Here is a 112,364-nt window from a genome sequence, read left to right as displayed (position 1 = left end):
CCTGTTCCTCTCCCCCGGGCAGCTCGCGAAAGACCGTGTCGTGGAACAGCTGCGGGAGCTGGGCCCCTCGCTGTGCGCGAGGCCCACGTCGTGACCGACCCGGTCCGACCGGCCCACCATCCATCTGGCGGTACGCACTTTCACCGACGACCCCGCCAAACGCGAGGCCGTCTCACGCTGGACGGGCTGCTGCATACCAAGGGGCGCTTGTCGCACGCGTGTCGCTGTCACAGGCCTGCGCAGGTCAGGATCCGGTCCATGTGCTCGGTCGGCAGGCCGGGGTGAGCGGCGGCGGCCGCGGCGACCTGTTCCGACGGATCGGTCAGCAGCCGCACCAACTCGCTGACCGGAAGCCGGGGATGGGCCACGATCGCGTGGCGCACAGTGGGGTCGGAATCGGCGGCCAGGCTGCGGACGAGTTCCACCGGCAGGGCGGGGTCGCGCGGGGCCAACTGCCGCATCCTGGGGTCGGGATCAGTGGCCAGGCGCCGAAGGACGTCCGCCGGGAGGGGGAAATCGTCGGCCGGACGCCACCGGGTCTTCTTCTCCGGCCGGTAGGTGCGGTCGATACGTTCGGCGGTGGCCGGATCAATGCGGTCCCGGGCGTGCAGCGCCATCGTCGTGCGGACGCCGCTGTCCTCGTCGTCGAGCAGCCGGGCCACGACCGGCGCGGGAAGCCGGTCCGACCCGGCGGCCGAGGCGCGGAAGCAGGCGTAGGGCGAGTCCACGTGCGGCAGCGGGTCGGCCGTCACCCACGGCAGACGCAGTGTCCGAAGCTGCATCCGCGCCATCTCGCTCATCAGCTGTTGTTCGAGTGCGTCGTCGTCCAGGTCGGTGGGAGCGGTGAGCCAGTCCCGTGGCGGCACCTCCGACAGGAGCCGGGCGTGGATCGCGGCCCGGGCGGGCTCCGGGGTGTCCCGGCGGGCGAAGACACGGAGGCGGACCTGCGGGCTGGGGTCCTCGGCCAGGACGTCGCGCAGCGGGGGTGGGAGGCCGGGGTGGCCTGCCACCTCTTCCCGCACGTGCTGGTCCGGGTCCTCGGCCAGCCGGCGGGCCGTGCCGGCGTCGAGGGTGCAGTGGCGCACGGCCCCGGCCCGCGTGACCGGGTCGGCCAGCAGCGCCGTGAGCAGGTCGGCGGGTGGCACGGGGTGAGGAAGGTGCCGGTAGTAGGTGGCGCAGGCTGCCGCACGCACCGTGTCCTCGGGGTCAGTCAGCAGCAGGCGGCGTACCGTTTCGGGGGCCTGCGTCCACGACTGGGCGAGCGTGGCCCGGACCCCGGGCTCCGGATCGGCCGCGAGCCGGGCACGCAGATCCTCCGGTACGCGATCGTTTCCCGTCAGGTGCTCGCGCACCTGCGGGTCGGGGTCGCCGAGCAGCCGCTCGAACAGCTCACGGCGCGCGCCGCCGTCCGCACCGACCACCAGGGCCGCCCGGATCCCCGGATCCGGATGCCCGGCGAGCGTCATCCGGAAAGCATGCGGCAGGCGGCGGTTGAGCGCGAGCGAGTGCGTGAACCAGTGCTCGTCCATGGCGATGATCTCCGCGATCATGCCGTCGCTCAGATCCGGGCGTCCGGCGAGACTGCCATGGCCCTTACGGTGAGCCAGGAGACGACGGACGAAGTCCGGCGGCAGCATCGGGTTCGTTGCCAGGCCCTCCAGCACCCTGATGAGGTGAACCGGCGGCAATGCGCCATCCGACACAGCGAGCAACTCCCTCCGGCTCAGCCACCTGGCCGCCGAGTCTCCCACGAACAGCCGCCCACGTCTGCCCACGGGAAGTGGCCTGCCTGCGGCACGGGCGAACTGCTTCCTCTACGGCGTGGGGGCGAGTGCCGCCCGGGCCGCCTGCAGAAAACGCGAGTGCGCCGCGGCCTGTTGGTCTCCGGCAGCGGTGTCGCCCAGCGCCTGCTCGAGACCTTCCGCAGCGGCGGCGACAGAGTCGGGGCCCTCCAGGCGGACGACGTTCAGTGCCTCATCGACGCCCCGCAGCGCCGCCCGGTAGGCATCGCGCCGGGTCGTCGCATCCGCGGAACCCAGGGCGTTCTGCCATTCCTGCCATCTGTGGCGGGCCAGGTCGGTTCTGGCGAGGAAGGACACGTAGGCGGCACGGCGCACCTGGTGCTGGGCGGCCATCGTCTGGGCCGTGAGGGTCTGGTGGGCCACGCTGAGCTGGGCGTCGGCCTGCAGACGGCCGGCTTCCCAGGCTGCCTCGGCCTGGCGGCGGCCCGCTTCCCAGGCGGCGTCGGCCTGACGCCGGCCGGCTGCCCAGGCGGCGTCGGCCTGGCGCACGGCGGCTTCGACGGCTCCCTGGGCCTGTCTGCGTGCGGAGGCCAAGGTGAACCATCCGGTCAGCGTGCCGCCGGCGACCGCGCCGGCGACCGCGGCACCGGCCGCGATCCAGGCCGTCACAAGCTCCTGTGCCACCAGAACTCCCCTCCACCTAGCCTCCGTTGGACTGCAGTGTCTCAAAGCGGGAACCCGGGCACAGCTGGTGCCGGCTGCGGCCGGCCGCATGCGGGGCACTGCCGGACGGCTTGCCTTTCCCTGCCGGAACAACCCTTGGTGACGATGGCCGGGGCATGATGGGCTCATGGCGAACGGGGGTGGAGGGGCGAGGTCGTCCCGTGTGCTGCGCGCGCCTCAAGTGGGCCCGGGTCCGGTGCGTGAGTTCAAGACCGCGCTGTTCGAGGCCTACCGGGCGGCCGGGAGCCCGGCCCTGGAAGAACTGGCCGCCGACGTCGCACGCGACGGCGAACTGGAGGGCGCCCCCACTCCAGAGGCCATCCGGCAGTGCCTGGACGGCTCTCAGGTCCCGGCGCAGCAGTCCGACGCCGCTGCTGTGGCTGTCGTCCTGGCCCGGCGTGCCGCCTGGGATGCGGACGACTTCGTGTTACTGATCAGCAGCTTGTGGATCAAGGCACGCCTGGCGGCACCTCTGGGGCAGCCGCTGAAGTCGTTCACCGACCCGTTCGTCCTGGAAGTGCACCGCGCCATCGACAGCAGCACAGGGGGCTTCCCTGAGTGTCTGCCGCCGCTGCCGGCGTATGTCGAGCGAGCCCACGACGAGGAACTGCGACAGAAGGTGGCCCAGGCAGCACGAGGGGCCAGCTGCATGACCGTTCTCATCGGGGACTCCTCCACCGGCAAGACCCGCGCCTGCTGGGAGGCGGTCCAGGAACTGCCCGAGAACTGGAGGCTGTGGCATCCCATCGTTCCGGGACGCCCCGAAGCCGCTCTCACCGGGCTCAGCGGCATCGGACCGCGGACCGTGGTGTGGCTGAACGACACGCACCACTACCTCAACACGCCCGGAACCGTTCTGGGCGAACGGGTGGCGGCGGCGCTGCGGGCCCTGCTGCGTGAACCGTCCTGTGCCCCCGTGCTGGTCCTGGGCACCATCTGGCCCGAGCACTGGGTCGAGTTGACGCAGGAACCCGACCTCCGGCGCGGCCCCGAGGATGTGCACGCGCAAGCCCGCTACCTTCTCGCCGGAACCGGAATCACCGTACCCAGCGCCTTCACCGGCGAGGACTACAAGCGCCTGCGCGACCGGGCCCCAAGGGATCCACGCCTGCGCCACGCCGTCCAGCACGCCCAGGACGGGCGCATCACCCAGTACCTGGCCGGCGCCCCCGCTCTGCTGGAGCGCTACCGCACGGCCCCGGCGAACGCCCGCGCCGTGATCGAAGCCGCCATGGACGCCAGGGCCGCGGGACACAACATCGCCCTGCCTCACGCACTGCTGGAAGCCGCCGCCGAAAGCTACCTCACCGACACCGAATGGGACGGCCTGCGCGAGGACTGGTTCGAACAGGCCCTCGCCTACTGCGCCGCCCCCCTGCGCGGCACACGCGGCCCGCTCACCCGCATGCGCCCCCGGCGAGGAGCACCCAAGCACACTCAACCCCACTACCGCCTGGCCGACTTCCTCGAGGAGCACGGTCGCAGTACCCGCCGACTCTCCACGGCCCCGACAGGCTTCTGGGAGGCCCTGGTCGACCACGCTCACCGCAGCGACCTGACCGACCTCGCCCAATCCGCCGGTGAACGCGGACTCATCTCCCCCGCCCTGCACCTGTTCACCGCCGCGTTCGACGCCGGCCAGCACAACGGGCTGCGGGCAGCCGGAACCATCCTGCACAGCGCCGGTCGCGTCGAGGAAGCCATCTCCTGGTACCAGCGCGCCAACGAAACCGGAGACACCGGCTCCCTCGGACTGGCCGTCACGCTCCTGTACGACTCCGGACACACCGACCGAGCGCTCACCTGGCTGCGTCAACGCGCCGACGCCGGCGACCCGGCCGCACCCGGCTGGCTCGACCAACTCCTCCGCGCCACCGAAGGCACCGGCGACGTACTCACCTGATGGCTGCGGACCTCGAGACGCAGAACCCCGCCCGCTCGCTACGGGCACAGTTCCAGGGTGATGTGCGGGGACAGTGCGCGGAGGAAGCCGGGGGCGTCGAAGACCTCGCCCGCGGAGGCGACTCCGGTCGTCCGGGTCCGTCCCGTGAGGATGCGGTCGACCGCTTCCACCGCGAGCGGCGCGGTGACGGCGTAGATGTCCCGGCCCCTGGCCACGGCACGCCGTTCACTGGTGCCGGAACGCACGACGGCATCGACGAGGAAGGTCTGCCCGGACCGTCCGGACTCGTCGGCCGCAGCCGGTGCCGGCGTGTCCGGGGCCGCGATGTCCTGGGCCGCCTCGACCGCCATGTAGGTGCGCACGTCGGGGATGGACAGGTGACTGGGAACGGTCACGACGTCAGCCATCGAGAACTCCCCGATGACGGCCCGGGGGCCCATCGGGGCGGGGAAGGGCCACTCCAGCGTGGGCAGGTCCTCCCCGTGGTACTCCAGCCGTCCGTTCCGGTAGCGGACGCTCCGGCCGTTCCGCCGCTCCCGCGAGACCGCGCCGGCGGCACGCGTACCGGCGGTGGGATGCCAACCGCTCAGCCCGTAGGCGATGTGCGCCTCGTCGGCAGCCGTCCAGTCGCCCATGGCGGTGGTGATCAACAGGTCGCCGAGACCCCCGTAGAAGGCCATCGCGGGAACGATCAGCGCCGCCCCGGCGTCTCGTGGCCGGTCGGGGACGTACGCGAGGGTATCGGCGACAGCCTCGATCTCGGCCGCCACGTCCACATACGGGATCCCGGCCCGCTGGGCCGCCTCGATCACCGGGACGGCCGTCGTGGCGAAGGGCCCGGCGCAGTTGATCACGGCCGCCGCGCCGGCCAGCGCCCGGTCGAGCGAGGGCGGGTCGTCGACCGACGCGGGGTGGGCGTCCAGCCCGGTTCCGTACGACAGCGCCTTCAGCTTGCCGGCGTCGCGGCCGGAGAGCACCGGAGTGAACCCGCGCTCCTGCAGCTCCGTCACCACGAACCGTCCGGTGTGTCCGTACGCGCCGTACACAGCGACCCTGGGTGCCGTCGTCATGGGTGCTTCCTTCGTTCGAATGATCCGTTCAGCTCCGTCGCGACCATCCTGGCGGGCGCGGAAGGCTCGCACGAGTGTCCGGAACGACATGCCCCGTACACTTCCGGACGTGGACACGGTTGCGCTGGCCGTCACCGACGGGATGCTTCACTTCGAACTGGCTCTGGCCCAGGAGGTCTTCGGCTCCGCCCCGGACGGCGTGGCGGGTCCGTGGTACCGCCTCGTCGTCTGCGGGCCCGGCCCGGTGCGGGCCGGCCGGTTCCTGCTCGAGCCCGACCACGGACTCGACCGGCTCCCCCAGGCCGACACCGTGATCGTCCCGGGCTGGGCCGACATCGACGAGGCCCCGCCCGCCGACCTGGTCGACGCGGTGCGCGCCGCCCACGAGGCGGGTGCACGCGTGGTCTCCCTGTGCACGGGCGCCTTCGTACTGGCCTCCGCTGGCCTGCTCGACGGACTGCGCGCGACGACGCACTGGGCACACACCCGAGCGCTGGCCGACCGCCATCCGGAGGTGCAGGTGGACCCGGACGTCCTCTACGTGGACAACGGCAGCGTGCTGACCTCCGCAGGCAAGGCCGCCGCCATGGACCTGTGCCTGCACCTCATCCGACTCGACCGGGGCTCGGCGACCGCCAACAAGGTCGCCCGCCGCCTGGTCGTGCCACCGCACCGGGACGGCGGCCAGGCCCAGTTCATCCCGGCCCCGGTGCCCGCCCCCGGCCATCACCCCCTCGCCGAACTGCTCCCCTGGGTGCTCGAACGGCTCGACCAGCCGCTGACGGTGGAAGACCTGGCCCGCCGGGCGCGGATGAGCTCCCGCCACCTGGGCCGCCACTTCAGGACCACGACCGGTACCACCCCGCTGCAGTGGCTGCTCACCCAACGCATCCGGCGCGCCCAGGAGTTGCTGGAGACCACCGACGACAGCGTCGACGCCGTCGCGGCGGCCACGGGCATGGGCACCGCCACCACGCTGCGCCGGCACTTCAACCGCGTGGTCGGACTGCCCCCGCACACCTACCGCCGCACCTTCCGTACGCGGAACCAGCTCGACAACCTCCCCTGAACCGGCTTGAGAGGGCAGGCGGCCATGACGGCGTCGTAGGTGTGGTCGCGCGTGAGGAGCCCGACCCGCCTGCCCACGGACCGGGGTGCGGCCGGGCTAGCCTGGCCCGCATGGAGGCGTTCAACGGGGTGGAAGTCGTCGCGTTCCCGGACGCGGCGGCCTTCGAGGACTGGCTGGCCGGGTATCACACCCGTCGCGAGGGCGTGTGGGTCAAGGTTGCGAAGAAGGCGTCGGGGATCGCATCGGTCACGGACGACGAACTGGTCGACGTGGGACTGTGCTGGGGCTGGATCTCCGGGCAGCGCCGGGGCCTGGACGACCGGTATTACCTGCAGAAGTACGGGCCGCGGCGCCCCAGGAGCCTGTGGTCACGGGTGAATGTCGAGAAGGTCGCGGCGTTGGCAGCGGCGGGCCGGATGCGAGAGCCCGGCCTCGCCGAGGTCCGACGGGCCCAGGAGGACGGCCGTTGGGACCGCGCGTACGCGTCGCAGGCGACAGCTGTTGTCCCGGACGACCTTGCTGCGGCGCTGGCCGCGGATCCGGCGGCACGTGCGGCGTTCGACGCGCTCGACCGGACCGCCCGCTACCTCGTGATGCTCCCGCTGCTCCAGGCCGCTACGCCGGAGACTCGGCGGACGCGGCTGGAGCGGGCGGTACGGGACCTGGCGGAGGGGCGGCGGGCGGCCGACGGGTGATCGTCACAGAGGCACTGCCGAGACGGTCCTGGCCTGTCGGCTCCGCCTGAGAGGATGCCGCCCATGCTGCAAGCCTGTCTGAACGGTGCCAGAGGCCGTGCCGAATGCGCTCATCTCCCCGTGACACCGGAGGAGTTGGCAACGGCAGCCCGCGAGGCCGTCGCCGCCGGCGCCCAGGACATCCACCTTCACCCCAAGAACGGCGAGGGCGAGGACACCCTGGACCCCGCCGCCGTCGCCGCGGCCCTCACCGCGGTGCGGGCCGCCGTCCCGGGCATCCCTGTCGGTGTGACCACCGGCGCCTGGGCCACACCGGATCCCGAAACGCGCGCCGCCCAGGTCCGGTCTTGGACTGTGCTGCCGGATCACGCGTCCGTGAACTGGCACGAGGACGGCGCGGCCGAAGTCGCCACCGCCCTGCTGGAGCGGCGTATCGGCATCGAAGCAGGCATCTACTCCGGGACTCCCGCAGCACGGCGTTTCCTCAACTGGCCGGAGTCCCACCGCGTCCTGCGGATCCTGGCCGAGATCACCGACACCGATCCGCGGACCGCGGTGCCATCCGCGGCCGGTCTGCTGGACGGGCTCCGTCCGGCCACGACCTCGCCCGTCCTTCTGCACGGCGAAGACGAAGCCGCCTGGCCCGTCCTTCGCCTGGCCGCCGCCCGTCGGCTGGACGCACGGATCGGCCTGGAAGACGTGCTCCGGCTGCCCGACGGTACGCCGGCCGAGAGGAACGCCGACCTCATCCTCGCGGCGCGAGAGATCATTCAACAAGCCGGACAGCGTGGCGGCCCGGGCGTGATGACGACCTTCGACCGATAGGGGGCCACTCGCTTCGCGCAGCGGCCGGCCAGGACGCGGAACCGTGCGGGCAACCCGCCGACGAGGCGCTTCGGCCGGGACCTGGCGCCTGACGGAAACGGACGGCCGATCGATGAGTTCCGGGTCGCGCGGAAGTCACCTCATGCAGGACCGCCGGCCGACTGACGCGCTCGTACCCTAAGGAGACGCATGTCAAAGCTCATCTACTCGATGATCACCTCGCTCGACGGCTACGCCGAGGCGGCGGAGGGCGACCTGGGCACCGGGGCCCAGGACCAGGAGGTGCATACCTTCATCAACGACCTCTTCCGCCCAGTCGGCACGTACCTCTACGGCCGACGGATGTACGAGACGATGGTCTACTGGGAGACCGCGCACAGCGAGCCCGACCAGCCGCCGCACATTCTCCAGTTCGCCCGCGACTGGCAGGCCGCGGAGAAGATCGTGTACTCCACGACGCTCGAGTCGGTGTCCAGCGCCAGGACCAGGATCGAGCGGACCTTCGACCCGGACGCGGTGCGCAAGCTCAAGGCCGAGACCGACCACGACCTCACCGTCGACGGCCCGAACCTGGCGGCCCAGGCCGTCGCGGCGGGCCTGGTGGACGAGTACCACCTGTTCATCACCACGAGCGTGGTCGGCGGCGGCAAGCGGTTCTTCCCCGACGGCGTGCGCCTCGATCTCGAGCTGGTCGAGGAACGTGCCTTCGACAGTGGACTGATCTACGCGCGCTACCGCACGCGCTGAGCCGCCCCGGTGCTCTCATCTCACGAGCAGACCCACCGCGACGCACAGCATGGGCCAATACACCTTACGGCCCCACCGGTTGCCCGGCCGGGTCCACGGTGGCGGAACTCGGGAATCAGAACGGTGCGGCACGTGCGCCTCCCTGCCTCTGCGGAGTGACCCGGACCCCGCTGGAGACGGCTGTTCAGCCGCCACAGCAGCTGAGGACGTGCCAGGGCGTGGGCCCGGCGGGGGCGGCTCTTCCGGCGGGAGCATGCCGACCGCCGGAGGAGCCTCGGGGACCGGGCGTCGGACGGACTCAGCAGCCGCCGCAGTTGTAGTACAGGACGTCCCAGTGGTTGCCCTCGTCGGCGTAGATGTTGCCGGAGCCGGAGCGCCACTGCGGGGCACCGTCGCCGCGCACGCCGATGTAGGTGAAGTTGTTCTTGATGTAGTTACCGACGCAGGTGTACTTGCTGAAGTCGAGCTTGTAGCCGTTCCAGTGCGAGTACGTGCCGGAGGCGTGTCCGGTCTCGGTACCGCCGGTGATGTTCAGGGCGCAGCCGCTGGCCCGCTTGAGGGTCTGGGCGCCCTGGGCGGTGGCCAGGTTGAGCTGCTCGAAGGACGTACAGGTGGAGTTGTTGCGGTTGGAGCAGTTGCCGGACGACGACCAGGTGATGCCGACGTCGCGGAACATCGAGGTCGCGGTGGCGTGACTGATCTTGGTGACGGCGGCGGCCTCGCCGGCGGTGCCGATGACGGCGACGCCGGGGGCGATGACGAGGGCCAGAGCGGTCAGGACCGAACGGAGCTTCGGGACCTTGATGACCTTCATGTGGGGACCTTCCTGCGGTGGGCCAGGCTTCTCGGGGGGGGACGGCTGTGCAGGCGGTGCAGACAGATGATGCCCGTGGTCTACGCGCGTCCGCCAGAGGACAAAAGGGAATGTCGCCGTCGCCTGCGCCTGAGTTGCCGACCGAGCACGGAAGGCGGTCCCCGAAGACCGGGCACAGGGATCAGCGTCACGCGAGGAACTCGTCCGGCCGGCGGACGCCGTGACGGCGGGGCGGGACATCTCGCCTCGACAGTGCCCGCGGGCCGCATGCCGCTCGGGTGACCGCCCCGCGGGGCCCGCAGCCTCGAAGGGCCGCGGGCCCCGCGACAGGCCCATCCGACGGGGCGTCAGCCCGCCCAGACCTCGGCCTCGTCGGCCGGAACGGTGGTGGCCAGCCCCAGTTCCTTCCGGGCGGCGACCGACTTGTTCGGGTCGATGTCGGTGAACGCCGGCTCGTAGGCGAGGTAGAACGCGTCGGCGTCGGCGGCGTTCGCGGCCTTCTCCCAGTTCCCGGCCGCCTTCGTCAGCGTCGCGCGGAGCTTGCCGACCTCGGCGCCCTCGATGCCGTCCAGACCCTCGACATGGGTGCCGAGGGCGGCAGCGACGGCCTTGGCCTGCGCCTTGTAGCCCGGCAGGTCGGCCTCGACGGTGTCCTTCTCGGGCTGGTTCTCCCACAGGGCCGCGTAGACCGCGTTCGACCCCTTGAGGTACGTGGTCTGCTCGGGCTTGAGGGATTTCACCGTGTCCAGCGAGCCGCTGAGCGTGCCCTTCTCCGCGGTGTAGGTGCAGCTCACCGCGCGGTCACCCGTCGCCCAGCTCTCCTTGGTCGGGGTGTAGTAGAAGAGGGCGGCACCCTTGGGGAGCGCCCAGGTGTCCGGGGCGTACTTCTGCGCCTCGACCGGGCAGCGCTTGTCCGCGATCGTCGAGACCCCGTCGTCACCGGGGTACTCCTTGCCCTCGTCGATGGCGAACTCGCCCACGACCTGGCCTTCGTGAGCCTCGTCGCAGGGCACGATCTCGACGAGGTAGGCCGTTCCCTCGGCCTTGCCGTTCGGGTTGTAGCAGTCGCCGACGTCGAGGGAGAACACCGAGCGCTGGCGGGCCGCCTTCTTCGCGCCGTCCTTGGCGCTGTCGACGGCGTCGGTGACGTCCGAGCAGCCCACCGCGCCGATCGCGATCAGGGCGGCTACCGCAGATATGCCGCGAAGAGAACGATAGGGGGCGCGGTGTGCCATGACGCGGACATCCTTTTATGTGATCTTTACGAGGGTCGCGCGCATCGTATGCCATCCCCGCGGACCGGTTGCGCGGAGGCCCCCATCCTCGTCGCAGCCTCTCTGACTCGCGGCGGGCCGCGAGGGTTGTATCCGGGCCGCTCACGGATGAGAGTCCGGAGGACCGCGAGGGCGGCCGCTGCGAGCAGGACCTTGGCGGCGCGGGTCAAGACCGTAAAAGCACGATGCCTCGACGGGCATCGGTCGGGTACCGTGCGGGCCATGTCGAGTCCTGAGTCGGACACGGTGGGGGCTTTCGGTCACGCCGTCAGCCCCTGAACCACTGAGTTCGTAGCCCTGTCGTCGCGCCGCGTTCTGCGGCCGGGCGCGTGTGCCCTCGGGGCTGGCCGCGGTGACGAGATGACCTTCTCGCGCTTCTCCTCACCTCGGAGCCACTCGATGCCTCTCTCGCTGTATCTGCTTGCCATGGCGGTCTTCGCCATGGGTACCTCGGAGTTCATGCTCGCCGGCCTTCTGCCGGACCTGGCCGCGGATCTCGACGTCGCGGTCGGGACAGCAGGCACCCTCACCTCGGCCTTCGCGGTGGGCATGGTCGTGGGCGCTCCCCTCGTGGCCGCGCTCGCCCGCAACTGGCCCAGGCGGTCCAGCCTTGCCGGGTTCATCCTCGCTTTCGCGGCAGCTCACGGCGTGGGTGCCGTCACCAGCAGCTTCCCGGTCCTGTTCGCCACCCGGGTCGTCGCCGCGCTCGCGTACGCAGGATTCCTCGCCGTCGCTCTCACCGCCGCCGCCACGTTGGTCCCAGCCAGCAGAAAGGGACGTGCGCTGGCCGTACTGCTGTCGGGCACGACAGTGGCCACGATCGCCGGTGTCCCTGGCGGGTCGGCACTCGGCGCGGTGCTCGGCTGGCGGGCCGCCTTCTGGGCCGTCGCCGCTCTCTGCCTGCCTGCGGCTCTCTGCGTTGTGAAGGCAGTCCCGGCGGGACGGGCGATGGAGGAGGCGCCTGGCGGGCCCGGCTTGCGGGCGGAGCTCGCCCAACTCGCCAGGCGGCCCCTGCTTCTGGTGATGCTGCTCGGCGCGCTGGTGAACGCTGCCACGTTCGGCAGCTTCACCTTCCTCGCTCCCGTCGTGACCGACACCGCCGGGCTGGGCGAGTTGTGGATCTCTGTCGCTCTGGTGCTCTTCGGGGCCGGCTCCCTCGTCGGGATCACCGTCGCCGGCCGTCTGTCCGACCGGCGTCCCGGCCTGATCGTCGCAGTCGGCGGTCCGCTGCTGCTCATCGGCTGGCCGGCCCTGGCCGTGCTGGTTCACGAGCCGGTGATCTTGTTCGCCCTCGTGTTCATGCAGGGCGCCCTGTCGTTCGCACTGGGCAGCACCCTGATCACACGAGTCCTCTACGAGGCCGCGGAAGCCCCCACCATGGCCGGGGCGTACGCGACCGCGGCACTCAACGTCGGCGCCGCCGTCGGCCCTCTCATCGCCGCCACCGCCCTCAGCACCCCGGCCGGGAACCTCGGGCCGCTGTGGGCGAGCGGCCTCATGGTCGCGATCGCACTCCTCATCGTGTTGCCCTTCCGCGCTGTGGTCACGGCGGGCCGGAGCGCCGAGGCGCTCCGGTGAGTCTGCGCCAACTTGGCGTCGCGGGCGGAATTGGCCGTTCTCGACAAGCCGGACGAGAGCGATGCCGAGGGCCGAGAGCGCCGTTTCCCTCCGAGGTCCGCCAATCAGAGCTGGTGCTGAGAATCCGCCTGTCGCACCGGCTCGAGGCGGCGCCAGGGCTCCGTCCGAGCGGTCGGTGGTGAAGCGCTCGCGGTCCGGCGGCCGGAGACGTACGCGTGATCGCCCGGGCGGTCCTTCAGGCTTCAGCGAGGAGAGGGTCGTAGGGCGTGCTGGTGCGGCGGGCGGACATGAAGGAGAGGAAGTCGCTCACGAAGGCGCTCCGGCCGTAGGTTCCGTCAGTGGTGGTGAGGTCGCGGTGGAAGGCGGTGCGGAAGAGCGCCTGGTGCTCCTCCGCGTCGATGGTTCCGCTGCCGTCCTTGTCGGTGACGTCGAAGAGCACGTCGGCGACACGGATGAGCGCCGGCCCGGCGAGGGAGGGGGCAGCGGCGGCGTACTCGTCGGCGCTGACGCGGCCGTCGCCGTCGGTGTCGAGGGCGGTTTGGAGTTCACGCCACCATGCGGCGAAGGCGTCGTAGAGCCGGGTCTCCTCGGGTTCGTCGAGGTCGAGGCGGGTCGAGAGCTCGCGGGCCATGGCGGCGAGGTCGGGCCAGTCGAGGTGGCCGTCGCCGGTCTGGTCCAGCACCTGGTGGAAGAACTCCCCCGCTGAGCGCCGTCCCTCTCCCGGGTCTGCCGCGGAGGCCGGGGCCGGATGGGGAACGCCGCCCAGCGGGCCGATGAGGCGGAGCAGGGCCGATGCCCGCTTCATGCGGCCGCGCAGGGCGGCCACGGTCCGGGAGCGGGGATCGTCGCTCGCGGGTGAGAGCGAGAGGACTTCGATGACGCTTTCGGCGTTGAGCCAGCCCTCGGGCAGGAAGCGGGCCAGTCCGGCGGCGAGGTAGGCGCCCCGCATGAGGGTCTGGGCGCCGGGCATCTCCGGCAGGCCCGCCCGGCGCCGGTACGGCTCGGGGAGCGACGCCACGGTGATCGCGCCGAGGACCGGTCCCGCGACCGCCCGGCCCGCCGCCCACAGCGTCGGCGCGCCGTCGAACAACGCAGGAGCGGGCAGGTGGTCGAAAAGCCGGTAGAGGATGACGCGGGCGGCCTCGGTGTTCTCCAACTCGTGTTCGACGACCCGGTCGAAGTACGGCCAGAAGTCGTGCAGGGTGGCGGGGAGTTCTTCGGCGTCACCGTCGAGGGCGGCCAGGAACGCGAGGTACTCGGCGTAGATCCGCTCCATCGTGTCCTGGTCGAGCGGCTGGCCGCTCAGCCGGCACATGGTGACGGCGCTCTCGAAGAGGGTGGCGACCACCCAGGCGCGAGTCGCGCGGTCCATCGCGTCGTAGGCCCGGCCCCGGGAGTCCGAGCCGCTCATGCGGGCGTGCAGCCGGTTGAGCCGGGCGGCTTCCCGCTCGCGTACCGCGGGGTCGGCGCCGAACATGCGCCGCATGCTGAGGAAGGTGTTGCGCAGGCGCCGCCAGGGGTGGGCGACGAAGGTGGAGTTGTCGATGAGGGCGGCGCCGATCTGCGGATGGGCAGCCTCCAGCACGGTCGCGCGGATCACGGCAAGCGCCCAGCGCGGGTCGTCGAAGAACGCGTGGAACTGCGAATCCGGCCCGAACACCGGCGTTCCGTCGGCCGGTCGCGTGGTGTCCCTGGGGTTCGCGCCGGTCGTTCCTGTCCTCATCGTGCGTCTCCGTTCGTCTGGTGCGGCAGGCCGCCGAAGCGGCGGTCGCGGTCCCGGTAGGTGTGCAGGCAGGCGAGGAAGTCGGGGGCCCGGAAGTCCGGCCAGAGCAGTTCGGGGAAGACCCACTCGGCGTAGGCGACCTTCCAGAGCATGAAGTTGGAGATGCGCTGCTCGCCGGAGGTCCGGATGACGAGGTCCACGTCCGGGGTGTCGGGCCACGGCAGGTGCTCGGCGAAGAGGCGCTCGGTCACCTCGTCCGCGGGCGTCCCGCTGCGGATCAGCGACCGGGCGGCCTCGACGATGTCCCGGCGCCCGCCGTGGTCGAACGCCACGGTCAGTGTCATGCCCCGGTTGTCGCCGGTCAGTGTCGTCAGGTCCTCGAAGTCCCGCGCCAGGTCCCGGGGAATGCGCGGATCCGCGACCCCGAGGAAGCGGCAGCGGATGCCGCGGGCGAGCAGCAGTGGCGCGTGCTTCCGCACCACCCGGCGGACCAGCCGCATCAGGTGGTCGACCTCGGCACCCGGCCTGTTCCAGTTCTCGGTGGAGAAGGCGTACAGGCTGAGCCACCCGACGCCGGCGGACCGAGCGGCCTCGATGATGTCGATGACCGTGGCCTCCGCGGCGTTGTGGCCCGCCGTCCGCGGCAGCGAACGCCGCTCCGCCCACCGCCCGTTGCCGTCCATCACACACGCCACGTGACGGGGCACCGCACGCGCCGCCCCGTCACCCGGCCGCTGTCCGCCCGGCCCGTCGCTCCGCCGTTCCCGGCCGGGCCGGTCCGCGGTCACCGCGCGTCCGTCCCGGACGCCGTGGTCCGTCATGCCCGGCCCCGCCCCTCCCGGAACGGCACGGCCGGTCGTGCCACGATCGGTCACGCCCACCCCGCCTCACCCGCGCCCCCACCGGCGCACTCGCCTGTCCGGATCCTCCCAGCGCGGAGTGGCTCCGACGGGCCGATCCGGGGCAACCTCACCCTTGGCGCATACGTCCGAGCCCTCCCTCTGCGGCCGTGACGCGGGTCACACCCGGCTTCTGTCAGCAATCGGGGCGCCATCTCGTTCAAGGCGCACGCGAACGAGACAGGAGCAACGTCATGAAGCACCGCATCGTCGTACTCGGCGCCGGATACGCCGGGGCCTTCGCCGCCGGAAATCTGGCCCGACGGCTCTCCCCCGCCGACACCGAGATCACCGTCGTCAACGCCGTGCCCGACTTCGTCGAGCGCATGCGGCTCCACCAGCTCGCGGCCGGTCAGGACCTCACGTTCCGCAAGCTCGCCGACGTCTTCGCGGGCACCGGGGTACGGCTGCGTCTGGCGCGCGTGACCGGAGTCGACCCCCGACGCAGGACCGTCGCCGTGACCGGTGAGGCGGGCGACGGCGAGCTGGCGTACGACACCCTTCTCTACGCGCTCGGCAGCTCCGTAGCCGACCACGGCGTCCCCGGCGTGGCCGAGTACGCCTACGACGTGACCGGCTGGTCCTCGGCGCTGCGTCTGCGTGAGCGCCTGTCGGATCTGGCCGGGGGTGGCACCGTGCTGGTCGTCGGGGAGGGGCTGACCGGCATCGAGACCGCCACCGAGTTCGCAGAGTCCCGGCCCGACCTCTCGGTCGTGCTCGCGGCCCGCGACGAACCGGGGTCCTGGCTCTCCCCGAAGGCCCGGCACCACCTGCGCCGGGCCTTCGACCGGCTCGGCATCACCGTCCACGAGCACAGCGGCGTCGAAGCCGTCGAGCCGACGCGGGCGATCGCCGCCGACGGCAGGTCACTCCCGGCCGACGTGACCGTGTGGACGGCCGGGTTCGCCGTGCATCCCCTCGCGGCCGTCAGCGGACTGGAAGTCGTCGGGACCGGCCAGATCGTCGTCGACCGCACCATGCGCTCCGTCTCGCACCCGGACGTGTACGCCGCCGGTGACTGCGCCTACGCGATCGGCGACAACGGCCGTCCGCTGCCGATGTCCTGCGCCTCGGCCGGCTACACCAACATGCAGGCGACCGCGGCGATCATCGCGCGCCTGACGGGAGGCGAGGTGCCGACCACCGGGCTGAAGTACCACGGCAACCACATCAGCCTCGGGCGGCGGGACGCGATCTTCCAGATGGTGGACGGGGACGCGCGGTCGACGTCCTGGTACCTGGGCGGGCGGACCGCCGCGCGGCTCAAGTCGGGCGTGCTCACCGGGGCCGGGTGGGGCATCGCCCATCCGACCTTCGGCATGCCCAGGCGCAGGCGCCGTCTGGCGGACGCGCCGGGCCGGGCCGGTGTGGGAGTGGCCGCCTAGGCTGTTTCGCGTGGACAGCGCAGCCATCGATCGGTTCGAGGCCAGCCGGGGCCGGCTGGCCTCGCTGGCGTACCGTCTGCTCGGCTCGGCCGCCGACGCCGAGGACGCGGTTCAGGACGCGTTTCTGCGCTGGCAGGCTGCGGACCGTGAACGGGTCGAGGTGCCGGAGGCGTGGCTGACCAAGGTCGTCACCCATCTCTGCCTCGACCGGCTCCGCTCGGCGCAGGTGCGCCACGAGCGGGCGAGCGGTGCGTGGCTGCCCGAGCCGCTTCTCCAGGGCGACCCGATGCTGGGCCCTGCCGACACCTTCGAGCAGCGCGAATCGGTGTCCCTGGCCGTACTGATCCTCCTGGAACGCCTGTCGCCGGTCGAGCGGGCCGTCTACGTCCTGCGTGAGGCCTTCTCGTACAGCCATGCCGAGATCGCCTCCATCCTCGACGTCACCGAGTCCGCGAGCCAGCAGCACCTCCACCGGGCGCGGGCCCGGGTCACCGCCGAGCGCCGCCGCGGCGGCGAGGCAGACGCCGCGTCCGCGCGCCGGGTCGTCGAGGAGTTCCTCGCCGCGGCCGCGTCGGGGCACACCGAACGGCTGGTGGCGCTGCTCACCGAGGACGTGACGGCGGTCTCGGACGGTGCCGGGCTGGGCAGGCGGCTGTTGCGGTACCGGACGCGCGAACGGGTCGCGACCTACGTACGGGCCGGCTTCAAGCCCACGCCGGCGAAGCGACGGCTGGCCGGGGGCTCGCCCGTGTTCCACATCGCGCCGGTCAACGGCCTCCCGACGGTCCTCGCCGTGATCGACGACCGGGTCGTGGGCGCCGTGGCGTTCGAGGTCAGCGACGGCAAGGTCGCGTCCCTGTGCGGCATCGCCGCCGCGGACCGGCTCACGCGGCTGAACCGGGCCTGGCGGCACCACGATCTCGACGCGCCGGTCATCGGCACCTGGTGACCGGCACCACCGGAGCTCGGTGACCTGACTCGGACCGAGGACGGCACCCCTCGGGGTTTCCCTGACCGCCTCCGGCCGCACCCGGCATCGGGGCCACACGCTCGAGCCTGGTCCAGGCCGCCCGGCCGCGCTCCCTGAGCAGCTCGATCGTTCGCCGGACGGGCGGCACTGCGTCGAACGGCGATCACGGCCGGGCAGGCCGCGCACCCGGCCCGACCGCGTGCGGGCCGACACGGCGCACGCCTTCCGGAAATCAACGAGTGGTGACGACCGACCACGTCACGACGGCGCCGCGTAACAGCGGACGGTCACCGTCTGGTGCGGACTCCACCGCTGCTCGACCGTGGCCATCAGCTCCCAGCCCAGCCGCTCATACAGGGCTGCCGCCGCGGTGTCGGATGCGACGACGTCGAGCACCGGATGCAGGCCACGACGCCGCGCTTCCTCCACCGCTTGGCCGATCAGCAGCGCACCGATCCGACGGCCCCTCGCCTGTGGGGCAACGAACAGCCTGCTGACCACGGCGGTCATACCCCGCGTCGCCGCGTTCCGCCCGCTCCACAACTTCGGGGCCAGATCGCCTTCGCCGGCTTGCGACAAGCTGACATGCCCAACGAGGCCGCCATCGAGTTCGGCGACCCAGGAGCCCAGCAGAGGACCGCGTGACAGCCACTCGCCGGGCTGATCCGGCCAGTTCACCGGATAGCCGTCGCGCGCATGGACCTCCGCGAGGACCCGCACGCACACCTCGACATCGCCATCAGCCCTCTGCCTGACCCAGCGGCTCGGCCTCTCCTCCGGCACCCCGGAGCTCTCGATGTTCACCCGGACACAGAAACACAGGCCACAGAGTCACAACCAGCCACTTTCGTCCCACATGATTGAGCTACGACGCCGGCCGGCGGGCCACGCGGTAGCGCATGTGGACGACTCCCGAGTCGAACGTGCGGCTCTCGACGAGTTCGAGATCCACCCGGCGTTCGTGCCGGGGGAAGTACGGAATGCCACCGCCCACCAGGACCGGGTACACCATGATCCGGTACTCGTCGATCAGGTCCGATGCGGCCGCCTCGGCGGCGAGGGTCGCGCCGCCGATCGCGATATCGCCCTCGCCGGGCTCGGCCTTCAGCCGCTCGATCTCCTCCGCCAGGTCACCGGAGGCCAGGCGGGCCTTGCCCCGCACCTCCGACAGCGTGGTGGAGAAGACGACTTTCGGGAGCGGCTTCCAGAGCGCGGTCCACTCGCGTTCCGCGTCGCCGAGCGAGGGGTCCTCGTCCGCGGTCTCCCAGTACAGCATCGTCTCGTACAGCCGTCGTCCCAGCAGGTGGACGCCGACCTCCCGGATGTCGTCGATCCAGAAGCGGAAGACGTCCGCGTCCGGCGCCGTCCAGTTGAAGCCACCGTCCGGCCCGACGATGTAGCCGTCGAGTGAGACGCCCATCGAATAGGTCACGCTGCGCATCAGAAGCCCTCCTCGGCAACAGGTTCGCCAGTATGACCGCCGGACGTCGCAGGACTCATCGCGGCTCGCTGGGCCTCCTGGTCGAGGGAGCGCCTTCGGCCCCGGCACGGCGCGGCGTATCCTGCCCCCGTGGGACTGCTGTTCGAGACGCGCCGGTCCGACTCGCCATGGGTCGACACCGTGTGGACATGCACAAGCGAGCAGGTCACGGCGATGACGTCCGTCGCGGGGGTACGCCTGGGTCTGGTGTTCTGGGAGCAGGACGGCCGGGCACACGCGGGCGTCACCGGCCCCGAGACCCGGACCGTCACCGCCCCGGTTCCGCAGGGCGCGACGTTCACCGGCATCGAGTTCGCCGTGGGCACCTCGTTGCGGGCCGTGCCCACGCCGGAGCTGGTCGACGGCGGCATCGGACTCCCCGGCACCACGCGCCGGACGTTCCGGCTGGACGGCACGCGCTGGCGGACGCCCGGCCCCGACGACGCCGAGGCTCTCGTCGGTCGTCTCGTCCGGGCCGGGATCGTGGTCCGTGACCCGCTCGTCACCGACGTCCTGCGGGGGCACCGCCCGGCCGTCTCGGAGCGCACGATCGAGCGCCGGTTCCGCGCCGCGACCGGGCTGACGCGGGGCGCCGTGCGGCAGATCGAGCGGGCCCGCACGGCGGCGGAACTGCTGGCGGCCGGCGTCCCGGCCGCCGATGTCGTGGCCAAGCTCGACTACTTCGACGAACCGCACCTGGCCAGGGCACTGCGCTGCTACGTCGGACGCACCGCCGGGCAGCTGCGCGAGGGCGCCGGCGGTGCGATCGCCCTCGATGTGGATCAGCGCCTGACGTCGTAGACCAGCTTGAGGATCCCGTTCGAGTAGCTCTCGGACTCGCGCAGCGTCAGCATGTGCTTGTCCCGGTCGGCCCGGCCGAACAGGCTCTTCCCGGCTCCGAGCAGCACGGGGAAGACGAGCAGGTTGTACTGGTCGATCAGGCCCTCGTCGGACAGCCTGCGGGCCAGCTCCGCGCTCCCGTGGATGAAGATCGCGCCGCCTTCGCCCTCCTTGAGTGCGGCGACGTCCCCGGTCGAACGCAGGAGCGTCGTCGGCCCCCACCCGTCGACGAGGGCGTCGTCGGTCAGCGTGGACGACACCACGTACTTGGGCAGGTCCTTGTAGGCGGCGTGGTCCTCCGAGCCGGGCCAGACGGGCGCGAACGCCTCGTAACTGCGGCGGCCGAACATCAGCGCGGTCGTGTCGGCGAGCTCCTCGCCCTTCAGCGACCAGGCTTCTTCGACGAACTCGAGGTCCTTGAACACCCAGCCTCCGCTGCGGTGCTCCTCCCCCGGCCCGCCGCCGGGCGAGTCCACGACGCCGTCGAGCGACATGAAGCCGGTGTAGACCAGGTCACGCATGGTGCTGTCTCCTCTTACTCGGGTACGGGGTGCACGCTAGACCGGGACCGCGGCGGCCGTCTTGGACGGAAACGACATCGGGTCCGGGACGCGGGCGGAGCGCGCTGCCGGGCGGCGTCCCTGCGGTCCGGATTCTCCGCAGAGCTCCCGGGTAGGCGGACCCCGACAGCAATCGTGAGCCGGATCAAGGAGCAGAGTTGAGCGAGTCGGCGTCCATCGAGCTGCAGCAGGAGATCGCCCGGGAACTGGGTGTCACCGAGACCTTCGAGGCCACGCGGGAGACCGAGCGCCGGGTGGCCTTCCTCACCGAGCGGCTGACGTCGACCGGTCTGCGCTCCCTCGTGCTCGGCATCAGTGGTGGCGTCGACTCCACCGTCGCGGGCCGGTTGTGCCAGCTCGCCGTGGAGCGCGCGCGGACCGCCGGGCACGAGGCACGGTTCTACGCCATGCGCCTGCCCTACGGGGTCCAGGCCGACGAGCACGACGCCCAGCGCGCGCTGTCCTTCATCCGGGCGGACCACGTGCTGACGGTGGACATCAAGCCCGCCGCCGACGCCGCGCTCGAGGGCACGATCGCCGCGGGGGTGACGTTCCTCGACGCCCGCCACCAGGACTTCGTGCACGGCAACATCAAGGCACGCCAGCGCATGATCGCCCAGTACACGGTGGCCGGCGCGCACGAGGGACTCGTCGTCGGCACCGACCAGGCCGCCGAGGCGGTCACCGGCTTCTTCACCAAGTTCGGTGACGGCGCCGCCGATCTGGTCCCGCTGGCCGGTCTGACCAAGCGCCGGGTGCGGGCCCTCGGGGACGCGCTGGGCGCACCCGCCGAGCTGGTGTGGAAGGTCCCCACCGCCGACCTGGAGAGCCTCGACGCGGGCAAGGCCGACGAGGACGCGCTCGGAGTCAGCTACGACGTCATCGACGACTTCCTCGAAGGCAAGCCGGTCGACAGGCGGGCCTTTGACACCATCCTCCGCCACTACCGCCGCACCGACCACAAGCGCCGGCTGCCCGCAGCCCCCTGAAACCGGCCCGCCGACCGGCCCGCCCGATGGCACCTCGGACGTCGGTCGGCGTGACGGCAGTTGCCGGGACGCCGTCAGGGCGCGGCCCGGTTCTCGGAGCGGGCAGTGAGGCCGGGCATCGGGCACCTCGGTTCGGGCAGGGTGCGGAACAGCAGCCAGCTGAGTACCGGCATCAGGACGAGAGGCGTCAGAGCGGTCTGCAGGGACGTGGCGTCGGCGAGTCCGCCGATGGCGGGAGTGGCCAGGCCGCCGATGCTGACGGTAAGACCGAGGGTGATCCCGCCGGCGGTACCCACCCGGGAGGGCAGGTAGTCCTGGCCGAGCGTGACCTGCAGGGAGAACGGCACGTACAGGCCGACCGAGGTCAGCGCCACGAACAGGTAAATCGCCGGGCCCGGCACCCACACCACCCCCGCGACGGACGCTGCCGTGAGCAGGTACGACCACCGGGAGACCGTCACCCGGTCCCAGCGGCCCGCCAGGAAGCCGCCCAGCAGCGAGCCGACCGCTCCGCCGAGGTACAGCACGGACAGGGCCGCGGTGCCGGCGGCCGTACTGCCGCCCAGGCGCTGCCGGGCGTACAGCGAGATGAAGGTGCTCAGACCGACCAGGGTGATCGACCGGAACGCCACGGCCAGTGACAGCTTCACGAAGGAGGCGGTGTCGTCACCGCCCTTCGCAGGCGTCGTACCGGGTCCGTCGGCCCGCTTCCGCTGCAGCGCTCGCACCACGGGCAGGCACATCGCGGCGCCCGCGAGGGCCGGCAGCGCCAGCAGCGGTGTCCGGCGCAGGCCTCCGGTGGCGACCACGGACGTGACCAGGAGCGGGGCCAGAGCGAAGCCGATGTTGCCCCCGGTGGCGAACCAGCCCATGCCCCGGTGGCTGCCCCGGGTGGCGATGCGGGCGACGCGGGCGGACTCCGGATGGTAGGCGGCGACGCCGATGCCTGATATCGCGACGAACACGAGGGTGAGCGCGTAGGAGCCGCTCAGCCCGCTGAGTGCGATGCCGACGCCGCCGAGCAGGGTGCTGACCGGCAGCAGCCAGGGCACGGCACGGCGGTCGGTGAGCGCGCCGAACACCGGCTGCGCCACCGAGGACAGCAGCGAGGCGGCCAGTACGACGCCCGAGGCGACCGCGTAGGTGTAGGCGCGTTCGGCGACGAAGAACGGCACGAGGGCCGCCACGGCGCCTTGGTACACGTCGACGCAGGCGTGGCCCACGGACAGCAGAACGATCGGTGTGTTTCTCCGCATCCCGTCATGATCCGAGCCCGGAACCGTGACGCGCTTCCGATAAACTGTCACTCAATGATGGAAGTCCGCCACGATCCGACGGCTCCGACCCGCACCCGGTGGCTGGCGCCCGGCGCTGCGATCGACGCCCACCGGCATGACGACCACCAGATCGTCTATGCCGGCCGCGGAGTGCTGGCCGTCACGACCAGCGAGGGATCCTGGGTCGCCCCGGGCACGCGCGCCATCTGGGTACCTGCCGGGACCGTGCACGCACACCGGGCCTACGGCGAACTCGACCTGCACCTGGTGGGACTGCCCGTCACCGACAACCCGCTCGGCCTCCGCTCACCGGCCGTGCTGGCCGTCGGCCCGCTCCTGCGCGAGCTGATCATCCACTACACCCGCACCGAGGACGACGGCAGCCCCGAACGGGCCCGTCTGCGCGCGGTACTGCTCGACCAGCTGCGCGCGTCGCACCGGCAGCCGCTGCATCTGCCCACTCCCACCGCGCCCGTGCTGCGCTCCCTGTGCGGCATCCTGCAGGCCGACCCGGGCGACAGCCGCACGCTCGCCGAACTCGGCCGCGAGGTCGGGGCGAGCGACCGCACCCTCTCCCGGCTGTTCCGCAGCGACCTCGGCATGACCTTCCCGCAGTGGCGCACCCAACTGCGCCTGCACCACGCCCTGGTCCTCCTGGCCGGGGGCACGCCGGTGACCTCGGTGGCCCACCGGTGCGGCTGGTCCTCCGCCAGCACCTTCATCGACGTCTTCCGCCGTGCCTTCGGCCACACCCCGGGCTCCCACCCGACGGACTGACAGCACGTACGAGCCCGTGGCCGACCGCCGGCGGCGTCAGTGCTCGGCCGGTCTGCGACGTCTGCCGTGCCAGTCCAGTATCAGGACCGTGGCGTCGTCCCTGAGGTTGCCGTGGCAGGCGTCGAGCACTGCGGCGGTCAGGCTCCGGACGGCTTCGCGTGGATGCAGCGCGCGGGTTTCGTGGGCGAGCGCCGCCAGGTCCACGGACGCGGCGCCGCGTTCCTGCATTCCGTCGGTCAGCAGGATCAGGCGGTCCCCGGGCCGCAGTTGCAGTTCCTGCAGACGATAGGGGGTCGGTGCCACCACACCGAACGGCAGGTTGACGGCGAGTTCGACCTCTTCGACGGTGCCGTCGCGCAGTCGCAGCGGCCGGGGATGACCTGCGTTGACCAGTTCGCAGAGGCCCGTTTCGAGGTCGACGCAGAGCAGCTGACCGGTGGCCAGGCCGCGGCTGTGGCTCAGCAGGGCCTGGTGCGCGTGGTTGGCCTGCAGGAGGGCGTCACAGCCGCTGCGGCGTGCCCGTCGCAGTGCGCCGACGAGCAACGTGGCCAGCAGGGCCGAGTTCGTGTCGTGGCCCATGGCGTCGGTGACGGACAGGTGCAGGGTGTCGCGGTCGAGGGTGTAGTCGTAGGTGTCGCCACCGATGTCGTCGGCGGGGACCAGCCCGGCGGCGAGGGTGAACTGGGCCGCCTCGCAGCACGAGGCGGAAGGAAGCAGCTGGTGCTGGATCTCCGCGGCCAGGCTGGTCTCGGTGGTGCGCCGGCCCAGGTGGTAGAGGTCGGTGAAGCGGCGGTCCGTGACGATGATGTAGGCCAGCGCGTGGGCCGCGTCGCGGACCTGCCGGAGTACGGTGTCGTCGGCGGACTGCAGGGTCACCTCCAGGAGGCCGATGCAGTCGCCCCGGTTGGTGACGGGCGTGATGACGCGCCGTCCGTCCTGACTGTCCGGTTCCACGTGCTGGCGCTGGCTCCGCAGTACGCGGTCGTAGACGCTGCCCTGCAGGTCGATCGGTTCGTCGGAGGCCGCGACGTCGGAGCCGGTCGCGGCGAGCCGTACCAGCCGCTGACCGACGAGGTCGGCGAACAGAAAGGACACCCGCTCCGCACCGAACCGCTTCTGCAGATCGTGTGCGACGACCTCAACGGACTCACCGGGCGGCGCCGCCTCCGCGGCGGACAGCAATGCGCCCAGTTCCACGTCTCCACCTCTCACGACAACCTCCCGTCGGCTGCCGCATCTTTTTCCCCGAGTTTCGTCGACCTCACCCAAAGTGCCCTTTTTACCTGGTCAGGACAGGAGGGCGCGGTCCGCGGGCGACGGCGAAGTGTGACATGGACAGTGCGATGGAGCTGCGGCGTCAGCGATCCGTCGGGCGCTCTCGGGGATGGGCCGTCCCGGCCGCAGGACGACGCTCAGGACCGAGCCTCCGTGCCGGCTCACTTCCACGTTCCGGAGGGCGCGCCGCACGCGTTCATGACGTTTCCCGACAGGCTCGTGCATCGTTGACTGGTCGGAACCTCCGCACTCCCCCGCCCTCGAGGAGCCCCCGTGGCCGGTTCGAGCCCGCCGTCCGTCGACGTGGTGCTGCGCGTCACGGCGGTCCGCAAGAGCTTCGGGTCCCGGGAGGTCCTGCGCGGGGTGAGCTTCGAGGCGCGTGCGGGGCAGTTGGTGGGCATCGTCGGAGAGAACGGCGCCGGCAAGACCACCCTGCTGCGCATCCTCAGCGGCGACCTGCGCCCCGACGACGGACGCGTGGACCTGCTGGGTACCCGGGGCTACTGCCCGCAGCACCCGGTCCTGGACGAGGAACTGACCATGCGCCAGCACCTGCGTCTCTTCCAGGTCGCCTACCGTCTCCCGAGTCCCGGCCGCGCGCTCCGGCTGATCGACGGCCTCTCGGCGGCCCGCTATCTGGACACTCCGGTGAAAGTCCTCAGCGGTGGCACCCTGCAGAAGCTGAACCTGGTGCTGGCCCTGATGCACGACCCGGACGTCGTGCTGCTCGACGAGCCGTACCAGGGGTTCGACTGGGAGACCTACCTGCGGTTCTGGGACCTGGCCCAGGAACTGCGAAGCCGCGGCCGCACCGTCGTCGTCATCTCCCACCTCGCCCACGACGCCGAACGGCTGGACGTCCTGCACCATCTGCACGACGGCGTCCTCGGTCCCTCACCCACGGCGGACACCGCATGAGCGCCTACCTGGTCGCCACCCGGTACGCCCTGCTGGCCATGGCGAAGAACCGGCTGGCCGCCGTGCTCCTGATCGCCTTCATCCCGCTGTGGATCACCGTGGCGAAGACCCTCACCACGCCGAAGACGTTTCCCTTCCGCCTGCGCGCCACCGGAACCTGGCTGCGCGCCGGCGGAGACGAGATCACGATGATCAGCGGCTCCCTGAACGCCGTGTCCCTCCTCGTGGGATTCCTGATGTTCAGCGCCGCACGCCGCACCAGGTCCTTCGACCGTCGCCTGACTGCCGCCGGCTATCCCCGTACCGCCCTGATGGGTGCCAAGCTCACCATGCTCCTGGTCGCATCAGTGCTGGTCAGTGCCTACGCCACCGCCTGGATGCTGCTGTTCTGGACTCCCCTCCAGCCTTTCCTGCTGGGCCTGGCGGTCCTGGCGGTCTGCCTGGTCTACGGGGCCATGGGCATGTGCCTGGCCCTCTTCCTGCGCGGTGAGGTCGAAGGGCTGGTCACGATCATCATGACCAGCATCATCGACCTCGCACCGCAGAATCCCGTCGCCAGTACCACCGCCGACAAACCCCTGGTCGAGCTGCTTCCGAGCTACGGCTCGCTCCAGACCAGCCTCGCCGCGGGCTTCACCAGGGACGCCACCCTGAGCCCTCTGCTCAACAGCACGGCCTGGCTGACCGCCATGACGGTCACGGCACTCGGCGCCTTCGTCCTCCGTACCCGCACCCACCAGCCGCCGCGGACGCACCACGCCGGCTCCTGACCGTCCCGTCCGTGGTGGTTTCCGTGGTCGGCACGGAGGCGGTCCGTGGCGCCGGCGGGAGAGCCTGTGAGCACAGCAGGCACCGGGGCCGGCCAGGCGTACGGGCCCGGTCGGGACACGCGGTCACGGGAGGAATCATGGGCAGCACCAGGAGCGGCGCGTACGAGGGGTTCACGGCCGAGGAGCGGGCCGCGATGAAGGAACACGCCCAGGAGCGGAAGGCCGCGGCGCGGTTCGGCCGCGGACAGGTCCGCGCAGGCGGAGCGGGACGTACTCGCGAAGATCGCCGAGATGGAGGGCGCGGACCGGGTCATGGCCGAGCGGGTGCACGCCGTCGTCAAGGCCGCCTCGCCCGCCCTCGCGGCGAGGCTCTGGTACGGCATGGCGCGATCGGGCAGCGGTGGGGTGAGCCGTCAGTCGCACATGAAAATCGTTGTCGTATGCTGTGGCCCCCACCCGGTGCGGTCCGACGGGCGAGTGCGCCCGCACGCCGCACGACCGTCTCGACTCCAAGGAGCACCCCATGGCCGTGCCCAAGCGCAAGATGTCCCGCAGCAACACCCGTCACCGCCGGGCCCAGTGGAAGGCGAGTGCGCCCAACCTGGTTCCGGTCACCGTGGACGGTGTGACCTACCGGGTTCCGCAGCACCTCGTACCCGCCTACCGGCGCGGCCTGCTGCGTCCGGAGGGCTGAGCATCCGTGCCGTCGGCGGCGCTCCGTGCGCGACCAGGCTCCCCGGTGAGCCGGGTCTCCAGGCGGTAGCCGACGGTGACGTCGTGGTAGTCCCGGCCGGGGACGACCTTCTCGGGGAGGTGGTCCCGGTCGCTGTGGCTGATCGACTCCCGCTCGCCGGTGCCGGGGAAGCGGACGGCGGTGCGGGGTTCCTCCGCGAAGCGGAGACGTTCGGAGCGGACCGTCGACCTGAACGAGATGTCCCACACCGGGCTGTGCGCTCCCCCGCCTCCCGGGCCCGGGCTCACCCCGGCAGGGGATCGGCCGACACCCTGCGGACCCGGCGCGTCAGCCTTTCAGGGCGGCTCCTCCTCTTCTTCGGCAGCGCGGCGGCGACGGGGCCTCGGTGCCGGCTTCCCGTCCTCGGCGCGCACCCGACGCTTGCGGGTGCCGCTCTGCCCCCGGACGGCAGGGTCCCGGTCCCCGGCTCCCGCCCTGCGTACCGCACTCCGTCCGACCGGTTCCGCCCGGCGTGCGGTGCCCTCGGACGTGCCGGCTGCGTCCGCCACGGCACGGTCGCCTTCCGCAAGCGTCTCCTCCGCCCCTTCGGTCACGTTCCGGGCCTGCCCGGCCGCGCTCCCGGCGACTCCGCCCACCACCTGGCCGGCCTCCCCCACCGCCTCAGGGACCACTTCACCACCGACCTCCTGAACCGCCCTCCCGGCCCCACCGCCCACGTCCTCGACGGCCCTCCCGGCCCCGCGGCCGACGTCCGCGGCCACCGAACCGACGCCACGGCCCACGTCCTCGACGGTTCTCCCGGCTCCGCGGCCGACGTCCTCAACGGCGCGGCCGGCACCGCGGCCGACGTCCTGAACCGCGGTCCTGGCGCCCTCGCCGACGTCCTGGACGGCCCGGCCGGCGCCCGTACCCAACTCGCCGACGGCCTGGCGGGCTCCGCCACCGACGTCCCGCACGGCGGATCCCACGCCCCGTGCCAGCTCGTGCAGGATCTCCGGGTTGCGATCGAGCGTGGTGAGCACCCGATCGATGATCATCGCGACGTTGTCGAGCCGCACCTCGAGCCGGGCCTGTGCCTCCACGCCCGTGATGCCCAGGTGGACTCGGCCGAGGGCGACGTCGGCACCCACGTTCAGCTTCAGCAGATCCAGCACTTCGGCCTGCAGCGAGACATGCGCCCGCAGGTTCTCGACGTCCAGGTCGATCTCGTCGACCTTCAGCACCGGAACGTCCAGATAGACGTCCGGATGCACACCGGCGGCAGCGGCAGCGGCCGCGTCGGCGGCGGTGGCCGTGTCCGCCGTGGCGTAGGGCTCCGGCTCCTCGTCGTGCGGCTCGGGCTCGGCGTACTCGTCGAGGTCCTCGGCGTCGGGCTCGTCGACGTACGGATCGTCCCGTGCCGGGGCGGCCTCGCCGTTCTCGGTGTCGTCGTGCATCACCGCACCTCCCCGGTTCACCGACACTCCCTGTCGTTCCATCTTGCTGCGTCATCAGGATCAGTGCGCGGTCGGAGCCGTCCGGGGCCTCCTGCGGCGCCTGCCGGATCCACTCGGACCGCCGGGGGGCGTCGGGCCGCCGCCCGTCCGTGCTTCGATGAGTTCCGGCCGGCCCGGCAGTCCCTTCTGGTGAGCACCGTAGGACGCGTACGACGCTGCAGGGCCTCCCGCAACGGGCCTGCCCAGCATGACGCCCGACGGAAGCGGCTGCGAGAGGACAAGCGCATGAGCAAGGTGATCTGCGACATCACGGTCTCGGTCGACGGGTACTCGGCCGGGCACGACCAGACGGAGGAACGCCCGTTCGGTGACGACGGCGGCGACGGCTCGGGCAACCGGCTGCACGCCTGGATGTTCGACACCCCCGACGAGAACCGGGCCGAAGTCGACCGGATGGCCGCCGCCAGGGCGTTCATCATGGGGCGCAACATGTTCGGTCCGGTACGTGGCGCGTGGGACCGGCCGTGGAACGGCTGGTGGGGTGACGATCCGCCCTTCCACGCGCCGGTGTTCGTGCTCACCCACCACGCGCGCGAGCCCCAGTCCATGGACGGTGGCACGACGTTCCACTTCGTCACCGACGGCATCACGTCCGCCCTGGCACAGGCACGCGCGGCGGCCGGCGGCGGTGATGTGGCGATCCAGGGGGGAGCGAACACCATCAACCAGTTCCTCGCCGCCGGCCTGGCCGACGAGCTGCGACTGCACGTCGTGCCGTTCACGCTCGGCGCAGGCACGCGCCTGTTCGAGGGCGTCCCGCCACTGGAGCTGGAGCAGGTGTCGTCGCGGTCGGCGAGCCTGGTCACGCACGTGACGTACCGCGTGCTGTCCTCGCGGTGACGGCCGGCATCCGCGGTCTGCCGAACCGGCCGCTACTTGATCAGAGCGTTGGCGGCGATGATCACCAGGCCGATGAGCATGTCGCCGGCCCCGGCACGGAGTGAGGCCGGCCATCCACGGCCCGCGCGACGTGCCGTCCACATCCCGGCCCCCGCCAGGATCAGGGTATTGACCAGCAGGGCGGTGTTCACCGCGTCGCCCTCCGTCCACCAGGAGGGCACCGCGGCCAGCAGGAGGACCACGGTCGGAACCGCCGCCGCGACGACCGGCCACTCGGCGAGCATGGCGCGAAGCCCGACCCCGGCACCACTGTGGTCCGCCGACATCCGGTGCGCGAGAACGTGGGCGTAGCCGTGGGCCGCCGCGGCCGCGACGGCGGTGAACAGGACCCACACCGCGTCGGATCCGGGGTCGGTCTGCTCGTCCGGGGAGTCGAGGGCGGCTGCCAGCGCACTGGCCAGGACCAGGCCGTAGACGCCGCTGATCAGCCGTGGTTCCGGCGGCCGCGAAACCGCCGCCCGAGGGGCGTTCGGCCGGGGGAAACGGTGGGCGCGGTGGTGCATCGCGACGGCCTTCGGTGAGAGGGGCGGAACAAGGGCCGCTCGGCGCCGCAGCGGAGGACCGGGGCCCGACCGCGTACGTGAGCCGTGCTCCCGGCTCAACTTCCGCGACGCGCAGAAGCAACGCCTGATCCGGAAGCCTGCTCCATTTGCCTGACCTGCGGGACGTCGGGCAGGTCTTCCGGCCCCGGACCAGCACGCTCGCGGGGCCGGTCGGCGCTTGACCTCGAGCGAACTTGAGCTTCTAGGTTCGTTCCTCAGCCGCAGGAACCGACCGGCGGTGCCTTTCGAGGAGGTTCGTCATGGCCGAGCGCGCAGCTCACGCCGAGATTCCCGACCGTTACCGCTACGCCGTGATCCCGCACATCATGGTCGACGACGCCCGCGCCGCGATGGCCTTCTACCAACGGGCGTTCGGTGCCCACGAGGACTTCCGGATCGACGCACCGGGCGGCGGGATCCTGCACGCCGAGATCACCGTCGGACGGTCGACGCTGATGCTGGGCGACGCGAGTACGGACGAGGCGGAGGCCGGGGCCTTCGCCGCGCCGGCCTCCCTCGGTGGGGGCACCTCCGTCACCCTGCACGTCTTCGTGCCGGACGTCGACGGCCTGGCGGAACGCGCGGAGGCCGCCGGCGCCGAGATCCTCCAGCCGCCGACGGACATGTTCCACGGTGACCGCACCGTCATCCTCAAGGACCCCTCGGGTCACATATGGGTCTTCCTGACCCACCTGGAGGACGTCTCGGAGGAGGAACTCCGGCGCCGTCTGGCCGCCACCGGCTGACCCCTCACGGCCGGCACATGGCGGAGCAGGCGCGGAGTGCGTGGATGCGCTGAACTCCGCCTTGCTGGGGAGGACTTGGCACATCAGGCGGGTGTCCTCGATACCCGTGGACGGCGGTGGCGCGCTGCCGGAATCCGTTGATTACTCGTCAGTTCCGTCCGAGCGCCCGCCCGGCTTCGCCATCGATTCCCGTTAGAAGTCGCAATCCGGGGATACACGGTTGTCGAAGCGACAGCTACAAGGAGAGTGTGAGATGGGCATCATCGCGTGGATAGTCATCGGTCTGCTCGCCGGGGCCATTGCCAAGGCGCTCATGCCGGGTAAGGACCCGGGCGGGATCATCATCACCATGCTCATCGGTATCGCGGGAGGGCTTCTGGGCGGCTTCCTCGGCAAGGTGATCTTCGGGGTCGACTCCATCGACGGCTTCTTCGACCTTTCCACGTGGATCGCGGCCATTATCGGCTCCGTCATTCTCCTGGCGCTGTACCGGGCGTTCACCGGCCGTGGGCATCGTCGCGGACACGCCCACGCATAACGGCGCCACGGTCGGCGAAAGCCGGCACGGGACATTCCGACGTGCCGCATTCGAGCGCCCCCGTCTTCGGACGGGGGCGCTCGCGTCTGCACGCACGTATTCGACCGGACCGTACGGCCCTCACAAAGTCAGGAGTACTCAATGCGGCTGGAGGGCATGCGGTAGGCGCAGAGTTTTTCCCAAGGAAAGGAGCACAGTCCCATGGCCGAGACTTCGGACGTCGTCGAACTCATCCTCCAGGACCACCGGCGTATGGAGGACCTCTTCCGTGAGATGCGAAGTGTCGAGGCCGACCGGGCCTCCGCGTTGCGCGAATTCGCGGACCTGCTGATCGCGCACGCATTGGCCGAGGAGGCCCAGGTGTACCCCGCCCTGAAGCGGTACAAGAACATCGACGACGAAGAAGTCGAGCACGGAGAGCACGAGCACGACGAGGGGAACAAGGCCCTGCTGGAACTGCTCGAAGTGCGGGAGATCGGCTCCGAGGAGTGGGACACGAAGCTGGAGGAACTCGTCGAGGCCGTGACCCATCACGCCGACGAGGAGGAACGCACCATTCTCAACCAGGCGCGGGAGAACGTGGCGATGGAGCGGCGTGAGGAACTCGGCGCGGCCTTCTGGGAGGAACGTGAGCGCCGGCTGAAGGCCGACTGCGGCTCCGTGGAGAACGTCCGCCGCATCGTCGAGGCCTGATCCTGCGGTCGACGTGGGGGTCGGGCTCCGCCCGTGACCACCGGACGGGCCCGGCCCCCACCCCGCTTCCCCTGCCGCCGCGGGCGCCGACTTCGGGCGCGTGTCCGGCCGGAATCGGGGCAAGCGGTCTCACACGGACCAACCGGTCCGGCGTCCGCACCACTGACTCTGGAGGCATCCACCATGGTCGTCGGCATCGTTGTCGTCTGCGTCGTCATCGCCGTCCTCGCTTTCCTCGTCCCACGCCTGTCGCGACACCCGCAGAACGGAACGCAACGCGTCCTCGGCGTCGGCTCCCGGGCCGGGTCCAAGGCTCCGGGGCCGCTCGGGCGCCTCTTCAGCAAGCCGTTCCGTTCCAGTTCCCGCGCGGTCGGCCGCAGCGGCTCCGCGGGTCGACGGGCGCGCGGACGGCTGCCGTTCTGACCTCCGGAGCACTCAAGCCTCTTGAGGCACACGCCGATTGACGCCGTAAGCCCCTGCCGCCGAACAGAGTTCGGCGGCAGGGGCTTACGGCGTCCGGCTCAGCGGCTGCCGCGGTACTCGTCAAGGCTGGTCGGCCTGTGCGTTCGCCGTTCCTCCCGCCCCGGCCGCGGGGACGCGCGTACCGGCTTCCCACAGGCACCAGGTCGACCACAGCAGCAGGACGAGGAAGACGGCGAGCAGCCCGAGCAGCACCACCGTCTGTCGTGCCGACCCCCCGCCCTGGACCGTGGTCAGCAGCAGACAGGAGGTCCAGGCGACGACACCTCCCGCGTACACGCTCCTGAGCTGTCGCAATTGACTCGTCCTGTCCAACGTCACCCTCCCGGCCGTGGCATCACGCATTGCCCTGCCGGTACCCCCGTCACGCTGCTTCACCGCACGCGATCGCGCCGAAACCGGGGACGCCCCGTCCAGTACGGTCGGACGTGTTCGTCACCCGGCCCCGGGGCGGGTACCGACCCGCAGTGCCAGGAGGGCGACGTCGTCGTCGTTGTCGGGCGGCCGCGTCCTGCTGAGCAGTTCGTCGGTGAAGGTCTCCACCGGCCGGTGGGCCAGGGCGGCGGCATGCCGGCGCAGGCGTTCCAGGCCCTCGTCGATGGGGTGGCTGGGTGATTCGACGAGTCCGTCCGTGTACAGCACGAGGGTGGAACCCAGCGGCAGCGTCTCGGAGGTGTCCGAGCGCGGCCGGTTCGTGCCGGTGCCCAGGAGCATGCCGCTGCCCTCGGCGAGGTAGCGGGCCACGCCCTCACGGGTGACCAGCAGCGGCGGCGGATGGCCCGCGTTGGTCCACTGCATCTCCCACTGCCCGTCCTCGCCCGGTACGAGGGTGGCGAACACGAGCGTGGCCATGGAGACGTCGGTGATGCTGAGCACCGCCCGGTCCACGCGTTCGACGATGCGGCTGGGTGGTTCCTTCTGGGCCCAGGCGTACGAGCGAAGGACGTTGCGCAGTTGGGACATGCCCGCCGCGGCGTCCAGGTCGTGGCCGGAGACGTCGCCGATCACGAGGGCGGTGGCGTCGTCCGCGAGGGCGAAGGCGTCGTACCAGTCACCGCCCACGTGGGAGGCGTCCGGCGCGGGCAGGTAGCGGGAGGTCATCTCCAGCCCCGGCACGCGCGGAAGCTGCGGCAGCAGGTACCGCTGCATGGTTTCGGCCACCTTGCGCTGCCGCTGGTAGAGGCGGGCGTTGTCCAGGGCCAGGCCGGCGCGCCGGGTGATGTCCTCCACCAGTGCGAGATCGGCGGGGGTGAACTTCTCCGGGCGTTCGGACCGGCCCAGGGTCAGGGCCCCGAGGACCTCCCGCAGGCCCCGGATCGGTGCGATGGCTGCCGAGTGCATGCCCGTGGCCTCGAAGAGACGGCGTTGCTCGACCGCGATGCCGGTGTCGGGGGACCGCTCGTACGTCCGCGGTTCGGCGATCGTCGAGGCCACGCCCCGAAGGGCCCGGGACAACGGCATGAGTGATTCGGAGGGCACCGGTGCCATCGGTCCCTCGAGGTCCCGGCGGGACACCGCGGTGCCGTTCTCCATATGCACCACCTTGCTGCGCCACACCTCGTCGCGTTCGCTGATCAGGTCGATCACCGCCCAGTCCGCCAGCCGGGGCAGGACGAGGGACACGAGACGCTGCAGCGCCTCGTCGACGGACAGGGTGGAAGTCAGCTGCGTGGTCATCTCCGCCAGCAGCGCCAGCCGTTCGAGCTCCTGCAGCAGTCCGTCACTCGCTTCGGGCCGTGCCGCGAGGTCGGCGGGCTCGTCCCGGGGCTGGAACAGGACGAGCATGGACGCGTCGTCGCCGCCGAGGTCGACGGGACTGAGCGTCCATGACACGGCCATCAGTGATCCGTCCCCACGTTCGAACCACTCCAGATCGGCCTGGGCCGGACGACCCGCCATGAAGGCCGGCCGCATACGGCACTGCGCCCTGGGAATCGACTCCCCGCGGGCGTTCCGGTGCAGCAGGTCGTGGGCGTCCCCTTTGAGGAGCTGCGCGGCGGGCCGGCCGAGCAGCCCCTCGGCGACGGCGTTGACGGCCACGATGCGGCCCTGCGCGTCCACGACGTAGGCACCCGTGCCGAGCACCGCGAGCATGTCACCGACCGTCTTGCCGGGGATCGCCCCGGCGTGCCCGCCGCCGGGGGCGCGCTCACCACGCGCAGCCGCCATGTCCCCTCCTCGCCTGCCGGTCGGTCAACGGATCGTCCACAGAATTCCACGGCTCCGGGCGCTCGGCTCGGCCATGGCCAGATACCGGAAGGTGGGATGTTCTCTTCAGATCATCACACGTTCAACACTGTGCGGGTGCCCGGGTCGCGCTCTGGACGCCCCCGGGAGGTGTTGCCTGGTCACCGTCAGGACGACTCCACCCTGTGAACCGTGGCCAGGTCGGCGAGGCCGGACACTTCGAGCACCGGTGTCAGGAGTGACGTGGCAATGAGCTGGATGCGATCGGTGTGGGAGAAGAGGACGCTCAGGCCGGCGCTGTCGAGGTACTGGACGGCGGTGAGGTCGATGACGAGAGGACCCTCAGTGGCCGCGATGGCGCTTGCCAGGGCGTCGGTATTGCTCATGTCGATCTCGCCGACGACCGTCAGCTGGGCCGTGCCGTCGGGCCGCCTACCGGGCGTGAGGGTGAGATGCGTGGTCATCAGGCAATCCTCGTGTGCATGTCGACAGTGGTGCCGGCCGCGCCGGAAGTGATGGTGACCTGCTGCATGAGCGCGCGCATGAGCGCCACGCCTCGTCCTCGGTGGGTGTTGATCTCGGGCTGGGGCGCCTTCCAGCGCCCGGAGTCCGTGATGGTCAGGCGCAGAGCGTCGGCCCGGGCTTCGGCACGGAGCCGGATGGCACCGCCGGGAAGGTCCCGGTGACCGTGCTCGATGGCGTTGGCGCAGGCTTCGCCCGACGCCACCAGGACGTTCTGCACCATGCGCGGCGGCAGACCGCACTGGACGAGCCAGCTGCGCAGGGCCTTGCGCACCGGCGCGAGCTGGGACGAATCGGCGGGGAAGGCCACGTCGAGCGGCCCGGGGTGCCGGTAGAGCAGGAGCGCGACGTCGTCGTCGTAGCCGCCGGCAGGCGCGAGCTGGGCCATGACCCGGGTGGCGAGGTCGCCGACAGCGGCGTCGCGGCCGGCCTGGACGGCTTCGCCCGCCTGATGGATGCCGACCGTCAGCGGACGGCGCCTGCGCTCGACCAGCCCGTCGGTGTACAGAAGGAGTGTGGCGCGGGGCGGCACCGTGCAGGTCCCTTCGGGACGGTCGCGGCCGGGCCGCACGGCCAGCGGTACGGACCGTCCTTCGTCGAGGAGACGGACGGCTCCGTCGGGGAGGGCGAGTATGCCCGGCGGGTGTCCCGCGCTGGCATAGGTGAGCCGGCCGGTGTCGGGACTGAGAACACCGCAGAAGACCGTCGTGCTCCTCGCGCCGGGCACGCCGGCGGCGAAGCGGTCCAGTGCCGTCAGGACCTGGCCGGGCGCGGCGTCCTGGAGCAGCAGGGCGCGGCAGGCGCTGCGCAACTGTCCCATCACGGTGGCGGCTTTCAGGCCGCGTCCGACACAGTCGCCGACGACGATCCCGATGCGGCTGTCCGGCAGGGGGACGACGTCGTACCAGTCGCCGCCGACCTCCAGGGGACGGCCGGCGGGTTCGTAGCGGACGGCGAAGCCTTCCGGGAGGTGCGCCGGACCCAGGATGGACCGCTGGAGGGCGAGCGCCGTCTCGCGCTGCTGGTCGATCTGGTGCGCCCTGGCGAGCCCCTGGGCGAGCTGGCCGGCCAGGAGGGACAGCAGCAGCTGGTCCTCACTGGTGAACGGGCGACGGTCCCCGAGGTCGACCCACAGCACCATCGCACCTTCGGGGTGGCTGACGGTGATACCGGCCCCGGTGGGGTCGTCCAGGGGCGTGAGGACGGACTGGCCGAACCACGCGGTGAGCGTGTCGCGCCGCTCGCCGGGCAGGTCCTCCCACCGCAGCCCGGCCCCGGTGGCCGTCACGGTCGGTTGCCGGTCGGGGGTCGAGACGACGGCGAGCACCCGGTCGGCGCGCCAGAGGCTCTTGAGTTCCGCCAGGGCCCCCTCCAGGGCCTCCGTCAGGCTGGTCGCCTGGGTCAGGCGCATGCCCAGGGCCGCCTGGGCGCTCTTGCGCTGGACGGCGTAGTGCTCGGCGGTCACGTCACGGAAGGTACCCACGGTCACCCGGCGCCCGGTGTCCGGGTCCTGCGCCTGGTTAAAGGTGGCCGTCACCCACAGCCGATGTCCGTCACGGTGGGTCACGGGAATCGTGTAGAAGCCCTTGGGGTTGTTCAGGAGCTGGGAGAACGCCTCTTCGACCTGGCGGTGCGCCTCCGCCTCGGTGACGGCGTCGGGCCACCACGGATGGACCGGCCGGTAGGGCAGGCCGTCCGGGGTGAAGCCGAGGATGTCGGTGAAGGCCGCGTTGATCTCGACGACCGCGCCGTCCTCGTCGCAGACGAAGAAGGCCTCCTGGAGGGAGTCGACCAGCGCCGTGCGCCAGCGCGCCTGGTGCGTGCGAAGACGTGACAGCTCGACGTTGGCCCGTACCCGGGCGAGCAGCTCGGCCGCGGCGAACGGCTTGACCAGGTAGTCGTCGGCACCGGCCTGCAGGCCCTCGATGGACGCCTCCTGCCCGGCCCGCGCGGACAGCAGTACCACCGGCACCGACGCGGTCCGCGGATCGGTCCGCAGTGCCGCCACGAGACCGCGGCCGTCGAGGCCGGGCATCATGACGTCGCTGATCACGAGGTCGGGCGCGTCGGCGCGGACCGCCTGCAGCGCCGCCAGGCCGTCCCTCACCGTGTCCACCTGGTACCCCGCGCCGTCCAGCAGGCGGGCGAGGTACTCGCGCATGTCGGCGTTGTCGTCGGCGACCAGCAGGCGCGCGGGGGCGGCACGGACGGAGGCGTCGGCGGCGTCGGCGACCGTCGTCACGGAGCGCGCCTCGGCGGCGGACCCGTCCGGCAGCCAGCGCAGCGCCTCCTGCACGTAGGAGGCGGCGGACGACACCGCACGGCTGTCTTCGGGGGACGCGAGGGCGTCCGGGGGGAGGTGGGCCGTGCCGAACGGCAGGCGGACGGTGAACGTTGTGCCCTCGCCCTCGGTACTGTCCGCGGTGATCGTGCCGCCGTGCAGGCCGATCAGTTCCTTGATCAGGGCGAGTCCGATGCCGCTGCCCTCGCTGGAACGGGAGCGGGCGTTCTCGATGCGGTGGAACCGTTCGAACAGGCGGGGCATCTCCTTCTGGGACACGCCGATGCCCGTGTCGGAGACGGTGACGAGGGCGTGCGTGTCCCGGGCGCGCACGACGACGTCGATCGAGCCCTCGAAGGTGAACTTCAGCGCGTTGCTCAGCAGGTTCAGGACGACCTTTTCCCACATCCCGCGGTCGATGTACACCGGGTCGGGGAGCGGGGGGCAGTCGACGCGGAAGTCCAGACCCGCCTTCTCGACGGCGGACCGGAACACACTGGCCAGGTCGGCGGTGGTCCGGGACAGGTCGACCGGTTCATAACGCGCCTGCATGCGACCGGCCTCGATGCGGGAGAAGTCCAGCAGCGAGTTGACCAGCTTGCCCAGTCGCAGCCCGTTGCGGTGAATGGCCTCCAGTTCCTCGCGCACGCGGGCGTCGGCCCCTGCCAGCTGGGTGCGCAGTTCCTGCACGGGCCCCGTGATCAGAGTGAGCGGGGTGCGCAGTTCGTGGCTGATGTTGGAGAAGAAGGTGGTCTTGGCCCGGTCCAGCTCGGCCAGCTCCTCGGCCCGGCGCTGCTGTTCCTCGTAGCTGCGGGCGCTGGCGATCCCCGCCGCGAGGTGGCTGGCGGTCAGTGCGATGAAGCCGCGGTGGGCGTCGTCCAGCACCCGGTACCGGTTCAGCCCGGCCACCAGGAACCCGTAGGGCGTGTCGCCCTGGCGCGGCAGAGGCAGCACCAGGGCGTGAGTGGGCGGCTCCGGCCAGTGTCCGGTCGGCAGGTCCGTGAACGGGGGCCCGTCGAGCGGCACGAGCACCGACTCGCTGTGCGTCCGTGCCGCCACCGGCCACACGCCGGAACCGTCGGCCGGCAAGGTGGCGGGGCCGGCCGGGTGTCCCGGGGACAGCCCGGTGGTACCGGCCAGACGCGCGGAGCCGTCGGGCCGGAACAGGTAGGTCAGAGTGAAGGGCAGGTCCTTCGTGTTGCGGCCCAGCTGCTGGTCGGCGAAGGACAGCACCTCCTGCTCGGTGCGGACCACGCTGGGGTCGGAGCCGAGGTCGCGCAGGGTCGCCATCCGGCGTTCACCGATGACACGCTTGGTCTCCTCGCTGACCACGCACAGCATGCCGACCACCGCTCCGGAGTCGTCGCGCAGCGGGCTGTAGCTGAAGGTGTGGTACGTCTCCTCCGTGTATCCGGACCGGTGCAGGAAGAGCAGCAGCCCCTCGTCCCAGGTCGCCTCCCCCGTGGTCATCACGGTGTCGATCCGCGGGCCGATGTCCTCCCAGATCTCCGCCCACACCTCACGCGCCGGCCGGCCCAGCGCCCACGGGTACTTGTCTCCGAGCGTGTCGCGCCGGTACGCGGCGTTGCAGAAGAACGTCAGCTCCGGGCCCCACGCCATCCACATGGAGAAGCGGGACGACAGCAGGATGCTGACCGCGGTCCGCAGACTCTGCGGCCACTGGTCCGGGGGGCCCAGCGAGGTCGCCGACCAGTCCACTCCGGCAAGAGCACGGCCGATCTCCTCGTCGACGGCGAGAACATCCGCACCGGGTGCTGCCGCCGGCCCGTGCCCGGCGCCTTCGGAGCGCTCCACTCGACACCCTTTCCTCACGCGCGCGGGGCCGCCGCGTCGATCACGTCCCGGCCCGGACGACTCCGCCTCAACCCCTGTCACGTGTTATCACCGACCACCAGCCGGTACCCGGAAAAGAACAAGAGTCACCATGTGTCACGATCTTCGTGACGTCCATGAGGTGCACGGTCGATCGCCATGAGTTCGTAGGATAAGTCAGTCGGTGGGGCAGGCTCGGACGGAGAGGCACCAGAATCTAGGATCGGGACCAGGATGACGGCAGGCGTCGCAGGGACGCACCGACGTGCTCACCGGGGGACGTACAGCCGGCGGCTCGGCACTCGGCGCGACCGGCCCCTCCCGCTCCACGGCCTCGCCCGGCCCGCACCCGCCCACCTCGAGAACCGCACCAAGGAGAACCCGTGACCGAATCGGACGAAATCTGCTCCGTCACGCCGCGCCGGATTCCGTCGGGCCCTTATGTCGTGGAGGTGGTGGGAGAGCTCGACCATCACACCGCCCACTTCCTGTCCGAGGCCGTCAACGACGCACCGTTCGGCGACGAAGGGGTGGTGCTCGACCTGTCCGGACTGACCTATTGCGACTCCACGGGCATCACGGCGCTCATCACCGCCTACCAGAGGGCGCAGGCCACCGGCTCACCCCTCGGCCTGGCAGGGGTCAACGCGGACCAGATGCGGGTCTTCCAGGTGGTCGGCCTGGACCAGGTGTTCACCTTCCACTCCACCACCGAGGCAGCCGTCACCGCCCTTCAGCGATGACGCCGGGGGCGGGTTTCCCGGTCTCCGGCACGCGAGGGCCGAACCCCGGATGATGAGCGAGGGTGGTGCCCGGTGGGCATCGGCGGTCCGACGCCCACCGGGCTACCCGCGTGTCAGGGCAGGGTCCATTTCTGGTTGGGTCCGGTGTGGCAGGTCCACAGGTGGACCGGCGTCCCGTCGTTCCACGTACCTCCCGAGGCGTCCAGGCACTTGCCCGACTGCGGATTGCGGACCGTACCGTCCGGCTGCGCCGCCCACTTCTGCGCACCCGTCCCGTTGCACGTCCACAACTGGACCCTCGTACCGTCCGCGCTCCCCCCGCCCGAGACGTCCAGACACTTCCCCAGCGCCCTCAGCGACCCGTCCTCCGCAACCGTCCAGCGCTGCGCCGCCGTCGCGTTGCACGTCCAGATCTGCACCTCCGTCCCGTCCGCCGTGCCCGCGTCGTCCACATCCAGGCACTTGCCGCCCACGCCCCTCACCTCACCCGCGCGGGGTTCGGACGGAGATCCGCTCTGCTTGATCCGGATGTTGCGGAAGGCGGCGTCGTCGCCGTCACCGTGGTTCTGGAGGCCGATGTGGCCCTGCTTGAGGCTGCGCGCCGGGTCGGTGTTGGTGAAGTCGTTGATCTTCCGGCCGTTGAGGAAGACCTCGAGCCGTTCCCCGGTGACGCGGATCTCGTACGTGTTCCACTCCCCCGGCGGATTCAGCGCGGCGTCGCGCGCGGCCAGGTCGGCGGACCGGAATCCGTACACGGCGCCCGTGGTGCGGTCGGCCGCGTCGGTGGCGTCGATCTGGATCTCGTAGCCGTTGTTCACCGCCGACCACGGGTCGTCGGACGCCGGGAAGCCCACGAAGACGCCGGAGTTGTCGTCACCGTTCAGTTTCCAGTCCAGCTTCAGCGAGTAGTCGCCGGTGATCTCCTTCGCGTCGTACCAGAGCAGGCCGAGTCCGCCGTGCGAGGTGAGAGTGCCGTCGGCCAGGGTGAAGCCGCCGGGGCCCGCCTGCTTCCAGCCGGTCGTCGCGGTGCCGTCGAACAGGGGCGTGTAGCCGGTCTCCGGGCGGCAGTCGGCCCTGGTGGTGCCGGCGGCCCAGCGGATGCCGCCGAGCAGGTGCCTGCGGAAGACCGGGTCCGCGTAGGACTCCTCGGTGTGGCCGCCACCGGTGTAGAAGGCACGGCCGCCGGCGTAGTCCTTGCACCAGGCGATCGGGTGGTCGCCGGACATGGTTCCGCCGGAGTAGCTGGACTCGTCCAGCGACGCCAGGACGTGGGCGGTGGTGCGGGGGTTGGTGCGGTAGTTGTACCACTCGTCGGTGCGCTGCCAGGTACGGCCGAGGTGCGCGGTGGCGTCGTGCGCCCGGTCCTCGACCTTGACGGTCGCGGGCTGGATGGCGGGGTGGGACTGGAACAACGCGCCGGCCAGTCCCTCGTAGAAGGGCCAGTCGTACTCGGTGTCGGCGGCGGCGTGGATACCGACGTAGCCGCCGCCCGCGCCCATGTACTGCTCGAAGGCGGTCTGCTGGGCCGGGCCCAGGACGTCTCCCGTGGTCGAGAGGAAGACCACGGTCCGGTACTGGGCGAGGTTGGCGGTGGTGAAGGCCGCGGGGTCCTCGGTGGCGGTGACGGTGAAGTTGTTCGCCGTCCCGAGGTCGCGCAGGGCCGTGATGCCCTCGTCGATCGAGGAGTGGCGGAAACCCGCCGTCCGGGAGAAGACGAGGATCTCGTACGCCGGGTCGGCCGCCGTGGTGGCCGGGCGGTCCGGGACCTGTGCGGCGTGGCCGGGGGCAGGTGCGCCGCCGGGCAGGGCCGTGGCCTGGGGTGTCAGGCAGAGCAGGGCGCCGGCACACAGGGTGAGCGTTGTCCTGATCAGGGTGTGCATCGTCGGTCGCCTCCTTTCTACGGCAGGGTCCACTTCTGGTTGGGGCCGGTGTGGCAGGTCCACAGGTGGACCGGCGTCCCGTCGTTCCACGTACCGCCCGAGGCGTCCAGGCACTTGCCCGACTGCGGATTGCGGACCGTACCGTCCGGCTGCGCCGCCCACTTCTGCGCACCCGTCCCGTTGCACGTCCACAACTGGACCCTCGTACCGTCCGCACTCCCCCCGCCCGAGACGTCCAGACACTTCCCCAGCGCCCTCAGAAACCCGTCCTCCGCAACCGTCCAGCGCTGCGCCGCCGTCGAGTTGCACGTCCAGATCTGCACCTCCGTACCGTCCGCCGTGCCCGCGTCGTCCACATCCAGGCACTTGCCGCCCACGCCCCTCACCTCACCCGCGCGGGTGCCGCCGGTGGAGGTGGTGAAGGAGAACTCGTCGACGTCGAACAGGGCGCCGCTGCCGCCCTTGAAGACGAGGTACAGGGTGGTGGTGCCGGCCGGAAGGCCGCTCAGGGACGCCGTGACGTCCTGGAAGGTCTCCCATCCGCCGGTGACCGGCACGGTGGCCGTGCCGAGCAGGGTGCCCGCCGGGGAGCCGGCGCGGACCTCCAGGGTGCCGCCGGTGCCCCCGGAGGAGACGCGGGCGGTGAAGCCGGTGGCGTTGTCGAGGCTGTAGGGCGTGAAGGACACCCAGTCGCCGTTGTGGATCTCGCCGACCGTCCTGCCGCCGTGCGCGGGTGTGTGGTTGACGACCTGGACGCCGGAGGAGTCACCGTAGTGTTCGGCCTGCCGGTGGCTGGGCTGGGTGATGTGCTGGTCGTGGGCGGTGAGCGCCGGCTGCCCGTTCGCTCCCTTGTCGGTGTACTCGGCGTCGATGACGCCGAAGATGTTGGCGTTGGGGTCGTGCTCGCCGTCCGCGAGGGTCTGCAGGGTGCCGGTGCAGCCGGTGGCGGAGGTCTGCGGGTGGCCGTGACTGTCGTGGCCGATGATGAAGGTGACCTTCACCCTGGCGCAGTCGATCGCGCCGTCCTCCGGGTCGGTGACCGTCACCTTGAAGGGGATGGCGGCGCCGAAGTCGTAGATGCGTCCGTCGGCGGGTGTGTCGAGCCGCACGGTCGGGGCGGTGTTGCCGACGGTGATCTGCACGGAGGCCGTCGCGGACCTGCCGGACGGGTCGGTGACCTTCAGCGTCGCCGTGTACTGCCCGTTGGTGGTGTAGGTGTGGGACGGGTCGGCGGCGGTGGAGGTGGCGCCGTCGCCGAAGGTCCAGGCGTGGCCGAGCGTGTCGCCGTCGGGGTCGGAGCTGCCGGCCGAGGAGAAGGCGACGGTGAGGGGCGCGGTGCCGGAGGTGGTGTTCGCCTTGGCCTGGGCCACCGGGGCGCGCCCGCCGGTCACGTGCTCGATGCGGTAGAGGGCCGAGTTGGCGTCGCCGTTGAAGTAGCCGGTGCCGTAGTCGAGGACGTAGAGGGCGCCGTCCGGGCCGAAGGCCATGTCCATCACCTGGGTCCCGCTCCAGGGGAAGGAGTTGATCGACTGCACGGCTCCGTCGCCGCCGGCCTCGATCCGCTTGATCCAGCGGCGGCCGAACTCGCCGGCGAAGAAGTCGCCGTCGTACTCGGCGGGGAACTTCACCTCGGAGGTGGAGCCGGCGTCGTACCGGTAGACGGGGCCGCCCATGGGTGACTCGGATCCGTTGCCGAACTCGGGGACGGAGCCGCCGTCGTAGGGGATCCAGGCGGGCTGGGCGGGCGGCAGGTCGGTCAGTCCGGTGTTGCGCGGCGAGGTGTTCCGCGGCGCGGAGCAGGTGAAGGCGGAGCCCGAGGCACCGGAGCCGAAGTCGTAGTCGACGTAGGCGTTGTTCTTGCCGGTGCAGTACGGCCAGCCGAAGTTGCCCGCCTTGGTGATGCGGTTGAACTCGACCTGTCCGCCGGGGCCGCGGGCAGCGCTGGCGGTGCCCGCGTCGGGGCCGTAGTCACCGACGTAGACGGTGCCCGTGGCCTTGTCGACGCTCATCCGGAAGGGGTTGCGGAAGCCCATCGCGTAGATCTCGGGCCGGGTCCTGGCGGTGCCGGGCGCGAAGAGGTTGCCCGCCGGGATGCTGTACGTCGCGTCGGGGTTGACCTTGATGCGCAGGATCTTGCCGCGCAGGTCGTTGGTGTTGCCCGAGGAGCGCTGGGCGTCGTAGGCGGGGTTGCGCGAGGCACGCTCGTCGATGGGGGTGTAGCCGTCCGAGGCGAAGGGATTGGTGTCGTCACCCGTCGACAGGTAGAGGTTGCCCGCCGCGTCGAAGTCGATGTCGCCGCCGACGTGGCAGCACAGGCCGCGGGAGGCGGGCACGTCGAGGATCTTCTTCTCGCTTGCCGGGTCCAGGGTTCCGTCGGTCCTCAGGACGAACCGGGAGAGCCGGTTGACGCCGTCGAACGGGGCGAAGTCGGATGCCGTTCCGTCGGCCGGGGCGTCGCCGGCCGGGGTGGTCAGCTTGGGGGCGTAGTAGAGGTAGACGAAGCGGTTGGAGGAGAAGCCGGGGTCGGCGGCGACGCCTTGCAGGCCCTCCTCGTCGTGGCTGTAGACGTCCAGCTTGCCCGCCACGGTGGTGGTGCCGGCCGCGTCGGTCAGTCGCAGGGTGCCGTCGCGCGAGGTGTGCAGCACCGAGCGGTTCGGCAGCACGGCCAGGGTCATGGGCTCGCCCATTTCGGCCACGCCCTTGGCGAGGGTGACCTGCTGGAAATCCTCGGCCGCCGCGGCGTCGGCCGCCCCGCGCGGTCCGGCCGGCGCCTCGGGGGCGGTGGCCGCGGCGGCCGGGCCCAGGGGCAGTGCCAGGCTCGCGGCGCAGGCCATGGCTGTCAGCAGTGTGCGGATACGTCTGTGTCCGAGCGGTCTCGTGCGCACGGAAGTCTCCAGAATCATGGGGGTGGCGGCAGGCACGGGGGCCTGCCGTGAGGAGTACGGGCGCGCGCCGTCGCGCCGTCGAACACCGGCCCGTCACCGTGACCAGGGTCATGACCGGTTCATTTCAAGGAAGTTAGCGGGACTCGCCCGAACGCGTAACCCCTTTCGCGCACAGTCCCTCGTCTTCTTCCTCGCATGGGACAAAGTGCCGACGTCACCGCCCCGCACAACGGCTGGGCCCCCGGGCCGGAGCACGTCGCCGCGCACGCCGGCAAGGGGGCCGGTCGGGTACTCAGTCGCCGTTGCGGCGAGATGTGTCCGGCCGGGGAGGTGCCGACCGCCGCAGGCTGAGTATCACCGAAGCCGCCAGCACGACGACGACGACCGCGAGACTGACCGGTGAGGGGATCTCCGGAACACCGGGGCTGATCGTCTTGTGGGCCGCCTGGAGGATCAGCTTGACGCCGATGAAACCCAGGATGACCGCGAGGCCGGTGTTGAGGTGGTGGAAACGGTCCAGCAGTCCCGCGAGCAGGAAGTAGAGGGCGCGCAGTCCCAGGATGGCGAACGCGTTGCTGGTGTAGACGACGAAGAGATCGTCACTGACGGCGAGCACGGCCGGGACACTGTCGACGGCGAAGACCAGATCGGCCGTCTCGATCGCCGCGACCACCGCGAGCAGCGGCGTGGCCACGCGTTTGCCGGCTTCCTTGACGAAGAAGTGCGTGCCCGCGTACTCGTCCCGGACCGGAATGGCCTTGCGGAGCACCTTCAGGGCGATGCTCCTGCCGGGATCGAAGCCCCCCTCGTCGCCCTTGAGGAGCTTGTAGGTGCTGTAGAAGAGCACTGCCGCGAACGCGAACAGCACCGCCGTGAAGCGGCTGACCACCGCGACACCGAGAGTGAGGAAGACGCCCCGGAAGACCAGGGCACCCATCACCCCGAAGAACAGGACGCGGTGCTGGTACGCACGCGGCACTCTGAAGTAGGCGAAGATGACGGCGAAGACGAAGAGGTTGTCCACCGACAGGCTCTTCTCCAGCAGCCACGCGGTGGTGTACTCGGTGCCGGCCGCAGCGCCGAGGACGACGAAGACGACGGCGCCGAAGACCAGGGCGAGACCCACCCACAGGGCGCTCCAGCCGGCGGCCTCCTTGAAACCGATGACGTGTGCGGTGCGATGGGCCAGCAGGTCCACCACCAGCGACACCACCACTGTCGCGGCGAACACCACCCACAACCAGGGCGGGACCTCGAGCACGCCCGTCACCCTCTCCGCGGCCGCGGCGACACCGGCCCTCACTCAGAAGTGTCCGGCATGTCACCGCACCGGGCGACCGCGGAGGAACGGCACCCGGACGGACCGTCTTGCCGCAACGGCAAGAACGCGTGCCGGATCGCCGTGGGCCGGTCGACACTCGGACGCGTTCCCGGCAGAAGGAGACCTTGATGAGTGCCACCGACGCGGTCAGGTTCTGGGACGGCATCCACGCCGCCCGCCCCGCGGTCACCGACCCCCGGCCGAACGTTCGCCTCACGGAGGTGGTCACCGGCCTGCCGCCCGGCGACGTGCTGGACCTCGGCTGCGGCTCCGGCGGGGACGCGCTGTGGCTCGCCCGTCGGGGGTGGCGGGTCACCGCCGTCGACGTCTCGTCCGTGGCGGTCGGGCGTCTCACCGGGCTGGCCGTCTCACACGGTCTGGACGAGCGGATCGCCGCCCGGCGGCACGACCTGCGTACGTCCTTCCCGGACGGCCGGTACGACCTCGTCTCCGCCCACTACCTCCACACTCCCCTGGACCTGGACCGGGCGTCCGTGCTGCGCGCGGCGGCGCACTCCCTCCGGCCGGGTGGACGACTGCTGGTCGTCGACCACGGTTCGACCGCTCCATGGTCGTGGGACCAGGATCCCGACGTCCGGTATCCGGCCCCGCGGCAGGTCGCCGAGGGGATCGCCCTGAACCCGGCGACGTGGACGGTCGAGCGGGCCGACTCGCCCCGCCGGATCGCGACCGGACCGGACGGGAACACCGCCGAGGTCACCGACCACGTCCTGATCGTCCGCCGTACGGCCTGACCCGACCCCGCACCACGAGGAGGCAGCATGTCCGCCGCCCCGCGCCGCCGAAGCCGCGGCGACACCCCACCGCCCCGCACCGGAAGCAGTGAGACCGAGGTCCTGCGCGGATTCCTCGACCACCTCCGCGCCTCGGTCTCCGCGAAGGTCGAGGGCGCCCCCGAACCGCAGGTCCGCACTGCCCAGGTCCCGTCGGGCACGAACCTGCTCGGGCTGCTCAACCACCTCACCTGCGTCGAGCGGGCGACGTTCCTCGGGGAGCGGGTGACCGACTGGCAGGCGACGTTCCACGCCGCGCCCGCGGACGGCGTGGCCGACGTCGTCGCCCGTTACCGGGAGACGGTCGCCCGGGCGGACGACGTCCTCGACGGATGCACCGACCTCGGCGCACCACTGCCCCGTCCCCGGCCGAACGGCCCCGCGCCCAGCGTCCGTTGGGCACTCACCCACATGATCGAGGAGACCGGGCGCCACGCCGGTCACGCGGACATCCTCCGCGAGCTCCTCGACGGCACGACCGGACGCTGACGACCGGTGCGGCGGGGGTTCACCCACGGAGGGATGCCGAGGTCACGGCGGGCCTACCCGGACGTCGTGAAGCGGGTCCGCCACAGGTCGCGGAGCAGCGCCGTCTCGGCCATGTGGTGGATGAACTCCAGGTTGGCCCCCGCCAGCACGGTGACGTAGGGGCACTCGGCGTCGTTGCTGTACGGGTACTGCGAGAAGCCGACCGTGTCGAGCTGCTCCTCGGTGACGGAGGCGACGCTGTCGCGCCAGCGGTCGATCGACGCCCAGAACCGCTCGAGTGCCAAAGCGGCGGAGGGGGTGAAGTCGACCAGCAGGTTCGGCTCCTTACGCTCGCCGAAGGTCCACTCCCACTGGCCCTCGAAGCAGGAGTGCAGATGCCCCAGCCGCCACGCGATGGTGGTGACCGGGGAGGTGTCCGGCTCCGGTGTACCGGTGTGCGCGAGGACCTGCTCGACCCGCTCGGCACTGACGCTCCAGTCATCGGCGATCTTGGCGACCGTCATGCCGTCGGCGGCCTGCCGGGCGACCTCCGCGTACTCGCTCGCCGGGATGTCCGGCGCGCCCTTGTCGAGCACCCACTCCCCCGGCCCGAACGCCCTGGGTGTCGCCGCCTCGCCCCGGCGCCGGATCGACCAGCAGCCGGGCACCGGCTCCCACAGGTACTCGTCGTCGCTCAGTGTCGTCAGGCGGACCTCCGCCATCTCCCGCGCCTGGTCGAACTGGTCGAGCAGCAGGCCCAGCCGGTCGGTTCGCGCGCCTTCGATCTCCATGCCTGGCCCCTTCGCGGTCGCGCCAGCGCCTCGCTGCGCTGAACTGCACCGGAAACTAACGGCTCACCGCTCCGGGGCGCGACCGAATTCCCGTGGTCAGGCGGGCTCGGGGGTGGGGCCGGTGTCGGGAGTGCCGACGGTGTGGACGTCCTTGACCTTCACCTCGGTGACACCGCGGCCCTGGGGGAACACCGCGCGCCGGTCGCCGATGACGTGACGTTCGTCGGTTCCCATCGCTCGGACGACCATCAGGCCGTCCTCGTACGCCCGGTGGGCCGTCGGCCACAGGTTCACGAAGGCCTGCGACCGGATGATGTGCGTCCAGTCGGTGCGGTACAGCTCCCGGTTGCAGTTCGGCTCCCCCGGCGTGGACACGAACTGAGACGACGCGGTCCAGGCACCGTGGGACGCGGGGCCACCCCGGTCTCCCTCACGGCCACCGGATCGAGCCGGTGAGCAGGACCGGCTGAACCGTCGGCGCACCGTGCACGTAAGAAAGGTGCGGACGGGCGTACGCCCGCGCCGCACCGACCCGTGCAAGGAGTACGCAGCGATGAGCACGACACGCCTGACCGACCGGCTCCCCGACCACCAACCTCTCGTCCTGGGCCTGTTCCGTATCGTCCTCGGCGTGTTGTTCACCAGCGAGGGCGCCGCCACGGTCTTCGGTGTGCTCGACAGGAAGGCCAGCCCCACCGGTGACTGGCCTTTCTGGTACGCGGGCCTGATCGAGCTCGTCTGCGGTGTCCTCGTCCTCCTCGGCGTCGCGACCCGCAGCGCGGCGTTCCTCAGCTCGGGAGCCATGGCCTTCGCCTACTTCACCGAACACCAGCAGGACGGTCTCTTCCCCCTGCAGAACGGCGGCCTCGCCCCGGCACTGTTCTGCTGGGGCTTCCTCCTCCTGGTGTTCTTCGGGCCGGGCGCCCTGGCCCTGCCGGGCCTGCTGCGCCACGGTGACACCGCCGCCGGCCGTCCCGTTCCGCACCCCGCTCGGCCCGCCTCCGGGGAGGCCCGCTGACCCGGCCACCGACGGCGGCCGACCCTCACCACCGCGGAGCGGCCCACTCCTGGCGTCCGCGCCCGTCATGGTCGACGCCGACGACATCCTGACGCCACCGCGCACGACCGCTCTGCACCGCGTGATCCCGGAGCCCCGGCCCGCCGATGTCCCGTGAACGTCCCTCGTCGGGCGCACAGGCATTCGCCACCGGTATCGGGGCAACCGGCACCTACGGCAACTCACGTGGACCGAAGCAGAGATGAGTGTGATGACATGTCTTTCCCGGAACACCCCCCGACGCGAACGGACTCCACGCAGACGCCTCGTGACACGGGCGTGAGCCGGGGCAACGGACTGGCGATCGCGGCACTGGTTCTCGGCGTACTGGCGGTCGTCCTCTTCTGGACCGTCTTCGGCGGATTCCTGCTCGGGCTCCTGGCTCTGGTCTTCGGCATCATCGGCGCCCGCAAGGCGCGGGGCGGCAGAGCCCCGCACGGCACGATGTCGATCGTCGGAGCGGTGCTCGGCGCGCTGGCGATGATCGCCACCGCCGTGATCATCGCGGTCGGGGCGTCGATCCTCAACTCGGACGAGTTCAAGGACTTCGACGACTGTGTCCAGCAGGCCGAGACGCAGAGCGAACGTGACGCGTGCGCCGAGGACTTCAACAGGGACGTCAACAACTGACCGGGGACGGTCCGCGACCGGTGCCGGCCGATGAACGGTGCCGCCGGTCGCGGACCGGCGGACGGCCGTGGTGGAGACGGCGCAGCAGGCTCGCGGGGTGCTCTCCGGACGGAGGGCACCCCGTCGTCGCCGGGCCACCGCGGTCGGCCTCGGACAGTCCGCGGCCGACTTCCGCGGACCGGGCGCGTCACCCGGACGGGCGGTACGAGCGGGCGAACAGCACAACGTCCAGCCGACGCGGCAGGCGCCTCGCCAGGTCGCGTAGGACAGTAGGACCATGAACCGTCACCGACGCCCGCCCCGACGTGCCCCGTGGATCGCAGGGGGCGCCGCCCTGCTCGTCCTCGGCGGCATCGGCGTGTGGGCGTTGGTCGCGCAGGACGGCGGCACTCCCGGCCCCACGCCCTCGAGCTCGACCGACTTGTCCCTTCCCACCTTGGACCCTCTGCCGTCCTGGACGTTCGGGACAGGGCCGTCGAGCACCTCACCGGGGACGCCCGCACCCACGCTGTCCTCCGCACCGGCGACGTCCCGCCCCCGGGAGACGGCCCCGCCGAGCCGGGGACCCACGACGCGACCCGCGCCGGAGAGCCGGCGGCCGCAGGCAACCGAGCCGCGGGTGCCGGGCGAAGGACCGGCCACCCGCCCGGCACCGCTGCCGGAGAGCCGACAGCCGCAGGCAACGGAACCGCGGGTGCCGGGCGAAGGACCGGCCACCCGCCCGGCACCGCTGCCGGAGAGCCGACAGCCGCAGGCAACGGAACCGCGGGTGCCGGGCGAAGGACCGGCCACCCGCCCGGCACCGCTGCCGGAGAGCCGACAGCCGCAGGCAACGGAACCGCGGGTGCCGGGCGAAGGACCGGCCACCCGCCCGGCACCGCCCAGCCGGGAGGCCGGGCCCCGTCCCACCGCGCCCGACGGCCCGGTCGCGCAGCCCCCGCGGACGAGACCCGCATCGACACCGGCACCGGCGCGGTCCCCCGGGCACGAGCCGTCGGCGCGGCCCACGGCACCCGCGCCCTCGCCCGCGCGTCCGAGACCGACGGGGACGCCGACGACGCGACCAGGGCCCTCGACGCCCGTACCGCCGCCACCCGCCCGGACTCCCGCCCCGCGGCCGACCGCGCCGACCGCGACGCCCGCGACGCCCGCGACGCCCGCGCCGACACCCGTACCGCCGACGCCGCCTGCCGCGACGTCCGTACCGGCGTTCCCCCATTCAAAGCGCCCGACGACCGGACCGACGACCGGCGCGGAGAAGCCGGTGACCACCACGTGGTACACCTCTCCGGCAGCGGTGGCCGCCGCGCGGCGGATGGCCGCCGGCGGGACGGTCGGTGACCCCGCCTGTTCCCTGGCGGCCGTCGGCCGACCGGACCCCGCGCTGGTTCCGCGGGACAACCGCATCGGCATCGGGAGCCACGGCGGCTACTGGTGCCTGATCCGGTGAGACGGCCGCCGGTGACCGGCGCGGGGCGCGCCCGTCAGGGCACCGTCCGCGTCACGCCCCTGCCGGTGTGCCGAGCACGTACGGGGCGAGGATGTCGGCCACCGTCCGGTTGCGCGGGGCGGGGACGCCCAGCCGGTCGGCGAGGTCGGCCACTCCCCCGCTGAGCCAGGGCAGCTCGAGGCGGTTGCCGTTCTCCAGGTCGTTGTGCATGGAGGACGTCATGTCCGCGGGCAGCGTGTCGCAGAAGGCCAGTTGCCGCTCGGCGAACGTGTCGTCCAGCGGAACACCCGACGCCTGCGCCAGGGCCACGGTCTCCTCCATGATCTCGCGCAGCAGTGCCCGCGAACGGTCGTGGGAACGAACGACACCGATGGGCCGGCGGACGGCCGCCGTGGTGGCCGACAGACCGACGAGGAAGACGAACTTCTCCCAGATCACCCGGTCGATCCCGGCACTGGTCTCCGCGTCGATGCCCGCCTCGCGGCAGGCGGCCAGAAGGTCGCCGACGACGGTTTCCTGGCTCGCGTGGCGTGCGCCGAAGACCATCTTCTGCAGCGCGCCGTTGTGTCTGACGACACCGGGTTCCTCGATGAAGGCGGAGATGAAGCACACTCCCCCGAGGACGGACGTGTCGGGCAGGTGGCGGCGGAGGACGGTGTCCTTGTGCACCCCGTTCTGCAGCGAGAGCACCGGGGCCGTTCCCACGTTCGAGGAGGCCAGTTGCCCGGCCACGTCCTCGGTGTCCCAGAGCTTCACCGCGACGACGACCAGGTCCGCGGCACCGAGTCGGGCGACGCTGTCGACGAACGCGTCGGGTGAGGTGCGCACATCGCCCAGGGGGCTGCGCACCAGCAGCCCCGAGCGGCGTACGGCCTCCAGGTGACGGCCCCGGGCGACGAACGTGACCTCGTGGCCCGCCGCGGCCAGCCGCGCTCCGAAGTAGCCGCCGACTCCACCGGCCCCGACAACCGCTATACGCATGTGTGCCCACCCTTTTCGACAACCGTCCGAGAGGTTAACCCGCCTGCCCCGTCGAGCGCCTGCCCGGGCAACGGGGCGACAGGGCACGGCACGGCGTAGGCTGCCCTCGGCACGAGCGCGGCTGGGGTGGGGGGCACGGAATGGCTGGGGCGGCTCCGAGGTGGGCATCCGTTCTCGATTCGGTGGTGGTGTACGCGCAGGGCGCGCTCTGCCGTCGCCTGGCCCGGGGCACGGTGCCCGCGGACGGGCAGGTGCGGGTGACGGGGCTGCCCCGCTCGCTGGATGCGGACTCGTTGCGGGCCCGCGTCGTCGACGCCTCCGGAGTGCGTGTCACCGAGGCCCGGGTGGAGGTCGAGGCCGAGCCGCAGGAGGCCGGCCAGGCAGGCGAGTTGCTGCGCGAGGTGGAGCGGTTGCGTGACGACTGCGACGCGGCGCGGGGCCGCCGGGACCGGCAGCTGACCCTGATCGGGGAGATCGGTGCGCTGCGTCCGGTGCCGCCCGCCCGCAGGAAGGACGACCCGCATCGACGTACTCCGGTCGACGCGTGGCTGGACCTCTCCGATTTCGTCGACGAGCGCCTGACCGGGTTGCACGGCAGGCTTCGCGAACTGGAGGAGGAACTGCGCCGGGTCGAGCACGAACTCACCGTCGCGGTGGACAGGCTCTCCCGTGCCTCCAGCGACGCGCCGTCGGCGCACGTGGCCACCTCGTTCTGCGCGGTCCTGACACTCGACGGTGCGACTGGGGCCGAGGTCGGGGTGGAAGTGGAGTACGGGGTGCCCGGCGCCGTATGGGTGCCGGCCTACCGTCTCGCTCACCGTCAGGGCGCCCAGGACGGGCGCCTGTTGCTGCGGGCCTCGGTCGCCCAGCGCACGGGCGAGGACTGGACCGGGGTGCGTATCGCCCTGGCCACCGCCGACCTGCGCCGTCGCACCGAACTGCCCCGGCTCCGCTCCGTCCGTATCGGACGCAGCCAGCCCGCACCCGCTCCGCCGGGCTGGCGTGAGCATCCGGCGGGGCTGGCCGGTCTTTTCGCCGGTTACGACGCGGCGGGCCCCCGGCCGGGAAACGACGCCGCGCCCCCGATGGCGGGGGCCGCTCCCGCGCCGGGTCGGGTGCCGCCGCCACCCGTGATGGCGGGCTACGGCGGGTCGCCCACCGCGCCGCCGGTTCCCGGTGGCGCGGAAGGACACTTCCCGCAGGCCTTCGGCAGCGGTGCGGAGGACCTCGCGGCGCGGCCCAGGCCCCGGCCCGGCGGCAGGCCGCGCACCGGCGGCGGGCCCGTCGCGGCCCCGGCCCCCGCGCCCCCCGGAGCAGCCCCGCCACCGCCCGCGATGCCCGCGGCCCCGCGCGCGTCCGCGCCGCCGGCGCCCGTGGCCGGGCCGCCCCAGCCGGACGGCGCCGAGCTGGACTACAGCGCGCTCGTCCTGCGCGGTCCGGACGAACAGGACGGCCGCCGGGGCCGGCTGTTCCCCTGCGGCGGTTTCGACCCGGTGACCGCCGAGTACCGGCGGCGCGCCGAGGCGGTGGCCGCGCTGCCTCTCCCCGGACAGACCGTGCGGCCCCGTGAGTCCGCGGGTTCCTTCGACCACCGATTCGATGCCGCCGCCCCCGCCGACATTCCGTCGGACGGCACCTGGCACACCGTCACCGTCGGTGAGATCCCGGTCGGCCTGCGCACGGAGTACATCTGTGTGCCGGCCGTGGAACAGACCGTGTACACGACGCTGGTGCTCTCCAACGCGACCGAACAGGCCCTGCTCGCCGGCCCGGTGGAGGTCATCGTCGACGAGGACTTCCTGCTGACCTCCTCCTTGCCGACGCTCGCGCCGGGCGGTGTGTGCCGGATGGGGCTCGGGCCTGCCGACTCGATCGGCGTCACCCGCCGTACGAGCCTGCACGAGTCGACCGCCGGTCTGCGCAACAACGTCACCGTGCTCGACCACCGCGTCCACGTGGAACTGGCCAACCGGCTGGCCGTGCCGGTCTCCGTCGAGGTGCGCGAGCGCGTGCCCGTCACGGCCGAGGCGGACGTCCGGATCGAGGAACGGGCCGACTGGACGGCGCCCGAGGACGGCGACGGCCCGGAGCGGCATGTGCCGGGCACGCGTCTGTGGCGGGTCGAGCTGCCCGCCGGTGGCACCGCCGCTCTCGACGGCGGCTACGAGATCCGCATCCCCGCCGGAAAGGCCCTCACGGGCGGCAATCGCAGGAGCTGACACACAGGCATGTCTACGTCATCGGAGCCGATCCCCCTGATTCCCCTGCCCGTCACCGCCGTCACCTGTACGGAGGACCGCGCTCACATCGAGCGGACCGCGGTGCTCGATCTGGAGGCCGGCACCCAGCGGCTGTTCCTGGGACCGGTCAGCGCGCTGGCCGTCGACCGTACCCTGCACGCCGAACTGACCGGCGGCCATCCGGCGACCGTGCTGGACGTGCGGATCGTGCGGAGCTGGACGCCGCGCGGGCCGCGGCCCGACGACGACGACTCAGCGCTGCGCCACCACATGACGGGCCTCGAAGAAGAGCGGTCGGATCTGGAGCAGCAGCGTGACCGGCTGCGGGCCCGTCTCGATCTGCTCGGCCGGCTCGCCACCGATCTGCTGCGGGAGATCTCCGAGGGAGCCGGCTCCGGGGAATCGGAAGGGGACCGGTGGGCCCGGGAGCTGGACCGGGTGGACGGAGAGCGCGACTCCCACGGCGAGCGGCTGCGCGCCGTGGAGGCGCGGCTGACCGGCATCGCCGCCGAGCTCTCCGAGACCCAGCGGGCCATGGACCTCTCCGAGACGGCGCCCGCGGAGCTGGCCGGTCACCTCGAGCTGACCGTCCGGGCGCCGGCCGCCGGGGAGGCCGAGCTGCGCCTGACCCACCTCACCCCGTGTGCGCTGTGGCGGCCCGCCTATCGGGCCGTGCTCGACGGGGAGCACCTGAGGCTGGACACCGACGCGATCGTCTGGCAACGCACTGGCGAGGACTGGTCGAACGTGCGACTGACCTTGTCGACCGCCCGTTCGGCCTCGGCCGCGGAGCCGCCCCGGTTCGGTGAGGACCGGCTGACGCTGACGGACCGCTCCGCCGCGGAGCGCCGTGCCGTCCATGTCGACCTGCGCGAGGAGGAGGTCGCGGAGCTCGGTCCCGTCCCCGTGCTGGGGCTGCCGGGAGTGGACGACGGCGGTGAGGTACGGGTGCTCCACTCCCCCGCCCCGGTCTCCGTGCCGGCGGACGGCCGCGCCCACCGTGTTCCGCTCTCCTCGTTCACCTCGTCCGCACGGAGTGAGTACGCCTGTTCGCCCGAGCTGTCGCCCCTGGTCAGCCAGGTGGTGCGCTTCGACAACCGGTCCGGTCACGCCCTGCTGGCCGGCCCCGTCGACCTCATCGGGGACAGTGGCTTCCGCGGGCGCGGCACCCTGGACTTCACCGCCCCCGGCGCCCCCGTGGACCTCGCCTTCGGCAGCCGGGACGACCACCGGGTACTGCGGCACACCGAGGAGACCCGTGACACCGCCGGGATCACCCAGCGGACCGTCCTCACCCGGACCGTCCGGCTCGACCTCTCCCGGTTCTCCGCACCCGGCGAGAGCGACGACAGGGTGATCGTCCTCCGGGAGCGCGTCCCCGTCTCCGAGGTCTCGGCGGTGGAGGTGCGCGTGCGCCGGGACGCCTGCTCGCCCGTGCCCGACGCGATCGACGCGGACGGCATCGTCCGCTGGGACGTCCCGCTTCCCCCCGGCAGCCGGCGCACGGTCACCCTGGTCTACGACGTCTCGGCGAGCAGCAAGGTCACGGGCCTCTGAGTCCGCCTCGACGGGCCCGGTGGGGGCGGTGGCGTGCTCAGCCCACCGCCGCCCGGTAGGGGCGGAAGAAGGCGCGCAGTTCCTCCGCGTAGAGCTCGGGCTCCTCGAACGGGGCGAAGTGGCCTCCGCGCGGGGGTTCGCTCACATGGACGACGTTCGCCGTGCGTTCGAGCCACGCCCGCGGCGGCCTGACGACGTCACCGCGGAACAGTGAGAACCCGGACGGCACCTCGACCCGGCGGGTGAGCCGCTCGGGCGGGATCGCGGCGTTCGCGTGATACATGCGCATCGACGAGGTGATCGTGCCGGTGAGCCAGTAGAGCGTGACGTTCGTGAGGATCTCGTCCCGGGTGAAGCTCCGTTCGACGTCGCCGCCGCAGTCGCTCCAGGCCCGGAGCTTCTCGACGATCCACGCGGCCAGCCCGGCCGGCGAGTCGTTGAGCCCGACACCGGCGGTCTGGGGCCTCGTGCGGTGCATCGCACCGTAGGCACCCTCACTCGCGGACCAGGCGGCGACGTCGTCGAACCAGTCGCGCTCCTCGGCCGTGAGGTCGGCGGGGTCGCCCGTGAAGACGGGCAGCCCGGCGTCCGTGCGGTGGACGGCCACGACCCGGTCGGAGTGGTCGAGTGCGAGGTAACGGCTCACGTGACTGCCCATGTCGCCGCCCGCCGCCCCGAACCGCTCGTAGCCGAGGACGTCCATGAGCCCGGCCCACAGACCGGCGACGGCGACGGAGTCGAGCGGCGGGCCGGTGGGGCGGTCGGAGTACCCGTAGCCAGGCATGTCGGGTACCACCACGTCGAACGCGTCGGCGGGGTCGGCTCCGTGCGCCCCGGGATCGGTCAGCAGGGGGACGACCTTCGAGTAGCGCCAGAACGAGTCCGGCCAGCCGTGGCTGAGGACCAGGGGCAGAACGGGGCCGGCCGGCGCGACGGCCCGGGCGTGCACGAAGTGGGTGCCGAGTCCACCGAGCCGGACCCGGAAGCGGGGCAGCCGGGCCAGTGCCGCCTCCTGCGCCGTCCAGTCGAAGCCGTCCGCCCAGTAGGCGGTGAGGTCACGCAGGCGGGCGACGTCGGTGCCCAGCGACCAGCCGGCGTCCTCGGGCGCGTCCGGCCAGCGCGTCGCACGCAGTCGTGCGCGGAGGTCGTCGAGTGTCGCGGGATCGGTGCGCGGGATGAACGGTTCCGGGCGGGGCCGTGCGTCCGACATGCCTCGCACGCTAACGCGGAGCGGCCGTCGGCCGCGGTGGTGACCCGCTCGGATTCCGCCCGACAACCGCCTGTTACCGGGGGTAGGAAGCTGCCGCCTCTTGCTATACAGTTCGTCAGCAAGCGGTGGCTGTTACCCGTGGTAAATGTGCACGGTCCCGACCCGAGGAGCCCTCAGCATGGCCAGCAGCACCTCTCAGCCGGAGGCCCGTAACCTGCCCTCCGACGACGGCGTAGCCCGGCGGCTGCTCGACTCTTCCGCGCAGCTCTCCTACGACCCGCTCACCGAAGTCGACTGGGACACGCCCCTCGACACGAGCTACCACGGCGCCAGTCCGGAGTGGAGCACGCTCTACGGGACGGCGTACTGGACCGAGTTGACCGAAGCGCAGCGCAGGGCGCTGACGCGCCAGGAGGCCGCGTCCGTGGCCAGCACCGGCATATGGTTCGAGATGATCCTGCAGCAGATGGTGCTGCGGGACATCTACGCCAAGGACCCGACGGACGACTCCGTCCAGTGGGCGCTCACCGAGATCGCCGACGAGTGCCGGCACTCGATCATGTTCGCCCGCGGCGCCAGGAAGCTCCAGGCCCCGGCGTACCGCCCGCACCGGGTCGCGCTCGAACTCGGCAGGATCTTCAAGACCGTTGCCTTCGGCGAGGCCGCGTACGCGGCGATCCTCGTCGCCGAGGAGGTCCTGGACGTCATGCAGCGCGACTGGATGCGCGACGAGCGGGTCGTGCCCTTCGTCCGCACCATCAACAACATCCATGTCGTGGAGGAGTCGCGGCACATGAAGTTCGCCCGTGACGAGACGCGCAGGCACCTCGCGCGCGCGGGGCGGCTGCGCCGCCGGATCCACGCCGTCCTCATCGCCGTCGCGGCCTACGTCATCGTCACCAGCATGGTGAACCGGAAGGTCTACGCGAACGCCGGCCTGGACGAGGACCGCGCGCTCCGTGAGGCGAAGGCCAACGAGCACCACAAGTCGATGATGCGCGCGAGCTGTTCGGGCCTGATGGAGTTCCTGGCCTCGGTGGGGCTGCTCACCCGGCCCGCGCTCTTCTTCTACAAGCGCGCCAACCTCGTCTGACGATCCCCACCCTGCACCTGTACCGGCCTACAGCGGAGCGGACGACCATGGCCTTCGCGATCACCCAGACCTGCTGCAGCGACGCCACGTGCGTGTCCGTCTGCCCGGTCAACTGCATTCACCCCACGCCCGAGGAGCGGGCCTTCGGCAGCACCGAGATGCTGCACATCGACCCCAGGAGCTGCATCGACTGCGGTGCCTGCGCCGACGCCTGTCCGGTGGACGCCGTCTTCCCGGTCGACCGGCTGCCGGACACGCAGCGGGAGTACGCGCGGATCAACGCGGCCTACTTCGAGCCCGGCGGCGCGGACTCCGAGGAGGACGCGGAGACGCCGGCGCGGGAAGCCGCGGGGCCGGGCCCGAACTTCCACGCCTGGGGCGAACCGGCCTTCGACCGGGTCCTGCCCCCGGACTTCGGGCCGCTGCGGGTCGCTGTCGTCGGCACCGGTCCGGCCGGCATGTACGCCGCCAAGGACCTGCTGCTGCACACACGGGCCGAGGTGACGCTCATCGACCGGCTTCCCGTGGCCGGCGGGCTCGTCCGGTACGGCGTGGCGCCCGACCACCCGGCGACCAGGAAGGTGGGCGAGACCTTCGCCCGGTTCCACACCCATCCACGGGTGCGGATGTACCTGGGCCTCGATGTGGGCACCGACGTGACGGCGGAGGAACTCGCCGCGCACCACGACGCGGTGATCTACGCGGTGGGCGCCGCCACCGACCGGCGGCTCGGTGTCCCGGGCGAGGAACGGCCGGGGTGTGTCTCCGCGACCACCTTCGTCGCCTGGTACAACGCGCATCCCGAGGTCGCGCCGGACGCCGTCGGCCTGTCGGCGGAGCGTGTCGTCGTGATCGGCAACGGCAACGTCGCGCTCGACGTCGCCCGGATCCTCGTGTCCGACCCGGAGACGCTGGCCGGCACGCAGATCGCCGGTCACGCGCTGGCGGAACTGCGCCGCGGCACAGTGCGCGAGGTGGTGGTGCTCGGGCGCCGCGGCCCGCAGCACGCGGCGTACACCAGGTCCGAGTTGCGGGCCCTGAGACATCTCCCCGGGGTGGACCTGGTCGTCGACGACCACGATCCGCGCATCGGCGCCGCGATCGATGCCGCCGCGCCGCGGGACAAGGCGGCGGTGCTGCGAGGGCTTGCGCGGGAGACCGTCGACTGGTCGCTGTCACCGGGCGCGGGCGGACGGCGGCGCATCGTGTTCCGCTTCCTCTCCGCCCCGGTGGAGGTGTGCGGGGGCGAGGACACCCGTGCCGTGCGGGTCACCGGCGGCACCGGGGACCTGGAGATCCCGGCGGGCCTGGCCCTGCGGGCGGTCGGCTACCGCGGGGTGCCCCAGGAGGGGCTGCCGTTCGACGAGACCACCGGGACCGTGCCGAACGAGCGCGGACGGGTGACCGGCAGGCCGGGGGCGTACGTCGTAGGCTGGAGCAAACGCGGGCCCTCGGGCGGTATCGGCGCCAACCGCGCCTGTGCGGCCGAGACCGTGGGCTCCCTGCTGGCCGACGCGGTGGCCGGCACGCTGCCCGCGCCGGCCGGCGGACCGAAGGCATTCCGCCGCCTCGTCCGCCGCCGGCGCCGCTGACTCCCCTCGCGGGTCTCCTCCGGCCGCGGGGGCTCGCTCCGGCAGGGCGCCGGGCTCGGGCCCTACGGTGAGGGGGGAGCGCTTCGTCCGGCAAGGGAGAGACAGATGTCCGAGCAGACGACCGACGTGGTGAGAGCCGCGTTCCGGTACTACCGGGCGCAGGACCGGGACGCGGCGTTCGATCTCTATGCCGACGACTTCTCGTTCACCAGTCCGCGGGACGACCACATCGACAAGGCCGCGTTCTTCGAGCGGTGCTTCCCCACTGCTCAGCGGCTGACCGAGCAGCGGTTGCTGCACGTCACCCCGGCGGACCGGGAGCTCGTCCTCGTCCTCTACGAGTACGGACTCGCCACCGGCGGCCGGTACCGCAACATGGAGGCGATCAGGGTCCGCGACGGGCTGATCCGGGAGGTACAGGTCTTCTTCGGCGGCGCGGTATGAGGTGGGCGGGGCATCTCGTCAGCCCTGGCGGGCCCCCGTCCTCATCGTTCCTCGCGGAAGATCACGTGCTCGCCGACGACGGGGTCGTACTTCCGCAGGACGAGCCGGTCGGGGTCGTTCAGACGGTTCTTGCGGGTTACGTAGGTGACCCCCGTACCGGCCGCCGACTTCAGCCTGACGACGGGCCGCGCGGTGCTGCGTGCCATGGGGTGCTCCTTCCGCCACTGGCCGATCCTTTTGACTCAGGCATGCCGGCTCACTGAGCCGCAACAGCGTCGGCGGACCCGGTATTCCGTGCCCGGAGGCGTTTCGAGCGGGAAGGCGACGGGTTCCCCGGTCAGCCGACCGGTGCCGGACGCGGACTGTCCCGGTGCGCCCAGGCCCCGGTCCGCAGCGCCACCTCCTCCTCAAGCGGTCCCGGACCGCCAGGAACCGTCCGGCACCAGGGCGCCGTCTCGCCCGGCTCGATGCCGCCACCGGGTGGCTCCCGAAGACACGTCCCGTCGAACGGATCACGCCGGCGCAGGAGAAGCACGCGATGGGCGGCGTCCGGACAGAAGACGCGACGGGCCGGTCTGACGCCTCCATCGCACTCACGCCATGCGGAGCTCGGAATGCCGATCAATACCCGGGCCGCGTTGATCGGCGTGTCACGTCAGGCGCGGCGCGCGGCCCAGACCGTGCGCTCGGTGCGCACGCTCAGATCGCCGCGGCGCAGGATGCTGCGCGGGCCGTCGGTGTCGAGCAGGTGGTCGAGGGCCGTGAGGTCCCCGGCCGACAGGACGGAGGCCACGCCGGCGCGCACGCGGCGCAGACTGCTGAGCGCGTAGCGGCCCACGGCGTCGGAGCGGGACGGACCGATGTCGACGGTGACGGTGCGTTCACCCTCGATGGTGAACCCGGCTTCGACGAGCCCGGATCCCCAGTCGGCGCCCCGGTGGCGCACGTGTGCGGCGTGGCGGCGGCCGAGTGCCGCGTGGCAGCGATCCTCCAGACCCGGAGCGGCTTCCGGAGCGTCCCCGGGCAGGAACCGGGGGAAGTCGGCCAGCTCGACAACGGCGAACAGTCCACCCGGGGCGAGCAGTTCGTACACCTTGCGCAGAGTGTCGGCGGGGTCGGCCATGTGGTGCAGGGAGGCGGATGCCCAGACCAGCTCCGGTTCGCCGAGCCCGGGCCACACCGGCGCGTCGAGGTCCGCCTGCACGAGGCGCACACGGTCGGCCGCGCCGGCCGCCGCCACCTTCTGCTGCAGACGGTGCAGGTGGGCGGCCGAGGAGTCGACGGCCGTCAGCTCGGCCTCGGGAAAGCGCTCGAGCAGCGCGAGGGCGCCGGCTCCGGTTCCGCAGCCCAGGTCCACGATGTGGCGAGGGGCGGGCCCGAGCGGCAGCCAGGCGATGACGGACGCGTGGTGTTCGGCGAGTACCTCCGCGTCCAGGTCCAGTATCTCCGCCTGGTCGCCCGCGTCGAGCCCGGGCTCGTGCCGGTGGACGGAGTGCGTACCGTGGGGCGTCCGGTGCGAGGTGGGGTGGTCCATGCGCCCAAGCTAGGCGGGCCGCCCGCGGGTGGCCCTCCGGATCCCGGAACGCGCAAGACGATGGCCGATCGCGCTGCGGAAGACGCAAGGCGGGGGCGTGAGGGGTACGCCATCCGGTCGTGGAGCCAGGAGGTTACCGTCTCGCGCGGATCGCGCCGCGAGACCTGGGACGGAAACTCGCTACCGCGGTGGCCGGACGGCACGAAAGACTCGTCCCATGGCGGACACGAGCGCGTTCCGGGAGGCGGTCACCGCGTGGGCGGCCGGTGGCTCCGGTGACGCGGCGCGCGAGCTGGCGGCGCGACTGGACGTCCGGACGGTCGTCCTGCTCGAAGGGCTGAGCGACGCCGCGGCGGTCGACGCGCTGGCCGCGAGCCGTGGCAGGGACCTGGCGGGAGAAGGAATCTGCGTGCTGCCGATGGGCGGTGCGATGAGCGTCGGGCGCTTCGCCGGCCTGGTCGGGCCACCCGGCCTGGGCCTGCGCCTGACGGGACTGTGCGACGAGGCGGAGTACGGCTATTACGCCCGCGGCCTGGACCGGGCCGGTGCGGACGGGCAGGGGTTCCACGTCTGCGCGGCGGATCTGGAGGACGAACTCATCCGGGCACTCGGCGTGCAGCGGGTGCGGGAGATCATCCGGGCGGAGGGCGACGAGCGCGCCCTGCGGACCTTCCTGCGCCAGCCCGCACAACAGGACCGCACGCCGCAGCAGCAGCTCCGGCGCTTCCTCGGCACCAAGAAGGGGCGCAAGATCCAATACGGCCGCGCCCTCGTCGAGGCCCTCGGCCCCGACCGCGTACCCGCCCCGCTCGACGGCCTGTTCGCGAGCCTCTGACAGCCGCGACCGTCCTCGCCGGCTGTCCCTGTACGGCCCGCACCACCTCCGACCGGTCAGTCGCCCTTGATCGTCACGGTGACGGGCGTGCCGGACTCAACGGTGCGGCTGACCGTGCAGAGACGGTCGTGGGATGCCTTCACCGCGCGGGGAAGAATCGCGCGGGCCCGGTCCGCGCCCTCACCGTCCGGGAAGGCGACGTCGAACGTGACCACGAGGTTGGTCATGCGGTTGCCCAGTTCGTCGCTGATCTTGTCGCCCGTCACCGAGACCGAGAACGCGGCGGGCTCGGCGTGGCGGGCGGTGGCCACGTCGACGTCCGCGGCCGTGCAGCCCCCGATCGCGGCGAGCAGGAGCTCGACCGGGGTGAATTCGGTGGTGGGGCCGTCGTCGGAGGCGGTACCGAAGTGGAGGGTGCCGCCGCGGGCGTTGGTGGCGACGAAGTGGCCGGTGGCGGTTCGCTCGACGACGACGGAACGCTTGGAGTCTTCGCTCATGTGCCGACAGTAGTGGTACGTGCGCGTACCCGAGAGCACCGGTGGTCCACGCGCCGCCCGGGGCCGCCCGTGAGACGGTGGAGCGAAGGCCCTGGCGACGGCGGGCCTGGCACACGGCCACGTCCTCGCGGCGTCGTGGGAACTTTCGTCGTCTCGTGATCAGCCGCGCTCAGGAGGCCGAAGATGGGCGAGATGATCGACGCGGGCGGAACGGAGTTCTGGGTCGAGCGCCGGGGCGAGGGGCCGGACGTCCTGCTGATCGCCGGACTCGGTGACGTCGCCGAGGCATGGCAGTCACAGCTCGACGGTCTCGCGGACCGCTACCGGCTCACCGCGTTCGACAACCGCGGTGCCGGACGCACGCGACTGCCCGAAGGGCCCCTCTCGGTGCCCCGGATGGCCGACGACGCCGCCGCGCTGCTGCGTGCGCTCGCGGTCCCGGCCGCTCATGTCGCCGGTTTCTCGGGCGGCAGCTTCATCGCCCAGGAACTCGCGCTCCGGCACCCCGGGCTCGTCCGCAGTCTCGTCCTCATGAGCACCTGCGCCCGCCCCGACGCCTACTTCCGCCGGATGACGGACTTCTGGCACTGGATGGTCGAGCGGGCTCCCGGCGAGCGGGCCATGCTCGAGGCGTTCTACCTGTGGGTCTACACGGCGCGTGCCCATGCCGACGGCACCGTCGACCGGTTCGTCGAGGAGGCGCTGGCCTTCCCGCACCCGCAGTCCGCCGACGCCTTCCGGCGTCAGCTCGCCGCGTTCGCGGGCCACGACACGCTCGACCGGCTCCCCGGCATCACCGCGCCGACTCTCGTCCTCGCCGGGGAACTCGACATCGCCACGCCGCCGCGCCTCGGCCGCGCGGTCGCCGAGAGGATTCCGGGCGCCGAGTTCGAGATGATCCCCGGAGAGGCGCATCAGCCCTTCCAGGAGGCCGCCGACGTGTTCAACGCCCGTGTCGACGCCTTCTGGCGAGAGGTCGACGCGGCAGCCGACTCGTAGGCGCGCCTCAGTCGGGGCGCCGGCCGGTACCGGGACGGGCTGTCCGCGCCGGAGCACCCGCGCCAGCGGATCGACGCCGCCGCGCTGGTGTCCGCCCCCTTCAGCACGGCCCGCGCGCACGGGACGCGGGGCCGGGCGGCCGGCGCCGGCCGGAGGTGGGAGCCGGAACGGAGACCGTTGCACGGTGGCTGCCGGAGACTGCGGGTGCCGAGGAGGTGGCCGCCCTGGACAGGGACACCGCGCTGGAAGCGACGGGTCGGGTCGACGCCGGCGTCGTGGAGAGGCCCTGGCCTGCCTCGCCTCGCCTCGGCTCGCCGAGCGCGGGCCGGGCACGGCGCTGGCCGACGGACGACGCGAGTGACCGGGCGCGGCCGGCGCCCCGGTCACCCGAGGTCCGCGGCGGGGGCGGCAAGGGCGTCCAGCAGCAGGTCCGGCGGGAGAGCCGGCACCGTCCGGCCGCGAAAGCCCGTGGTCGTCGTCGCCGCGAGCAGGGAGTTGAGCACCGCCTCCTCCACCCCGTCCAGGACCGCTTCGAACAGCGGGCCCAGTGCGGCGTCCGCAACGGGGTCGCCCGCGTCCGGTCGCGTGCCGAAGGCCACGGCGTAGTCACCGCTGCCGTGGCCGTAGGCCGCGCCCGTGCGCGCGAGGGCGAACACGGCCCGCCGCGCGACACGGGTGAGCTGCCGGGCGTCGATCGGGGCGTCCGTGGCCACCACGATCATGCAGGAGCCGGTCTCCGTGTCGGGCGCCCGGTCGTCGGGCGCGAGGCCCAGGGACTGCGGGGTGACCGTGCGGCCGAGCACGCGCAGGGTGCCGCCGAAGTTCGCCTGCACCAGCACGCCCACGGTGCAGCGCCGGTCTCCCAGGTCGGGCGTGCGCGAGGCGGTGCCGATGCCGGCCTTGAATCCGAGGGCGACCGTGCCGGTGCCGGCGCCGACGCAGCCCTCGGCCACCGGCCCACCGGACGCTCCGTCGAGGGCGGCCCGCACGTGCTCCTCGTGGACGGGCCGTGAGCGGATGTCGGACAGGAAACCGTCGTTGCACTCCCCCACGACGGGGTTGAGGCTCTGCGTCCCCTCGCATCCGGGTTGCCGGAGCATCCAGCCGACGAGGGCGTCGGCGACGCGGAACGCCGACAGGGTGGAGGTGAGCAGTACGGGGGTCTCCAGCGCGCCGAGTTCGGTGAGCTGCGTCGTGCCGATGAGTTTGCCGTAGCCGTTGCCGGTGAACACGCCTGCGGGCAGGGGTGAACGCGGGCCCACTGCGCCGGGCACGACGGCGGTGACCCCGCTGTGCACATCGGGGTGCCTGCGGACGCTGGTGTGGCCCACGCGGACGCCCGGCACATCGGTGATCGCGCCGAGAGGACCGGCGGGGATGCGTCCGACGACGATGCCGAGGTCACGGGCCCTGCGCCGGACGTCCGGCGCGGACGGGGGATGAGGCAGTGGATCCATACGGCCGGACGTTACACAGGTGCCCGGCGGCTCCATGGCCCCCGGCGGCATCGGTGTCACGGTCCTCCCTGACCAGCATCCCGGCGTACGGCGAGATACCGGTCGAACGCCTCGCGGGCGTCTGGGACGAACGCCTCGTGGCGGACCAGTTCCCCGAGTTCGGGCTCCGTGAGCCAGTCGTGCCAGGCGATCTCATCGGGGTCGGGTCTGACGGGCCCGGTCACGACGACCTCGTGCAGGCCGAGCCAGTAGGGGCTGATCGCCCCCGCGCACCTGAACTTGAACACGAAGGCCGGGCGGGCCCGGACACCGAGTTCCTCCGCCAACTCCCGCGCCGCGGCCTCTTCGTAGGACTCACCGGCCTCCACGGCGCCTCCCAGCATCCAGTTGAACCCGCCCGGGAACCGTGAGGCGTCGTGCGGCCGGCGGTGCACGAGGGTCCGCCCGGTGGGATCGCGGCACACGACCGTCGCGATGCGGTGCAACCATCCCCGGCGGATCGCCTCACCCCTGCTGACGACGGCGAGGAGCTCGTCCTGTTCGTCGACCCGTTCGACAAGTTCACCCATGGGTCACACCCTGCCGGACGGCACTGACACCCCCTCGCGTCGTCCGGTCAGCCGCGGGCGATCCACTCGTCCGGGCCGCCGCCGCGCCATTCGACCCGTGCGGACCGCCGCATCCAGTCGTCGTCGACGTCGTCCAGTCCGGCCAGGCGCAGGAACTCCACGACGTCCAGCAGCCCGTACGCCATCCCCAGGAAGTGGGTGCCCGCGCGGACGCGCCGGCCGCCGTCCTCGCCGGGTGGGTAGATCACGATGGGCTGGTCACTCGCCATGAGACCAGCGTGCTATGGGTGGCATCCGAGCGCATGCGGGGCGCGTCCGGGCCCGTGGACTGTCCAGGTCCGCCGTCGTCAGTTCCGTGCGGCGCCGACGTGAGGGGCGGGGCTGCCGGGGAAGGACCGGTCGCCGAAGAGGATGCGGCCGGCCGCGGCCCGGCCCAGCGGTGTGCGCAGCAGGGTGAACGCGGCTGTCGTCGCCACCGGTGTCCGTACGTGGGACAGCGCCCTGCGCAGCGAGAGCCGTCCTCGGAAACTGCCCCGCAGTCCGGCTCCGCTGTAATGGGTGAGCGCGTCCGGCTTCCCCGACCGCAGTGCGTCGTCGAGGACGGAGGCGGCCAGCTCCGAGAGCCGCAGGCAGGGATCCAGGCCGCCGGCGGTGAGGGGGGAGACCGCGCCCGCCGCGTCCCCGACGAGAAGTCCCTCGGCGCAGCTGATGCGGCGCAGCACGCCGCCGACGGGTATCGGTCCTCCGCGACGCTCCACCGCTTCGGGACGTTCGACGCCGGCCAGTCCTGGCGCCGAGGCACTGAAGCGTTCCACCGCCCGGCGCAGGCCTTCCGGGAAGCGGTCGGCGTAGCCGGCGACACCGACATGGGCGTGCTGCCCGTCGTGAACCACCCAGGCGAGGTATCCGGGGGCGAGCGAGGGGTCGAGGACGCAGTGGAAGGTGGGGGGTTCGCCGTTCGGGGGCACCTGGAAGACCTCTTCGGCGCCGATCAGCAGGTGGCGGTTGCGGTCGAGGCCGAGGTCGCGGGCGACGCTCGAACGGGCTCCGTCGGCGCCGACGACGAAGCGCGCCCGGACCTCGGCGGGCCCGTCGCGGCCGGTCAGGCGGAAGGCGTCGCCCTGCCGTCCGGCGTACCGCGTGCCCAGCGCCAGCCGCACACCGGCGTCGACCGCGACCACGGCGGCCGCCTCGTACAGCCGTGCCATGTCGCCCACCCGGTATTCGTCGCGGTCACTGACCAGGCTGACCGGGCGGCCCATGCCCGGGGGGTAGAGCAGTACGCGGCGGATCGGGGGTCCGAGGTGCTCCTCGGGAAGGGGGAAGTCGTCGAGTGTCTTGCGGACGAAGATGCCGGTGGTGCGGATCGCCCCGGCCAGGGTGGTGCGGCGGTCGACGAGCAGGACGTCGTGCCCCTGCCGGGCGAGGAGCGTGGCGACGTGCAGACCGGCCAGCCCGGCCCCGACCACCAGTACGTCGGTACCGGCAGGCTCTGCGGGGCGGTGGGGGCGGGCTGGTGCGGGCATGACTGTGCTCCTCGGGGACGCGGTCGGGGCCGACGTGGGCGTGACGCGGGCGCGTGGCCTGGCGTCGGTCGGCTCAGGCGAGGACCGAAGACCGATGCTTCGATCGAATCACGATGGGAATCTATCGAAATTCAATAGGCTCAGCAAGTGAAGCACCTCGCTGCCGCGCACCGCGCCGCCTGACGACCAGCCGGCCGGCGGTCGCGCCGACCGTGTACCAGAGCAGGTCCGGCGCGTTGAATGCACGCTGCCCGCGGTGCCGGCCGGCTCGCTGCGGCCCACGGACGGGTACGTGCGGACGGCAACTGCTGCGGAACCTCGCGCACTGGCCGCTCCTGCGGGTGGACGCGGCCTGCGGGGCAGCGGGCGCCGGCTTCGCCCGCGAGGCGTTCCCGGCGCTCGGGGTGGCCGGCCCGGCCTTCCGGGCCGGCACGGGGACGGCGGCCGGACATGCGGACCACACGTCCCGACTCGGCTGCCGGCACGACCTCGTACGCGTCCGGCACTCCGCCGCCTCTCCGGGCGGGGTGGTGATCGCGCCGACCCGATCCGATCGGGCACAGGATGTCGGGTGCGGGGGTGTGCGCGCTGCCTAACGTGGTGATCGCGAAAGAGGAAGGAGACCGGGCGTGCTGGAGCGGCTCAACCAGACGATGGACCACATCGAGCGGCATCTCGACCAGTCGGTCGACGTGGCCGAACTGGCCCGTGTGGCGGCCACGTCGGAGTACCACCTGCGCCGGATGTTCTCCGCGCTCGCGGGAATGCCGTTGTCGGAGTACATCAGGCGCAGGCGGCTCACCGTCGCGGGTGCCGAGGTGCTCGGCGGGCGCGGGACGCTGCTGGAGATCGCGACGCGGTACGGCTACGGCTCGGGCGAGGCGTTCGCGCGGGCGTTCCGCGTCGTGCACGGTGTGGGTCCGGGAGAGGCCCGGCGCACCGGCTCCGCGCTCGTTTCCCAGCCCCGGCTGACCTTCCGCCTCACCGTCGAAGGGAGCAACAGCATGCGCTATCGCGTGACGGAACGGCCGGCCTTCACCGTCGTCGGCCCCAAGGCCAGGGTGCCGCTCGTGCACACGGGGCCGAACCAGGCGATCATCGACTTCGTCCGCGGGATCGAACGGCAGACGCTCGAACGCCTGGAGAAGCTGTCGGACCAGGAGCCGCAGGGCATCGTCGCCGTCTGCGACGACCTGGACCCGAGCCGTGCCGAAGGGACCGAACTGGACTACTACCACGGGGTGATCACGACAGCGGCCGCCCCCGAGGGCACCGCCGTCCTCCAAGTCCCGGCCGGCACCTGGGCGGTGTTCACCACCTCGGGGCCGGTCCCGGAGGCCATCCAGCACCTGTGGCGGGACGTGTTCACCGAATGGTTCCCGTCGAATCCGTACCGCAGCCGGCCAGGACCGGAGGTCCTGCGCACGCGGATGTCCCCGGACGGCACCGAGGCAGACGCGGAGCTGTGGCTCCCGGTGGAGCGGGAGGGCCGGTAGGGCCCGCCTGCCGGTCAGGCACCGGCCGGCAGGCCCGTCCCGCTCGCGGCCGCTCCCCAGGCGTGCGCGCACAGCGCCCGTTCGACCACGTCGGTGTAGACGGCGGCGGCGAGCCAGGACCGGGCGAAGCGGCCGGTGTCGGCCGGGAGCAGACGGCCGAAGGCGTCACGGGAGCGGTCGGCGGCGGCGGTGTGCAGGTCGTCGAGGAGACCGGCCGCCGTGGCGAGGCCGAGACGGCGCAGGCGGGCCGCATCGCCCGACGTGCTCCCGTTGAAGGCGAGGACCCGGCGGCCGCCCGACACCGCCTGGTGGACGCGGCGGCGCAGCAGGTGCAGCGGAGCCTCGTCCCCGGTGGGGGCGGCCCCGGCCGGAGGCGCGACCGCCCCGGCGGGCAGATCCGCGTGCTGGAGGCGGTCAAGGCCCAGGTCCACCCGGGCGTCCGGGTCGGTGGGGTGCTCGGCGGCGAGGAGCAGGGCACGGGGAATCGGTCCGGGCGCCAGGCGCGCGACGATCCGCAGCCGGCCGCCGGCGGCGGCCAGCAGGCGGAGGTTGTCGCGGTAGGGCAGTGACGGGTCGTCGTGGGCGGCGGCCAGCCGCAGGGGCACTCCCCCGCAGTCGGCCAGCAGGCAGTCGCCCGTCGTCTCGCGCACCGTGCCGGTGAGGGTCACCTCGAGGAACAGCAGGTCCTGTCCGCCGCTCAGGGCCCGGGTCACTTGTCCGGCCGCGGGCACGGCCCACAGCCGGTCCAGCGGCTCGGCGCGCCAGGCGGCGCCCGACGCGCGGACCGCCCGTACCCCGGCGCCCGCGCCGAGGCGGCCCGTCGGGGAGACGGTGGCACCGGACACCGCCAGCCCCGCGCGCGACAGTTCACGGTGGGTCAGGGCGGTGTCGCCCATGCGCACGGCCCGGTCGGCGGCCCCGGTCGCCCGTGCGGGTCCGCCCGGTGCCACGTCCGACACCGTGTACAGGCGTCCGTCGGCGTCGGCGGTCCAGGTGACCGCGCCCGCGTGGCCGGTGGCCGTGAGGACGGGCTCGGAGAAGAGCCCGTACAGGCGCAGGGAGCCGTCGGGGCGGTACGGCTGCCGCACCGTGCCGCGCAGTTCGGTCAGGTCCGGGCCGGTGGCGTGCGGAAGGCGGTGGGCGACGCCCAGGACACCGGCCAGCGCGTCGGCGAGGTCGGTGAGCCGGTACCCGGGGTCCGCGGTGCGGGCCGCCCGGACCGCGGTCACCACGGAGACGGCCGCGGCGGATGCCCTCGGCAGGCCGGCGAGACGCGCGGTGTGCGCGGCGTGCAGGAGTTCCGCCTGGAGCACCGCGCCGGCGCCGTCCGTGCCGGCCTCCAGGACGGCGGCGGCCGCGTCGAACACCTCCCGGGCGGCGGCGCGTTGTCCGGCGGTGACGGTCCCGGCCTCCGTCTCCCCGCTCGTCGGGCCCGGCCGTGCCGCCGGTGCCGCTTCCTCCGTGTGCTCCGTCCCGTCCTGTGTTCCGGTGACCGCGGCGGGTTCCGGAGCCGCGGCGTCGTCGGCGACCGGAGCGGCCGAGGCCGCGGCCGCGCGGTGCAGACAGGCGGGGGCCAGCAGACAGCCGCAGTGGATCGCGTCCGCGCCGGTCACCACTCCGCCGGGGGCACGCAGGACGAGATCCGTCCCGTCGTCGACGGCGATCCGCACGGTGTCACCCTCGCGGGTGACCGGACGGGCCAGGAGCTTGGTGACGCCCGCGTCCAGCCGCTTGCGCAGCCGGGGCGAGAGCGCCGCGACGAGTTCGGCGGTGACGGACGGGACGACCGGAGGCAGGTCCGGGCTCATGCGATCTTCTCCCCTACCCAGCGGGCGAGTTCGAGCGGACTGAGGGCGGCGACGGGCATTCCCGCCGCGACGAGCTGACCGGCGACGCCCGTGGAGTAGCGGGGCCGTCCGGTGTCGTCGAGGCTCGCGCAGCCCAGGACGTGGCAGCCGGCCGAGACCAGCGCGCGGACCTCGCCAAGCAGACCGCCGAGCGGATGGCCCTCCTCGAAGTCGCTGACCACCACGACGAGGGTCCGCGACGGCACGGTGACGAGCTCACGCGCGTGCCGCAGTCCCGCCGCGATGTGGGTGCCGCCGCCCACGCTGACCTCCAGCAGCAGGGACAGCGGGTCGTCCACGTGCCCGGTGAGATCGATGACCTCCGTGGAGAAGGCCAGGAAGTGGGTGGAGAGGGTCGGCACCCCCGCCAGGACCGAGGCGGTCAGCGCGGCCCACACCGTGGAGGCCTCCATGGATCCCGACACGTCCGTGACCAGGATGAGCCGCCAGTCGGCGGTCCGGCGCCCCCGGGTGCGGAAGACCGGGTGTTCGGGGATCACCTGAACGCTGCCGTCCGGGCTCCGGCGCGCGGTCGCCAGGTTGGCCCGGAGCGTGCGGGGCAGGTCCAGGCCTCCGCCGGGGCGTCTGCTGGGGCGGGGCAGTGCCGTGCCGTGCAGGGCGGGGCGCAGGCGGGTGGCCAGTTGCCGGGTCAGTGCGTCGACCAGGCGCCGCACGAGGGGGCGCAGTCCGGCCAGTCGGGCCTCGGGCAGTCCGCCCGCGTGGCGCAGCACCGTGCGCAGCAGGTCCACCGAGGGGCGTGCGCTGTCCGCGTCGAGTTCGGTGAGGACGTCGCCGCGACCCGACGCGGCGGCCGCCGCGAGCACTTCCTCGCGGATGCCGGGCCCGAAGAGCGCGGCCAGTTCCTCGGACCACTCCCGTACGCCGGGATAGGGCGCCTCGCGTCCCCCGCCGGTGCCCGGGCCCGCGCGGTTCCCCCGGCTGCCTTCGCCGCGTCCGCTGCCGTACAGCTCGTCCAGTGCGGTGGCGAGCGGCGCGGCGGACGGCGGCAGCGCGTCGGTGCGGCGGCCGAGGAGGAGGCGCCAGCGGTCGGCGGGGGCGAGGACGTCGTCATCGGTACGGAGGATCTCGGTGTCGGCCCCGCCCTCCGCCGCCGTACCGTCCGGTCGGGGCCGCGCCGCGGTATCCGGTGCGGGCTTCACGGCGGCGGTCCCCGGGGCGCCGCCGTCCGGGGCGCCGCTGCCGTGCCCCTCCGGTGTGCCGCCCGGCGGCACCCCTCCCACCTCGTCCGCCGCGGCCGGACCGGTGCGGGGCCCCGGCAGGAGTCCCAGCGACCGCAGCCTCTCGCGGGCCGCGAGGTCCGCCCCGGTCCAGGTGGCGAGGGCGGCCGGTTCGATGCCGTCCGTGTCGCCGACGTGCGCGGTGCCGAGGCGCTCCTCGACGGAGGCGAAGAGCCGGTCGCGGGCCGCGGGGCTGAGGGTGTCGAAGCCTCCGCGCAGCGCGGGCAGCCGGTCGAGGAACGCCCGGTCGGGCAGCTCGGACACCCGGGCGAGCAGCGGTTCCAGGGCGAGCTCCGCCGCCTCGAGCAGCGGGCCGGCGGCGGTCAGCAGCCCGCTGAGCCGGGCGGTGAGCGCGGCGCGGGAGTCGGGGTCGGTGGCCCCGTCGACCCAGGAGGCCACACGGTCGCCGAAGGCCCGCGCGTCCTCGTGCCCGAGCAGCACGCGCACGGCTCCCGCGGCACCGCGCATCAGCGGGGAGCCGTCGGCCGACAGACGGACCAGGGCGTCGGCGAGCCGGATGCCGCCCAGCAGGTCCGCGCGGTGGGAGAGTTCGAGCAGGGCGTGGGCGTCGGCCAGGTCCTCGGATCCGGTCAGGCCGTCCACCTGACGTACCGCCGCCGCCGTGAGCAGCTCCGCGACGGCGGCCGCCCGGGCCTCGCGGTCCGGTTCGGCACCGAGCCCGGGGACATGACCGGCCCGCAGCCGGTCCAGCAGGGCCAGGCCGGCGAGGAGCTCCGGCAGGGTGCCGGCCCGGGGCAGGACGTCGGCGATGTCGCCGAGCCGTTCGTCCGCCAGGCCGGGCAGGCCGCACTCCGCCGCCTGCCCGAGCCCGGCGAGGGCCTGCGCGGCCGTCGGTCCGCCCTCGTCGCCCTCCGAGCGGCGCCGTTCCCGCAGGACGCCTTCGGCGGCCTGCTCCGGGGTGGCTCCCCGCACGCCGGCGGCGGACAGCATGGCCGCCGTGGCGGGTGTCCAGCGCACCTCCCAGCGGGAGGTGAGCGCCTCGGCGCCGCCCGCGCCGACGACCTCCTTGGCCTCCCCGTAGGGCACCCCGCACACCGTCAACCGGTGCAGCAGCAGTTCGCGGCGCCGGTCGAGGTCGGACCGCAGCGGGTCCAGCCGCAGGTCCCGCGCGGGGCCGCCCGGACCGGGGCCGGGCAGGCCGAGCCGTGCCACCTCGGCCTCGACAGCGGGGGCGAGGCCGCTGCGCGGTGCCTGTGGAGCGGGGCGCCCGCTGCGCGTGCCGACGAGGACGCGTTCCATCGCCCGCGCCACGGCCCTGCCCCGCCCGTACGGCTCACCCTGCGCGAGCACCGTCTGCACGGCCTCGACCAGTTCACCGCGGCCCGCCGCAGGCAGGCCGCGCAGCCGGGCGAGGTCCGAGGCGAGCCGGCTGATCTCCCGTGCGTCGGCGGGCCCCGACGGGTGGCCCAGGCCACGCAGTTCGGCGCAGACCCGTACGGCCGCCCGGGTCAGTGCTTCCTCGAGCGCCGCGGGATCCCCCGCCGCGCGCAGCACCATGTCCTGCCACTCGGGATCACGGATGCCGGCGGGGTAGCCGGACCGCTCGTCGAGGAGGGCGTAGGTGTACGGGATGAGGGAGGTGGTCCAGCCGGGCCGCTGCGTGCCGTCGGCCGGTCCGGGCTCCTCCCCCGTGCCGGCTCCCGCGTCCTGCCGTACGAGCGCCGGGGCGTGGAAGGCGCCGACCACCACGGCGGCCCGTTCGCCCCGTGCGGTGGCCTCGGCCAGCCGGGCGCGCATCCAGCGCTCGCGCCGCAGGTCCAGGTCCGGCACGCCGCCCGAGGCGACCGCGTCCGCGCGCAGGGCCCACCCGGTGAGCAGGGCGGCCCGGCGCAGGGCCTCGGGCGGGGAGCCGGGGGCGGCCGCCTCGACGAGCCGGTCCCAGAGGTCGTCCCCGGGCCGGCCCGTCAGCCGGGCCCGCACGGCGGTGGCGAGACCGGGGCGGCCGGCCCCCGTTCCCCCGGCCCGCCGGTCCGCGGTCCAGGCGCGGTCGGCGAGCGGCAGGTCGCAGGCGACCACCGGCACGTCGTTCCGCACGGCCCAGCGCACGGCGGCCAGTTCGGGCGAGAAGTCGGCGAACGGGTAGAACGCCGTTCCCCCGCCGCTCCCGTCGCCGGGAGCGGCGGCGAGCGCCACCGGGGCCCGTGTCTCCTCGTGCCCGAGCCAGGGCAGCCAGTGCTGCATCTCGGCGGGCAGTTCGACGAGCAGCACCTCGGGCTTCGCCTCGTCCAGCAGCGCGGGCACGGCGGCGGCGAGGGAGGGCGCGTGGTGCCGTACGCCGACGAGACAGGGCGCGGACGGGTCGGTGAGGACGGCGAGCGCCTCGTCGGGCGGGACGGGTCCGCCCTCCGGGGCCACTGTGTGGGAAAGGGACACGGCCGTCAGCCCTCCAGGACCGTACGCAGGTCCCACAGGGTGCGCCAGGTGGCGGAGCCCTGTTCGGCGCGGCGCCGGACGGGGCCGTCCCAGTAGCCGCGCAGCCGGGCGGCGTCGGCGGGGTCGTCCTTGCGGACCACGCCGAGCAGATGGCCGGGCAGCAGTCCGAGCACGTCGCGGTCGCCCGGGAAGTAGGCCGCCGCGAGGGCGAGCGCGCCGGCGACGGACACGGCTTCCGCGGTGCTCATCACCGTCGAGGGCCGCTCGACCTCCCAGCCCTCCGCCGACCGGCCCTCGCGCAGGTCGCGGAACGCGGTGACCAGGGCCTCCAGTACGGCGTCGTCGACCTGGAACGGCGCCCCGGCCCGTTCCACGGAGGCCCGGGCCTGGCCGCGCACCAGCGCGGTCTCGGCGTCGAGGTCCCCGATGGGGCCGACCGTCTCGAAGTTGAAGCGGCGCTTGAGGGCCGCGGACATCTCGGACACGCCCTTGTCGCGGAGGTTGGCGGTGGCGATGAGGGTGAACCCGGGTGCCGCGTGCGCCAGCGCGTCGTCGGTGCCGGACAGTTCGGGGACGGCGATCCGCCGTTCGGAGAGCAGCGACACCAGTGAGTCCTGCACTTCGGGCAGGCAGCGGGTGACCTCCTCGACACGGGCGACGGCGCCCCGGGTCATGGCGGTGAGCACGGGCGAGGGCACGAGCGCCTGCCGGGTGGGGCCCTGCGCCAGCAGCAGGGCGTAGTTCCAGCCGTACTTGAGCTGGTCCTCGGTGGTGCCGGCGGTGCCCTGCACGACCAGGCCGCTGGTGCCGCACACGGCGGCGGACAGCAGTTCCGACAGCATCGACTTGGCGGTGCCGGGCTCGCCGACGAGCAGCAGACCCCGCTCCCCCGCGAGGGTCACCACGCACCGTTCGACCAGCGCCCGGTCGCCGACGAACTTGTCCTCGATGACCAGGCGGCGCGGCACCCCGTCGGGCACCTCGGCGGCGTCGGGCAGTTTCAAGGCGCTGCCGGCGCTGCCCATGACGAACGTGACGACGGCGCGGGGGGTGAGCCGCCAGGCGGGCGGGCGGGGCCCGTCGTCGTGGGCGGCGAGGAAGGCCAGTTCGGTCGCGTACCGCTCCTCGGGCGGGACGATCTGGCGGGCGGGGGACGGGGACAGGGCGGTGGTCATCGGGGCGATGTCTTCCGGGTGCGGGTGGACGGTGGTCATCGGCGGCGGCCCTTGCGGGTGGCGCGGGTGGTGAGTTCCTCGTAGGCGGGCGCGTCACCGGCGCGGACGCGGTCCCACGCGCGCCGGAACAGTTCGGGCACCGGCAGCAACGGCACCGCGCGGGTGTGACCGGGGACCGGGTAGAGGCCCTGCTTCCAGATCTCCACCGGCAGCGCCGGGGACTTCAGGTCCAGCCAGCCGCACGGCAGGAAGAGCGTGCGTCCGGCGCGGGCCCGCCTGGCCTCGACGACCAGGCCGGTGGCGGCCAGTTCGGCGCGGGCCTTCTTCATACGGGCGGGCTTCCAGCCCGTCCAGCGCGCGCAGTTGCGGTCCGTCGGGTCGGGCAGGGCCAGCAGTTGCAGGTAGAGGGCCGCCGCGTCCGCGCCCAGGCCGTGTGTCCCGGCTGCCTCGGCGACCACGTCGGGTGCGCTGACGGACGGGTCCTGGGCGTACCCGGTGGGCCCCTCGGGATCCGTTCCGGCCGCGAGGGCGCGGGCGAGTTCCTCGTCGAGGATCGTCCGCAGCGCCCGCACGCCCTCGCCCCGTCCGGGCCCGACGAGACCCTCGACCAGTCCGAACACGGGGTCGTCCGCCCTGGTGAGGGCGCCGGTACGGACGAGGACGGCTTCCTGGTCGCCGTACCAGGGGCGCAGCACCAGTGCCTCGCCGAGGCGGGTCAGGCCGTCCGTGTCCGCGCCGCCGGTGGCGGGCAGTCCGTACGCCTTGCGCAGCTCGACGGCGGTCGACGAGCCCTTCTCCGTCCACTCCAGGTCGAGGTCGAGCAGGAGCCCCGGGTCGGCGACGCGGCGGCGCAGCGCGGCCAGCCCGTCCGGCAGGGCGGCGCGCAGGGGGTCTCCGTAGGGCAGGGAGTAGGCGAGGCCCGCCAGGGCGGACACGGCGCCCGTCAGGTCGTACCGTCCGGGCAGCGCCCGGGGGTCCTCGGGTACGAGGTTGCCGTCCTTGTCGGGCCGCTGCACCGTGGTGCGGCTGAGCCAGGGGGTGCGGCGGGGGTTGAGGACCCCTTCGACACTCCGGGTGGACAGTCCCGCGAGGGAGAGGTTCCCCGCGAGGTCCTCGGGCAGGCGGACGACCCCGTCGAGGCGCTCCGCCCACACCCGGCCGGCCGCTGCGGTGTCCGGTCCGGCGGTCCACAGGTCCCCGGGGGTGTCCGGCAGCAGCGCGCCGATCAGCGCCAGCCGGTCGCCGGGCTCCAGCGAGGCCAGCAACGCGTCACCGAGCTGCTTCTGACGTGGCTTCAGGGACGTCGCGGCGATCACCTCGTCGGTGAGCTGCGCCGGCTTCCCCGCGAGCAGCAGGGCCGCCTGTACGGGCCCCAGGCCGTCGCGTGTGGCGGCGGTCAGGGCGGCGGGCGCTTCCGGCTGCCAGGCCGCGGCGCCCTTGTCCCGGATCAGCGCGGTCACCGCCGCCAGCGCGTCGGCCGGGAACACCGGCGGGTGCGCGGTCTCCCGCTCCAGCGTGAAGTGGGCGACGGCGCCGAACAGGCCGGCCGGATCGTGGTCCAGGGCCAGCCAGTTCACGCGCTTGGCGTGGTGGTCGACGCTCTGGCACCCGAGGACGACTACGGTGCGGCCCTCCCGGCGCAGTACCTGACCGACGCGCTCCTGCCTCCCCTGCGGTTCGCTCAGCACGATCTCGCGCAGCGCGCCCCCGGGCTCCGCCAGCGGGCCCTCCGTGATCGCGTCGAAGAGCAGCAGCAGGGCCCTGCGGTGGGCGTCCGTGAGAGTCGGTGAGGCGGCGCGGTAGGCGAGCGGACGCAGCACGTCCAGGAAGGACGGCCACAGCACACCGATGCCCGGGACGGTGAGGTCGTCACTGCGCCACCCGTCGGCGGACCCGGCGAGCCGGGAGGAGTCGGGCAGGGGTTTGCCGTCGGCGGGCCTGCCCGACAGGACGTGGTTGACGGCGCGGATCTGCCGCAGCGCGCTCCAGCGCTGCCCGCCGCCCCACCAGCCGTACTGCTCGGCGAGACCGGCGGTCGCCTCGCGCAGCGTTTGGTCGTCGCCGTCCTCTGGGCTGTAGTCGGCGAACATGCCCTCGACGCGCTTGCGTTCGGTCCTGGGCCGCTCGGCGGGGGGTGTCACGAACGTGGCGACGGACGCCGCCAGGCGCAGTACCGCGTGCACGAGGGCGGCGACTCCGGTGAGCAGACGCGGCTCGGTGAGGGCGGGGAGGGTGCGGGCGACGGCCCCGCGCAGGAACTCCTCGGCGCTGGGCACGGCGGACGTGCCGTTCGTACCGCCCGAAGGAGTGTGCGTGTCGGCGTTCGCCTTCGCCCGGGCGGCCTCGGCAGCCGCCTGCGCCTGCCGTTCGGTCAGGGCCTGCGCACCGGCGCGCAGGAGGTCACCGGCCTGTTCGTCGCTCAGCGCCCGCAGCAGCGCCGAGGCACTCTCGTCGCGCGGTCGCAGCGCGTGCCAGAAGTCCACCGGCGGGACGAGCCGTGTGCCGGCGGCGAACTCGCCGCCCCGTTCCAGAGGGGTCACCCGGCCCAGCTCCCGGGTGTCGTCTCCGCCCGTGTACAGGGTGACCTGGCGGTACTGGGCGACGGCGACGGGTTCGACGCCTCCGGGAAGCCGCAGAGCCCCGAGGGGCACGCCTGGGATCCGACCGGCTGCGGTGGGCAGGGTGACGGTCCGGCCGTCCGGCGTGCCGACGGTGGTGCGCGCCTCGTCCCCCTCGCCCTCGGTGCGCACCCACCGGCCGAGGACCGTACCGTCGGTGCCGAACGGGCTGTGTTCCAGGCCGGACTGGAGGGGCAGCACCATGCAGTGCTGCTGGAGCAGGGCGGCGCCCTCGCTGATGCCGGACCGCAGGAACGCGGGCAGTGAGGCGCGTCCGTGGGTGCCGGTGGCCGGGTCGTACTCGAGCCACACCTGACGCGGTCCCTGCCGGCCCTGGCGCCAGTAGGAGGTGCCGTCGCCCAGGATGCGGCGGGCGGGCGGCACGACCGTGTCGCCCGCGTGCAGGGCGCGTCCGCCGGTGGCGCGGCCGCCGCCCGGCAGGGGTATCGAGGTCTCGCCTGCGTCGCGGCCGTACCAGTGCGGGAGCTTCTCGCCGCCGAGCGGGAACACCTCGGACGGGCGGGCCGACCAGTAGCCGTACTGCTTGCCGTCGTGGCGCCACATCACCAGCAGTTCGCCGTCCGCGTAGCGGAACGACGGGCGCTGCCAGCTGTCGAGCTGCACCGGCAGCCGCAGGTCGTGCTCCAGAAGGATGTCCTGGGGTCCCACGACGATCGCCTTGTGCCTGCGGGAGAGGATCAGCGCCGGCCACGCCTCCTCGACGGCGAGCGTGTCGTCGCGGTCGCGCCGGGTCTCCGTGTCCAGGCGCCGCACCGCTTCGTCGAGGGCGGGCCAGCCCAGTTCGTCGAGGATGCCCGCGCGCAGGGTGCGGCGCAGCAGCGGCACGACGTCGAGGGCGGCGACGCGCTCGACGGCCCGCGGGCTGACGCGGGGGGCGACCTCGCGGAACGGACGCAGCCGTTCGAGCGCGGCGCGCGCGGCGGGCAGGCCGGCCGCGGCGGCCAGTTCCCCGGCCGCGTCGTCCAGCCACTCGCGCAGCACGTCGGCGAGCACGGGGTGCCCGGCCAGGGCTTCCAGCGTCCCCGGGCCGAGACGTCGGCTCTTGACGTCCCCGACGGCGTTGTACAGCAGGCGCCTCAGTCGCGGGTCGGCGGCGACGGCCGTCAGGTCGCGGCGTCCGGGCCGGGTCTCCTCCAGCCACTGGGTGACGAAGAGGAAGGCGTCCTGACCGGCCTCGGGCAGCTTGAGCGGGATGTCCTCGGCACTGCACAGGTCCAGCAGGTCGAGGTCGGCACCGGCGTGCCACCGGCCCGAGAAGAGGTCGACGGGACGGCCGTCCGCGCGCAGGCGCGGAGCCATCCGCCCGACGAGCGCCAGGGTGGCCGGTGAGCGGCCGCTGACGGAGCCGCCGTGCTTGCGGTGCAGTGCCCAGCGGGTGAGCCAGTCCGCCGCGTCGACCGCGTCCGCGGCCTCGGTCCCGCCGGTGAGCAGCAGGTCGGCGCCGGTTTCCGCGAGCAGCGCCAGCCAGAACTCGTCGTCCTCCGTGGAGCGGCCAAGACCGGCCGGCATGATCTCCAGCAGCCGGACCCGTACGGCGGGCTGCCGCTCGGCGAGGACGACGAGCGTCGCCCGGTAGGTGTTCCAGAAGGACGCGGGGGCCCGTACCGCCGCGGGCGACGCCAGCAGGTCCGCGACCAGGGCGCACTCCTCGGTGACCCGGTCGAGACCGGCCGCCTTGATCAGGGTGCGCGCGTCCTGGGGCAGGGACGCGTAGGGCGGCATGCCGGCGGCGCAGCGCTCCACGGTCAGCTGCCGGAACTGCGCCCATGCCTCGGCCGGGGTGAGCCGCGCCGCGAGGGCTTTCACATGCTCCTTGAGCGCCTTGACCGTCAGTGCCCCGGCGAAGGCGAACTCCAGGAAGACCGCACGCTGCCGCTCCTCGTCCACGGTCAGCGCGTGCACCCGCTCGGCGTCGCGGGCCTTGCCGAAGAAGGCCGCCGCATAGGTGGTGTTCTCGTACTGGAGGAAGACGCGGGCGGCCTGCTCGTAGAAGGTGGGCAGGAAGTGCGGGACGGCCCGGCCGAGCCGCTCGCCGAGCGCCTCGAAGCCCTCCTTGGCGGTGCCGGGGCGGGACTTGGCCTGCCGGGCGAGCCGCTCGACGTCCCTGACCAGCGCCAGCGCGTGGTGTCCGTTCGCCGGGTCGTTGACCAGCGCCCACGCGGGGAAGCCGAGGGTTTCCCGGCGGACCTGCCCGACCTCGCGGGTCTCCGGCTCCCGGACCAGTCCGAGGAAGTCCAGGGCGAGGTCCTCGGCCTCGCCGAGCGTGCCCGGCACCAGCCGTACGACCTTCCGCTCGTCCAGCGCGGTGTGCGTGTACGTGCGGACGGTGAGGACGTCGGCGTCCTCCCGGTCCGTGGCGCCCGGGGGCAGCACGGCGCCGGCGTCGAGGAGCGCGGCCGAGGTGGTCTCGTCGAAGGTGATCCCGTCGTACTCGTACGTCGTCATGCCGCACGCTCCTCGTCCTCGATGTCGCGCCCGGCGTACAGCGCGGCCGCCATGCGCATGCCCTCCGACCAGGCCACCGGCCCGACCTGACCGAGTTTCAGCGCCCGGCCCGCGGGGTCGGTGAACACCAGCGGGCCGGTCTCCGTCTCCGCGTAGCCGTCGTAGTCGCCGACCCACACCCGGGCCTCGACGCCGCGGCCGTCCTCCAGCACGGAGCACACGGCGTGGCCTCCGCGTACGCGGTAACCCAGTTGGGTCGCGCGGCCGTGCAGGAACCTCAGCTCCTTGAAGGCACCGCCCGCGTAGTCCTCGACGGAGCCCGCCTCGGCGTCGAGGCCCGCGGGCCGGCGCCACACTTCGCGGAAGAGCTGCTGGGCGCGCTGCTCGATGCCTATCTCCACGGCGAACTCGCGCAACTCCTCGAGTTCGTCGAGGAGCACCGGGTGCGGCAGGCGGACCAGGCCCGGGGTGAGCCGGACGGTGTCGCCGTCGAGGTCCACCAGGCCGAGGCCACGCTCGGGGTCGGCGTCCCGCAGGAACCCGGCGACCACTCCGTCCGTCCCCGTGACCACCATGTCGCGCAGGGCAGCCTGCCAGGCCGGGTCCGGCCACACCCGCGCCAGGACCGCGAACGGCACCGGGAGCGAGCGCACCATCCACCGCTCCACGTCGGCGAGGCACTGCCGTTCGTGTCGCTCCAGCCACTCGACGAGCTGACGCAGCCCCACCACCACCGGATCGTCGGCGATCTTGGACGGTACGGATTTCAGCCGCCGTCCGGCCGCGTTGCGGCACACCACCTTGCCGTCGTCGAGGGCGACTTCGTAGCCGCCGGCCGACACCCACCCCATGCGGGCCTCCCCATCCACAATGATCAAGTGACGGGAACTGTAGAGCAGGGTTCTGACAACGGGATCCCGCCCTGACGGACGCAGGTGTCGGGAAGCTGTCCTTCCGCGTACGGGGCGGGGCCATCAGGGTGGTCACCTGCCGTGTCGGGCGGCCGTCGCGTGGCGTGCTGGCCATGCTGGGTCGGAGCAGGCCCCCTTCCGAGCGACAAGGAGCACGGGATGTCCACGGACCCGGTCGGACGATTCCTGACGGCTTTGGACCCGGACCACCGCGAGGCCGTCGGCGCCAGACCGCGCGAGGAACAGGAGCGGCTCGCGGCCGCCTGGGAGCGGGAGCTGGAAACGGACACCGAGCTCGACTCTCTCGACGAGCTGTCCCCGCGGGCGGCCGAGGCCGAGGCGGCCCGCCGCGTCCTCGGCCGCGAACCGGGCTAGGCGGATCAGCACGGCCGTGAGGTGCGGCGCCTCTCGACCACCCTGGCCCCGCGACGCCGGTCTGCTCCAGCCGAGAGGGCCTGGCCCAGATGCCGGGCCACCGCCTCCTCGGTCCCCGCCGCGTCCGCGCCCTCCGCCGCCCAGGCCACGTATCCGTCGGGCCGTACCAGGACGGTCGTCCGGCGGTCGCTCGCCCAGCGCTCCACGGTCAGCCACCCCTCACGGACACCGGGGCCTTCGTACGCCCCGGGCGTGATCAGCACGAACCGGCCGCCGCGCAGCGCCTCGTAGAGCCGGCCGTCCTTCACGGCGACGTCGGGGACGCGGGTGCCGGTGAGGCGGTGGGCGCCGCGGGGGGCGGGGTAGGCGTAGCCGATCCCGGTGATCCGGCCCAGGGCCTCGCGCTGGACGGGCGGGGCCATGTCGACGAACGCGGAGACAAGGGCGCGGGCGGCACGCAGCAGCGGATTGCGCGCGCGGGCCAGCCGGACCAGTCCGCCACTGCTGCGCAGCACCGCCCTGCCGACCGGGTGGCGCTCGACCTCGTAGCTGTCGAGGAGCCCTTCGGGCGCCCGGCCCTGGACGGCCGCGGCGAGCTTCCAGCTCAGGTTGGCGGCGTCCTGGAGGCCGGTGTTCATGCCCTGCCCGCCGGCCGGGGAGTGGATGTGCGCGGCGTCCCCGGCGAGGAAGACCCGCCCGACCCGGTAGTGCGGTGCCTGGCGCTCGTCACTGTGGAAACGGGAGAGCCAGCGGGCGTCGTGCATGCCGTAGTCGGTGCCCAGGGCACGGCGGGTGATCTCCTTGACCTCGTCGAGGTCGAGCGGGGCGTCGTCGGAGACCTCGTTGCGGCGGTTCCAGCCCATGACCCGGTACCAGCCGTCACCGAAGGAGGCGATCATCGCGAAGGCGTCGCCGCGGCCGTTGACGGTGAGGACGCCCTCGGGCTTCTCGGCCAGCCGGACATCGGCCAGGATCAGCGACTTGATGACGGAGACACCGGGGAAGTCCAGGCCGATCGCCTCCCGCACGGCGCTCCGGTGACCGTCGGCGCCGACGACATAGGCCGCCCGGCGGGTGACGACCGCCCCGTCCGCGCCGCGCACGTCGAGGTCGACCCCCTCGTCGTCCTGCCGCAGCCCCACGACCTCGCTCTCGTACGCGAACTCGACCCCGGCCTCCCGGGCCCGCCGCTCCAGGAGCCGCTCGACCTCGTACTGCGGGGTGATGAGCAGGAACGGGAAACGCGAGGGCAGCGTGCTCAGATCGAGGGAGAGGCGGCGGAAGAGCCGCAGGCCGGTGATGGTGTCGCCGGTGGTGAGGAGTTCGTCGGCGAGGCCGCGGGCGTCGAGCTGCTCCAGGGTGCGGGCGTGCACCCCGAAGGCGCGGGAGAGATTGCTGATCTTGCGCGGCCGCTTCTCGACGAGGGTCACGGTGACGCCGGCCGCGGCGAGGTCACCGGCGAGGAGGAGGCCGGTGGGGCCGGAGCCGACGACGATCACGGGCCGGTGGGTGGCGGTGCCGTTCATGGTGGCCTCCTGTTGCCGACGCTTGCTTGCCATCACCTACTGCCAACAAATGTTGGCCAACGCTCGTTGACGACGATAGCGAGGCGCCGAGGAAGACGTCAACAGTCGTTGGCAAACAATGGTTGGCGAACGCTTGTTGCCCTACGTCCGTTGGCCTACGTTTGTTGGCATGAACGGCAGCGACAGCACCTCCACGGTTCCCGGCTCCGGCGCCCCCCGCCGCTCCGACGCCACTCGCGGCGCGATCCTCGCGGCGGCCCGCGAGCGCTTCGCGACCGACGGCTACGAGCGAGCCACCATCCGCGCCATCGCCAAGGACGCGAACATCGATCCGTCGATGGTGATGCGGTACTACCGCAACAAGGAGGGCCTCTTCGCGGCGGCCGTCGCCATCGACCTGCGACTGCCGGACGTGAGCGGGGCGGACCGCCGGCAGGACGTGGGGCGGATCCTCGTCGAGCACTTCCTCGACATGTGGGAGAACAACGAGGTCCTCACCGCCCTGCTGCGGGTCGGCGTGACCAACCGGGCCGCGGCGGACCGCATGCAGGGCATCCTGCGGGACCAGCTGCTGCCGGTCGCCCGGCAGGTGTGCCCCGACCCCGAGCAGGTCCCGGCACGGGCGGCACTCCTGGCGTCGCAGCTGCTGGGGCTGGCGCTCACGCGGTACGTACTGCGGATGCCACCGGCGGTGGGGCTGGCGCGGGCGGAGATCGTGGCATGGCTGGCACCGACGATCCAGCGGTACCTGACCGCGCCGAGTCCCTGAGGCTTGCCGAGCACTCGCGTCCGCCGCGGCCACGAAGTCCGCGCCCTGCGCGGCCGTCCACGTGCCGGCCGGCTGAGGCACCGTCGTCAGCCGGCCACGGCTTCCGCGTGGCAGCCGGACACTGGAGCAGTTCCGGGACCGGACGCCGGGAACCCGGATCGGCGGTGCGCGGAACATGGCCGCGGGGCGACCGGGGCGCCCGCGGTCTTCCGGCCCGGCGGTCGGTTCACGCTTCGTCCGGACAGGCGTCATGCGGTGACCGGCGGTGGCGGAGGCACGAGGTGACGACCAGGAAGGGCCAGAGGGACTGAAAGGCCGTCACCACGCGTTCCGCCACGCCGGCCACGCCCTGGCGGTGCATCTCGAGCAGGAACCAGGCCGCACCGACGACCATCACGGCGGTCGCCGCGAAAGCGGGCGCGGGCCGCAGGGCCCACGGAGCGCCACCGCCGCCGTCGGCGGCCAGAAGCGGCCACAGGGCCAGGAGCGCGAATCCGACCGCGGCCACAGAACCGTGGCGCAGGGACCCTCCACTGCCCGGTGCCGGGACCAGCGCCACCACCACAGCAGCCACTCCCCCGCCGGCCAGTGCCACGCGCCCGGCCGCCGCCGCGGCCCGCAACCCCCAGGCGGTGAGCAGGTGGCACACGCCCAGCGCGAGAAATGCCCCGTTCATCACCCATGATCCGGATGCTCCGTAGGCCGCCAGGACGCTGATCGTCTGAGTGACGGGGTCGTAGCCGGGCCCTTCCAGTGACGCCGCGACCATCCAGCCCGCGATCAGCAGCACGGGCGCACACCCGGACGAGAACAGGACCCATCTGGGAACGAGCAACATCAAAGGACCATAGAACGTGTGATTCACCGAGAGATCCGTTGAACACGCGCGAGCCATGACATATCCGGAGATGAGCCCTGTGGGACTTGAGCGTAGGGTGATGTCCGTGCGTCCAGCCGCGGCCTGAAGGCCGCGGGAGCAGCGGCCTTCAGCCATTTCACGCGGAAGGATCACCCATGGGCACGGTCACCACGCCTGACGGCACGGACATCTTCTACAAGGACTGGGGTCCGCGCGACGCCCGGGCGATCGTCTTCCACCACGGCTGGCCGCTCAGCGCCGACGACTGGGACAACCAGATGTTGTTCTTCCTCGCGCAGGGCTATCGGGTGATCGCTCACGACCGCCGCGGTCACGGCCGCTCCAGCCAGTCCCCGAGCGGTCACGAGATGGACACCTACGCCGCCGACGTGGCGGCGCTGACGGACGCGCTCGATCTGCGGGAGGCCGTACACATCGGCCACTCGACCGGCGGCGGAGAGGTCGCGCGTTACGTGGCGCGCGCCGAGCCGGGCCGGGTCGGGAAGGCGGTGCTCGTCGGCGCGGTCCCGCCGGTCATGGTCAAGTCGGAGAGCAACCCGGACGGTCTGCCGATCGAGGTCTTCGACGAGCTCCGCGCGACCCTCGCCGCCCATCGCGCGCAGTTCTGCATCGACTTTCCGTCGGGTCCCTTCTACGGCTTCAACCGGCCCGGCGCCGAAGTCTCCCAGGGCCTGATCGACAACTGGTGGCGGCAGGGCATGATGGGGGCGGCCAACGCCCACTACGAGTGCATCAAGGCCTTCTCCGAGACCGACTTCACCGAGGACCTCAAGAAGATCGACGTCCCCGTCCTCGTGGCGCACGGCACCGACGATCAGATCGTGCCGTACGCGAACTCGGCGCCGCTGTCGGTCGAGCTCCTGCAGAACGGCACCCTCAAGACGTACGAGGGATTCCCGCACGGCATGCTGTCGACCCACCCGGACATCCTCAACCGGGACATCCTGCAGTTCGTGCAGTCGTAGCCCTGCGAGAGCGCCACATCGGCCCCCGTGGTCGTACGACCACGGGGGCCGAGGCGCCGGTTGGTGCCAAGGAGGGTGCTGCGGGGAGAACCCCGGTGCCCTCTGAGCGGAGGTCACCGGGGCTCGGATGCTGCGCGCGGGTGTCAGACCCGGGCCGTCTCCGGCTCGCGTACGGGCTCCGCGGGCGCGGCGGTGCCGCGGAGCTCCTTGTGGAGTTTCTCGCCCTCGACATCGACGTTCGGCAGGAGGCGGTCCAGCCACTTGGGCAGCCACCACGCCTTGGTGCCGAGCAGGGCGAGCACGGCGGGCACGATCGCCATACGGACCACGAAGGCGTCGAAGAGGACCGCGATCGCGAGACCGAATCCCATCATCTTGATCATGTCGTCGTTCTCCATGATGAAGCCGGAGAAGACGCTGATCATGATGATCGCGGCAGCGGCGACGACCCGTCCGCCGTGGGCGAAGCCCGTGATGACGGACTCGGCGGCGGACGACCCGTGAACGTACGCCTCACGCATGCGGGTCACGAGGAAGACCTCGTAGTCCATGGCCAGACCGAAGACCACGCCGATCATGAAGATGGGCATCATCGACATGATCGGGCCCGGCTGGTCCACGCCGAAGACACCCGCGAGCCATCCCCACTGGAACACCGCGACCACCGCACCGAGCGCCGCGGCCACCGAGAGCAGGAAGCCCAGAGCAGCCTTCAGCGGGACGAGGACCGAGCGGAAGACGAGCATGAGGAGCAGGAAGGCGAGGCCGACGACCAGGACCAGGTAGGGGATCAGCGCGTCGTCCAGTGTCTGCGAGAAATCGATGGTCATCGCGGTCATACCGGTGACCAGCATGGTCGCGCCCGTCTCGGCCTCGACGTCGCCGGACAGTGCGCGGATGTCCTTGACCAGCGACTCGGTGGCCGCGTCACTCGGCCCGGTCTTGGGGACGACGGTGAGGACGGCGGTGTCTCCCGCCTCGTTGAAGTTCGCGGGGGTGACCGCCGCGGCCTCGCCCAGGCCGGTGATCTCCTTGCCGACGGCCTCGGCTGCGGCCTCGGGGTCGTTCGCGCTCCGGGTGTCGACGGTGACCATCAGCGGGCCGTTGAAGCCGGCGCCGAAGGACTCCGACAGCATGTCGTATGCCTTGCGCTGCGTGCTGTCGGGCGCAGAGCTGCCCTCATCGGGCAGGCCCAGCTCCATACTCGCGGCCGGCACGGCGACAACGCCGAGGCCGAGCACCGCGGTGAACAGGACGGTCACCGGACGGCGCAGCACGAAGCGGGCCCAGCGGGCACCCAGTTTCGGCTTGGCGAACGCCTCCCGCTGTCCGGCAGGAGCCTTGCGGTCCTTGCGACTGAGCGCCTTCTTACCGGCGAAGCCGAGCAGTGCCGGGGTGAGGGTGAGCGCGATCAGCACGGCGATGCCGACCGTGGCTGCGGCCGCCAAGCCCATCTTGGTGAGGATCGGGATGTTGACCACGGCAAGTCCCGCCAGGGCCACGACGACAGTGAGTCCGGCGAAGACGACCGCCGAGCCGGCGGTGCCGACCGCGCGTCCGGCGGCCTCCTCGTGGGCGCGGCCCTCGGCGATCTCCGCCCGGTACCGCGAAACGATGAACAGGGCGTAGTCGATGGCGACGGCGAGGCCGATCATCATGGCGAGGGTAGAGGTCGTGGCGGAGAGTTCCAGCGTGCTGCCGAGGGCTCCGATACCGGAGATGCCGATGCCGACACCGATGATCGCCGAGAGCAGCGGCATGCCGGCGGCAACGAGTGAACCGAAGGTCAGCAGGAGCACCACCGCTGCGACTCCGATGCCGATCAGCTCGGCGGTGCCGCCCATCTCCTGCTCGGCCATGACCGCGTCGCCACCGGTCTCGACGGTGAAACCGTCGCTGCGCGCGTCGTCGGTCGCGGCCGTGAGCGAGTCGCGGGCCTGATCGGTCAGCTCCATGGAATTGACCTTGTACGTCACGGAGGCGTACGCGGTCGTGCCGTCCTTGCTGACGGCATCCGCCTTGAACGGGTCGGCCACCGAGGCGACCTGCGGGCCGTCGCCGAGAGCAGTGACCAGCTCGTCGACCCTGGCCTTGCCGATCGGGTCGGATATCTTGCGGCCCTCGGGGGCACGGATGACGACGCGCGCTGTGGCACCCTCGGCGGCTGCAGCCGGGAAGCGCTCGTCAAGCAGGTCGAAGGCCTCCTGGGACTCGGTGCCGGGCATGGCGAAGGAGTCTTCGGGCGGGGCGGGCGCGGTGGACGCGGCGACGCCGACGCCCACGAGTACGGCCACCCACAGGAGGGCGACGACACCGCGGCGCCGGAATGCGCGTCGGCCAAGTCGATAGAGGAACGTAGCCACCTGGGACCAATCCGTTGGATTTCGGGCAGGACGAGACCCGGCACATGGAAAGGCTGAGGTTCCGACCGGGGTACCCGTCCATACTCACCCGGGTTTTCCCGCATTCGATCCGCCCCTGGGTCCGGACCGACGTACTGCATGGGATGTAGTGCACCCCTCCTCTCACATGCTCCGGGTGTAGATCAAGGCGATGCGTGTACGCCGCATCCGCTCCGGCGGCCGAAGGGGTGGGCCGCCCTGTACGACTCGGAATCAACGATTCAGCGCCCGGACGGACAGCGTCCTGTCCGCACGGGACGCCGGCATGGGCAACGCGCCGCTGTTCCCATCGGTCCGGGAGGAGGGACGACCGCCGTCTTCGCATCCGGTATCCGCCTCCCGCTCCGCACTCCTCACGCGTACACCTGCGCCGCCGGTCAGGATGACTGGGCGCCGATCAAGCCTGATCGCTCCCGGTTCCCAGCTCTCTCGATCGCGCGAGTCCGGCGGACAAGGACACGGCTGGTACCGGGAGGCTCACCCATCGCGGGGCGTCGCTCCTGAAGGAGCCGCAGATCACGTCACGCCAGGGCCCGGTACCGGAGAGGCCCGGCGGAGTACGGATCACCGAGACCGATGCGGCAGTAGCCGGACGGTTGTGACGGTATGCCGCTGGACGCCGGTGACCTGAAAAGTCCAGTCCGTGAGCCGGACGCTGTCTCCCGGTTGCCGTGGCAGGTGCCCCAGCTGGGCCAGGACGAGGCCGGCGACGGTCGTGTACGGGCCGTGGGCGAGGTCTCCGATGTCGACGCCCAGGTCGGGAAGGTCATGAACGGGGAAGCTGCCGGGCACGGCCAGGGACCCGTCGGGCTGGGTGCTGACGGTCGTCAGGTCGGCGTCGGTCTCGTCGTAGATCTCGCCGACGATCTCCTCCAGCAGGTCCTCGATCGTGACGATGCCGTCGACGGAGCCGTGCTCGTCGACGACGAGGGCGAACTGCTGGCGGGCGGCCATCATGCGGCGGAGGGCTTCGGAGACCTTGGTGAAGTCGGAGAAGTACGTTGCGGACCGGGCGAGTTCGGTGACGGGTGTGGCGTCGTCGGCGGTGGTCAGATCGCGCAGGTGGACGATGCCGACGACGTCGTCGATGCGGCCGGAACGCAGGACCGGGGCACGGGAGTGGCCGGAGCTGGCCAGGTCGAGGCGGGCCTGAGCGGCCGGCAGGTCGTCGGGGAGAGCGAACACGGCACGGCGCGGGACGACTACGGCGCGCAGGGTGCGTTCGTGGATCTCCAGGGCGCCGGACATGATGGTGCGCTGCTCTGCGGTGAGGCCGCGCTGGCTGACGACCATGTCGCGCAGTTCCTCGGTGCTCGGAGGCCTGCGGGTCTCGCGCGGATCACCGCCGAACAGACGGACGAGCAGGTCGGTGGCCCTGCTCAGGGCCCAGACGGCAGGGCGTGCCGCCGCGGCCAGGACGTCGAGAGGAGTCGCCGCCAGCAGGGCCCACCGCTGCGCGTACTGCATCGCCAGCCGCTTGGGAGCAAGTTCACCCGCCACCAGGGTCACGAAGGTCAGCACCAAGGTCACCAACGCAATGGCCAGTGACTCCGCGGCCCGGCCGGCGAACCCGAAGAGGGGCGTCAGTGGCTCGGCCAGGGATACCGCGGCGGTCGCCGAGGCCAGGAAGCCGGCCAGAGTGATGCCGATCTGGATGGTGGCCAGGAACCGGTTGGGGTCCTGCGCGAGGCGCACCAGCCGCGTCGCCCGTGTTCCGCCGCCCTTGCTCAATTGGCGGAGCTGGCTCTCCTGCAAGGAGACCAGCGCCATCTCCGTTCCGGCGAACAGCGCGTTGAGCACGATCAGCGCGCCGATGAGGGCGATGTCGAACGCGTAGCCGTCCATACTCCCACCGTGCCACTCAGCGGGCTGCTTCACCGCCCGAGGGTCGAGCACCGGGCCTCGTGGACACAGTGTCGCTCGCTGGAGGCCAGGACCATCCGGCCCCTCTTCCGGTTCCCCGATCGGCGATCATTGGGGCGTTCGCCCAAGGCCCCCCTTGCCACCTCCCAGCCTGCGACCTCGTGCCGGACACGGCGCCCGGAGCAGAGAACTCTTCGCCGGGCTCGGCCCCGCAAGAGCCCTTTTTCGGCCTTTCCCGGCGCGCCCGCGCCGACCGTGCCGCTCCCGCCCTGGGACAGCTCTATGCTTCTACTCGTTTGTAGAAGGTCCGCAGCAGGGCTGGGCCTCACTCACGCGGAAGAAGACACACATGGCTTCGATCGACCTGGACAAGGTGCTGGACAGGGCATGGGCGGACAAGAGCCTGCCCGAGATCCTCGCCGCCCCGGTGGGGGCACTGAAGGGGGTCTCCGACCGTGACGGCGAGCTGCTTCAGGAGGCGTTCGGCGTCAAGACCGTGGCCGACCTGGCCGAGTTGAAGTATGTCCGCTGGGCGCAGGCCCTCGCCGCGCTGGACGCGGCCAAGTAGCCGCCTCCGCGCACAGTCGTGGTGCCGCGCCCGCCCTGGCGCGCGGCACCGCACCCGAACGAGACACACGCACGCGTAAGGAGTGGACGCCACCATGGTGTTCAGACGACTGCTGGGATCACTCGGTGTGGGCGGACCCACCGTCGACACGGTCCTCGAACCGGGAGCCGCCCGTCCCGGCGGCGCGCTGACCGGCCAGGTCCATCTCAGGGGCGGAGAGGCCGACTTCGAGATCGAGCACATCACCCTGGAGCTCGTGGCCCGGGTGGAGGCCGAGCACGGCGAGGGCGAGAGCGAGGGCACCGTCGCCTTCGAGCGGTTCACCGTCGGCGGCGGCTTCCGGCTCGGCGCGGGCCGGCAGCACAGCGTCCCGTTCACGGTGACGCTGCCGTGGGAGACGCCGGTCACCGAGCTGTACGGGCAGCACCTGGGCATCGTCCTCGGCGTGCGCACCGAGCTGGCGGTGGCCGGCGCGAAGGACAAGGGTGACCTGGACCGGCTGGACGTCGCCCCGCTGCCCGCGCAGGAGGCGATCCTCGAGGCCTTCGGCCGGCTGGGCTTCGGCTTCAGGTCCGCGGACCTGGAGTACGGGCGCATCGGCGGCACCGGCCAGCAGCTGCCCTTCTACCAGGAGCTCGAGCTCACCCCGGCGCCGCAGTACGCGCACCAGGTCAACGAGATCGAGGTGACCTTCCTGGCCGGCCCGGGCGGCATCGAGGTCGTCCTGGAGGCCGACAAGCGCGGCGGCCTCTTCTCCGGCGGCCATGACGCGCTGACCCGCTTCACCGTCGGCCATCACGACTCCCGCGACTGGAACACGGAAGTCGACGGCTGGGTCCGCCAGTTGGTCGAGCATCGGACGGCGTACGGCGCCCACGGTCACGGTGACCACCACGAGGACCACCGTCGTTCCGGCCCCGGCATGGGCACCGTCGTCGCCGCGGGTGCCGCCGGACTCGCGGTCGGCGTCGTCGGGGGCATGGTCGCGGCCGAAGTCGTGGACGAGGTCGGGGACTTCTTCGAGGGCGACGAGGAGGACGAGGGCTGACACCGGCCCCCGTCCGACGACGGGGGGCCGCACGAGCAGGGGGACGGGTGGACGGACCTCCCCGCCCCCTGCTGATAGTTTCTACGATGTTGTAGAAGAAGCGCTGTCCGGAGCATCCGGTCCGGGCATTCTCCCGACCCGTACGGAGTTCTCATGGCCCTGTGGGACCGCCTCAAGGAGTCCGCATCGACGATGCAGACCCAGCTCATGACGAAGAAGAACGACCTGAAGAGCGGCGCCTTCCGCGACGCGAGCATGGCGATGTGCGCGCTCGTCGCCGCGGCCGACGGCACCGTCGACCCGTCCGAGCGGCAGCGCGTGGCCCAGCTCATCGCCACCAACGAGGTGCTGCAGAACTTCCCCGCCGACGACCTGCGCCGCCGCTTCGAGGACAACCTCGACAAGCTCACCACCGACTTCGCCTTCGGCAAGGTGAGCGTCATGCAGGAGATCGCCAAGGCGAGGAAGAAGCCCGCCGAGGCACGGGCCGTCATCCAGATCGGCATCGTCATCGGCGGCGCCGACGGCGACTTCGACAAGGACGAGCAGGCCGTGGTCCGCGAGGCGTGCTACGCCCTCGACCTGCCGCCCCACGAGTTCGACCTCTGACCGACCCGGACCGCACGGCGGGCCGGTGCACTCCTCTCCGGCGCCGGCCCGCCGTATCCACGGTGGGAGCTGGAGCAATGATGTCGGACATCGACCGATCCCCGAGGCAGAGCTCCATGCGGCACATCCGGTCGGCCGCGGTCCTGGCCAGCGCCGGGATGCTCGTCAGCATCGTGCTGTCGGCTCTGCCCGAGAAGCCGATCCCTCTGCCGTTCGGCGCCGGACACCACCAGGACCGGCATACGGGCGCCGCGATCGTCACCGACGAGGCCGAGACCGTCTTCCGTCGCGTGCAGGAGGCGGGACTCCCCGTGGAGAACGCGATTCTCCGTACCCACCGCGATGAGGACCCCGATGGTCTCCTGGGCGCCCCTGACGGCCACCGGAGCAAGCTGACCTTCGAGGACCGCCGGATCGACGGTGCCACGGTCGCCGTGCCCGATCCGGGCAGTGTGCATCTTGGCGGTGCGATCGAGGTGTTCCCCGGCGCGGACGCCGCCCGAACGCGCGTCGAGCGCCTGCACGCCTCCGCGTCCCGCTCACTGGCCCACACGGAGCACGCCTACCTCAACGGACGGGTTCTGCTGCGCATGTCCCCGTACCTGGCCGAGAGCGCGGCCGACGCCTACGCCGCCGCACTCGACGCCACCGGGATCGCCCGGCCGGCCACCGAAGCGGACAACAGAACGGTCTGACCCGGTCTCAACTCCCTCGCCCCACCTGTATGTCCTCGGGATCGAGGTCGGTGCCGACGACCAGGGTCACCGTGTCGACGGCAGCGGCCGTGTCCTGCCCGGCCCGCACATCCGGCAGACGGGAAGCGAGCACCTCGGCCTGTGCGTCCGAACCCTGTGGATGGCTGACCGTGGTGGTGCGGGTGGTCTCCGGGGTGTCGCCGTGCCGACCACACCGTCACCGCCGGAACATGCGAGGCCGTAGGATCACTTGCCCGCCATGCGTACAGGCAGGACATTGGGGGACCGAGCGTGACCAGCGGTGACGACGTGCGAACAGCGTCCGGGAAGGCGCCGCGGACGCTCGTGGGAAGGAACCGGACAGCGAAGATCAGTGCGTTCTTCGCGCTGGGCGGTGTCACGTTCCTCGCGAACTTCGTCACCGGCATTGCCTGGATCAATCCCGGCCTCTTCGTCGGTCTGGCCCTGTTGTGCGCGCTGATCGCCGTTCCCACGGGCCACGCCGGCCGCTTCCGGGGCCGTCGACTGGACGGGGAAGGCCGCGGGCTGGCCCTGGTGAGCATCCTGACCGGCTGGTTGGTACTGCTCACCTGCCTGCTCGCGTTGCTGGCGTTCGTGGGGCTCGTCGCCGGACTCGCCGTGCTCATCGACGACACCTGACGCCCCGCCCGGGTCAGAGGGGGGTGGCCGCGTGGAGGATGAGGACCATCGTCACGGCGGAGTTCGCGGACGACATCGCGGAAACGGCGGCCCCCACGGCGGCACCCCAAGTCGCCAGGCCCACCGAGGTGAACACCGACGGCCAGCGGCGCACCGCCGGAGCGGGTCCGAGCAGGGCCGCCACCCTGCGCGGCACCGGTCCGGTCGCGGCGAAGCCCGCCAGCGTGACCACCGGAGTGCCCCGAGACGCCAGAGCCGCCCTGCCGATCGCATACGCCACGGTCCGACGACTGCCGACCGCCCGGGCCGCATCCTCGTCCGCCCACCGCTCCGCCGTGTACGCCACCGCCGTGCGCAGCGGCCGAAGGAAGGGGTTGGCCCGCGCGGCCAGTTGGACCGCGAGCAGAAAACGATGGTGCCGGCCGGCCAGATGGGCCCTTTCATGGGCGAACAACGCCCGGCGCTCGGCCGGTTCGAGACAGTCCAGCAGGGCCGTGGTCACCACAACGCGATCCCGCCGACCGCCCGGCAGCGCGTAGGCGTAGGGAACGTCATCCGGAAGGACGGCCACCTCCGCATCCCGGAGGCCGGCCAGCGCCCGGTGGGCGCGACGGCGCACTCGGGCGTGCCGCCAGAACGTTCTCCCGCATGCCATGAGCACCGCACACAGGGCGGGGATCGCCGCCTTGCCGGCGACCTCGTCGTACGGGACCGCCTCGCGCACCTCCGGGTCGGACCAGCCGTCGGGCAGCGGGTTGCCGGGAAGCTGAGCGGTACCGACCACCATCACCAATCCAAGACACACCGTGCTGCACACCGCCATCGTGGCCGCCACCGCGGTCAGCAACCTGGTCGCGGTGCGCGGGTGGAGATGCTGTTCGGCCAGGCGTGCGATCGGCCAGGCCGTCAGCGGAAGGACCAGCGGCAGAAAGACGAACACCCCCATGAGGTCTCAGTCTTCCCTTTCGCTCCGGGACTGACCCAGCAGTTCGCGCAGCAGCCGTTCGTCGTCCGGGCCGAGCCCGGTGACGAAGCTGGCCAGGACCGCTTCCCGGTCACTCTCGGCGTCCAGAACCCTGCGCATCTTGTGGGCGGCCAGACCGGCATGGTCCGAGGCCGGAGTCCAGACGAAGGAGCGGCCCGCCCGCTCCCGGGTGACGGCACCCTTGGCCAGCAGCCGGGTCAGGATCGTGATGACCGTCGTGTAGGCGAGGTCCTGGCCCAGACGCTCCTGCACCCAGCCGGCCGTCGCCGGTGCGTCCGCGTCCCGCAGCGCCGACAGGACCAGTGCCTCCAGCTCTCCCTGCCCCCGCCGCCGGGGACGCTGCCGCTCAGCCACACCCTGCCTCCCTTCCGCCGCCACCTGTTCTCCGAGCGGACATCGTATAGACGCCCGCACGTGCCTCATGCCCCCGGCGCAACCCTCCAGCCCGCCATCAAACCTTTTACATCAGTGGAGAAGTTACGCTGCCCCGAGGCGCGCCCACACGCAAGCAGGACCGTGGCAAGGCACGACACTCATCGGCGTCACCGGCGCCTTAGCGGGCGGCCGGCTGTCGGCCGAGCTCCACGACCGGCCGCTGCAGCGGCAGTTCTTCGACGCCGCGACCTGAGGCTCGGCCATCGCGGGCACCCTCACACTGCTCATCGCCCATCGCCTGCTCTTCGGTAACTCGCGGAACTGACCGGGAGCTTCAGCGAGACACGCCGACCTGGGACACGGTCGCACCCCTCCAGCTCTTTCTACAGTGATGTAGATTATTGGCTCGGGCCCGCGCCGCGGACCTCGACCTCACCCGCCGAGAAGGAGTACGCAGTGGGAGTTTCCCTGTCCAAGGGCGGCAACGTCTCGCTCAGCAAGGAGGCGCCGGGCCTGACCGCCGTCCTGGTCGGCCTCGGCTGGGACGTCCGCACGACCACCGGCACCGACTACGACCTCGACGCCTCCGCGCTGCTCCTCGACGCCTCCGGCAAGGTGCTGTCGGACCAGCACTTCGTCTTCTACAACAACCTCAAGAGCCCTGACGGTTCGGTGGAGCACACCGGCGACAACCTCACCGGTGAGGGCGAGGGTGACGACGAGGTCGTCAAGGTGAATCTGGCCGCCGTACCCGCCGAGATCGACAGGATCGTGTTCCCGGTGTCCATCCACGACGCCGAGAACCGCGGCCAGAGCTTCGGCCAGGTCCGCAACGCATTCATCCGCGTCGTCAACCAGGCGGACAACCTGGAACTCGCCCGCTACGACCTGTCCGAGGACGCCGCCACCGAGACCGCGATGATCTTCGGGGAGCTGTACCGCAACGGCGCGGAGTGGAAGTTCCGTGCCGTCGGGCAGGGCTACGCCTCAGGACTGTCAGGGATCGCCGCCGACTTCGGCGTGGGCGTCTGACACTCCCATGACGGCGACGCCGGGCCGACCGCACCGAGGAGTCCAGGTCCGGTGCGTCGCGCCCGGCTCCGACCGCGACACCGGAACATCCCACCCGCAGGAGACCATGTGGCCGACCCACTGCGCCTTCACCCGGCGGACAGGCCGGACTTCGAGGTGGTACTGCGCCTGGCACTCACCGACGCGGACATACAGAAGGCATTGAGCACCGATCCCACCGGCCAAGCCTCCGCGCGCCTCCGTCTGCGGGCTCTCGGCGACGCCGACGAGATGGCCGCCGCGGCATGCGAGGCCTACGGCACGTACCTCGCACTGCGTGCATCGACACAGCCCGACCCACCACGACGCCCCACCGCCGGCCCCCTGTTGCCCGCCCTGACGGTGCTCACCCCGCTCGTGGCCACCGCATCCGCCGCGGTCCTGCTCGCCCTCGGCTACCTGCTCCAACTGACCGATACGGAAGGTGCGCTGCCCGGCTCACTGGTCTCCGCCGGATGGGTCCTGACGTTGATCGCGGGCGCCGGCGCCCTCCTCGCCTTCACCGCGCTGCTGAAAACCGCGATGCGCGGCGATGACGAGTCCGCTGACGCGGCACGTCTACAGCAGTCACGGGTGAACTGGCAGCAGGCCCTCCTGGACCGAGGCGTGCTGCCCCGTCTGCGCCAGTACCTCCATGAGGACCCAGCCGTCCTCAGCACACCGCCCCTGGCGGTCCGCACCATCAACTCCCACGGCCCCCGCACCGCCACGGGCTCGAAGGAGCACCCCTCTCCTTCCGGTCAGCCCGAGTGCGGGACCTCCGGATGACAGCCACCGGTGCGCTCGCCACGGGCCGCAACTCCCAGGCCCTGCTTCCGGCCGTCGCGCCCCACCTGTAAGCGCTGCCACCGTTGTGCTCGCGCCGCCCGGGCCCGGGTCCCGACAATAGAGAGCAGGACACTCATGTTCGGACTGAGCGAACTCGCCGTCGTCCTCATCGTCGCCATAGCCGTCCTCATCGCCAGGAAAGGTCCCGAACTGGCGCGATCCGCAGGCAAGTCGGCCCGCATCCTCAAGGCCGAGGCCCGCGCCATGAAGGAGGAGAACAGGGTGGCAGCAGAAAGGTCTCCCCGGATCATCCAGGGTGCAACCACCGCGTCGAGCCCCGGTGTGACTGTCCCGGAGATGCGACAGCAGCCCGCACCCCAGCAGACCGAGCGGGCGGCCGGTACACCGCCGCAGGACGACAGGCCGTAGGCCCCTGATTCCCTGCACCTCACCTGGGCAGCCCTAACGGGCACTCGCACATCATCAACGACTGAGGAGTGGCAGACCGGCCATGGAGATTTCAGGCATCATCAGCGCGATCGTCATCGGCATCGTGATCGGCGTCCTCGGCCGACTCGCCATCCCCGGACGCCAGCACATCGGCGTCCTCTGGACGATCGCGATCGGCATCATCGCCGCGTTCATCGGCACAGGCATCGCCTCGGGCCTCGGCGTCGCCGACACCAAGGGTGTCGACTGGGTCGAGTGGCTCATCCAGATCGCACTTGCCGCCCTCGGGGTGGCGGCGGTCAGCAAGGTGAAGCCACGGCGCTGAGGTTCTCCTACGAGCCACAGCGCGGTGGGGTACCGCTGCATTCCGGACGAGCCGTCTCTTTGGGGATCTGGCCCCCGCTCGCACCAGGCCATGCCCGATGATGGACGGGCCATGACCGAGCTTCGTACGACGCACCGCGCGCCACTGCCCGTTCTCCGGGCCGCCGTGTTCGCGCTCGTCGGCACGGTACTCGGAACCTTCGCGCACCATCTGGTCGCCGAAGGTCCGGCGCCCTGGCGGCACAGCGCCGCCGCTGCCGCTGTGCTCTTCGCCGTCGGACTGGCCGGAGCACGGCGCCCCCGTTCGCTTCCCACTGTGGTGGTGGCGTGCGGTACGGCGCAGTCGGCGCTGCACGTGTGGCTGTCGACAGTCCATGCACACCCTGCCGCAGCCACGGCCGTGCATGCCCCCCATGAGGTGGAAAGGCACACGGCCTGGCACGAGCGGCTGCACGACTCGCCGGCGATGACCGCCGTGCACGCGGTCTCGGCGGTGCTGGTCGCCGTGCTGCTGCACCAGGCGGACGCCGTGTGCTGGTCACTTGCGCGCGGCCTGACGGCCTCGGTCGACACGATCCGGGCTCGGATGGCCGTGGTCCGGTCCTCGCTGAGCGGACACCCAGTACCGGTGCGGCACCGGTTGCCGGCGGTCATCCCCCTGTGGGTGGCGCGGCCGCCCCTGACAGAGGCGGGACTCGCGGAGGTGGTGGTACGCAGGGGTCCTCCCTGCGCTGGGTTCTCCCTCACCGTCCGACCCCGGGACGACCGACCGGACGTCCCGCGCTCCCCCACGCATGGAGACACCCATGTTCCCTGCCACGATGAAGTACAGCACCCCCCGGCGCCTGACCCTGCTGACGGCGGCTACCGCCACCGCCGCCCTCCTCACCGCCGGTCCGGCCGCCGCCCACGTGGAGGTGGAGGCCGACAAGCCCCAGTCTCTCGCCGAGAACGTCGAGCTCACCTTCCTCGCCCAGTCGGAATCCGCCACAGCGGGCATCAACGAGCTGCGGGTGGTCCTGCCCGAGGGCATCGCACCTGCCGACGTCACCTACGGTGAGGGCCCCAAGGGCTGGAAGTTCACGGCGAATGACGACGGCTACACCGTCAAGGGCCCGGCCGTGAAGGCCGGCGAGGACGCCGAGTACTCGGTCGTCCTCAAGCAGCTGCCCGACGCGAAGGAACTCGCGTTCAAGACGCTGCAGACCTACAGCGACGGACGGATCGACCGCTGGATCGAACTGGGCGAGCACGGCAGCGGCGGCCACGGCAACGAAGCCCCGCTCCTCAAGCTCGAGGCCGCCGCCCCCGGCGCGAAGCCGGCCGCTCCGTCCCCGAGCGACACGCAGTCCGCTTCCCGCTCGCCCACTCCCACGAAGGCCGAGCCCTCGTCCTCTCCTGCGGCCCGGGCCGAGGAGAAGGAGGAGGACGGCGGCCTGTCGGCCGGCGCGTGGATCGGCATCGGCGCCGGGGTCCTGATCGTGGCGGGCGCCGCCGTCCACTTCGTACGCCGCCGGGCCGGCGCCCAGCAGTAACCGCGGCAAGCGGGAATCGGCCCCTTTGCCACGCGGTCGCCGCAAGGGCAGCCCTGAAGGCAAAGGGGCCGACCGCTCGCTCGCCGCTACCCGGCAGGTGCGGCCCATTGAAGAGCAGCACCGCCGGTGCCGGCGCGATCAGCACGTGCGACGTGAGAAGCGGTCGCCATGGCGGGACCTGATCACCACGGATTCGACGGGAAGATCCACGGCGGGGTACTCGTCGCCGACTACCCGTCCAGGTCCTGCACCGGACCGACAGCCGAGGCGACGTGACGCCCCTTCCGCTCGCCGGCCCGGAGCCGGGGCACGCGAGTCAGTCGTGCGGGGCCTGCCCGCTGACCCGGTGGTCGGCGTGGCTCAGCGCCTCCATCACCAGCCGACGCAGGTGCCCGTCCCGCAGCCTGTAGTAGACGTGCCGCCCTTCGCGCCGCGTCTCCACCAGTCCGGCGAGCCGCAGCTTCGCCAGGTGTTGGCTCACTGCCGTCCGGGACGCACCGCACCGCTCGGTCAGTGAGCCGACGTCCGACTCCCCCTGCGCGATCAGCCAGAGCAGATGCAGTCGGGTCACGTCCGACAACATCGCGAAGACCTCGGTCGCCTCCGCGAGACGCGCGCTGTCCGGGGGGCGCAGATGCGCACCGGGTGCAGTTGGCAAGGGCTCGCGAGCAGGCATGCACCTAGCGTAGAGGTCGCCTTCGGCCGACGTCGCAGCCGGCGGCGACATGGCAGGGCTCAATATGTGCACAGGTGCGCACCTATAGATAGAGTGAAGGCGGCCGCGTTCGCCTCCGATCCGCCGAGGGACTGTCGCATGCTCTCCGTCCTGCGCAACCGCACCTACCGGCATCTCTTCACCGCACAGGCGATCGCCCTGGTCGGCACCGGCCTGGCCACGGTGGCGCTCGGTCTGCTGGCGTACGACATCGCCGGTGCGGACGCGGGTTCGGTGCTCGGCACCGCGTTGGCCATCAAGATGGTCTCGTATGTGGCGATCGCCCCGGCCATCGGCGCGATCACCGACAGGCTGCCGCGCCGGGCGCTGATGGTCGGCGCGGACCTCGTCCGGGCCGCGGTGGCGCTGACCCTGCCGTTCGTGGACCAGGTGTGGCAGGTGTACGTCCTGATCTTCCTGCTCCAGTCGGCGTCGGCCGCGTTCACACCGACGTTCCATGCGGTCGTTCCGTCCGTGCTGCCTGCCGAGCGCGACTACACGCGGGCGCTGTCGCTGTCCCGCGTCGCCTACGACCTGGAGAGCCTGTTCAGCCCTGCTCTTGCCGCGGCACTGCTGTCGCTGATGACCTACAACTGGCTTTTCCTGGGCACGGTGGCAGGCTTCCTGGCTTCAGCGGTTCTGGTGGTCTCGGTGGTCCTTCCGAAGCAGGTCGCCTCCGAGCCACGCGGTGACAGTGTGCGCACCAGGGCCACCGCGGGAATGCGTCTCTTCCTCGTCAACCCGCAATTGCGCGCCCTGCTCGCTCTCGACCTGGCGGTCGCGGCGGCGGGCGCCATGGTCATCGTCAACACCGTCGTGTACGTCCGCGACGAGCTGGAGCGCGGCGCGGCCGACATGTCGCTCGCACTCGGCGCGTACGGCGGGGGTTCCATGGTCGTCGCCCTGCTGCTTCCCCGCGTGCTCGACCGGGCCTCCGACCGCACGGTGATGCTGGGCGGTGCCCTGCTGCTCCCGCCCGCGTTCGCCGCGCTCGGTGGCCTCACGGCGGCCGGCGGGTCCGCGTGGCGCTGGCCCGCACTGCTGATGATCTGGGCGTGCTTCGGCGCAGCCTGCTCGATGGTGCTCACACCGACAGGTCGGCTGATCCGCAACTCGGCACCGCCCGAGGAGCACACCGCCGTCTTCGCCGCGCAGTTCTCCCTTTCCCACGGCTGCTGGCTGCTGACCTACCCACTGGCCGGCTGGCTCGGCGCGGTCGCCGGCCTGCAGTCGGCGGTGGTGGCACTGGGCTCGATCGCCCTCACAGCCGGGATCGGGGCGCTGCGGTTGTGGCCGCCGCCGGAGCCCGGCCCTGTCGAGCACGAGCACAGCGGCCTTCACGCCGGGCATCCGCACCTGGCGGATGCCGTGCGCGTGGGATGCGGCTGGCGGCACAGTCATCACTACGCGGCCGACGGCCTCCACTCCCATCGGTGAGGAGCAGCGGCCGAGCGGGCATCCCGGCCGCTCGACGTCAGCGCGCTCCGCCGCTCCGTTCCGGGCGGGCAGCGCATACCGTTCGGCACCGACCGAACGCCCCCACAAGTCGGCGTCCTGACCGAGCTCCTGGACGCGCGGGTCGGCCGCCGGTTTCGGCAGCACCCGCCAGCTACGGCTGCCTGGTCCGACCGGCTTCCCGCCACCGGTTCTCAACCAGGATCATCACCCGCCCACACGCAGCCGCGAGACGCGGGCGCGCAGTCCGGACCCGGCCGCTGGGCCGACCGCGCTCCCTTGTCCCGGTGCCCGGTCCGGCCCGTCGTCGGAGGCGTCGGCGGCGGCGTCCCGGTGTGCCGACAGCGACGCGGTTCATCATGCGGCCGCTCCTGCCATCCGGCACTGGCATCGCCTGCCGCCGAGCGCCTTCACAACGAACGTCGACAGTCGGACAAAGCGATGGACGCGGCCATCACCCCGGCACCGGAACCGGCTTCGACGCCAGGCGCCCGGCGCGGTGCAACCACGCCACGGACCCCGCGCACACCAGTCCGGTCACGGCCAGCACCGCCCACGGCAGCCACCGGACGCCCGTGCCGAACAACGCTCCGACGGCCAGGTTTCCGAGCGAGATCGCGATGCCCGAGGCGGTGTTGTAGGCGCCGTAGTACGTCGCGACCAGCCGGTCGCCGGAAAGCCGTACGACGGTGTCCATCTCGAACGGGTAGAGCAGCGCCCCGCCCCAGGCCAGCAGAGCCGCGCACATCGCCAGGGCCACTGCCCCGGCCACGGCACCGTGCGATCCGGGCAGCATCGGCAGGAACGCCGCTCCCATCATCACGAGCCCGTACACGATGGCCCGCGGCCCGGACAGGTTCCGCTTCGCCCAGGCTGTCAGCCTCAGTTGACCCGACAGCGCGGCCAGGGCCGAGACGGCGAAGACCGCGCCCGTGACCACCCCGGCCCGATCGCCGAAGAGTTCACGAGCCCGGAGCGGCAGGGCGAGGTAGACCTGGAAGGCCAGGAGGTACGAGCCCGCCATGGCGGCGGCGAAGAGCAGGAAGGACCGGTTGGCGGCGACGGCGCGCCAGTCGGCGGCCACCGCCCGCCATGCCGGCTCCGCGCTGCGGCCGGCCGGCGGGCGGGACGGCAGGGCGCGGATCTGCAGGACGGCCAGCGCGCCGAAGATCAGCGCGGCAACGGCACACACCACACCGAAGTCCCAGGCCAGCAGCGCCAGTCCGGCAAGAGGGCCGACGAGGATGCCCGCCTGGTAGAAGACGTTGAAGGCGGCGAACGCCTCGACGCGCCGCTCTTCGCCGGCCTCCGCCGCGAGATACGCCCGCACGGCTGGGTTGAACAGCGCACCGGCCAGGCCCGTCAGCGCGGAAGCGACGATCAGCACGGGGAGGCTGCCCGCCACCGCGAGCAGCGCGAAGGCGACCGTCCGCAGGGCGCACCCCGCCAGGATCATCGGCTTGCAACCGTAGCGGTCGGCGAGCGTGCCGCCGACGAGGAACATGCCCTGCTGGGAGAGGTTGCGCACGCCGAGCACCAGGCCGACCGCCCAGGCCGCGAGCCCGAGGCCGTGGAACAGATGGTCGGCCAGGTAGGGCATGAGCATGTAGAAGCCGAGATTGATGGCGAACTGGTTCACCATCAGCAGACGGGCCGGACGGTCGAAGGAGGCCACCTGGGCCCGCAATCGCCTCATCGCGCACCCGCCTTCGCCGCCGCGCGCCCCAGCGGGTCCCGCACCCGGCTGCACCGCGTCCACCCGGTCACCACGCACTCGTCCGGCTCGGTGATCTCATCCGGCTCCGGCGGGGGTGCGTGGCCCAGGAGGCCGTGTTCGCGGCACCAGGCGTCGTTGTAGACGGTCTCCAGGTAGCGGTGCGGGCCGTCCGGGAAGACGGCGGCGATCCGTGTGCCGGCGGGACAGGACCGCGCCGTCCATCCGGCCACCAGCGCCACCGCACCGACGCTCCAGCCGCCGGACGCGTAGTGACGGCGGGCGAGCCGGCGGCAGGCCCACACCGCCTCGGCGGGGGCCACCCAGTGGACCTCGCTGAAGGCTTCGTAGTCGACGTTCGAGGGGTGGATGCTCGAGCCCAGACCGCGCATGAGCCGCGGCGCGGCAGGTTGTCCGAAGATCGTCGAGCCGACCGCGTCCACGCCGATCAGCCTCATCCCGGGGCACCGTTCGCGCAGCCCCGCGGCGATGCCGGCCGAGTGTCCCCCCGTGCCCACCGCCGCCACCAGGACGTCGACGCGGCCGAGTTGCGAGAGGAGCTCGGCGGCCAGCGGCCGGTAGGCGGCCGTGTTCTCGGGGTTGTGGTATTGGTCCGGGCAGTACGCGTCAGGTGTGCGGACCAGGAGTTCAGCGACGCGTTCGCGGCGGGTCCGCTGCCAGCCGCCGTCGGGATGCGGTGCGACGACCTGGTCGACGTGTGCGCCGAGCGCGGTGAGCAGCCGGACCATCGACGGCTCCATACCCGGATCGGTGACGACGGTGACCGGATGGCCGTAGGTCAGCCCGGCCAGGGCGAGTCCGAGGCCGAGGGTGCCGCTGGATGATTCGATGATCGGTGCACCGGGCACGAGCTCACCGCGGCGCCGCGCCTCGCGGATCATGTGCAGGCCGGGCCGGTCCTTGATGCCGCCCGGATTGGCGCCTTCCAGTTTGGCGTGGAAGCCCCGGCCCTGTGGGGCGAACGGCTCGTCGATCCACAGGACCGGAGTGTTGCCCACCAGGTGTGCCGGGCGTCGGGCGATGGGGGGAACGGGGACATCGGCCCCGGCGGAGGAGATGAGGGTTTCGAGCAGGAGGGGGTCCATGAACGTACGGCTCCTTCACGCCCGCCGGTCAGGTGGGCGCGGTGCTGGCGGTGCGGGGGCGCGCGGGCACGCCGGACCGCGGGCCGTCGCTGTCTCGGCGCGGCCCGGGTCAGGGCGTGCGGGCTCTGCCTACTGCCGCAAGACGCAGTGCCGTGTGCATGTGGCTCGGCCGGCCGCAGCTTCCCGCTCACGTTCCCACGGGCCGACGCGGCCGAGCCATGGGCTCGTGACGGGCCGTTCAGCGACGGGATCCGTGACAACCGGGTCGTGGACCGGACGGTCGGCGAGGTCCCGAACTCGGTCGACCGCGTGCTCGATGGTGTCCTTGACGGAATCGTGGCCGTGGCCGTGGCCGTGACCGTGGCCGTGACCGGACCTGATCTCCGCTGTCTTCGGTGTGGCCGCCGGTTGTGCCGTGCTCTCCACGATCATCGGCTTGTGAGGGCTGAGGAAGCCCGGCCCGTGCAGGGCGCCCAGCAAGTGTGAAGCCACCAGCAGGATCAGTCCGATGAGCAGCACGGACGGCGCGGGTCGCTGGGTGCGGCTGCCGGCCGTCGTACGGATCACGCACGCAGCGTAGTTGATAATCCACAGAAGGTGGCGATGCGACGCGGCTCACGCGCCCGCCGGACCGGCCCGGCTCAGAGCCTCTGAATGCCCCAACAGGCGGCGACGAGCACGGCCGCAACCGCCAGGACGGCCAGGCCGGCACCACGCGTCCACGGGCTCACACTTCACTGATTCCCCCGGGCGATGCCGCCATGGGGATGGCTCTGCGGTCACCGCTGCCGCCGGAGCATGCCGCGGCGGCGGGCTGCTGACGGAGCGACCACGACAGGAACGTCCGGGTGCGCCCGTGCGGATGCGGCGTGCCCCGGCACACGGTGACCGCGTACCGGGGCGACCGGCGGACAGGCGCCCTGCGAGGGCTCAGCCGGTGGCCTTGCGCCAGGCCGACTCGCGCAGCAGCCGCAGGCCGTTGAGGCCGACGATGACGGTGGAGCCCTCGTGGCCGGCGACGCCCAGCGGCAGCGGCAGATGGCCGGCGAGGTCCCAGACGACCAGGCCGGCGATGAAGACCCCGGCGATGACGAGGTTCTGCACGACGAGCTTGCGGGCCCGGCGGGAAAGGGCGATCACCGCGGGCACGGTGGCCAGTTCGTCACGGACGATCACCGCGTCGGCGGTCTCCAGCGCCAGGTCGGAGCCCGCTCGCCCCATGGCGACGCCCGCGTGTGCGGCGGCCAGTGCGGGCGCGTCGTTGACGCCGTCACCGACGACCATGACCCTGCGTCCGGCGGTCTCCAGTTCCCGGACGGCACGCACCTTGTCCTCGGGCAGCAGCCCGGCCCGCACGTCCTCGATGCCGGCCTCGGCGGCGAGACGGGCGGCGGCGCGCGGGTTGTCACCGGTCAGCAGCACAGGCGCGGTTCCGGCGAGGGAGGCGAGCGAGGTCACCGTCGCGGCCGCGTCCGGGCGCAGCCGGTCGGCGATGCCCAGGACACCGACCGGTGCACCGTCGAGGACGACGAGGACGGCGGTCCGGCCTCCCTCCTCCAGCTCACCGGCCAGGGCGGCCGCGCGGGCCGAGGCGGCGTCGTCGGCCCCGCGCAACAGCCGGGCCGGGGCGCCGACGCCGACCAGGCGCCCCTCGAGGGTGGCCTTCACTCCGACACCGGGCGTGGATCCGAAATCCACCACCGGCTTGATCTCGAGTCCCTGCTCGCGCGCCGCGGTGACGATCGCCCTGGCCAGCGGGTGCTCGCTGGGGGCCTCCGCCGCGGCAGCGAGCAGGAGCAGTTCTTCGTCGTCCAGGCCCGTGCCCGGGAACGGGCCGACGTCCGTGACGCGCGGGGTGCCCTCGGTCAGGGTGCCCGTCTTGTCCAGCGCGACCGCGTCGACCTGGCCCAGCCGTTCCATGACCACGGCCGACTTGACCAGCACTCCGTGGCGTCCGGCGTTGGCGATGGCCGACAGCAGGGGCGGCATGGTGGCCAGCACGACCGCGCACGGCGAGGCCACGATCATGAACGTCATGGCCCGCAGCAGGGAGTCGGTGAGATTCGCGCCGAAGGCGAGCGGGACGAGGAACACGGCGAGGGTCGCGGCCACCATGCCCAGCGAGTAGCGCTGTTCGACCTTCTCGATGAACAGCTGGGTCGGCGCCTGGGTCTCGGACGCCTCCTGCACCATCCGCACGATCCGGGCGATCACCGAGTCGGTCGCGTCCCGTTCGACCCGTACGCGCAGCGCACCGGTGCCGTTGTGGGTGCCGGCGAAGACCTCGTCGCCCTTCTCCTTCGCCACCGGCAGGGGTTCACCGGTGATGGTGGCCTGATCGACCTCGCTCGCCCCGTCCAGGACACGGCCGTCGGCGCCGACGCGCTCGCCGGGCCGCACCAGGACGGTGTCGCCGACTGTCAGATCCTCGACAGGGACGGCCGTCTCACTGCCGTCGGCCTCGATACGGGTCGCGGTCGCGGGCGCCAGGTCGAGCAGGCCGCGCACCGAGTCGGCGGTGCGGGCGGTGGCCAGCGCCTCCAGGGCTCCCGAGGTGGCAAAAATGACGATCAGCAGGGCGCCGTCCATCACCTGCCCGATCGCTGCCGCACCCAGCGCGGCGACGACCATCAGCAGGTCGACGTCGAGAGTCTTCTCCTTCAGTGCCTGCAGACCCGTCCATCCGGGCTCCCAGCCACCGGTCGCGTACGACAGCGCGTACAGCGGGCCCCATGTCCAGGCCGGCGCCCCGGCGATCTGGAGCGGCAGCGCGAGCAGGAAGAGGATCGTGGCCGCGGCCGCCCAGCGCACCTCGGGCAGGGCGAGAACCCGCGTCCTGCGCCGGGAGACGTCTCCGGTGCGCGCGGGCGCGGGACGAGGGGCCGTGGGCGGGGAGAGGGTGGAGGTCATCGGAGCAGACAGTCCTTCACGACGGCATGACGAAGAAGCGGCAGCCCACACACTCGGCAATCGCTTCCATCCACCCTACAGGAACACATGAAGACTCATTCATGCGTTCATGGGAGGTCTTCGTAGGATGGCACCCATGGGCCATGGAGCTGACGCCACGACCACCGCCACCGCACGCGAACGCCTGGAGGCAGTGGGTGCCGCCGACGTGGCCGCGACCCTTCAGGCCCTGGCCACCCCGTCCCGGCTGCGCATCCTGACCCGCCTCCAGGAAGGCCCCTGCGCCGCCACCGAACTCGCCGACGCCGTCGGCATGGAACAGTCGGCCTGCTCCCATCAACTGCGCCTGCTGCGCAACCTCGGCCTGGTCACCGGGGAGCGCCGGGGCCGCTCGGTCATCTACGCCCTCTACGACAACCACGTCGCCGAACTGCTGGAGCAGGCCCTCTACCACGTCGAACACCTGCGCCTCGGCCTGCGGGACGTCCCGGCCGCGGCGGCCGCGGACGGGACGGCCTGAGTACGGGATCCCGTCCCCTCGATCGCGACGGCACGCGACGCGCCCTCACGCACGCCCCCTTCAAGCACCCGAGGTCCGGCAAGGCGCCGCTCGGCGTGGGCGGCGACCAGCGACAGCCTGCCCGCACCAGCCCTTGGTGAGCCACCGAGGAGCGACCCACCGCACTCGGCTCGATCGGGGCAGTTCTGAAAATGATTGTCATCGTGCTACGGTCATTGCGCGATCAACCATTGACCAGTTCTTTACCCGGAGTGACCCGTGCGCGTCCCCGCTCGCCTTCTCCCCCTCCCCGCGGCCGCCGCGGCCTCCGTCCTGCTCACCGGATGCTTCTCCTCGACCGGTTCGGGAGATGCCGACGCCGAGGGCAAGCGGATCCGTGTCGCGATGATGCAGCCCCCGCGCTCGGGCCTGTCCCCGCTTTCCGACGACGCGTTCAAGCTGTCGCGCTGGTCGGCCGCCGAGACCCTGGTGAAGCTGGACCGCCGGGGCGACGCGCGGCCCGCGCTGGCGACCGAGTGGGAGCAGTCCGGGAAGACCTGGACCTTCACGATCCGCGACGGCGTCACCTTCCACGACGGCACGAAGCTGACCGCCGAGGCCGTCGTGAACTCCCTCACCAGGGCCGCCACTTCCGCCCCCAAGCCCCGCATTCTCGACGGCGTGGAACTGACCGCGAAGGCCGAAGCCTCCGACACGGTCACCGTCACCACCGCCACCGAGGACCCGCTGGTCCCGCAGCGGCTCAGCTCTCCGCAGTTGTCGATCCTCGCGGTGAAGGCCTACGAGGGGAAGACGGTCGACCCGGTCGGCGCCGGCACCGGTCCCTTCGAGCTGACCGACGTCAACGGCACCTCCTCCGCCTCCCTCGACCGCTTCGAGGACTACTGGGGCGAGAGGGCCAAGGCCCCCGGCATCGACGTACGGTTCGTACCGGACGGCACCGCCCGCGCCGCCGCGCTGCGCAGCGGCGAGGCCGACATCGTCGAGGCGGTGCCGGTGTCGCAGGCCGCCGTACTGGATCAGGACCTGATCACCGAAGTCCCGATGCCGCGCACCAACACCCTCTACCTCAACACGGAGAAGGGCGTCTTCAAGGACGCCTCGATGCGCGCGGCGGCCCGGGCGGCCATCGATGCCGAGTCGATCGTGAAGGGCGTGTACGAGGGGCGCGCCGACGTCGCCGAAGGATTGCTCGGCCCTGCCCTGCCGTGGGCGGCCGGGCTGCGCGAGCCGGTGTCCCGCGTGAAGGCGGGCAAGCCGTCCGGGCAGACCGTCACCATCGGCACCTTCACCGACCGGGCCGAGCTGCCCGAGGTGGCTGCCGCCCTGCAACAGCAGCTGCAGAAGGCCGGTTTCAAGGTGAAGCTGGACGTCCGCGAGTACGCGAACATCGAGTCCGACGCGCTGGCGGGAACGTTCGACGCGTTCATCCTCTCCCGTGCCACCGTCCTCGACTCAGGCGACCCCGCCGCGTATCTGTACAGCGACTTCGCCTCCGACGGTTCCTTCAACATCTCCCAGCTCGCCGACGTGACCGTGGACAAGGCCTTGCGGAAGGCCGGCGAGAGGCCGGCCGGTGACGCGCGCCGCACGGCGGCCGTCGCCGCCGAGGCCGCCGTCCTCTCCACCGACGCGGCCGTCCCGATGCTGCACGAACGGGTCATCCAGGGCGACGCCGCCGACGTGGTCGGCGCCGCCCACGACCCGCGCGAGCGGGAACTGGTCACGGCGGACACCTACGTCAGGTGAGGCCCGGCCCTGCGGGAGTGACCCGCGTCGTCTGTCTGATCACCGTCCTGGCGGCCGTCGGGCTGTTGCCCTGGCTGTCCGGCAGGGACCCGGCACTGACCGTGCTGCGCGCCCGGTCCGCCGAGCAGGAGCCGACGCGAGAGGCCCTGGACGCCGTACGGCGGGACCTCGGCCTGGAGGCCGGCCCGCTGCCCCTGCTGGGGACGTGGGTGTCCGGCCTGCTCCACGGCGATCTCGGCACCTCCTGGGTGTCCGGGGCCGACATCCTGCCCTCCGTGGTCACGGGACTCCAGGTGTCGCTGGCCCTGATGGGCTGCTCGCTGGGCGTGGCGCTCCTGCTGGCGTCCTCGCTGGTCGCGCCCGTGCTGGTACGGGGGCGGGGGTCGGCCGGGGCCGTCGCCGCGATGCTGGCCGCCGTACCGGAGTTCCTGCTGGCGACGATCGCGCTGCTCGTCGGCGGAGTCTGGCTGGGATGGCTGCCGACGTCCGGCTGGCAGGGCCCCGAGAACATGGTGCTGCCCGCCGTCGCCCTCGGCGTCCCCGCGGGCGGCCTGCTGGGCCGGCTGGTCGCGGACGCGCTGCCCGCCGTGCTCGGCGAGCGGTGGGTGGAGCTGTGGAGGGGAGCCGGGGTGAGCCGGGGCCGGATCGCGGCCGCCGCGCTGCGCCGTGTCCTGCCGCCGCTCCTCCCGCAGTTCGGGATGGTCGCCGTGGGTCTGACGGGCGGCGCGGTGGCCGTGGAGACGGTCTTCGCCGTGCCCGGCATCGGGCGTACCGCCCTCGGCGCGGCCAAGTCCCAGGACCTGCCGCTGCTCCAGGGCTCCGTCCTCACTCTGCTCGCCCTCGGTCTGCTCACCGGCGCGCTGGCCGCGTTGATCCGGCGCCGGCTGCTGGGCCCTGCCCTGCGCGACGCCGGGCTCAGTCTGCCCCCGGCCCGCCCGGTCCGCGCCCACCCGGCGGTCCCCGTCGCGCTCGCCGCCCTGCTCGCCGTGACCATCGGCTGGGGCCTGCTGCGCGACCCGTACACCGTGAACACGACGGTCCGTCTCGCCGCGCCGTCCTGGGCGCACCCGCTGGGCACCGACGGTCTCGGCCGTGACGTGCTCGCCCGGCTGGGGCACGGCGCCGCCTCGACGGTCGGCACGGCGGCGGTCATCTGCCTGCTGAGCCTGCTGGCCGCCCTGGTGCTGGGCTTCCTGCCGCGAGTGACAGCGGGTGCCGCCGACATCGCCAACGCCCTGCCCCCGGTGATCGTCGGCATCCTGGTCGCGGCAGTCGCCGGGCCCGGCACCGGCGGCGCGGCCCTCGCGGTCGCCCTGATCTCCTGGCCGCCCCTGGCCGCGCACGCGGCGGCGCTGGTGCAGGAGGTGCGGGCGTCGTCGTTCCTGACCGCCCAGCGGGCCATCGGTGCCACCCCGTGGTGGATCCTCACCCGGCACGTCCTGCCGTCCGTCACCGCGCCCGTCACCCGGCACGCCCTGCTGCGGCTGCCCGGTATCGCCCTCGCCCTGGCCTCACTGGGATTCCTCGGCCTCGGCGCCCAGCCGCCCGCGCCGGAGTGGGGCCTGCTCCTCGACGAGTCCCGCGCCTATGTGGAGCGGGCCCCGTGGGCCGCCCTCGCCCCGGCGGTGGAGCTGGCCCTGATGGCGGGTCTGGCGGTCTCTGGCGCGGCGCTCACGCGAAGGCGTCCGAAAACCACCCGGGTCCGTGCCGCCGAGGAGGCCGTCGTTGGGGTCTGAGGCACTGCTGTCGGTGCGCGATCTGCGCATCGCCTTCGACGGGACAGAGGTCGTACGCGGGCTGTCGTTCGACGTCCGTCCGCACGAAGCGCTCGCGATCGTCGGGGAGTCGGGCGCGGGGAAGTCCCTCACGGGCCGGGCGCTCCTCGGCATGCAGCCCCGGGAAGCGACGGCGAGCGGGAGCATACGCCCGGACCTGTCGGCCCACCGCGGCCGGCGCATCGCCCTCATCCCCCAGGACGCCCTGTCGGCCCTCTCCCCCGTGCACCCGGTCGGCGACCAACTCGCCGCCGCCGTCAGGTCGGTGGCCCGTGTCTCCCGCAAGGAAGCCAGGTCCCGCGCGGTCGCGGCCCTGGACCGCGTCGGCATCCCCGATGCCACCCGCCGGGCACGGGCGTACCCGCACGAGTTCTCCGGCGGCATGCGGCAACGTGCGGTCATCGCCATGGCGGCCGTCAACGAGCCGGACATCCTGGTCGCCGACGAACCCACGACCGCGCTGGACAAGGACCACCGCGACCAGGTGCTCCGGATCCTCGCCGAACAGCGTGCGGCGGTCGGGGCGGCGCTGGTCCTCGTCACGCACGACATGGACGTCGTACGGGAGCACACGGACCGCGTGCTGGTCGTGTACGCCGGGCGGCTCACCGAACACGGCCCGACGAGCGAGGTGCTGGC

At 72.3% G+C, this 112,364-nt stretch carries 100 protein-coding genes and 4 pseudogenes (2 of these 104 running past the window's edge); 54 read left to right on the top strand and 50 right to left on the bottom strand.

What is annotated here, in order from left to right; genetic code table 11:
• Window positions 1–94: the 3' portion of a hypothetical protein gene (locus tag F1615_RS36310; protein WP_244328744.1), read on the top strand. The gene continues 71 nt to the left of window position 1, outside the view; the window shows 94 of its 165 coding nt (coding positions 72–165); its start codon lies off the left edge, out of view; its stop codon occupies window positions 92–94.
• Window positions 95–227: 133 nt separating this feature from the next.
• Here the strand turns inward: F1615_RS36310 and F1615_RS15205 are convergent, their stop codons facing one another.
• Together F1615_RS15205 and F1615_RS15200 are read right to left on the bottom strand one after the other, a co-directional pair.
• Entirely contained in the window at window positions 228–1,703 is a 1,476-nt protein-coding gene (locus F1615_RS15205; protein ID WP_244328743.1) for a hypothetical protein, read from the bottom strand.
• Window positions 1,704–1,814: 111 nt separating this feature from the next.
• Window positions 1,815–2,426: a hypothetical protein gene (locus F1615_RS15200; RefSeq protein WP_149549498.1), complete on the bottom strand. Its 612-nt coding sequence runs from the start codon at window positions 2,424–2,426 to the stop codon at window positions 1,815–1,817.
• Window positions 2,427–2,661: 235 nt separating this feature from the next.
• Between F1615_RS15200 and F1615_RS15195 the strand changes: the two genes are divergently transcribed.
• Complete coding sequence (locus F1615_RS15195) at window positions 2,662–4,368, top strand: hypothetical protein (protein ID WP_149549497.1); 1,707 nt, start codon at window positions 2,662–2,664, stop codon at window positions 4,366–4,368.
• A 38-nt stretch (window positions 4,369–4,406) separates the two neighbouring features.
• On the opposite strand, the gene F1615_RS15190 is transcribed toward F1615_RS15195, so the two are convergent.
• Window positions 4,407–5,438 carry a saccharopine dehydrogenase family protein gene (locus F1615_RS15190; protein WP_149549496.1) on the bottom strand — a complete coding sequence of 344 codons (1,032 nt, stop codon included), beginning with the start codon at window positions 5,436–5,438 and terminating at the stop codon, window positions 4,407–4,409.
• 109 nt (window positions 5,439–5,547) lie between these two features.
• Between F1615_RS15190 and F1615_RS15185 the strand changes: the two genes are divergently transcribed.
• The 4 genes from F1615_RS15185 to F1615_RS15170 all read left to right on the top strand — a co-directional run bounded on the left by F1615_RS15185 (window position 5,548) and on the right by F1615_RS15170 (window position 8,774).
• Window positions 5,548–6,507 carry a helix-turn-helix domain-containing protein gene (locus F1615_RS15185; RefSeq protein WP_208818318.1) on the top strand — a complete coding sequence of 320 codons (960 nt, stop codon included), beginning with the start codon at window positions 5,548–5,550 and terminating at the stop codon, window positions 6,505–6,507.
• Between the two features lie 110 nt (window positions 6,508–6,617).
• On the top strand, window positions 6,618–7,202 hold the full coding sequence (locus tag F1615_RS15180) for a YdeI/OmpD-associated family protein (RefSeq protein ID WP_149549494.1): 585 nt from the start codon (window positions 6,618–6,620) through the stop codon (window positions 7,200–7,202).
• Window positions 7,203–7,265: 63 nt separating this feature from the next.
• Window positions 7,266–8,027, top strand: coding sequence for a 3-keto-5-aminohexanoate cleavage protein (locus tag F1615_RS15175; RefSeq protein WP_149549493.1), 762 nt, complete (start codon window positions 7,266–7,268; stop codon window positions 8,025–8,027).
• A gap of 189 nt (window positions 8,028–8,216) precedes the next feature.
• Window positions 8,217–8,774, top strand: coding sequence for a dihydrofolate reductase family protein (locus F1615_RS15170; RefSeq protein ID WP_149549492.1), 558 nt, complete (start codon window positions 8,217–8,219; stop codon window positions 8,772–8,774).
• Window positions 8,775–9,072: 298 nt separating this feature from the next.
• On the opposite strand, the gene F1615_RS15165 is transcribed toward F1615_RS15170, so the two are convergent.
• Window positions 9,073–9,588, bottom strand: coding sequence for a hypothetical protein (locus F1615_RS15165; RefSeq protein WP_149549491.1), 516 nt, complete (start codon window positions 9,586–9,588; stop codon window positions 9,073–9,075).
• 347 nt (window positions 9,589–9,935) lie between these two features.
• Window positions 9,936–10,823, bottom strand: a complete 888-nt coding sequence (locus F1615_RS15160) for a septum formation family protein (protein ID WP_149549490.1) — start codon at window positions 10,821–10,823, stop codon at window positions 9,936–9,938.
• 438 nt (window positions 10,824–11,261) lie between these two features.
• Between F1615_RS15160 and F1615_RS15155 the strand changes: the two genes are divergently transcribed.
• Window positions 11,262–12,440, top strand: coding sequence for a Cmx/CmrA family chloramphenicol efflux MFS transporter (locus F1615_RS15155; protein ID WP_149549489.1), 1,179 nt, complete (start codon window positions 11,262–11,264; stop codon window positions 12,438–12,440).
• Window positions 12,441–12,675: 235 nt separating this feature from the next.
• Here F1615_RS15155 and F1615_RS15150 read toward each other — a convergent pair whose 3' ends face one another.
• Window positions 12,676–14,163, bottom strand: coding sequence for an oxygenase MpaB family protein (locus F1615_RS15150; protein WP_149549488.1), 1,488 nt, complete (start codon window positions 14,161–14,163; stop codon window positions 12,676–12,678).
• Window positions 14,160–14,846, bottom strand: coding sequence for a polyprenyl diphosphate synthase (gene uppS, locus F1615_RS15145; protein ID WP_244328755.1), 687 nt, complete (start codon window positions 14,844–14,846; stop codon window positions 14,160–14,162). The genes F1615_RS15150 and uppS overlap by 4 nt, the downstream gene beginning before the upstream one ends.
• 410 nt (window positions 14,847–15,256) lie before the next feature.
• Between uppS and F1615_RS15140 the strand changes: the two genes are divergently transcribed.
• Complete coding sequence (locus F1615_RS15140) at window positions 15,257–16,447, top strand: NAD(P)/FAD-dependent oxidoreductase (RefSeq protein WP_149549486.1); 1,191 nt, start codon at window positions 15,257–15,259, stop codon at window positions 16,445–16,447.
• A 10-nt stretch (window positions 16,448–16,457) separates the two neighbouring features.
• On the top strand, window positions 16,458–17,396 hold the full coding sequence (locus F1615_RS15135) for a sigma-70 family RNA polymerase sigma factor (RefSeq protein WP_149549485.1): 939 nt from the start codon (window positions 16,458–16,460) through the stop codon (window positions 17,394–17,396).
• 279 nt (window positions 17,397–17,675) lie between these two features.
• On the opposite strand, the gene F1615_RS15125 is transcribed toward F1615_RS15135, so the two are convergent.
• Together F1615_RS15125 and F1615_RS15120 are read right to left on the bottom strand one after the other, a co-directional pair.
• Entirely contained in the window at window positions 17,676–18,137 is a 462-nt protein-coding gene (locus F1615_RS15125; protein ID WP_149549573.1) for a GNAT family N-acetyltransferase, read from the bottom strand.
• 145 nt (window positions 18,138–18,282) lie between these two features.
• A complete protein-coding gene (locus F1615_RS15120; RefSeq protein WP_149549484.1) occupies window positions 18,283–18,858 on the bottom strand; it encodes a dihydrofolate reductase family protein in 576 nt (191 codons plus the stop codon).
• Window positions 18,859–18,987: 129 nt separating this feature from the next.
• Between F1615_RS15120 and F1615_RS15115 the strand changes: the two genes are divergently transcribed.
• The gene (locus tag F1615_RS15115; RefSeq protein ID WP_149549483.1) at window positions 18,988–19,698 is read left to right on the top strand and encodes a helix-turn-helix domain-containing protein; all 711 of its coding nucleotides are present in this window, start codon (window positions 18,988–18,990) and stop codon (window positions 19,696–19,698) included.
• On the opposite strand, the gene F1615_RS15110 is transcribed toward F1615_RS15115, so the two are convergent.
• A complete protein-coding gene (locus F1615_RS15110; RefSeq protein ID WP_149549482.1) occupies window positions 19,680–20,258 on the bottom strand; it encodes a dihydrofolate reductase family protein in 579 nt (192 codons plus the stop codon). The two genes, F1615_RS15115 and F1615_RS15110, sit on opposite strands and share 19 nt — an antisense overlap.
• Window positions 20,259–20,455: 197 nt before the next feature.
• Between F1615_RS15110 and nadE the strand changes: the two genes are divergently transcribed.
• On the top strand, window positions 20,456–21,286 hold the full coding sequence (gene nadE, locus F1615_RS15105) for an ammonia-dependent NAD(+) synthetase (RefSeq protein WP_149549481.1): 831 nt from the start codon (window positions 20,456–20,458) through the stop codon (window positions 21,284–21,286).
• 74 nt (window positions 21,287–21,360) lie between these two features.
• On the opposite strand, the gene F1615_RS15100 is transcribed toward nadE, so the two are convergent.
• Complete coding sequence (locus F1615_RS15100) at window positions 21,361–22,542, bottom strand: MFS transporter (protein WP_149549480.1); 1,182 nt, start codon at window positions 22,540–22,542, stop codon at window positions 21,361–21,363.
• A 54-nt stretch (window positions 22,543–22,596) separates the two neighbouring features.
• Here F1615_RS15100 and F1615_RS15095 point away from each other — a divergent pair, with 54 nt between their 5' ends.
• Window positions 22,597–23,340 (top strand): helix-turn-helix transcriptional regulator, encoded by a 744-nt coding sequence (locus F1615_RS15095; RefSeq protein WP_244328742.1) that lies wholly within the window; start codon window positions 22,597–22,599, stop codon window positions 23,338–23,340.
• Window positions 23,341–23,376: 36 nt separating this feature from the next.
• On the opposite strand, the gene F1615_RS15090 is transcribed toward F1615_RS15095, so the two are convergent.
• Window positions 23,377–24,552, bottom strand: coding sequence for a PP2C family protein-serine/threonine phosphatase (locus F1615_RS15090; protein WP_149549478.1), 1,176 nt, complete (start codon window positions 24,550–24,552; stop codon window positions 23,377–23,379).
• A 366-nt stretch (window positions 24,553–24,918) separates the two neighbouring features.
• On the opposite strand from F1615_RS15090, the gene F1615_RS15085 reads away from it, so the two are divergent.
• The 4 genes and pseudogenes from F1615_RS15085 (at window position 24,919) to rpmF (ending at window position 26,997) form a co-directional block, all read left to right on the top strand.
• Window positions 24,919–25,533 carry an ABC transporter ATP-binding protein gene (locus tag F1615_RS15085; RefSeq protein ID WP_149549572.1) on the top strand — a complete coding sequence of 205 codons (615 nt, stop codon included), beginning with the start codon at window positions 24,919–24,921 and terminating at the stop codon, window positions 25,531–25,533.
• On the top strand, window positions 25,530–26,303 hold the full coding sequence (locus tag F1615_RS15080; protein WP_149549477.1) for a hypothetical protein: 774 nt from the start codon (window positions 25,530–25,532) through the stop codon (window positions 26,301–26,303). The genes F1615_RS15085 and F1615_RS15080 overlap by 4 nt, the downstream gene beginning before the upstream one ends.
• Before the next feature lie 137 nt (window positions 26,304–26,440).
• A pseudogene (locus F1615_RS36305) lies at window positions 26,441–26,699 on the top strand (hypothetical protein); the annotation flags it as partial.
• A gap of 127 nt (window positions 26,700–26,826) precedes the next feature.
• Window positions 26,827–26,997, top strand: coding sequence for a 50S ribosomal protein L32 (gene rpmF, locus F1615_RS15070; protein WP_149549476.1), 171 nt, complete (start codon window positions 26,827–26,829; stop codon window positions 26,995–26,997).
• Here rpmF and F1615_RS15065 read toward each other — a convergent pair.
• Both F1615_RS15065 and F1615_RS15060 read right to left on the bottom strand, forming a co-directional pair.
• The gene (locus F1615_RS15065) at window positions 26,964–27,245 is read right to left on the bottom strand and encodes a hypothetical protein (RefSeq protein WP_208818317.1); all 282 of its coding nucleotides are present in this window, start codon (window positions 27,243–27,245) and stop codon (window positions 26,964–26,966) included. The genes rpmF and F1615_RS15065 overlap by 34 nt on opposite strands.
• Window positions 27,246–27,332: 87 nt before the next feature.
• The gene (locus F1615_RS15060; protein WP_149549475.1) at window positions 27,333–28,433 is read right to left on the bottom strand and encodes a hypothetical protein; all 1,101 of its coding nucleotides are present in this window, start codon (window positions 28,431–28,433) and stop codon (window positions 27,333–27,335) included.
• Between the two features lie 285 nt (window positions 28,434–28,718).
• On the opposite strand from F1615_RS15060, the gene F1615_RS15055 reads away from it, so the two are divergent.
• A complete protein-coding gene (locus F1615_RS15055; protein ID WP_149549571.1) occupies window positions 28,719–29,333 on the top strand; it encodes a dihydrofolate reductase family protein in 615 nt (204 codons plus the stop codon).
• Window positions 29,334–29,365: 32 nt separating this feature from the next.
• On the opposite strand, the gene F1615_RS15050 is transcribed toward F1615_RS15055, so the two are convergent.
• Window positions 29,366–29,896 carry a hypothetical protein gene (locus tag F1615_RS15050; protein WP_149549474.1) on the bottom strand — a complete coding sequence of 177 codons (531 nt, stop codon included), beginning with the start codon at window positions 29,894–29,896 and terminating at the stop codon, window positions 29,366–29,368.
• Between the two features lie 299 nt (window positions 29,897–30,195).
• Between F1615_RS15050 and F1615_RS15045 the strand changes: the two genes are divergently transcribed.
• The 4 genes from F1615_RS15045 (at window position 30,196) to F1615_RS36300 (ending at window position 32,335) form a co-directional block, all read left to right on the top strand.
• On the top strand, window positions 30,196–30,681 hold the full coding sequence (locus tag F1615_RS15045; RefSeq protein ID WP_149549473.1) for a VOC family protein: 486 nt from the start codon (window positions 30,196–30,198) through the stop codon (window positions 30,679–30,681).
• Between the two features lie 253 nt (window positions 30,682–30,934).
• The gene (locus tag F1615_RS15040; RefSeq protein WP_149549472.1) at window positions 30,935–31,219 is read left to right on the top strand and encodes a GlsB/YeaQ/YmgE family stress response membrane protein; all 285 of its coding nucleotides are present in this window, start codon (window positions 30,935–30,937) and stop codon (window positions 31,217–31,219) included.
• Window positions 31,220–31,420: 201 nt separating this feature from the next.
• Complete coding sequence (locus F1615_RS15035; protein ID WP_149549471.1) at window positions 31,421–31,912, top strand: hemerythrin domain-containing protein; 492 nt, start codon at window positions 31,421–31,423, stop codon at window positions 31,910–31,912.
• Between the two features lie 183 nt (window positions 31,913–32,095).
• Entirely contained in the window at window positions 32,096–32,335 is a 240-nt protein-coding gene (locus F1615_RS36300) for a DUF6411 family protein (RefSeq protein WP_149549470.1), read from the top strand.
• 120 nt (window positions 32,336–32,455) lie between these two features.
• Here the strand turns inward: F1615_RS36300 and F1615_RS15025 are convergent, their stop codons facing one another.
• From F1615_RS15025 to F1615_RS15010, 4 genes are all read right to left on the bottom strand, one after another.
• The gene (locus F1615_RS15025) at window positions 32,456–32,689 is read right to left on the bottom strand and encodes a hypothetical protein (RefSeq protein WP_149549469.1); all 234 of its coding nucleotides are present in this window, start codon (window positions 32,687–32,689) and stop codon (window positions 32,456–32,458) included.
• 138 nt (window positions 32,690–32,827) lie between these two features.
• Window positions 32,828–34,561, bottom strand: a complete 1,734-nt coding sequence (locus tag F1615_RS15020; RefSeq protein ID WP_149549468.1) for a SpoIIE family protein phosphatase — start codon at window positions 34,559–34,561, stop codon at window positions 32,828–32,830.
• 185 nt (window positions 34,562–34,746) lie between these two features.
• Window positions 34,747–35,043 (bottom strand): STAS domain-containing protein, encoded by a 297-nt coding sequence (locus F1615_RS15015; protein ID WP_149549467.1) that lies wholly within the window; start codon window positions 35,041–35,043, stop codon window positions 34,747–34,749.
• Complete coding sequence (locus F1615_RS15010; RefSeq protein ID WP_149549466.1) at window positions 35,043–39,197, bottom strand: SpoIIE family protein phosphatase; 4,155 nt, start codon at window positions 39,195–39,197, stop codon at window positions 35,043–35,045. The genes F1615_RS15015 and F1615_RS15010 overlap by 1 nt, the downstream gene beginning before the upstream one ends.
• Window positions 39,198–39,598: 401 nt before the next feature.
• Between F1615_RS15010 and F1615_RS15005 the strand changes: the two genes are divergently transcribed.
• Window positions 39,599–39,958 carry an STAS domain-containing protein gene (locus F1615_RS15005; protein ID WP_149549465.1) on the top strand — a complete coding sequence of 120 codons (360 nt, stop codon included), beginning with the start codon at window positions 39,599–39,601 and terminating at the stop codon, window positions 39,956–39,958.
• Between the two features lie 113 nt (window positions 39,959–40,071).
• Here the strand turns inward: F1615_RS15005 and F1615_RS15000 are convergent, their stop codons facing one another.
• The 3 genes from F1615_RS15000 to F1615_RS14990 form a co-directional block, all read right to left on the bottom strand.
• Window positions 40,072–41,838 (bottom strand): lectin, encoded by a 1,767-nt coding sequence (locus F1615_RS15000; protein ID WP_149549464.1) that lies wholly within the window; start codon window positions 41,836–41,838, stop codon window positions 40,072–40,074.
• 17 nt (window positions 41,839–41,855) lie between these two features.
• Complete coding sequence (locus F1615_RS14995; protein ID WP_425385640.1) at window positions 41,856–44,741, bottom strand: lectin; 2,886 nt, start codon at window positions 44,739–44,741, stop codon at window positions 41,856–41,858.
• A 274-nt stretch (window positions 44,742–45,015) separates the two neighbouring features.
• Window positions 45,016–45,984, bottom strand: coding sequence for a TerC/Alx family metal homeostasis membrane protein (locus tag F1615_RS14990; protein WP_149549463.1), 969 nt, complete (start codon window positions 45,982–45,984; stop codon window positions 45,016–45,018).
• A gap of 188 nt (window positions 45,985–46,172) precedes the next feature.
• On the opposite strand from F1615_RS14990, the gene F1615_RS14985 reads away from it, so the two are divergent.
• Window positions 46,173–46,799 carry a class I SAM-dependent methyltransferase gene (locus F1615_RS14985; RefSeq protein ID WP_149549462.1) on the top strand — a complete coding sequence of 209 codons (627 nt, stop codon included), beginning with the start codon at window positions 46,173–46,175 and terminating at the stop codon, window positions 46,797–46,799.
• Window positions 46,800–46,826: 27 nt separating this feature from the next.
• Window positions 46,827–47,327, top strand: a complete 501-nt coding sequence (locus F1615_RS14980) for a DinB family protein (protein WP_149549461.1) — start codon at window positions 46,827–46,829, stop codon at window positions 47,325–47,327.
• A 53-nt stretch (window positions 47,328–47,380) separates the two neighbouring features.
• On the opposite strand, the gene F1615_RS14975 is transcribed toward F1615_RS14980, so the two are convergent.
• Both F1615_RS14975 and F1615_RS14970 read right to left on the bottom strand, forming a co-directional pair.
• Window positions 47,381–48,097: a DinB family protein gene (locus tag F1615_RS14975; protein ID WP_149549460.1), complete on the bottom strand. Its 717-nt coding sequence runs from the start codon at window positions 48,095–48,097 to the stop codon at window positions 47,381–47,383.
• A gap of 96 nt (window positions 48,098–48,193) precedes the next feature.
• Window positions 48,194–48,481: pseudogene (locus tag F1615_RS14970) on the bottom strand (transcriptional regulator); the annotation flags it as partial.
• 169 nt (window positions 48,482–48,650) lie between these two features.
• Between F1615_RS14970 and F1615_RS14965 the strand changes: the two are divergent.
• From F1615_RS14965 to F1615_RS14955, 3 genes are all read left to right on the top strand, one after another.
• Window positions 48,651–49,115 carry a DoxX family protein gene (locus tag F1615_RS14965; protein WP_244328741.1) on the top strand — a complete coding sequence of 155 codons (465 nt, stop codon included), beginning with the start codon at window positions 48,651–48,653 and terminating at the stop codon, window positions 49,113–49,115.
• A gap of 255 nt (window positions 49,116–49,370) precedes the next feature.
• Complete coding sequence (locus F1615_RS14960; protein ID WP_149549459.1) at window positions 49,371–49,784, top strand: DUF4190 domain-containing protein; 414 nt, start codon at window positions 49,371–49,373, stop codon at window positions 49,782–49,784.
• 1,264 nt (window positions 49,785–51,048) lie between these two features.
• Window positions 51,049–51,234, top strand: a complete 186-nt coding sequence (locus tag F1615_RS14955) for a hypothetical protein (RefSeq protein ID WP_149549458.1) — start codon at window positions 51,049–51,051, stop codon at window positions 51,232–51,234.
• Window positions 51,235–51,285: 51 nt separating this feature from the next.
• Here the strand turns inward: F1615_RS14955 and F1615_RS14950 are convergent, their stop codons facing one another.
• Window positions 51,286–52,215: a ketopantoate reductase family protein gene (locus tag F1615_RS14950; protein ID WP_149549457.1), complete on the bottom strand. Its 930-nt coding sequence runs from the start codon at window positions 52,213–52,215 to the stop codon at window positions 51,286–51,288.
• 140 nt (window positions 52,216–52,355) lie between these two features.
• Here F1615_RS14950 and F1615_RS14945 point away from each other — a divergent pair, with 140 nt between their 5' ends.
• Both F1615_RS14945 and F1615_RS14940 read left to right on the top strand, forming a co-directional pair.
• Window positions 52,356–54,434, top strand: coding sequence for a DUF4139 domain-containing protein (locus tag F1615_RS14945; RefSeq protein WP_149549456.1), 2,079 nt, complete (start codon window positions 52,356–52,358; stop codon window positions 54,432–54,434).
• 9 nt (window positions 54,435–54,443) lie between these two features.
• Entirely contained in the window at window positions 54,444–56,012 is a 1,569-nt protein-coding gene (locus F1615_RS14940) for a mucoidy inhibitor MuiA family protein (RefSeq protein ID WP_149549455.1), read from the top strand.
• Between the two features lie 37 nt (window positions 56,013–56,049).
• Here the strand turns inward: F1615_RS14940 and F1615_RS14935 are convergent, their stop codons facing one another.
• Entirely contained in the window at window positions 56,050–57,222 is a 1,173-nt protein-coding gene (locus F1615_RS14935; protein WP_149549454.1) for an epoxide hydrolase family protein, read from the bottom strand.
• Between the two features lie 178 nt (window positions 57,223–57,400).
• Between F1615_RS14935 and F1615_RS14930 the strand changes: the two genes are divergently transcribed.
• The 3 genes from F1615_RS14930 to F1615_RS14920 all read left to right on the top strand — a co-directional run bounded on the left by F1615_RS14930 (window position 57,401) and on the right by F1615_RS14920 (window position 60,351).
• Window positions 57,401–58,315, top strand: coding sequence for an AurF N-oxygenase family protein (locus F1615_RS14930; protein ID WP_149549453.1), 915 nt, complete (start codon window positions 57,401–57,403; stop codon window positions 58,313–58,315).
• Between the two features lie 47 nt (window positions 58,316–58,362).
• On the top strand, window positions 58,363–59,907 hold the full coding sequence (locus F1615_RS14925) for an FAD-dependent oxidoreductase (protein WP_149549452.1): 1,545 nt from the start codon (window positions 58,363–58,365) through the stop codon (window positions 59,905–59,907).
• Window positions 59,908–60,012: 105 nt separating this feature from the next.
• A complete protein-coding gene (locus tag F1615_RS14920; RefSeq protein ID WP_149549451.1) occupies window positions 60,013–60,351 on the top strand; it encodes a nuclear transport factor 2 family protein in 339 nt (112 codons plus the stop codon).
• 41 nt (window positions 60,352–60,392) lie between these two features.
• Here F1615_RS14920 and rpmG read toward each other — a convergent pair whose 3' ends face one another.
• The 3 genes from rpmG to F1615_RS14905 form a co-directional block, all read right to left on the bottom strand.
• On the bottom strand, window positions 60,393–60,557 hold the full coding sequence (gene rpmG / locus F1615_RS14915) for a 50S ribosomal protein L33 (protein WP_149549450.1): 165 nt from the start codon (window positions 60,555–60,557) through the stop codon (window positions 60,393–60,395).
• Between the two features lie 131 nt (window positions 60,558–60,688).
• A complete protein-coding gene (locus F1615_RS36295; RefSeq protein WP_280118895.1) occupies window positions 60,689–60,976 on the bottom strand; it encodes an NUDIX hydrolase in 288 nt (95 codons plus the stop codon).
• 30 nt (window positions 60,977–61,006) lie between these two features.
• Window positions 61,007–61,885 (bottom strand): class I SAM-dependent methyltransferase, encoded by an 879-nt coding sequence (locus tag F1615_RS14905; protein WP_149549449.1) that lies wholly within the window; start codon window positions 61,883–61,885, stop codon window positions 61,007–61,009.
• 217 nt (window positions 61,886–62,102) lie between these two features.
• Between F1615_RS14905 and F1615_RS14900 the strand changes: the two genes are divergently transcribed.
• On the top strand, window positions 62,103–62,720 hold the full coding sequence (locus tag F1615_RS14900; protein WP_149549448.1) for a TOPRIM nucleotidyl transferase/hydrolase domain-containing protein: 618 nt from the start codon (window positions 62,103–62,105) through the stop codon (window positions 62,718–62,720).
• A gap of 56 nt (window positions 62,721–62,776) precedes the next feature.
• On the opposite strand, the gene F1615_RS14895 is transcribed toward F1615_RS14900, so the two are convergent.
• Window positions 62,777–63,217 (bottom strand): OsmC family protein, encoded by a 441-nt coding sequence (locus tag F1615_RS14895; protein ID WP_149549447.1) that lies wholly within the window; start codon window positions 63,215–63,217, stop codon window positions 62,777–62,779.
• A gap of 183 nt (window positions 63,218–63,400) precedes the next feature.
• On the opposite strand from F1615_RS14895, the gene F1615_RS14890 reads away from it, so the two are divergent.
• Window positions 63,401–64,216 (top strand): alpha/beta fold hydrolase, encoded by an 816-nt coding sequence (locus tag F1615_RS14890; protein WP_149549446.1) that lies wholly within the window; start codon window positions 63,401–63,403, stop codon window positions 64,214–64,216.
• Window positions 64,217–64,599: 383 nt separating this feature from the next.
• Here the strand turns inward: F1615_RS14890 and F1615_RS14885 are convergent, their stop codons facing one another.
• From F1615_RS14885 to F1615_RS14870, 4 genes are all read right to left on the bottom strand, one after another.
• Window positions 64,600–65,673 (bottom strand): P1 family peptidase, encoded by a 1,074-nt coding sequence (locus F1615_RS14885; protein WP_149549445.1) that lies wholly within the window; start codon window positions 65,671–65,673, stop codon window positions 64,600–64,602.
• Between the two features lie 56 nt (window positions 65,674–65,729).
• Window positions 65,730–66,242, bottom strand: a complete 513-nt coding sequence (locus F1615_RS14880; protein ID WP_149549444.1) for an NUDIX hydrolase — start codon at window positions 66,240–66,242, stop codon at window positions 65,730–65,732.
• A 47-nt stretch (window positions 66,243–66,289) separates the two neighbouring features.
• Window positions 66,290–66,511, bottom strand: a complete 222-nt coding sequence (locus F1615_RS14875) for a hypothetical protein (protein ID WP_149549443.1) — start codon at window positions 66,509–66,511, stop codon at window positions 66,290–66,292.
• A gap of 78 nt (window positions 66,512–66,589) precedes the next feature.
• Window positions 66,590–67,768 (bottom strand): NAD(P)/FAD-dependent oxidoreductase, encoded by a 1,179-nt coding sequence (locus F1615_RS14870; RefSeq protein WP_149549442.1) that lies wholly within the window; start codon window positions 67,766–67,768, stop codon window positions 66,590–66,592.
• A gap of 629 nt (window positions 67,769–68,397) precedes the next feature.
• Between F1615_RS14870 and F1615_RS14860 the strand changes: the two genes are divergently transcribed.
• A complete protein-coding gene (locus F1615_RS14860) occupies window positions 68,398–69,264 on the top strand; it encodes an AraC family transcriptional regulator (RefSeq protein ID WP_149549441.1) in 867 nt (288 codons plus the stop codon).
• A gap of 14 nt (window positions 69,265–69,278) precedes the next feature.
• On the opposite strand, the gene F1615_RS14855 is transcribed toward F1615_RS14860, so the two are convergent.
• The 5 genes from F1615_RS14855 to F1615_RS14835 are packed head-to-tail and all read right to left on the bottom strand — an operon-like array spanning window position 69,279 to window position 81,853.
• On the bottom strand, window positions 69,279–71,072 hold the full coding sequence (locus F1615_RS14855; protein ID WP_149549440.1) for a hypothetical protein: 1,794 nt from the start codon (window positions 71,070–71,072) through the stop codon (window positions 69,279–69,281).
• Window positions 71,069–74,743 (bottom strand): vWA domain-containing protein, encoded by a 3,675-nt coding sequence (locus F1615_RS14850; RefSeq protein WP_244328738.1) that lies wholly within the window; start codon window positions 74,741–74,743, stop codon window positions 71,069–71,071. The genes F1615_RS14855 and F1615_RS14850 overlap by 4 nt, the downstream gene beginning before the upstream one ends.
• 5 nt (window positions 74,744–74,748) lie before the next feature.
• Window positions 74,749–75,918, bottom strand: coding sequence for an ATP-binding protein (locus F1615_RS14845; protein ID WP_149549569.1), 1,170 nt, complete (start codon window positions 75,916–75,918; stop codon window positions 74,749–74,751).
• Between the two features lie 35 nt (window positions 75,919–75,953).
• The gene (locus F1615_RS14840) at window positions 75,954–81,002 is read right to left on the bottom strand and encodes a hypothetical protein (protein ID WP_149549438.1); all 5,049 of its coding nucleotides are present in this window, start codon (window positions 81,000–81,002) and stop codon (window positions 75,954–75,956) included.
• Window positions 80,999–81,853 (bottom strand): DUF4132 domain-containing protein, encoded by an 855-nt coding sequence (locus F1615_RS14835; protein WP_149549568.1) that lies wholly within the window; start codon window positions 81,851–81,853, stop codon window positions 80,999–81,001. The genes F1615_RS14840 and F1615_RS14835 overlap by 4 nt, the downstream gene beginning before the upstream one ends.
• A gap of 219 nt (window positions 81,854–82,072) precedes the next feature.
• Between F1615_RS14835 and F1615_RS14830 the strand changes: the two genes are divergently transcribed.
• Entirely contained in the window at window positions 82,073–82,288 is a 216-nt protein-coding gene (locus tag F1615_RS14830) for a hypothetical protein (protein WP_149549437.1), read from the top strand.
• A gap of 5 nt (window positions 82,289–82,293) precedes the next feature.
• On the opposite strand, the gene F1615_RS14825 is transcribed toward F1615_RS14830, so the two are convergent.
• Window positions 82,294–83,814: an FAD-dependent monooxygenase gene (locus F1615_RS14825; protein WP_244328737.1), complete on the bottom strand. Its 1,521-nt coding sequence runs from the start codon at window positions 83,812–83,814 to the stop codon at window positions 82,294–82,296.
• Between the two features lie 169 nt (window positions 83,815–83,983).
• On the opposite strand from F1615_RS14825, the gene F1615_RS14820 reads away from it, so the two are divergent.
• Window positions 83,984–84,583 (top strand): TetR family transcriptional regulator, encoded by a 600-nt coding sequence (locus tag F1615_RS14820; RefSeq protein WP_149549435.1) that lies wholly within the window; start codon window positions 83,984–83,986, stop codon window positions 84,581–84,583.
• 226 nt (window positions 84,584–84,809) lie between these two features.
• Here F1615_RS14820 and F1615_RS14815 read toward each other — a convergent pair whose 3' ends face one another.
• Entirely contained in the window at window positions 84,810–85,421 is a 612-nt protein-coding gene (locus F1615_RS14815; RefSeq protein ID WP_149549434.1) for a DUF998 domain-containing protein, read from the bottom strand.
• Window positions 85,422–85,597: 176 nt separating this feature from the next.
• On the opposite strand from F1615_RS14815, the gene F1615_RS14810 reads away from it, so the two are divergent.
• Window positions 85,598–86,428, top strand: a complete 831-nt coding sequence (locus F1615_RS14810; protein WP_149549433.1) for an alpha/beta fold hydrolase — start codon at window positions 85,598–85,600, stop codon at window positions 86,426–86,428.
• 143 nt (window positions 86,429–86,571) lie between these two features.
• Here the strand turns inward: F1615_RS14810 and F1615_RS14805 are convergent, their stop codons facing one another.
• Both F1615_RS14805 and F1615_RS14800 read right to left on the bottom strand, forming a co-directional pair.
• Complete coding sequence (locus F1615_RS14805) at window positions 86,572–88,791, bottom strand: MMPL family transporter (protein ID WP_149549432.1); 2,220 nt, start codon at window positions 88,789–88,791, stop codon at window positions 86,572–86,574.
• 603 nt (window positions 88,792–89,394) lie between these two features.
• Window positions 89,395–90,675 carry a hemolysin family protein gene (locus F1615_RS14800; protein WP_149549431.1) on the bottom strand — a complete coding sequence of 427 codons (1,281 nt, stop codon included), beginning with the start codon at window positions 90,673–90,675 and terminating at the stop codon, window positions 89,395–89,397.
• Window positions 90,676–91,042: 367 nt separating this feature from the next.
• On the opposite strand from F1615_RS14800, the gene F1615_RS14795 reads away from it, so the two are divergent.
• The 4 genes from F1615_RS14795 to F1615_RS14780 all read left to right on the top strand — a co-directional run bounded on the left by F1615_RS14795 (window position 91,043) and on the right by F1615_RS14780 (window position 93,613).
• Entirely contained in the window at window positions 91,043–91,261 is a 219-nt protein-coding gene (locus tag F1615_RS14795; RefSeq protein WP_149549430.1) for a hypothetical protein, read from the top strand.
• A 94-nt stretch (window positions 91,262–91,355) separates the two neighbouring features.
• Window positions 91,356–92,309: a sporulation protein gene (locus tag F1615_RS14790; RefSeq protein WP_149549429.1), complete on the top strand. Its 954-nt coding sequence runs from the start codon at window positions 91,356–91,358 to the stop codon at window positions 92,307–92,309.
• Window positions 92,310–92,462: 153 nt separating this feature from the next.
• A complete protein-coding gene (locus F1615_RS14785; RefSeq protein WP_149549428.1) occupies window positions 92,463–92,918 on the top strand; it encodes a tellurite resistance TerB family protein in 456 nt (151 codons plus the stop codon).
• A 116-nt stretch (window positions 92,919–93,034) separates the two neighbouring features.
• Complete coding sequence (locus F1615_RS14780) at window positions 93,035–93,613, top strand: hypothetical protein (RefSeq protein WP_149549427.1); 579 nt, start codon at window positions 93,035–93,037, stop codon at window positions 93,611–93,613.
• 7 nt (window positions 93,614–93,620) lie between these two features.
• Here F1615_RS14780 and F1615_RS36845 read toward each other — a convergent pair.
• Window positions 93,621–93,803, bottom strand: a pseudogene (locus F1615_RS36845) (LCP family protein); the annotation flags it as partial.
• Window positions 93,804–93,904: 101 nt separating this feature from the next.
• On the opposite strand from F1615_RS36845, the gene F1615_RS14775 reads away from it, so the two are divergent.
• On the top strand, window positions 93,905–94,273 hold the full coding sequence (locus tag F1615_RS14775; RefSeq protein ID WP_149549426.1) for a DUF4190 domain-containing protein: 369 nt from the start codon (window positions 93,905–93,907) through the stop codon (window positions 94,271–94,273).
• A 13-nt stretch (window positions 94,274–94,286) separates the two neighbouring features.
• On the opposite strand, the gene F1615_RS14770 is transcribed toward F1615_RS14775, so the two are convergent.
• On the bottom strand, window positions 94,287–95,219 hold the full coding sequence (locus tag F1615_RS14770; protein ID WP_149549425.1) for a M56 family metallopeptidase: 933 nt from the start codon (window positions 95,217–95,219) through the stop codon (window positions 94,287–94,289).
• Window positions 95,220–95,225: 6 nt separating this feature from the next.
• Window positions 95,226–95,612, bottom strand: a complete 387-nt coding sequence (locus F1615_RS14765) for a BlaI/MecI/CopY family transcriptional regulator (RefSeq protein ID WP_149549424.1) — start codon at window positions 95,610–95,612, stop codon at window positions 95,226–95,228.
• 169 nt (window positions 95,613–95,781) lie between these two features.
• Here F1615_RS14765 and F1615_RS36290 point away from each other — a divergent pair.
• The 6 genes and pseudogenes from F1615_RS36290 to F1615_RS14730 all read left to right on the top strand — a co-directional run.
• Window positions 95,782–95,958: pseudogene (locus tag F1615_RS36290) on the top strand (GlsB/YeaQ/YmgE family stress response membrane protein); the annotation flags it as partial.
• A gap of 131 nt (window positions 95,959–96,089) precedes the next feature.
• Window positions 96,090–96,665 (top strand): TerD family protein, encoded by a 576-nt coding sequence (locus tag F1615_RS14755; protein WP_149549423.1) that lies wholly within the window; start codon window positions 96,090–96,092, stop codon window positions 96,663–96,665.
• A gap of 108 nt (window positions 96,666–96,773) precedes the next feature.
• Entirely contained in the window at window positions 96,774–97,472 is a 699-nt protein-coding gene (locus tag F1615_RS14750; protein ID WP_208818316.1) for a hypothetical protein, read from the top strand.
• 135 nt (window positions 97,473–97,607) lie between these two features.
• Window positions 97,608–97,901 carry a twin-arginine translocase TatA/TatE family subunit gene (locus tag F1615_RS14745; RefSeq protein WP_149549422.1) on the top strand — a complete coding sequence of 98 codons (294 nt, stop codon included), beginning with the start codon at window positions 97,608–97,610 and terminating at the stop codon, window positions 97,899–97,901.
• An 82-nt stretch (window positions 97,902–97,983) separates the two neighbouring features.
• Window positions 97,984–98,247: a GlsB/YeaQ/YmgE family stress response membrane protein gene (locus tag F1615_RS14740; RefSeq protein ID WP_149549421.1), complete on the top strand. Its 264-nt coding sequence runs from the start codon at window positions 97,984–97,986 to the stop codon at window positions 98,245–98,247.
• Window positions 98,248–99,067: 820 nt separating this feature from the next.
• Window positions 99,068–99,781, top strand: coding sequence for a DUF1775 domain-containing protein (locus F1615_RS14730; protein WP_149549420.1), 714 nt, complete (start codon window positions 99,068–99,070; stop codon window positions 99,779–99,781).
• 316 nt (window positions 99,782–100,097) lie between these two features.
• Here the strand turns inward: F1615_RS14730 and F1615_RS14725 are convergent, their stop codons facing one another.
• Complete coding sequence (locus F1615_RS14725; protein ID WP_149549419.1) at window positions 100,098–100,457, bottom strand: ArsR/SmtB family transcription factor; 360 nt, start codon at window positions 100,455–100,457, stop codon at window positions 100,098–100,100.
• 138 nt (window positions 100,458–100,595) lie between these two features.
• On the opposite strand from F1615_RS14725, the gene F1615_RS14720 reads away from it, so the two are divergent.
• Window positions 100,596–101,933, top strand: a complete 1,338-nt coding sequence (locus F1615_RS14720) for an MFS transporter (protein WP_149549418.1) — start codon at window positions 100,596–100,598, stop codon at window positions 101,931–101,933.
• Between the two features lie 472 nt (window positions 101,934–102,405).
• Here the strand turns inward: F1615_RS14720 and F1615_RS14715 are convergent, their stop codons facing one another.
• From F1615_RS14715 to F1615_RS14705, 3 genes are all read right to left on the bottom strand, one after another.
• Window positions 102,406–103,647 (bottom strand): MFS transporter, encoded by a 1,242-nt coding sequence (locus F1615_RS14715; protein WP_149549417.1) that lies wholly within the window; start codon window positions 103,645–103,647, stop codon window positions 102,406–102,408.
• Window positions 103,644–104,771 (bottom strand): PLP-dependent cysteine synthase family protein, encoded by a 1,128-nt coding sequence (locus F1615_RS14710; protein WP_149549416.1) that lies wholly within the window; start codon window positions 104,769–104,771, stop codon window positions 103,644–103,646. The genes F1615_RS14715 and F1615_RS14710 overlap by 4 nt, the downstream gene beginning before the upstream one ends.
• A 930-nt stretch (window positions 104,772–105,701) precedes the next feature.
• Entirely contained in the window at window positions 105,702–107,681 is a 1,980-nt protein-coding gene (locus F1615_RS14705) for a heavy metal translocating P-type ATPase (RefSeq protein ID WP_149549415.1), read from the bottom strand.
• Between the two features lie 136 nt (window positions 107,682–107,817).
• Here F1615_RS14705 and F1615_RS14700 point away from each other — a divergent pair, with 136 nt between their 5' ends.
• The 4 genes from F1615_RS14700 to F1615_RS14685 all read left to right on the top strand — a co-directional run.
• Entirely contained in the window at window positions 107,818–108,201 is a 384-nt protein-coding gene (locus tag F1615_RS14700; RefSeq protein WP_149549414.1) for an ArsR/SmtB family transcription factor, read from the top strand.
• A 258-nt stretch (window positions 108,202–108,459) separates the two neighbouring features.
• A complete protein-coding gene (locus tag F1615_RS14695) occupies window positions 108,460–109,950 on the top strand; it encodes an ABC transporter substrate-binding protein (protein WP_149549413.1) in 1,491 nt (496 codons plus the stop codon).
• A complete protein-coding gene (locus tag F1615_RS14690; RefSeq protein WP_149549412.1) occupies window positions 109,947–111,686 on the top strand; it encodes an ABC transporter permease subunit in 1,740 nt (579 codons plus the stop codon). The genes F1615_RS14695 and F1615_RS14690 overlap by 4 nt, the downstream gene beginning before the upstream one ends.
• Window positions 111,676–112,364, top strand: the 5' portion of a protein-coding gene (locus tag F1615_RS14685) for an ABC transporter ATP-binding protein (protein ID WP_149549411.1). It continues 286 nt past the right edge of the window; 689 of the gene's 975 nt are visible here — the first part of the coding sequence; its start codon is at window positions 111,676–111,678; its stop codon lies off the right edge, out of view. Before F1615_RS14690 ends, F1615_RS14685 begins: the two co-directional genes overlap by 11 nt.

It is taken from the genome of Streptomyces marokkonensis (assembly GCF_008312835.1).
Classification (GTDB): domain Bacteria; phylum Actinomycetota; class Actinomycetes; order Streptomycetales; family Streptomycetaceae; genus Streptomyces; species Streptomyces marokkonensis_A.
The sequence above is the reverse complement of the archived record's forward strand: the minus strand, read 5'-3'. Positions and strand labels throughout refer to the sequence as shown.

What these genes read in the sequence shown, in the direction of transcription:
- F1615_RS15080 (WP_149549477.1), top strand. Translation starts at nt 25,530, where the DNA reads ATGAGCGCCTACCTGGTCGCCACCCGGTACGCCCTGCTGGCCATGGCG.
- F1615_RS15110 (WP_149549482.1), bottom strand. Translation starts at nt 20,258, where the DNA reads ATGCGTGACCTGGTCTACACCGGCTTCATGTCGCTCGACGGCGTCGTG.
- F1615_RS36300 (WP_149549470.1), top strand. Translation starts at nt 32,096, where the DNA reads ATGGTCGTCGGCATCGTTGTCGTCTGCGTCGTCATCGCCGTCCTCGCT.
- F1615_RS15055 (WP_149549571.1), top strand. Translation starts at nt 28,719, where the DNA reads ATGAGCAAGGTGATCTGCGACATCACGGTCTCGGTCGACGGGTACTCG.
- F1615_RS14835 (WP_149549568.1), bottom strand. Translation starts at nt 81,853, where the DNA reads ATGGGGTGGGTGTCGGCCGGCGGCTACGAAGTCGCCCTCGACGACGGC.
- F1615_RS15100 (WP_149549480.1), bottom strand. Translation starts at nt 22,542, where the DNA reads ATGCGGAGAAACACACCGATCGTTCTGCTGTCCGTGGGCCACGCCTGC.
- F1615_RS15170 (WP_149549492.1), top strand. Translation starts at nt 8,217, where the DNA reads ATGTCAAAGCTCATCTACTCGATGATCACCTCGCTCGACGGCTACGCC.
- F1615_RS14810 (WP_149549433.1), top strand. Translation starts at nt 85,598, where the DNA reads ATGGGCACGGTCACCACGCCTGACGGCACGGACATCTTCTACAAGGAC.
- F1615_RS14880 (WP_149549444.1), bottom strand. Translation starts at nt 66,242, where the DNA reads ATGGGTGAACTTGTCGAACGGGTCGACGAACAGGACGAGCTCCTCGCC.
- F1615_RS15000 (WP_149549464.1), bottom strand. Translation starts at nt 41,838, where the DNA reads ATGCACACCCTGATCAGGACAACGCTCACCCTGTGTGCCGGCGCCCTG.
- F1615_RS15050 (WP_149549474.1), bottom strand. Translation starts at nt 29,896, where the DNA reads ATGCACCACCGCGCCCACCGTTTCCCCCGGCCGAACGCCCCTCGGGCG.
- F1615_RS14870 (WP_149549442.1), bottom strand. Translation starts at nt 67,768, where the DNA reads ATGCCCGCACCAGCCCGCCCCCACCGCCCCGCAGAGCCTGCCGGTACC.
- F1615_RS14745 (WP_149549422.1), top strand. Translation starts at nt 97,608, where the DNA reads ATGTTCGGACTGAGCGAACTCGCCGTCGTCCTCATCGTCGCCATAGCC.
- F1615_RS14825 (WP_244328737.1), bottom strand. Translation starts at nt 83,814, where the DNA reads ATGAACGGCACCGCCACCCACCGGCCCGTGATCGTCGTCGGCTCCGGC.
- F1615_RS15150 (WP_149549488.1), bottom strand. Translation starts at nt 14,163, where the DNA reads ATGAGGACAGGAACGACCGGCGCGAACCCCAGGGACACCACGCGACCG.
- F1615_RS15020 (WP_149549468.1), bottom strand. Translation starts at nt 34,561, where the DNA reads ATGGCGGCTGCGCGTGGTGAGCGCGCCCCCGGCGGCGGGCACGCCGGG.
- F1615_RS14780 (WP_149549427.1), top strand. Translation starts at nt 93,035, where the DNA reads ATGCGGCACATCCGGTCGGCCGCGGTCCTGGCCAGCGCCGGGATGCTC.
- F1615_RS15035 (WP_149549471.1), top strand. Translation starts at nt 31,421, where the DNA reads ATGGCCGAGACTTCGGACGTCGTCGAACTCATCCTCCAGGACCACCGG.
- F1615_RS14920 (WP_149549451.1), top strand. Translation starts at nt 60,013, where the DNA reads ATGTCCGAGCAGACGACCGACGTGGTGAGAGCCGCGTTCCGGTACTAC.
- F1615_RS14960 (WP_149549459.1), top strand. Translation starts at nt 49,371, where the DNA reads ATGTCTTTCCCGGAACACCCCCCGACGCGAACGGACTCCACGCAGACG.
- F1615_RS14925 (WP_149549452.1), top strand. Translation starts at nt 58,363, where the DNA reads ATGGCCTTCGCGATCACCCAGACCTGCTGCAGCGACGCCACGTGCGTG.
- F1615_RS15140 (WP_149549486.1), top strand. Translation starts at nt 15,257, where the DNA reads ATGAAGCACCGCATCGTCGTACTCGGCGCCGGATACGCCGGGGCCTTC.
- rpmG (WP_149549450.1), bottom strand. Translation starts at nt 60,557, where the DNA reads ATGGCACGCAGCACCGCGCGGCCCGTCGTCAGGCTGAAGTCGGCGGCC.
- F1615_RS14895 (WP_149549447.1), bottom strand. Translation starts at nt 63,217, where the DNA reads ATGAGCGAAGACTCCAAGCGTTCCGTCGTCGTCGAGCGAACCGCCACC.
- F1615_RS15060 (WP_149549475.1), bottom strand. Translation starts at nt 28,433, where the DNA reads ATGCACGACGACACCGAGAACGGCGAGGCCGCCCCGGCACGGGACGAT.
- F1615_RS15120 (WP_149549484.1), bottom strand. Translation starts at nt 18,858, where the DNA reads ATGCGCAGCGTGACCTATTCGATGGGCGTCTCACTCGACGGCTACATC.
- F1615_RS14720 (WP_149549418.1), top strand. Translation starts at nt 100,596, where the DNA reads ATGCTCTCCGTCCTGCGCAACCGCACCTACCGGCATCTCTTCACCGCA.
- F1615_RS14730 (WP_149549420.1), top strand. Translation starts at nt 99,068, where the DNA reads ATGAAGTACAGCACCCCCCGGCGCCTGACCCTGCTGACGGCGGCTACC.
- F1615_RS15175 (WP_149549493.1), top strand. Translation starts at nt 7,266, where the DNA reads ATGCTGCAAGCCTGTCTGAACGGTGCCAGAGGCCGTGCCGAATGCGCT.
- F1615_RS14785 (WP_149549428.1), top strand. Translation starts at nt 92,463, where the DNA reads ATGGCCCTGTGGGACCGCCTCAAGGAGTCCGCATCGACGATGCAGACC.
- F1615_RS14935 (WP_149549454.1), bottom strand. Translation starts at nt 57,222, where the DNA reads ATGTCGGACGCACGGCCCCGCCCGGAACCGTTCATCCCGCGCACCGAT.
- F1615_RS14700 (WP_149549414.1), top strand. Translation starts at nt 107,818, where the DNA reads ATGGGCCATGGAGCTGACGCCACGACCACCGCCACCGCACGCGAACGC.
- F1615_RS14890 (WP_149549446.1), top strand. Translation starts at nt 63,401, where the DNA reads ATGGGCGAGATGATCGACGCGGGCGGAACGGAGTTCTGGGTCGAGCGC.
- F1615_RS14980 (WP_149549461.1), top strand. Translation starts at nt 46,827, where the DNA reads ATGTCCGCCGCCCCGCGCCGCCGAAGCCGCGGCGACACCCCACCGCCC.
- F1615_RS15165 (WP_149549491.1), bottom strand. Translation starts at nt 9,588, where the DNA reads ATGAAGGTCATCAAGGTCCCGAAGCTCCGTTCGGTCCTGACCGCTCTG.
- F1615_RS14770 (WP_149549425.1), bottom strand. Translation starts at nt 95,219, where the DNA reads ATGGGGGTGTTCGTCTTTCTGCCGCTGGTCCTTCCGCTGACGGCCTGG.
- F1615_RS15095 (WP_244328742.1), top strand. Translation starts at nt 22,597, where the DNA reads ATGATGGAAGTCCGCCACGATCCGACGGCTCCGACCCGCACCCGGTGG.
- F1615_RS14905 (WP_149549449.1), bottom strand. Translation starts at nt 61,885, where the DNA reads ATGGACCACCCCACCTCGCACCGGACGCCCCACGGTACGCACTCCGTC.
- F1615_RS14830 (WP_149549437.1), top strand. Translation starts at nt 82,073, where the DNA reads ATGTCCACGGACCCGGTCGGACGATTCCTGACGGCTTTGGACCCGGAC.
- F1615_RS14930 (WP_149549453.1), top strand. Translation starts at nt 57,401, where the DNA reads ATGGCCAGCAGCACCTCTCAGCCGGAGGCCCGTAACCTGCCCTCCGAC.
- F1615_RS14845 (WP_149549569.1), bottom strand. Translation starts at nt 75,918, where the DNA reads ATGACCACCGCCCTGTCCCCGTCCCCCGCCCGCCAGATCGTCCCGCCC.
- F1615_RS14800 (WP_149549431.1), bottom strand. Translation starts at nt 90,675, where the DNA reads ATGGACGGCTACGCGTTCGACATCGCCCTCATCGGCGCGCTGATCGTG.
- F1615_RS14740 (WP_149549421.1), top strand. Translation starts at nt 97,984, where the DNA reads ATGGAGATTTCAGGCATCATCAGCGCGATCGTCATCGGCATCGTGATC.
- F1615_RS14715 (WP_149549417.1), bottom strand. Translation starts at nt 103,647, where the DNA reads ATGAGGCGATTGCGGGCCCAGGTGGCCTCCTTCGACCGTCCGGCCCGT.
- F1615_RS14975 (WP_149549460.1), bottom strand. Translation starts at nt 48,097, where the DNA reads ATGGAGATCGAAGGCGCGCGAACCGACCGGCTGGGCCTGCTGCTCGAC.
- F1615_RS15040 (WP_149549472.1), top strand. Translation starts at nt 30,935, where the DNA reads ATGGGCATCATCGCGTGGATAGTCATCGGTCTGCTCGCCGGGGCCATT.
- F1615_RS15155 (WP_149549489.1), top strand. Translation starts at nt 11,262, where the DNA reads ATGCCTCTCTCGCTGTATCTGCTTGCCATGGCGGTCTTCGCCATGGGT.
- F1615_RS14985 (WP_149549462.1), top strand. Translation starts at nt 46,173, where the DNA reads ATGAGTGCCACCGACGCGGTCAGGTTCTGGGACGGCATCCACGCCGCC.
- F1615_RS14725 (WP_149549419.1), bottom strand. Translation starts at nt 100,457, where the DNA reads ATGCCTGCTCGCGAGCCCTTGCCAACTGCACCCGGTGCGCATCTGCGC.
- F1615_RS15180 (WP_149549494.1), top strand. Translation starts at nt 6,618, where the DNA reads ATGGAGGCGTTCAACGGGGTGGAAGTCGTCGCGTTCCCGGACGCGGCG.
- F1615_RS14840 (WP_149549438.1), bottom strand. Translation starts at nt 81,002, where the DNA reads ATGACGACGTACGAGTACGACGGGATCACCTTCGACGAGACCACCTCG.
- F1615_RS14820 (WP_149549435.1), top strand. Translation starts at nt 83,984, where the DNA reads ATGAACGGCAGCGACAGCACCTCCACGGTTCCCGGCTCCGGCGCCCCC.
- F1615_RS14815 (WP_149549434.1), bottom strand. Translation starts at nt 85,421, where the DNA reads ATGTTGCTCGTTCCCAGATGGGTCCTGTTCTCGTCCGGGTGTGCGCCC.
- F1615_RS15190 (WP_149549496.1), bottom strand. Translation starts at nt 5,438, where the DNA reads ATGACGACGGCACCCAGGGTCGCTGTGTACGGCGCGTACGGACACACC.
- F1615_RS14900 (WP_149549448.1), top strand. Translation starts at nt 62,103, where the DNA reads ATGGCGGACACGAGCGCGTTCCGGGAGGCGGTCACCGCGTGGGCGGCC.
- F1615_RS14885 (WP_149549445.1), bottom strand. Translation starts at nt 65,673, where the DNA reads ATGGATCCACTGCCTCATCCCCCGTCCGCGCCGGACGTCCGGCGCAGG.
- F1615_RS14945 (WP_149549456.1), top strand. Translation starts at nt 52,356, where the DNA reads ATGGCTGGGGCGGCTCCGAGGTGGGCATCCGTTCTCGATTCGGTGGTG.
- F1615_RS14705 (WP_149549415.1), bottom strand. Translation starts at nt 107,681, where the DNA reads ATGACCTCCACCCTCTCCCCGCCCACGGCCCCTCGTCCCGCGCCCGCG.
- uppS (WP_244328755.1), bottom strand. Translation starts at nt 14,846, where the DNA reads ATGGACGGCAACGGGCGGTGGGCGGAGCGGCGTTCGCTGCCGCGGACG.
- F1615_RS14710 (WP_149549416.1), bottom strand. Translation starts at nt 104,771, where the DNA reads ATGGACCCCCTCCTGCTCGAAACCCTCATCTCCTCCGCCGGGGCCGAT.
- F1615_RS14965 (WP_244328741.1), top strand. Translation starts at nt 48,651, where the DNA reads ATGAGCACGACACGCCTGACCGACCGGCTCCCCGACCACCAACCTCTC.
- F1615_RS14995 (WP_425385640.1), bottom strand. Translation starts at nt 44,741, where the DNA reads ATGATTCTGGAGACTTCCGTGCGCACGAGACCGCTCGGACACAGACGT.
- F1615_RS14795 (WP_149549430.1), top strand. Translation starts at nt 91,043, where the DNA reads ATGGCTTCGATCGACCTGGACAAGGTGCTGGACAGGGCATGGGCGGAC.
- F1615_RS14875 (WP_149549443.1), bottom strand. Translation starts at nt 66,511, where the DNA reads ATGGCGAGTGACCAGCCCATCGTGATCTACCCACCCGGCGAGGACGGC.
- F1615_RS14940 (WP_149549455.1), top strand. Translation starts at nt 54,444, where the DNA reads ATGTCTACGTCATCGGAGCCGATCCCCCTGATTCCCCTGCCCGTCACC.
- rpmF (WP_149549476.1), top strand. Translation starts at nt 26,827, where the DNA reads ATGGCCGTGCCCAAGCGCAAGATGTCCCGCAGCAACACCCGTCACCGC.
- F1615_RS14950 (WP_149549457.1), bottom strand. Translation starts at nt 52,215, where the DNA reads ATGCGTATAGCGGTTGTCGGGGCCGGTGGAGTCGGCGGCTACTTCGGA.
- F1615_RS15015 (WP_149549467.1), bottom strand. Translation starts at nt 35,043, where the DNA reads ATGACCACGCATCTCACCCTCACGCCCGGTAGGCGGCCCGACGGCACG.
- F1615_RS14855 (WP_149549440.1), bottom strand. Translation starts at nt 71,072, where the DNA reads ATGAGCCCGGACCTGCCTCCGGTCGTCCCGTCCGTCACCGCCGAACTC.
- F1615_RS14790 (WP_149549429.1), top strand. Translation starts at nt 91,356, where the DNA reads ATGGTGTTCAGACGACTGCTGGGATCACTCGGTGTGGGCGGACCCACC.
- F1615_RS15160 (WP_149549490.1), bottom strand. Translation starts at nt 10,823, where the DNA reads ATGGCACACCGCGCCCCCTATCGTTCTCTTCGCGGCATATCTGCGGTA.
- F1615_RS15045 (WP_149549473.1), top strand. Translation starts at nt 30,196, where the DNA reads ATGGCCGAGCGCGCAGCTCACGCCGAGATTCCCGACCGTTACCGCTAC.